Source organism: Streptosporangium sp. G12 (assembly GCF_052983175.1).
Map to the genome: position 1 here is coordinate 57,672 of NZ_JBRIQO010000020.1, position 113,010 is coordinate 170,681.

General features: G+C 70.3%; 102 protein-coding genes, 4 pseudogenes and 1 riboswitch (2 of these 107 running past the window's edge). Of the genes and pseudogenes, 51 read left to right on the forward strand and 55 right to left on the reverse strand.

Annotated features, from left to right (window positions below):
• Positions 1-654 carry the 3' portion of a HAMP domain-containing sensor histidine kinase gene (locus ACVCAG_RS28455; RefSeq protein WP_447190590.1) on the forward strand. Its footprint begins 405 nt before the window's first position, so 654 of the gene's 1,059 nt are visible here — the last part of the coding sequence; the start codon falls outside the window, past its left edge; it ends in the stop codon at positions 652-654.
• A 29-nt stretch (positions 655-683) separates the two neighbouring features.
• Here the strand turns inward: ACVCAG_RS28455 and ACVCAG_RS28460 are convergent, their stop codons facing one another.
• The gene (locus ACVCAG_RS28460; RefSeq protein WP_447190591.1) at positions 684-1,871 is read right to left on the reverse strand and encodes a DUF6716 putative glycosyltransferase; all 1,188 of its coding nucleotides are present in this window, start codon (positions 1,869-1,871) and stop codon (positions 684-686) included.
• A gap of 139 nt (positions 1,872-2,010) precedes the next feature.
• The gene (locus ACVCAG_RS28465) at positions 2,011-3,051 is read right to left on the reverse strand and encodes a hypothetical protein (RefSeq protein ID WP_440086508.1); all 1,041 of its coding nucleotides are present in this window, start codon (positions 3,049-3,051) and stop codon (positions 2,011-2,013) included.
• A 167-nt stretch (positions 3,052-3,218) separates the two neighbouring features.
• Between ACVCAG_RS28465 and ACVCAG_RS28470 the strand changes: the two genes are divergently transcribed.
• From ACVCAG_RS28470 to ACVCAG_RS28510, 9 genes are all read left to right on the forward strand, one after another.
• Positions 3,219-4,100, forward strand: coding sequence for an oxidoreductase (locus ACVCAG_RS28470; protein WP_440086509.1), 882 nt, complete (start codon positions 3,219-3,221; stop codon positions 4,098-4,100).
• Between the two features lie 15 nt (positions 4,101-4,115).
• Entirely contained in the window at positions 4,116-4,694 is a 579-nt protein-coding gene (locus ACVCAG_RS28475; protein WP_440086511.1) for a TetR/AcrR family transcriptional regulator C-terminal ligand-binding domain-containing protein, read from the forward strand.
• A gap of 709 nt (positions 4,695-5,403) precedes the next feature.
• Positions 5,404-5,542, forward strand: a riboswitch (cyclic di-AMP (ydaO/yuaA leader).
• A gap of 18 nt (positions 5,543-5,560) precedes the next feature.
• Positions 5,561-6,256: a CHAP domain-containing protein gene (locus ACVCAG_RS28480; RefSeq protein WP_440086512.1), complete on the forward strand. Its 696-nt coding sequence runs from the start codon at positions 5,561-5,563 to the stop codon at positions 6,254-6,256.
• Between the two features lie 432 nt (positions 6,257-6,688).
• Positions 6,689-8,041, forward strand: a complete 1,353-nt coding sequence (locus tag ACVCAG_RS28485) for an extracellular solute-binding protein (RefSeq protein ID WP_440086513.1) — start codon at positions 6,689-6,691, stop codon at positions 8,039-8,041.
• An 83-nt stretch (positions 8,042-8,124) separates the two neighbouring features.
• Positions 8,125-9,069, forward strand: coding sequence for an ABC transporter permease subunit (locus ACVCAG_RS28490; protein ID WP_440086514.1), 945 nt, complete (start codon positions 8,125-8,127; stop codon positions 9,067-9,069).
• A 95-nt stretch (positions 9,070-9,164) separates the two neighbouring features.
• Positions 9,165-9,971 carry an ABC transporter permease subunit gene (locus tag ACVCAG_RS28495; protein ID WP_440086515.1) on the forward strand — a complete coding sequence of 269 codons (807 nt, stop codon included), beginning with the start codon at positions 9,165-9,167 and terminating at the stop codon, positions 9,969-9,971.
• Positions 9,968-11,392 (forward strand): GH1 family beta-glucosidase, encoded by a 1,425-nt coding sequence (locus tag ACVCAG_RS28500; protein WP_440086516.1) that lies wholly within the window; start codon positions 9,968-9,970, stop codon positions 11,390-11,392. The genes ACVCAG_RS28495 and ACVCAG_RS28500 overlap by 4 nt, the downstream gene beginning before the upstream one ends.
• 34 nt (positions 11,393-11,426) lie before the next feature.
• Positions 11,427-12,434 (forward strand): substrate-binding domain-containing protein, encoded by a 1,008-nt coding sequence (locus tag ACVCAG_RS28505; protein WP_440086517.1) that lies wholly within the window; start codon positions 11,427-11,429, stop codon positions 12,432-12,434.
• A gap of 103 nt (positions 12,435-12,537) precedes the next feature.
• Complete coding sequence (locus ACVCAG_RS28510; protein ID WP_440086518.1) at positions 12,538-13,527, forward strand: phosphotransferase; 990 nt, start codon at positions 12,538-12,540, stop codon at positions 13,525-13,527.
• A gap of 175 nt (positions 13,528-13,702) precedes the next feature.
• Here the strand turns inward: ACVCAG_RS28510 and ACVCAG_RS28515 are convergent.
• Positions 13,703-13,906 (reverse strand): annotated as a pseudogene (locus ACVCAG_RS28515) (DUF1232 domain-containing protein); the annotation flags it as partial.
• Positions 13,907-14,023: 117 nt separating this feature from the next.
• Positions 14,024-14,632 carry a TetR family transcriptional regulator C-terminal domain-containing protein gene (locus tag ACVCAG_RS28520; protein WP_440086521.1) on the reverse strand — a complete coding sequence of 203 codons (609 nt, stop codon included), beginning with the start codon at positions 14,630-14,632 and terminating at the stop codon, positions 14,024-14,026.
• A gap of 226 nt (positions 14,633-14,858) precedes the next feature.
• On the opposite strand from ACVCAG_RS28520, the gene ACVCAG_RS28525 reads away from it, so the two are divergent.
• Both ACVCAG_RS28525 and ACVCAG_RS28530 read left to right on the forward strand, forming a co-directional pair.
• The gene (locus tag ACVCAG_RS28525) at positions 14,859-16,076 is read left to right on the forward strand and encodes an FAD-dependent oxidoreductase (RefSeq protein ID WP_440086522.1); all 1,218 of its coding nucleotides are present in this window, start codon (positions 14,859-14,861) and stop codon (positions 16,074-16,076) included.
• Positions 16,077-16,141: 65 nt separating this feature from the next.
• Complete coding sequence (locus tag ACVCAG_RS28530) at positions 16,142-17,473, forward strand: class II 3-deoxy-7-phosphoheptulonate synthase (RefSeq protein WP_440086523.1); 1,332 nt, start codon at positions 16,142-16,144, stop codon at positions 17,471-17,473.
• Positions 17,474-17,561: 88 nt separating this feature from the next.
• On the opposite strand, the gene trxA is transcribed toward ACVCAG_RS28530, so the two are convergent.
• On the reverse strand, positions 17,562-17,933 hold the full coding sequence (gene trxA, locus ACVCAG_RS28535; protein WP_329083319.1) for a thioredoxin: 372 nt from the start codon (positions 17,931-17,933) through the stop codon (positions 17,562-17,564).
• 408 nt (positions 17,934-18,341) lie between these two features.
• On the opposite strand from trxA, the gene ACVCAG_RS28540 reads away from it, so the two are divergent.
• Together ACVCAG_RS28540 and ACVCAG_RS28545 are read left to right on the forward strand one after the other, a co-directional pair.
• Positions 18,342-20,540: a fibronectin type III domain-containing protein gene (locus ACVCAG_RS28540; RefSeq protein ID WP_447190592.1), complete on the forward strand. Its 2,199-nt coding sequence runs from the start codon at positions 18,342-18,344 to the stop codon at positions 20,538-20,540.
• 311 nt (positions 20,541-20,851) lie between these two features.
• A complete protein-coding gene (locus ACVCAG_RS28545; RefSeq protein ID WP_447190593.1) occupies positions 20,852-22,354 on the forward strand; it encodes a DUF1996 domain-containing protein in 1,503 nt (500 codons plus the stop codon).
• A 168-nt stretch (positions 22,355-22,522) separates the two neighbouring features.
• Here the strand turns inward: ACVCAG_RS28545 and ACVCAG_RS28550 are convergent, their stop codons facing one another.
• Positions 22,523-24,892 (reverse strand): ExeM/NucH family extracellular endonuclease, encoded by a 2,370-nt coding sequence (locus ACVCAG_RS28550; protein WP_447190594.1) that lies wholly within the window; start codon positions 24,890-24,892, stop codon positions 22,523-22,525.
• Between the two features lie 162 nt (positions 24,893-25,054).
• Here ACVCAG_RS28550 and ACVCAG_RS28555 point away from each other — a divergent pair, with 162 nt between their 5' ends.
• Entirely contained in the window at positions 25,055-26,116 is a 1,062-nt protein-coding gene (locus ACVCAG_RS28555) for a pentapeptide repeat-containing protein (protein WP_440086527.1), read from the forward strand.
• A gap of 64 nt (positions 26,117-26,180) precedes the next feature.
• On the opposite strand, the gene ACVCAG_RS28560 is transcribed toward ACVCAG_RS28555, so the two are convergent.
• Positions 26,181-27,017 carry an alpha/beta fold hydrolase gene (locus tag ACVCAG_RS28560; RefSeq protein ID WP_447190595.1) on the reverse strand — a complete coding sequence of 279 codons (837 nt, stop codon included), beginning with the start codon at positions 27,015-27,017 and terminating at the stop codon, positions 26,181-26,183.
• A gap of 166 nt (positions 27,018-27,183) precedes the next feature.
• On the opposite strand from ACVCAG_RS28560, the gene ACVCAG_RS28565 reads away from it, so the two are divergent.
• Positions 27,184-27,873, forward strand: coding sequence for a permease prefix domain 1-containing protein (locus ACVCAG_RS28565; protein WP_440086530.1), 690 nt, complete (start codon positions 27,184-27,186; stop codon positions 27,871-27,873).
• Between the two features lie 89 nt (positions 27,874-27,962).
• Here ACVCAG_RS28565 and ACVCAG_RS28570 read toward each other — a convergent pair whose 3' ends face one another.
• Positions 27,963-28,292 carry a helix-turn-helix transcriptional regulator gene (locus ACVCAG_RS28570; protein WP_440086531.1) on the reverse strand — a complete coding sequence of 110 codons (330 nt, stop codon included), beginning with the start codon at positions 28,290-28,292 and terminating at the stop codon, positions 27,963-27,965.
• Positions 28,293-28,458: 166 nt separating this feature from the next.
• Here ACVCAG_RS28570 and ACVCAG_RS28575 point away from each other — a divergent pair, with 166 nt between their 5' ends.
• The 5 genes from ACVCAG_RS28575 to ACVCAG_RS28595 all read left to right on the forward strand — a co-directional run bounded on the left by ACVCAG_RS28575 (position 28,459) and on the right by ACVCAG_RS28595 (position 34,409).
• Positions 28,459-29,643, forward strand: a complete 1,185-nt coding sequence (locus tag ACVCAG_RS28575) for a cytochrome ubiquinol oxidase subunit I (protein WP_447190596.1) — start codon at positions 28,459-28,461, stop codon at positions 29,641-29,643.
• Between the two features lie 9 nt (positions 29,644-29,652).
• Complete coding sequence (locus tag ACVCAG_RS28580) at positions 29,653-30,423, forward strand: cytochrome d ubiquinol oxidase subunit II (protein WP_440086534.1); 771 nt, start codon at positions 29,653-29,655, stop codon at positions 30,421-30,423.
• A gap of 16 nt (positions 30,424-30,439) precedes the next feature.
• Complete coding sequence (gene cydD, locus ACVCAG_RS28585) at positions 30,440-32,188, forward strand: thiol reductant ABC exporter subunit CydD (RefSeq protein ID WP_447190597.1); 1,749 nt, start codon at positions 30,440-30,442, stop codon at positions 32,186-32,188.
• Complete coding sequence (gene cydC, locus ACVCAG_RS28590; protein WP_447190598.1) at positions 32,185-34,008, forward strand: thiol reductant ABC exporter subunit CydC; 1,824 nt, start codon at positions 32,185-32,187, stop codon at positions 34,006-34,008. Before cydD ends, cydC begins: the two co-directional genes overlap by 4 nt.
• Positions 34,009-34,106: 98 nt before the next feature.
• Complete coding sequence (locus ACVCAG_RS28595) at positions 34,107-34,409, forward strand: type II toxin-antitoxin system prevent-host-death family antitoxin (protein WP_440086537.1); 303 nt, start codon at positions 34,107-34,109, stop codon at positions 34,407-34,409.
• A gap of 183 nt (positions 34,410-34,592) precedes the next feature.
• Here ACVCAG_RS28595 and ACVCAG_RS28600 read toward each other — a convergent pair whose 3' ends face one another.
• The gene (locus tag ACVCAG_RS28600; protein ID WP_447190599.1) at positions 34,593-34,787 is read right to left on the reverse strand and encodes a DUF397 domain-containing protein; all 195 of its coding nucleotides are present in this window, start codon (positions 34,785-34,787) and stop codon (positions 34,593-34,595) included.
• Positions 34,778-35,602, reverse strand: coding sequence for a Scr1 family TA system antitoxin-like transcriptional regulator (locus tag ACVCAG_RS28605; protein ID WP_440086539.1), 825 nt, complete (start codon positions 35,600-35,602; stop codon positions 34,778-34,780). Before ACVCAG_RS28605 ends, ACVCAG_RS28600 begins: the two co-directional genes overlap by 10 nt.
• 177 nt (positions 35,603-35,779) lie before the next feature.
• On the opposite strand from ACVCAG_RS28605, the gene ACVCAG_RS28610 reads away from it, so the two are divergent.
• The 3 genes from ACVCAG_RS28610 to ACVCAG_RS28620 all read left to right on the forward strand — a co-directional run bounded on the left by ACVCAG_RS28610 (position 35,780) and on the right by ACVCAG_RS28620 (position 37,329).
• Entirely contained in the window at positions 35,780-36,109 is a 330-nt protein-coding gene (locus tag ACVCAG_RS28610; protein WP_440086540.1) for a hypothetical protein, read from the forward strand.
• Positions 36,110-36,213: 104 nt separating this feature from the next.
• On the forward strand, positions 36,214-36,393 hold the full coding sequence (locus ACVCAG_RS28615; RefSeq protein WP_447190600.1) for a hypothetical protein: 180 nt from the start codon (positions 36,214-36,216) through the stop codon (positions 36,391-36,393).
• Positions 36,394-37,005: 612 nt separating this feature from the next.
• A complete protein-coding gene (locus ACVCAG_RS28620; RefSeq protein WP_447190601.1) occupies positions 37,006-37,329 on the forward strand; it encodes a hypothetical protein in 324 nt (107 codons plus the stop codon).
• Between the two features lies 1 nt (position 37,330).
• On the opposite strand, the gene ACVCAG_RS28625 is transcribed toward ACVCAG_RS28620, so the two are convergent.
• From ACVCAG_RS28625 to ACVCAG_RS28635, 3 genes and pseudogenes are all read right to left on the reverse strand, one after another.
• Positions 37,331-38,452 (reverse strand): IS630 family transposase, encoded by a 1,122-nt coding sequence (locus ACVCAG_RS28625; protein WP_447190602.1) that lies wholly within the window; start codon positions 38,450-38,452, stop codon positions 37,331-37,333.
• Positions 38,453-38,527: 75 nt separating this feature from the next.
• Complete coding sequence (locus tag ACVCAG_RS28630; RefSeq protein WP_447190603.1) at positions 38,528-38,851, reverse strand: hypothetical protein; 324 nt, start codon at positions 38,849-38,851, stop codon at positions 38,528-38,530.
• Positions 38,852-38,958: 107 nt separating this feature from the next.
• Positions 38,959-39,606, reverse strand: a pseudogene (locus ACVCAG_RS28635) (hypothetical protein); the annotation flags it as partial.
• 490 nt (positions 39,607-40,096) lie between these two features.
• On the opposite strand from ACVCAG_RS28635, the pseudogene ACVCAG_RS28640 reads away from it, so the two are divergent.
• The 4 genes and pseudogenes from ACVCAG_RS28640 to ACVCAG_RS28655 all read left to right on the forward strand — a co-directional run.
• Positions 40,097-40,318, forward strand: a pseudogene (locus ACVCAG_RS28640) (Pycsar system effector family protein); the annotation flags it as partial.
• 473 nt (positions 40,319-40,791) lie between these two features.
• Entirely contained in the window at positions 40,792-41,346 is a 555-nt protein-coding gene (locus ACVCAG_RS28645; protein ID WP_447190604.1) for a hypothetical protein, read from the forward strand.
• Complete coding sequence (locus ACVCAG_RS28650) at positions 41,346-43,448, forward strand: hypothetical protein (protein WP_447190605.1); 2,103 nt, start codon at positions 41,346-41,348, stop codon at positions 43,446-43,448. The genes ACVCAG_RS28645 and ACVCAG_RS28650 overlap by 1 nt, the downstream gene beginning before the upstream one ends.
• Positions 43,449-43,456: 8 nt before the next feature.
• Positions 43,457-44,245, forward strand: coding sequence for a hypothetical protein (locus ACVCAG_RS28655; protein WP_447190606.1), 789 nt, complete (start codon positions 43,457-43,459; stop codon positions 44,243-44,245).
• Positions 44,246-44,601: 356 nt separating this feature from the next.
• On the opposite strand, the pseudogene ACVCAG_RS28660 reads toward ACVCAG_RS28655, so the two are convergent.
• Positions 44,602-45,010, reverse strand: a pseudogene (locus tag ACVCAG_RS28660) (IS30 family transposase); the annotation flags it as partial.
• Positions 45,011-45,089: 79 nt separating this feature from the next.
• Between ACVCAG_RS28660 and ACVCAG_RS28665 the strand changes: the two are divergent.
• On the forward strand, positions 45,090-45,353 hold the full coding sequence (locus ACVCAG_RS28665; protein ID WP_447190607.1) for a hypothetical protein: 264 nt from the start codon (positions 45,090-45,092) through the stop codon (positions 45,351-45,353).
• A gap of 190 nt (positions 45,354-45,543) precedes the next feature.
• Here ACVCAG_RS28665 and ACVCAG_RS28670 read toward each other — a convergent pair whose 3' ends face one another.
• Positions 45,544-46,944 carry a family 43 glycosylhydrolase gene (locus ACVCAG_RS28670; protein ID WP_440086541.1) on the reverse strand — a complete coding sequence of 467 codons (1,401 nt, stop codon included), beginning with the start codon at positions 46,942-46,944 and terminating at the stop codon, positions 45,544-45,546.
• A gap of 574 nt (positions 46,945-47,518) precedes the next feature.
• Here ACVCAG_RS28670 and ACVCAG_RS28675 point away from each other — a divergent pair.
• A complete protein-coding gene (locus ACVCAG_RS28675; protein ID WP_447190608.1) occupies positions 47,519-48,982 on the forward strand; it encodes an RICIN domain-containing protein in 1,464 nt (487 codons plus the stop codon).
• 121 nt (positions 48,983-49,103) lie between these two features.
• Here ACVCAG_RS28675 and ACVCAG_RS28680 read toward each other — a convergent pair whose 3' ends face one another.
• On the reverse strand, positions 49,104-50,477 hold the full coding sequence (locus ACVCAG_RS28680; RefSeq protein ID WP_447190609.1) for a S1C family serine protease: 1,374 nt from the start codon (positions 50,475-50,477) through the stop codon (positions 49,104-49,106).
• A 199-nt stretch (positions 50,478-50,676) separates the two neighbouring features.
• Positions 50,677-51,786, reverse strand: a complete 1,110-nt coding sequence (locus ACVCAG_RS28685; RefSeq protein WP_447190610.1) for an FAD-dependent oxidoreductase — start codon at positions 51,784-51,786, stop codon at positions 50,677-50,679.
• Between the two features lie 240 nt (positions 51,787-52,026).
• Between ACVCAG_RS28685 and ACVCAG_RS28690 the strand changes: the two genes are divergently transcribed.
• On the forward strand, positions 52,027-52,497 hold the full coding sequence (locus ACVCAG_RS28690) for a MarR family transcriptional regulator (protein WP_440086545.1): 471 nt from the start codon (positions 52,027-52,029) through the stop codon (positions 52,495-52,497).
• A 130-nt stretch (positions 52,498-52,627) separates the two neighbouring features.
• Here the strand turns inward: ACVCAG_RS28690 and ACVCAG_RS28695 are convergent, their stop codons facing one another.
• The 4 genes from ACVCAG_RS28695 to ACVCAG_RS28710 form a co-directional block, all read right to left on the reverse strand.
• Positions 52,628-54,175: an acyl-CoA synthetase gene (locus ACVCAG_RS28695; protein WP_447190611.1), complete on the reverse strand. Its 1,548-nt coding sequence runs from the start codon at positions 54,173-54,175 to the stop codon at positions 52,628-52,630.
• A gap of 226 nt (positions 54,176-54,401) precedes the next feature.
• Positions 54,402-54,998 (reverse strand): hypothetical protein, encoded by a 597-nt coding sequence (locus tag ACVCAG_RS28700; RefSeq protein WP_440086547.1) that lies wholly within the window; start codon positions 54,996-54,998, stop codon positions 54,402-54,404.
• 169 nt (positions 54,999-55,167) lie between these two features.
• Positions 55,168-55,824 carry a methionine ABC transporter permease gene (locus tag ACVCAG_RS28705; RefSeq protein ID WP_447190612.1) on the reverse strand — a complete coding sequence of 219 codons (657 nt, stop codon included), beginning with the start codon at positions 55,822-55,824 and terminating at the stop codon, positions 55,168-55,170.
• The gene (locus tag ACVCAG_RS28710) at positions 55,821-56,783 is read right to left on the reverse strand and encodes a methionine ABC transporter ATP-binding protein (RefSeq protein ID WP_447190613.1); all 963 of its coding nucleotides are present in this window, start codon (positions 56,781-56,783) and stop codon (positions 55,821-55,823) included. The genes ACVCAG_RS28705 and ACVCAG_RS28710 overlap by 4 nt, the downstream gene beginning before the upstream one ends.
• A 97-nt stretch (positions 56,784-56,880) precedes the next feature.
• Between ACVCAG_RS28710 and ACVCAG_RS28715 the strand changes: the two genes are divergently transcribed.
• Complete coding sequence (locus tag ACVCAG_RS28715) at positions 56,881-57,030, forward strand: hypothetical protein (RefSeq protein WP_447190614.1); 150 nt, start codon at positions 56,881-56,883, stop codon at positions 57,028-57,030.
• A gap of 97 nt (positions 57,031-57,127) precedes the next feature.
• Here the strand turns inward: ACVCAG_RS28715 and lon are convergent, their stop codons facing one another.
• A complete protein-coding gene (lon, locus tag ACVCAG_RS28720; protein WP_447190615.1) occupies positions 57,128-59,497 on the reverse strand; it encodes an endopeptidase La in 2,370 nt (789 codons plus the stop codon).
• Between the two features lie 273 nt (positions 59,498-59,770).
• The gene (locus tag ACVCAG_RS28725; RefSeq protein ID WP_440086550.1) at positions 59,771-60,574 is read right to left on the reverse strand and encodes a cellulose binding domain-containing protein; all 804 of its coding nucleotides are present in this window, start codon (positions 60,572-60,574) and stop codon (positions 59,771-59,773) included.
• Between the two features lie 352 nt (positions 60,575-60,926).
• On the opposite strand from ACVCAG_RS28725, the gene ACVCAG_RS28730 reads away from it, so the two are divergent.
• Both ACVCAG_RS28730 and ACVCAG_RS28735 read left to right on the forward strand, forming a co-directional pair.
• Positions 60,927-62,267 (forward strand): sensor histidine kinase, encoded by a 1,341-nt coding sequence (locus ACVCAG_RS28730; RefSeq protein ID WP_447190616.1) that lies wholly within the window; start codon positions 60,927-60,929, stop codon positions 62,265-62,267.
• A 49-nt stretch (positions 62,268-62,316) separates the two neighbouring features.
• Complete coding sequence (locus ACVCAG_RS28735; protein ID WP_440067077.1) at positions 62,317-62,973, forward strand: response regulator; 657 nt, start codon at positions 62,317-62,319, stop codon at positions 62,971-62,973.
• Positions 62,974-63,106: 133 nt separating this feature from the next.
• Here ACVCAG_RS28735 and ACVCAG_RS28740 read toward each other — a convergent pair whose 3' ends face one another.
• On the reverse strand, positions 63,107-63,634 hold the full coding sequence (locus ACVCAG_RS28740; protein ID WP_440086552.1) for a GNAT family N-acetyltransferase: 528 nt from the start codon (positions 63,632-63,634) through the stop codon (positions 63,107-63,109).
• 220 nt (positions 63,635-63,854) lie between these two features.
• Here ACVCAG_RS28740 and ACVCAG_RS28745 point away from each other — a divergent pair, with 220 nt between their 5' ends.
• The 3 genes from ACVCAG_RS28745 (at position 63,855) to ACVCAG_RS28755 (ending at position 66,450) form a co-directional block, all read left to right on the forward strand.
• On the forward strand, positions 63,855-64,595 hold the full coding sequence (locus ACVCAG_RS28745) for an alpha/beta hydrolase (RefSeq protein ID WP_440086553.1): 741 nt from the start codon (positions 63,855-63,857) through the stop codon (positions 64,593-64,595).
• On the forward strand, positions 64,588-65,721 hold the full coding sequence (locus tag ACVCAG_RS28750; RefSeq protein WP_440086554.1) for an acyltransferase family protein: 1,134 nt from the start codon (positions 64,588-64,590) through the stop codon (positions 65,719-65,721). The genes ACVCAG_RS28745 and ACVCAG_RS28750 overlap by 8 nt, the downstream gene beginning before the upstream one ends.
• Before the next feature lie 63 nt (positions 65,722-65,784).
• Positions 65,785-66,450: a biliverdin-producing heme oxygenase gene (locus tag ACVCAG_RS28755; RefSeq protein ID WP_447190617.1), complete on the forward strand. Its 666-nt coding sequence runs from the start codon at positions 65,785-65,787 to the stop codon at positions 66,448-66,450.
• Between the two features lie 166 nt (positions 66,451-66,616).
• Here ACVCAG_RS28755 and ACVCAG_RS28760 read toward each other — a convergent pair whose 3' ends face one another.
• On the reverse strand, positions 66,617-67,585 hold the full coding sequence (locus ACVCAG_RS28760; protein WP_440086556.1) for a virginiamycin B lyase family protein: 969 nt from the start codon (positions 67,583-67,585) through the stop codon (positions 66,617-66,619).
• Between the two features lie 551 nt (positions 67,586-68,136).
• Positions 68,137-68,718: a hypothetical protein gene (locus tag ACVCAG_RS28765; RefSeq protein ID WP_447190618.1), complete on the reverse strand. Its 582-nt coding sequence runs from the start codon at positions 68,716-68,718 to the stop codon at positions 68,137-68,139.
• 491 nt (positions 68,719-69,209) lie between these two features.
• Between ACVCAG_RS28765 and ACVCAG_RS28770 the strand changes: the two genes are divergently transcribed.
• Both ACVCAG_RS28770 and ACVCAG_RS28775 read left to right on the forward strand, forming a co-directional pair.
• Positions 69,210-69,794, forward strand: a complete 585-nt coding sequence (locus ACVCAG_RS28770) for a hypothetical protein (protein WP_440086558.1) — start codon at positions 69,210-69,212, stop codon at positions 69,792-69,794.
• Positions 69,787-70,860 (forward strand): hypothetical protein, encoded by a 1,074-nt coding sequence (locus ACVCAG_RS28775; protein WP_447190619.1) that lies wholly within the window; start codon positions 69,787-69,789, stop codon positions 70,858-70,860. Before ACVCAG_RS28770 ends, ACVCAG_RS28775 begins: the two co-directional genes overlap by 8 nt.
• Before the next feature lie 204 nt (positions 70,861-71,064).
• Here ACVCAG_RS28775 and ACVCAG_RS28780 read toward each other — a convergent pair whose 3' ends face one another.
• Positions 71,065-71,436, reverse strand: coding sequence for a DoxX family protein (locus ACVCAG_RS28780; RefSeq protein ID WP_440086560.1), 372 nt, complete (start codon positions 71,434-71,436; stop codon positions 71,065-71,067).
• Between the two features lie 92 nt (positions 71,437-71,528).
• Between ACVCAG_RS28780 and ACVCAG_RS28785 the strand changes: the two genes are divergently transcribed.
• Positions 71,529-72,185, forward strand: a complete 657-nt coding sequence (locus tag ACVCAG_RS28785) for a TetR family transcriptional regulator (protein WP_440086561.1) — start codon at positions 71,529-71,531, stop codon at positions 72,183-72,185.
• A gap of 53 nt (positions 72,186-72,238) precedes the next feature.
• Positions 72,239-72,865, forward strand: coding sequence for a TetR/AcrR family transcriptional regulator (locus ACVCAG_RS28790; protein WP_447190620.1), 627 nt, complete (start codon positions 72,239-72,241; stop codon positions 72,863-72,865).
• Positions 72,866-72,995: 130 nt separating this feature from the next.
• Here ACVCAG_RS28790 and ACVCAG_RS28795 read toward each other — a convergent pair whose 3' ends face one another.
• A complete protein-coding gene (locus ACVCAG_RS28795) occupies positions 72,996-73,724 on the reverse strand; it encodes a hypothetical protein (RefSeq protein ID WP_447190621.1) in 729 nt (242 codons plus the stop codon).
• A gap of 41 nt (positions 73,725-73,765) precedes the next feature.
• Between ACVCAG_RS28795 and ACVCAG_RS28800 the strand changes: the two genes are divergently transcribed.
• Positions 73,766-74,392, forward strand: a complete 627-nt coding sequence (locus ACVCAG_RS28800) for a TetR family transcriptional regulator (protein ID WP_440086564.1) — start codon at positions 73,766-73,768, stop codon at positions 74,390-74,392.
• Positions 74,393-74,559: 167 nt separating this feature from the next.
• Here the strand turns inward: ACVCAG_RS28800 and ACVCAG_RS28805 are convergent, their stop codons facing one another.
• The 3 genes from ACVCAG_RS28805 to ACVCAG_RS28815 are packed head-to-tail and all read right to left on the reverse strand — an operon-like array spanning position 74,560 to position 77,431.
• Entirely contained in the window at positions 74,560-75,366 is an 807-nt protein-coding gene (locus ACVCAG_RS28805; protein WP_440086644.1) for an STM4013/SEN3800 family hydrolase, read from the reverse strand.
• Positions 75,363-76,478 (reverse strand): STM4014 family protein, encoded by a 1,116-nt coding sequence (locus tag ACVCAG_RS28810; protein WP_440086565.1) that lies wholly within the window; start codon positions 76,476-76,478, stop codon positions 75,363-75,365. Before ACVCAG_RS28810 ends, ACVCAG_RS28805 begins: the two co-directional genes overlap by 4 nt.
• On the reverse strand, positions 76,475-77,431 hold the full coding sequence (locus tag ACVCAG_RS28815; RefSeq protein ID WP_440086566.1) for an STM4015 family protein: 957 nt from the start codon (positions 77,429-77,431) through the stop codon (positions 76,475-76,477). The genes ACVCAG_RS28810 and ACVCAG_RS28815 overlap by 4 nt, the downstream gene beginning before the upstream one ends.
• A 231-nt stretch (positions 77,432-77,662) precedes the next feature.
• Here ACVCAG_RS28815 and ACVCAG_RS28820 point away from each other — a divergent pair, with 231 nt between their 5' ends.
• The gene (locus ACVCAG_RS28820) at positions 77,663-79,090 is read left to right on the forward strand and encodes a DHA2 family efflux MFS transporter permease subunit (RefSeq protein ID WP_440086567.1); all 1,428 of its coding nucleotides are present in this window, start codon (positions 77,663-77,665) and stop codon (positions 79,088-79,090) included.
• A 3-nt stretch (positions 79,091-79,093) separates the two neighbouring features.
• On the opposite strand, the gene ACVCAG_RS28825 is transcribed toward ACVCAG_RS28820, so the two are convergent.
• On the reverse strand, positions 79,094-80,323 hold the full coding sequence (locus ACVCAG_RS28825; protein ID WP_447190622.1) for a cytochrome P450: 1,230 nt from the start codon (positions 80,321-80,323) through the stop codon (positions 79,094-79,096).
• Between the two features lie 95 nt (positions 80,324-80,418).
• Between ACVCAG_RS28825 and ACVCAG_RS28830 the strand changes: the two genes are divergently transcribed.
• Positions 80,419-81,840 carry an FG-GAP repeat protein gene (locus ACVCAG_RS28830; RefSeq protein WP_440086569.1) on the forward strand — a complete coding sequence of 474 codons (1,422 nt, stop codon included), beginning with the start codon at positions 80,419-80,421 and terminating at the stop codon, positions 81,838-81,840.
• Between the two features lie 144 nt (positions 81,841-81,984).
• On the opposite strand, the gene ACVCAG_RS28835 is transcribed toward ACVCAG_RS28830, so the two are convergent.
• Entirely contained in the window at positions 81,985-82,731 is a 747-nt protein-coding gene (locus ACVCAG_RS28835; RefSeq protein ID WP_440086570.1) for a TetR family transcriptional regulator, read from the reverse strand.
• A gap of 93 nt (positions 82,732-82,824) precedes the next feature.
• Between ACVCAG_RS28835 and ACVCAG_RS28840 the strand changes: the two genes are divergently transcribed.
• Both ACVCAG_RS28840 and ACVCAG_RS28845 read left to right on the forward strand, forming a co-directional pair.
• Entirely contained in the window at positions 82,825-83,925 is a 1,101-nt protein-coding gene (locus ACVCAG_RS28840) for an amidohydrolase family protein (RefSeq protein ID WP_440086571.1), read from the forward strand.
• Between the two features lie 123 nt (positions 83,926-84,048).
• A complete protein-coding gene (locus tag ACVCAG_RS28845; protein ID WP_440086572.1) occupies positions 84,049-85,263 on the forward strand; it encodes an ROK family protein in 1,215 nt (404 codons plus the stop codon).
• A gap of 33 nt (positions 85,264-85,296) precedes the next feature.
• Here ACVCAG_RS28845 and ACVCAG_RS28850 read toward each other — a convergent pair whose 3' ends face one another.
• The 3 genes from ACVCAG_RS28850 to ACVCAG_RS28860 all read right to left on the reverse strand — a co-directional run bounded on the left by ACVCAG_RS28850 (position 85,297) and on the right by ACVCAG_RS28860 (position 88,542).
• On the reverse strand, positions 85,297-85,836 hold the full coding sequence (locus ACVCAG_RS28850; RefSeq protein WP_440086574.1) for a hypothetical protein: 540 nt from the start codon (positions 85,834-85,836) through the stop codon (positions 85,297-85,299).
• 108 nt (positions 85,837-85,944) lie between these two features.
• A complete protein-coding gene (locus ACVCAG_RS28855) occupies positions 85,945-87,543 on the reverse strand; it encodes an alkaline phosphatase D family protein (protein ID WP_447190623.1) in 1,599 nt (532 codons plus the stop codon).
• A gap of 165 nt (positions 87,544-87,708) precedes the next feature.
• Entirely contained in the window at positions 87,709-88,542 is an 834-nt protein-coding gene (locus ACVCAG_RS28860) for a hypothetical protein (RefSeq protein ID WP_440086577.1), read from the reverse strand.
• Positions 88,543-88,790: 248 nt separating this feature from the next.
• On the opposite strand from ACVCAG_RS28860, the gene arfB reads away from it, so the two are divergent.
• Together arfB and ACVCAG_RS28870 are read left to right on the forward strand one after the other, a co-directional pair.
• On the forward strand, positions 88,791-89,213 hold the full coding sequence (gene arfB / locus ACVCAG_RS28865) for an alternative ribosome rescue aminoacyl-tRNA hydrolase ArfB (protein WP_440086578.1): 423 nt from the start codon (positions 88,791-88,793) through the stop codon (positions 89,211-89,213).
• 101 nt (positions 89,214-89,314) lie between these two features.
• Positions 89,315-89,758, forward strand: a complete 444-nt coding sequence (locus ACVCAG_RS28870) for an NUDIX domain-containing protein (RefSeq protein WP_440086580.1) — start codon at positions 89,315-89,317, stop codon at positions 89,756-89,758.
• Between the two features lie 69 nt (positions 89,759-89,827).
• Here ACVCAG_RS28870 and ACVCAG_RS28875 read toward each other — a convergent pair whose 3' ends face one another.
• The 4 genes from ACVCAG_RS28875 to ACVCAG_RS28890 all read right to left on the reverse strand — a co-directional run bounded on the left by ACVCAG_RS28875 (position 89,828) and on the right by ACVCAG_RS28890 (position 92,706).
• Positions 89,828-91,261 (reverse strand): glycosyltransferase family 39 protein, encoded by a 1,434-nt coding sequence (locus tag ACVCAG_RS28875; protein ID WP_447190624.1) that lies wholly within the window; start codon positions 91,259-91,261, stop codon positions 89,828-89,830.
• Between the two features lie 75 nt (positions 91,262-91,336).
• Entirely contained in the window at positions 91,337-91,909 is a 573-nt protein-coding gene (locus tag ACVCAG_RS28880) for a TIGR03086 family metal-binding protein (RefSeq protein WP_447190625.1), read from the reverse strand.
• Positions 91,896-92,378: an SRPBCC domain-containing protein gene (locus tag ACVCAG_RS28885; protein WP_440086586.1), complete on the reverse strand. Its 483-nt coding sequence runs from the start codon at positions 92,376-92,378 to the stop codon at positions 91,896-91,898. Before ACVCAG_RS28885 ends, ACVCAG_RS28880 begins: the two co-directional genes overlap by 14 nt.
• Positions 92,311-92,706, reverse strand: a complete 396-nt coding sequence (locus ACVCAG_RS28890) for a metalloregulator ArsR/SmtB family transcription factor (protein ID WP_440086588.1) — start codon at positions 92,704-92,706, stop codon at positions 92,311-92,313. Before ACVCAG_RS28890 ends, ACVCAG_RS28885 begins: the two co-directional genes overlap by 68 nt.
• Positions 92,707-92,907: 201 nt before the next feature.
• Here ACVCAG_RS28890 and ACVCAG_RS28895 point away from each other — a divergent pair, with 201 nt between their 5' ends.
• Positions 92,908-93,744 carry an MBL fold metallo-hydrolase gene (locus ACVCAG_RS28895; protein ID WP_447190626.1) on the forward strand — a complete coding sequence of 279 codons (837 nt, stop codon included), beginning with the start codon at positions 92,908-92,910 and terminating at the stop codon, positions 93,742-93,744.
• Between the two features lie 38 nt (positions 93,745-93,782).
• Here the strand turns inward: ACVCAG_RS28895 and ACVCAG_RS28900 are convergent, their stop codons facing one another.
• The 3 genes from ACVCAG_RS28900 to ACVCAG_RS28910 form a co-directional block, all read right to left on the reverse strand.
• On the reverse strand, positions 93,783-94,415 hold the full coding sequence (locus tag ACVCAG_RS28900; RefSeq protein WP_447190627.1) for a hypothetical protein: 633 nt from the start codon (positions 94,413-94,415) through the stop codon (positions 93,783-93,785).
• A gap of 114 nt (positions 94,416-94,529) precedes the next feature.
• Positions 94,530-95,312, reverse strand: coding sequence for an HAD-IIA family hydrolase (locus tag ACVCAG_RS28905; protein WP_447190628.1), 783 nt, complete (start codon positions 95,310-95,312; stop codon positions 94,530-94,532).
• Positions 95,313-95,492: 180 nt separating this feature from the next.
• Positions 95,493-96,392: a TIGR03619 family F420-dependent LLM class oxidoreductase gene (locus ACVCAG_RS28910; RefSeq protein WP_447190629.1), complete on the reverse strand. Its 900-nt coding sequence runs from the start codon at positions 96,390-96,392 to the stop codon at positions 95,493-95,495.
• 57 nt (positions 96,393-96,449) lie between these two features.
• Here ACVCAG_RS28910 and ACVCAG_RS28915 point away from each other — a divergent pair, with 57 nt between their 5' ends.
• Together ACVCAG_RS28915 and ACVCAG_RS28920 are read left to right on the forward strand one after the other, a co-directional pair.
• On the forward strand, positions 96,450-97,415 hold the full coding sequence (locus tag ACVCAG_RS28915) for a phosphotransferase family protein (RefSeq protein WP_447190630.1): 966 nt from the start codon (positions 96,450-96,452) through the stop codon (positions 97,413-97,415).
• 45 nt (positions 97,416-97,460) lie between these two features.
• Positions 97,461-97,754, forward strand: a complete 294-nt coding sequence (locus ACVCAG_RS28920) for a TFIIB-type zinc ribbon-containing protein (protein ID WP_362683315.1) — start codon at positions 97,461-97,463, stop codon at positions 97,752-97,754.
• An 82-nt stretch (positions 97,755-97,836) separates the two neighbouring features.
• On the opposite strand, the gene ACVCAG_RS28925 is transcribed toward ACVCAG_RS28920, so the two are convergent.
• The 12 genes from ACVCAG_RS28925 to meaB all read right to left on the reverse strand — a co-directional run.
• The gene (locus ACVCAG_RS28925; protein WP_440086597.1) at positions 97,837-98,814 is read right to left on the reverse strand and encodes a hypothetical protein; all 978 of its coding nucleotides are present in this window, start codon (positions 98,812-98,814) and stop codon (positions 97,837-97,839) included.
• Between the two features lie 268 nt (positions 98,815-99,082).
• Positions 99,083-100,534, reverse strand: a complete 1,452-nt coding sequence (locus ACVCAG_RS28930; RefSeq protein WP_440086598.1) for a phosphatase PAP2 family protein — start codon at positions 100,532-100,534, stop codon at positions 99,083-99,085.
• 264 nt (positions 100,535-100,798) lie between these two features.
• Entirely contained in the window at positions 100,799-101,584 is a 786-nt protein-coding gene (locus ACVCAG_RS28935; RefSeq protein WP_440086599.1) for a polyphosphate kinase 2 family protein, read from the reverse strand.
• A 98-nt stretch (positions 101,585-101,682) separates the two neighbouring features.
• Complete coding sequence (locus ACVCAG_RS28940; protein ID WP_447190631.1) at positions 101,683-103,701, reverse strand: CehA/McbA family metallohydrolase; 2,019 nt, start codon at positions 103,699-103,701, stop codon at positions 101,683-101,685.
• Between the two features lie 190 nt (positions 103,702-103,891).
• Complete coding sequence (locus ACVCAG_RS28945) at positions 103,892-104,503, reverse strand: ATP/GTP-binding protein (RefSeq protein ID WP_440086601.1); 612 nt, start codon at positions 104,501-104,503, stop codon at positions 103,892-103,894.
• Positions 104,484-104,870, reverse strand: a complete 387-nt coding sequence (locus ACVCAG_RS28950) for a DUF742 domain-containing protein (RefSeq protein ID WP_440067136.1) — start codon at positions 104,868-104,870, stop codon at positions 104,484-104,486. Before ACVCAG_RS28950 ends, ACVCAG_RS28945 begins: the two co-directional genes overlap by 20 nt.
• Positions 104,867-105,373 (reverse strand): roadblock/LC7 domain-containing protein, encoded by a 507-nt coding sequence (locus ACVCAG_RS28955; RefSeq protein WP_447190632.1) that lies wholly within the window; start codon positions 105,371-105,373, stop codon positions 104,867-104,869. The genes ACVCAG_RS28950 and ACVCAG_RS28955 overlap by 4 nt, the downstream gene beginning before the upstream one ends.
• A gap of 99 nt (positions 105,374-105,472) precedes the next feature.
• Positions 105,473-108,229, reverse strand: a complete 2,757-nt coding sequence (locus tag ACVCAG_RS28960) for a nitrate- and nitrite sensing domain-containing protein (protein WP_440086603.1) — start codon at positions 108,227-108,229, stop codon at positions 105,473-105,475.
• A 212-nt stretch (positions 108,230-108,441) separates the two neighbouring features.
• A complete protein-coding gene (locus ACVCAG_RS28965; protein ID WP_440086604.1) occupies positions 108,442-110,133 on the reverse strand; it encodes a prenyltransferase/squalene oxidase repeat-containing protein in 1,692 nt (563 codons plus the stop codon).
• Complete coding sequence (locus ACVCAG_RS28970; protein ID WP_440086605.1) at positions 110,130-111,014, reverse strand: terpene synthase family protein; 885 nt, start codon at positions 111,012-111,014, stop codon at positions 110,130-110,132. The genes ACVCAG_RS28965 and ACVCAG_RS28970 overlap by 4 nt, the downstream gene beginning before the upstream one ends.
• Positions 111,011-112,399 carry a cytochrome P450 gene (locus ACVCAG_RS28975; protein WP_440086606.1) on the reverse strand — a complete coding sequence of 463 codons (1,389 nt, stop codon included), beginning with the start codon at positions 112,397-112,399 and terminating at the stop codon, positions 111,011-111,013. The genes ACVCAG_RS28970 and ACVCAG_RS28975 overlap by 4 nt, the downstream gene beginning before the upstream one ends.
• A gap of 444 nt (positions 112,400-112,843) precedes the next feature.
• Positions 112,844-113,010 carry the end of a methylmalonyl Co-A mutase-associated GTPase MeaB gene (gene meaB, locus ACVCAG_RS28980; protein WP_440086608.1) on the reverse strand. 820 nt of this gene lie beyond the right edge of the window, so 167 of the gene's 987 nt are visible here — the last part of the coding sequence; the start codon falls outside the window, past its right edge; its stop codon occupies positions 112,844-112,846.

Sequence of the window (113,010 nt, forward strand, 5' to 3'; positions counted from 1 at the left end):
TGGCGGCTGATCGACGAGACCAGCCACGAGCTGCGCGTGCCGCTGTCGGTCCTGATGACCAACGCCGAGGTGCTCCTCGACCACCCCGCGCCCACCGTCGAGATCTACCGGCGAGGGCTGCAACGCTCGCGGGAGGCGTCGGAACGGCTCCAGACGACGATCGACCACCTGCTGGTCGACGCCCGCGCGCGGGCCCGCGCCGTCGACCGGCGGCCGGCCGACCTGATGGCCCTGGTACGCGGCGTCGTCGAGCACGCCGGAGTGCTGGCGGCCGGGAAGGAGATCGCCCTGTCGGTCACCGGCCCGCCCACCGCCGTATGCTCCGTCGACGAGCCCACCATGAGCCGCGCGATCTCCAACCTCGTCGACAACGCGATCAGGTACGCCCCGGCCGGATCGGGGGTGGAGATCGACGTCGAGGTCACCGGCGCCGAGGCCGCGGTGACCGTGACCGACCACGGCCCCGGCATCCCCGCCGGCGAAAGCGAGCACGTCTTCCAGCGCTTCTGGCGCGGCCGGCGTGACGTCCCCGGCACCGGGCTCGGCCTGCCGATCGCCAGGCAGATCGCGCTGGCCCACGGCGGCGACCTCACGCTGGACCCTTCCCTGCCCGACGGTGACGGCTGCGCCTTCCGGCTCACCCTGCACCGCTGACCGGTTTCGAGGACGATCCCGGTCCGTGGCTAGCCGAGCGCCTTGAGGTAGCGGCGCATCCGGCGCTTGGCGCGGTAACCGACGCGCAGCACGTTCGGCGGGACCTCCACGCGCATGCGGGCGCGGCGGCGGGCCGCGGCGAACTCGGGGCCTTCGAGCAGGGAGCTCGCCGGGACCAGGCGCCCTGAGCGGGCCTGCCCGACCAGGGAGACCATCCGCGACACCCAGTCGCTCTCACCACCGGGGTGGAAGTAGTTGACCTTGCACCAGGCGTCGTCCGGGTCCAGGAAGCGCCCGGCGGAGAGGTCGTCGAGGGTGCCGAGCAGGCCGCTGTCCTCGAAGACCAGGTTGATCATCTCGGCGCTCACCCCGAAGTCCGACAGCACCAGGAGCGGCACCTTCTGGGCGATCGCCTCCAGCGCGGCGGTGGAGCTGACGGTGACGAACCCCGCCGCGTGGGTCAGGTGCTCGTGCATGGGCCCCACCGCGAAGCGCACGGCCTCGGCGCGCACCCGGCCCTCCGCGGCGAGCGACTGCCACAGGCGCTGGTAGTGGTGGCGCTCGTTGTGGGTCTGGCGCTCGGTGTCCAGGGCGCGGAGCTTGACGACGACGTCAAGGTCCGGCCGCCTCCCGGCCAGCTCGGCCAGGGCGAGCAGGATGCGCTCCCGCTCCTCCCTGCGCCTGGGCACCTTGGCCTGGGTGGCGAACACCACCCGGTCGCGCGGCCCGGTGACGGGGGTCTCCACGCCGTCGCGCAGGAACGGCAGCCGGGCCAGCCCGACCTGGCCGCCTCCGCCCAGCCTGCGGCCGATCTCGGAGAACTCCTCGACCTCCCGGCCGCTGTGCAGCACGAACAGGTCGCACCCGCTGCGGAACAGCCACGCCTTCTCGGTGGCCGGGACGGAGATGCCCGGCAGCCCCGAGACGAACACCGGCCGGGGCCGCAGCCCGGCCAGCACCTCGCCGACCAGCACGTCCACCACGGGTCCCGTACAGGCGACGAGCACCACGTCGGGCCTGAAACGCTCCGCGGTCCGGCGCAGCGCGCGGGCCGACAGCACGGGCGGGTCGGCCGCCGAGCCGGTGACGGCGGCGTGGATCTGCGCCGGCGACGGGGTGATGGGGGTGCGGATGACCGCAAGCTCCGTCTCGCAGCCCGAGGGCAGGTCCCTCAGCAGGCAGGCCGCCCACTTCAGGTAGGAGTCAGAGTCGGCCACGGCCAGGACCTTCAAAGAGAACCTCCGACGGGGAATCCCCGGTTTCGCGCGATTTCGTGGGTGAAGAGGATTCGTTCGTGGAGAGGCGGCACGGCGCGCGTCCCGCGAGCGGCGGGCCCGCCGTGCGCCGGCCGCGGGGTCATGGCCCGGTGACTCCCGAGTCGTGATGGGCGAACCTCGACAGGTGGGAGCGGAGCGAGGGAACCGCCTCGGCCGTCCACCACTCGTCGGGGACGTCCACCGTCTCCACGGCGACGCCCCGGGCCGAGAGCAGCACCCGCAGGGAGGTGACCGCGGTGGACGGCAGGCTCAGCACCCGCTGCTCGGCGGCGAGCCCGCGCAGGGTCATCTCGGCGGGGGTCCCGCCGTCGTAGACGGTGATCCCCGGCTGTTCCCCGACCCGGGCGAGGTCGTCGGGATCCTCGCGGCGGTGCGGGAAGTAGGCGACCGGACCGGCCGAGCCGAGCCCGGCCAGCCAGCTGAAGTAGCGGTCGCGGTGGATCAGGCCGTTGCGGACCAGGGAGGTACCGAGGACGACGGTGCGCTCCTCGGGACGGGGCCCGCGCAGCGGCTGGGAGCGCAGCCAGGCGAAGTCGTGGGTGACCAGCTCGGCTCCCCCCGCGCGTACGGCCTTCGCCAGGTCGGGGGGCACGGGCAGCGCGGTGAAGATCGACAGCCGCCCCGAGCGGGCGGCGGCGCGCAGCCTGAGCCCGGCCGCCGCGCCGAGGACGGTCCTGAGCCTTCCGGCCTTCCCCCTGGCCCTCAGCAGGGGCGTTCCCATCCTGCCGGTGAGCAGTTCCAGGAGCCGGATGGTGGCGAGCCCGTCGTCGACGATCACGATCCGGCCCGGGAGGGCGGTGAGCCAGCGGAACTGGACCTTGCCGGAGAAGGCGTCGCCCACCACCCAGGTCTCGCCCCGGCGCGGCCGGGGCATGTCCGGCCTGGCCGCGGTGAGCTCCAGCCCTCTGGGCAGGGCGAGACGGCCCAGCTCGCGACCCGTCACGGCCAGCGGGCGGAGTTTCGCCCTGGGCACGAGATGGCTGCGGGCACCGAGCAGCCCGGCATGGTGGGCCTCCACCGCGCAGAGCATCTGCAGCGGGGACTCCACCCAGGCAACGGCCGAACCCTGTTCCCGCGCGTGGTCTCGGCCGTCCTCCACGCCGGGCGATGACCCGTTCACGACTGCCACAACCTAACCCGGCGGCCTTAAGCGCCCGGGAACTGCGGGTGAACAGCCGACCACGCGCGCTTGTGTGTGATCTTTCCGGCCTTTACCGTGGTGTACGGAACGGTTTCGTACACTTCGTGATCCAGCACAGATCCGTCGATCCGTAAGAGGAGCGAGCGATGTGGACAGCTGACGAGATCCCCGACCTGACCGGCTCCGTCGCGGTGGTCACCGGTGCGAGCGGCGGCATCGGCGTGCCGACGGCGCTCGAACTGGCCAGGCACGGCGCCCGGGTCGTCCTGACCGCGCGCGACGCGGACAGGGGCCGGGCCGCGCTCGACGCGGTCAGGGCGGCGGTGCCGGGGGCGGCGGCCGAGGTGAGGACACTCGACCTGGCCGACCTCGGCTCGGTGCGCGCGTTCGCCGAGACGGTCGACGGGCCGCTCGACCTGCTGGTCAACAACGCCGGGGTGGGTCCGATGCCCCGGCGGACCACCGCCGACGGTTTCGAGACCCAGTTCGGCGTCAACCACCTGGGGCACTTCGCGCTGACCGGGCTGCTCATGCCACGCCTGCTGGCCGCCCCCGCCGCCCGGGTGGTCACGGTCTCCAGCGACGCCCACTCCGTCGGCGCGATCGACTTCGACGACCTGGCTCTCGAGCGCCGGTACGGCAGGTTCTCCGCCTACGGCCGTTCCAAGCTGGCCAACCTGCTGTTCGCCCTGGAGCTGCAGCGCCGCGCCGACGCCTCGGGGGCCGCCCTGCTGAGCCTGGCGACCCACCCGGGCATGACGGCCACCGGCATCATGAAGCTGGGTGCCCTCACCCGCCCCCTCAGCGCCCTGATGCGCCTGGCGCTGCAGCCGCCCGCCAGGGGCGCCCTGCCGTCCCTGTACGCGGCGACCTCTCCCGAGGCGAGGGGCGGGCAGTACGTCGGGCCGGGGCCGAAGGTGCTGCGCCCCTCGCCGAAGGCGCTGGACGCGGTGGTGGCGGCCAGGCTCTGGGAGAGGTCGGAGGAGCTGACCGGCGTACGCTTCTGGGAGATCAGGCAGCACTCGTGAACCATCGGAGGCACCTTGCGTCTCGATCCCGCGCGGGAACGGGCGATCCTCGACGCGACTCTGGACCTGCTGTCCGAGGTCGGATACGACCGGATGTCCGTCGACCAGATCGCCAGGCGGGCCAGCGCCAGCAAGGCCACGATCTACCGTCGCTGGCAGGACAAGGAGGCGCTGGTCGTGGACCTGATCTGCAACCACCTTGAGATCGAGGTCGCGCCGCCGCCCGACACCGGGACGATGCGCGGGGATCTGATCGAGGTCGTGGACGGGTTCTGCCGGATCCTGGAGCGGAAGCACGCGATGATCTTCGGCTTGTTCCCCGCGCTCCTCACCTCCCCCGACCTGGCCGCCGCCCTGCGCGACAACGTGCCCCGTGCCGACATCACGGGCACCACCCCGCTGCTCGACCGCGCCAGGGAGCGCGGCGAGCTCCCGGGGCCGGTGGACGCGGTCGAGCTCAGGAAGGTCACCGAGGCGCTGGTGTGGTACCGGCTGTTCTTCACCGGAAAGCCGCTGGACCGGGAGTTCGTCGAGGAGACGGTCGACCGCTTCCTGCTTCCGCTGTTTCGCGCGTGGTCCGGCTCGGCGACCTGACCCCGGCGGGCGGCCCGCACCTCCCGGGAACGCGCTCCCCCGTCCCGCACGCCTTTACCTCCGCGGACGGCGAGGCCTCCTGGAAAGCGTGTTCCTTTACCTCTTATCTTTACCTTCGCGGGCGTCGGGCCCCTCCGAGCGCACGTTTCTTTACCCTTCGGGCGGCCAGGCCCGCCGACGGCCGGATCGCACCCATGCCCCATCGCTCTGAGCTGCGGAAACCTCGTCAGGCGCGGGTCGCGGACCTCCGGCTCCCGCGCGCCCTCTCCTGACCTTCCATGGGAGAACCCCTACCATCCGAATACTTTTTACTATCGAATGCCTGTTCGGAAACATAAGGACACGCCACCTTGGACCAGGGGGTTCGCCCGCACGTCATAGCACCCCCCGGCCGACGGCTCGCAGGCGGGTCCGGAAAACCGGGATCGCCGTGGGGGCAGGGGATCCCGGCCTCGGCGGGGCGTTCCCCCGGCCGCCGGAAGGAGACGCGGCCGGCGCGGCCTCACCCCGCTCCCGGGCCGGGCGGCACCCCGCAACACCGATCCGATTCGGACGTATTCCCAAGTCAGGGCAATATGTCCTACTTGTAATCGTCTGTCCGTCTGGCGTACCTTCGTCCTATTCATGGCGATTGCCTAGATCTATCCAGGTCTATGCATTGCCGTCACATTGCCCGACCGTGTCCCACCTGACGGAGACCTTCCGCCGGTGAGCACGGCCGCCGAATCCGCGAGGTCTGCGGAACCGGGGAACCACGTTCCTGGGGTGAATCAGCGCACCTGTGCGCCGTAGGGCACTTCCCAGCCCGAACCCGTCAGCTAACCCGGTAGGCGGAATGGAAGCGAAGCAAGGAGTCGAACCCCCGTATGGCTAAGCATCGCCTCATCTCCACCCCCCGCGCGGCATGCGCCGTCCTGGGCGCCTGTATCGCCCTGACGACCGGCACCACCGGCGTCGCCCTGGCCGACGGCCACGGCGTCGTGAACGCTCCGCCCGTCGACACCAAGGCGCAGACGTCCAAGGCCGCCAAAACCCCGCTCCAGACCGTGGCCGAGAGGCTTCCCAAGGTCTCCGCGGCGAAGGTCCTGGACATCGCCTCCAAGCAGATCGGCATCCGCGAGAACGCCGAGGGCGGCGGGACCAAGTTCCACTCCTGGTACATGTCGAGCCCTCGCGCCAAGGAGACCCTCGCCCGCGACGGCGGCAACACCGTGTACGACTACGCCAACGCCCCCTGGTGCGCGATGTTCGTCTCCTGGGTCGGCGAGATGGCCGGCATCCGCCCCACGATGGGCTGGGACGCCTACACCGTAGCCCACGCCAAGTGGTTCAAGGACAACGGGCACTGGGGCACCATCCCCACCCCCGGCGCCGTCGTCTACTTCGACTGGGCCGGCGGCAAGAGCATCGACGGCATCGACCACGTCGGCTTCGTGAAGAAGGACAACGGGGACGGCACGATCACCACGATCGAGGGCAACACCGGCAACGGCGACGTCGAACAGCGCGTCCGGCCCGTCTCCCAGATCGTCGGCTACGGATACCCCGTCTACTCCGACTGACCCCGCGCCCGCCGCCCGCGCCCGCCTCCCCCGGCGGCGCGGGCGTCCCGGCCCCCCGCCGGTGAACGGCCGCCCGGTCCACCCGCTCCCGGGGGCGGCGCTCGTTCGAGCGCCGCCCCCGGGAGCGTTACGCGTCCCCCACCCCGCACGGACACGAAATGCCCCGACTGTATGCCCGTGAGATGGGAGCGCTCCCAATCACCCTGATGAGGTGTTTGTGCATATTCGATGCCGATAGTCCTGCCTAAAACGACCGGATGTAACGGTTGAGTTTCGGCATATTGACGTCTCGGTTGCCTATCGTCCACTCTTCGTGGGAGCGCTCCCAAAGCACATTGAGGAACGACCTCGTCGCGAGGACCGCGTTTGTCGGGGACCGGCCCGCGATGTCGCCTCCCAATGATTCGGGCGACCACCTGAGAGGGGTCCGTAATGTTGAACAACAAGCGGCACGGCAAGCTGGCCGCCGTCGCGGTCATGGCGGCCACCGCCCTGGCCATCACTTCGTGCAGTTCCAGCGAGCCGTCCGCGCCCGCCGCGGGCACCGGTTCCGCCGCCGCTCCGGCCGAGCCGGTGACCATCACCGTGCACACCTTCGGCGGCGGCGAGAACTTCGGCTACGACAAGGCCGTGGAGACGTGGAACGCGGCGCACCCGAACATCCAGGTCAAGTACCAGAACCTGACCGACCGGTTCGAGGACGTCTACCTCCCGCAGCTGCTCCAGCGCCTGCAGGCGGGCAGCGGCGCCGCCGACATCATCGCCCTGGACGAGGGCGCGATGGGTCTCATGAAGGCCCGCCCGCAGTTCTTCACCGACCTGGCCGAGTACGGGCTGGACAGCCGCAAGGCCGACTTCCCCGCAGCGAAGTGGGACAACGGCATCAACGCCGACAACAAGCTCTTCGCCCTGGGCACGGACATCGGCGGCATGACCATGTGCTACCGCAAGGACCTGTTCGAGAAGGCGGGCCTGCCCACCGACCGCGAGGAGGTCGGCAAGCTCTGGCCGGACTGGAACGCCTTCAAGGCGATCGGCGAGAAGTTCAAGGCCGCCAACCCCGGCAAGACCGACCCCAAGTTCCTCGACGGCCCCAACACGCTCTACAACGTGATCCTGTCGCAGGAGGCGCCGAAGAACGGCAACGTCGCCTACTTCGACAAGAACAACCAGCTCATCATCGAGACCAACCCGGCCATCAAGACCTCCTTCGACACGGTGAAGAGCTTCAGCGAGGCGGGCCTGACCGCCAAGCTCGCCTCGTTCACCCCGCCGTGGAACGCCGCGATCAAGAAGGGCGCCTTCGCGACCATGGGCTGCCCGGCCTGGATGCTCGGCGTGGTCTCCGGCGCGGCCGGTGACAGCAACAAGGGCAAGTGGGACGTCGCGGCCGTGCCCGGCGGCGCGGGCAACTGGGGCGGCTCCTACCTGGCGATCCCCAAGCAGAGCAAGCACCCCAAGGAGGCCGCCGAGGTCCTGAACTACCTCACCGGCAAGGAGGGCCACGTCATGGCCTTCCAGGAGGCCGCGGCCTTCCCGAGCTCCCTCCCCGCGCAGCAGGACCCGGCGGTCGCCGACCTGAAGAACCCGTTCTTCAACGACGCGCCGACCGGCAAGATCTTCGGCGACTCGGTCAAGGACCTCCTGCCCGTCTTCCTCGGTGAGAAGCACGCCCAGGTCAAGACCTCGGTGGAGAAGGTGCTCGAGGGCATGGACCAGGGCTCGGTCAAGTACGACCAGGCCTGGACCAAGTTCCTCGAGGCCGGCGTCAAGGCAGCGGGCTGATCCCCGTACCGACCCGCATCGGCCCGGCTGCGGCGATCCCGCAGCCGGGCCGGTCGCCTGCCCCCGCTGAAAGGCTCTGATCGATGACACTGCACGTCGGCTCCCCGGCCGGGCCCCGCGGACCGAGTCGGGGCAATGGGTGGGCCCGGTTCGACCTCCGGGCGACCCCCTACTTCCTCGTATCCCCTTATTTTCTGCTTTTCGCCATCTTCGGCATCTTCCCGCTCGGCTACACCCTCTGGGTCTCCCTGCACGAGTGGGAGCTCGCCGGGGACAAGACCCTCGTCGGCCTCGAGAACTACATCGAGCTGATCACTGACGAGGCCTTCTGGAACGCGGTCTTCAACACCCTCGGCATGTTCGTCATGTCGACGATCCCGCAGCTCGTGCTGGCCCTCCTGCTGGCCAACGCGCTCAACAAGCGCATCCGGGGACGGCTCTTCTTCCGCCTCGGCGTGCTCCTGCCGCTGATCACCTCCGTCGTCGCCGTCGCGGTGGTCTTCACCCAGCTGTACGGGCGCGACTACGGCATGATCAACTGGTTCCTGAGCTTCTTCGGGGTCGACGCGATCAACTGGCAGAACGAGAAGTGGTCCTCCTGGATCGCGATCTCAACCATGATCGACTGGCGCTGGACCGGCTACAACGCGATCATCCTGCTGGCCGCCATGCAGACCATCCCCAAGGACCTCTACGAGGCCGCCGCCATCGACGGCGCCACGCCCAGGCGGCAGTTCTGGCAGATCACCATCCCGATGCTGCGCCCGACGATCGTCTTCGTCGTGTTCATCTCCACCATCGGCGGCCTGACGCTGTTCACCGAGCCGGTCATGTTCGACGGCAACCCGACGATGAGCGGCGGCGCCACCGGCCAGTACCAGACCGTGGCGATGTTCATCGTCAAGGAGGCGTTCCGCGACTTCGACTTCGGCTACGCCGCGGCCGCCTCATGGCTGCTGTTCGCGTTGATCCTGATCGGGACACTCATCAACTACTCCTTCACCCGCCGTATCGGGGGTTCCAAGTGACGGTCACCCAGATCCGGCGACCGCCGGCGCAGCACGCCCGGCGGCGGCCTTCCGGCCCGTCGGCCGCACGGAACCGCATCTGGGACGCCGGCCCCATGACGAAGGTCGTGCTGGCCTTCGCCCTCGTGCTGTCGGCGTTCCCCATCTACTACATGTTCATCATGGCCACCCGGACCAACGAGGAGGCCATCGACGTACCGCCGCCGCTGCTCCCCGGCGGCCACCTCGGTGAGAACATCGCGCGGCTGCTGTCCACCGAGGACGCCTACTTCATGACCGGTCTGATCAACTCGGCCATCGTCTCGGTCACCGTGACGGTCTCGGTCGTGCTGATCTCCACCCTGGCCGGCTTCGCCTTCGCGAAGCTGCGCTTCCGGGGCAGCAAGATCCTGCTGGGCCTGATCCTGGTGACGATGATGGTCCCGCTCCAGCAGATGGGCGTCGTGCCGCTGTACGAGCTCATGGTCACGCTCGGCTGGACCGGCCAGCTGAAGGCGGTGATCCTTCCCTTCCTGGTCAACGGCTTCGGGGTCTTCATGATGACCCAGTACGCCACCCAGGCGGTGCCGGACGAGCTGGTCGAGGCGGCCCGCGTCGACGGCGCCTCCACCATGCGCATCTACGTGAACGTCATCCTCCCCGCGCTCCGGCCGGGCATGGCGGTCCTCACGCTCCTGGTCTTCATGCAGACCTGGAACGAGTTCATGTGGCCGCTGATCGTGCTGAACCCGGACAACCCAGTGGTTCAGACGTCGATCGCGGCACTCAACCAGGCCCACGGAACCGACTACGTGATGCTGTTCACCGGCACCGCGGCGTCGGTCCTGCCGCTGTTCATCGTTTTCATCGCGTTCGGCCGCCAGATCGTCGGCGGACTCATGGAAGGTGCGGTCAAGGCGTGACGACGCAAGAGACGCGAATTCAGACCCCGGAACTGATCTTCCCGACGAACTTCGTCTGGGGCGCGGCCACCTCCGCCTACCAGATCGAGGGCGCGGTCTCGGAGGGTGGCCGAGGCCGCTCCATCTGGGACACCTTCGTCAAGCAGCCGGGACGGGTGGTGAACGGCGAGCACGCCGACATCGCCATCGACCACTACAACCGGTACCGGGACGACGTGCGGATGATGGCCGAACTCGGCCTCGGCGCGTACCGGTTCTCCATCTCCTGGCCCCGGATCCAGCCCGACGGGCGTGGCACCGTCAACCAGGGGGGCATCGACTTCTACAGCCGCCTGGTCGACGAGCTCCTCTCCCGGGGCGTCGACCCGTGGGTGACGCTCTACCACTGGGACCTGCCCCAGCCCCTGGAAGACGCGGGCGGCTGGCCGGCACGGGACACGTCGAAGCGCTTCGCCGAGTACGCGGCGGCCGTGCACGACGCGCTGGGCGACCGGGTCCGCAACTGGAGCACGGTCAACGAGCCCTGGTGCTCGGCGTTCCTCGGGTACGCCTCGGGCGAGCACGCCCCCGGGCGGCGCGAGCCGGAAAAGGCCGTGCACGCCGCCCACCACCTCCTGCTCGCGCACGGCCTGGCCGCCCAGGCGATCCGGGCCCAGCGGCCGGAGACCGTCATCGGCGGCTGCGTCAACCTGTACGCGATCTCGCCCCAGACCTCCTCGGAGGCCGACCAGGACGCCGCCCGCCGCATCGACGGGCTGCAGAACCGCTTCTTCCTGGACGCCCTGCTCAAGGGCGAGTACCCGGCCGACGTCCTGGAGGACCTCGGCCGGCCGGAGGGGCTCGTCCACGACGGGGACATGGAGATCATCTCCACGCCGCTGGACAAGCTGCTGATCAACTACTACAGCCGCTTCACCGTCTCGGGCACCCCCGGCGGCGCCGCGTCGGCCGCGGCGGCGCCCACCGACACCGGGTCGCCCTGGGTCGGCAGCGAGCACGTGTCGTTCGTCGAGGGCGGGCGGCCCGTGACGGCGATGGGCTGGGAGATCGACCACTCGGGGCTGCTGGAGATCCTGCACCGGCTCGCCGCCGAGTACCCGCGCGTCCCGCTGGTCATCTCCGAGAACGGGGCGGCCTTCGACGACGTCGTGGGCCCCGACGGCGTCGTCCACGACCGCGAGCGGGTGGACTACCTCGACGCCCACCTGCGCACCTGCCACGCCGCGATCGAGGCGGGGATCCCGCTGGAGGGCTATTTCGCCTGGTCGCTGATGGACAACTTCGAGTGGGCGTGGGGGTACGGCAAGCGGTTCGGGCTGGTCCACGTCGACTACGAGACCCAGGTCAGAGTTCCCAAAGAGAGCGCTCTCTGGTATGCCGGGACCATCAGGCGTGGAGGCCTGAGCGGTCCGACAGAATAGGGGCCGGGAAATCCACCACTGGGGGCGTACACACATGAACGGCGACCGTCGTCCGACGCTCGAGGCGGTCGCGGCCCTGGCCGGTGTCGGCCGGGGCACGGTGTCGCGGGTCATCAACGGCTCGCCGAAGGTGAGCGAGAAGGCTCGCGACGCCGTGCTGCGGGCGATCCAGGAGCTGGGCTACGTGCCCAACCGGGCGGCCCGCGCGCTGGTCACCCGGCGCACCGACACCGTGGCGCTGGTGGTCTCGGAGTCGGAGCTGAGGGTCTTCGACGAGCCGTACTTCGCCGGGACCATCCGCGGCATCGGCTCGGCGCTGTCCGAGACCGGCCTGCAGCTGATCCTCGCGATGGCGCAGTCGGCGCAGGACCACGAGCGGCTGGAGCACTACCTGACCGGGCAGCACGTCGACGGGGTGTTGCTGATCTCCCTGCACGGCGCCGACCCGCTGCCGGGGCGGCTGGAGGCGATGGGCGTGCCGACCGTCATCGGCGGCCGCCCGGTCGGCCTCACCCCCTACAGCTACGTCGACGTCGACAACCGGGCCGGGGCCAGGCAGGCGGTCAAATACCTGCTGGCCAAGGGCCGCCGCCGGATCGCCACCATCGCCGGCCCCCAGGACATGGGCGTGGGCGTCGACCGGCTCGCGGGCTACCGCGACGCGCTGCTCGCGACCGGCGTGAGCGAGATGGTGACGTACGGCGACTTCAGCGAGGAGAGCGGGATGGCGGGGATGCGCAGGCTCCTCGCCGAGCACCGCGACCTGGACGCCGTCTTCACCGCCTCCGACCCGATGGCGCTGGGCGCGATGCGGGTGCTGCGCGAGGAGGGCAGGACGATCCCCGGCGACGTCGCGGTGATCGGCTTCGACGACTCCCCCGCCGGGGCGCACTCCTCCCCCGCCCTCACCAGCGTGCACCAGCCCACCGAGTCGATGGGCCGGCAGATGGCCCATCTGCTCGTCGCCCGCATCAACGGCGAGCAGCTGGAACAGCCGGTGGTGATACTGGACACCCACCTGATCGAGCGCGGGTCCGCCTGACCCGGCTCACCTTCGTCTCCTCACCTGGCTCACCCTTGCCCGGCGCGCCCCCTCCCGGTCGCGCCGTTCCCCCCAGCAGCACCGAGGCAGGACAAGGCAGGAAATGGACAGCAGGACGAAACGCCCGCTCGCGCCCGCGGAACTCGACGCGCTGGCGCGGCGGGCCCTGGGCGCCGGCCTCTCCTCCGCCACCGAGCTGACCGACGGCTTCGCCAACGCCGTGTGGCGGCTGGCCCTGCTGGACGGGCGCGAGGTGGTCCTGAAGCTGTCGCCGCCGCCCGAGCTGGAGCAGCTGCGCTACGAGCGCGACCTGCTGCGCACCGAGGCCATGGTCTACGACCTGGCGGGCCCCGCCGGGGTGCCGATCCCCGAGCTGCTGCGCGCCGGGTTCGACGACCCGGTGCTGGGCGGCGACTACCTGATCCTGTCCGCCCTCGACGGGGTGCCGTGGAACCGGGCGAAGCCGGCGGAGGCGGACCGGCGGGCCCTGCGCCGGGAGCTCGGCGGCCACCTGGCCCGGCTGAACGCGATCACCGGCGACGTCTACGGCTACCCGCACGCGGGCCTGACCGGCGACACCTGGCGGGAGGCGTTCCTGACGATGACCGGCGCGCTCCTGGCCGACGCCGGCCGCTACGCCACCCCGCTGCCGAGGCCGGTGCCCGAGATCGCGGCGGCGATCGAGTCGGGCGCGGGCGCGCTGGACGAGGTCGTGACCCCCCGCCTGGTCCATTTCGACGTGTGGCCGGGCAACGTCTTCCTGACCCGCGACGAGACGCCGCGCATCCAGGCGATCATCGACCACGAGCGGGCCTTCTGGGGCGACCCGCTGGCCGACTTCGTCACCCCCACGATCTTCGGCAGGCTGGACGAATCCGACCCGATCATCGCCGGATACCGCGAGGCGGGCGGCGTCGTGGAGTTCACCGGCCCCGCCCGCACCCGGATGGCCCTCTATCGCCTCTACCTCGCCCTGATCCTCCTGGTCGAGAACGGCCCCCGCCAGTACCCGGAGAAGGAGTACGCCTCTCTGCGCGACCGCTCCGCCGCCGCCGTGCTCGACGCCCTCGACGTGCTCTCGGCGGCGCCGTGACCTGAGCCGGTCGTCGGTCACCGCCCGCCGGGGCGGGGAGGCGCGGCTCCGGCTGCGGGGACCCTCCGGCCAGGCGCAGGACGACGGCCAGCCCCTCCGGCGTGCCGGGCCAGTGCCCGGCCAGCGCGCCGGGACCGGCACGCCTGATGACCGAGCGCAGGACGAAGGCGACGATGATCGCGTCGTCGGCGTAGCCGAGCACCGGGATGAAGTCGGGGATCAGGTCGAGGGGCAGCGCCAGGTAGCCCAGCAGCAGCCACAGCCGCACCCGCACCCCGCGCGGCAGGCCGTCGTCGCGCGCGAGCCTGGCGACCAGGCGGAGCAGGTCGGGCAGCAGGCGCAACGTCTCGCCCAGCGCGCCGCCCCTGGGGCGCGCCATCACCAGGAAGGCGGCCAGGGCCAGCCAGAGCAGCAGCAGGCCACCCACGATCCCCGCCGGCACCTTCCAGACCTCGGACACCTTCCCGGCCCTCCTCGTCCTCGCCGCCCTCCAGGTTCAGGGCGCCGAGGCACGCAACGCCGTCAGGGCCGCGTCCAGCGCCGCGCGCAGCGGCTTGATCGACTGCGTCGTCTGGGTGAGCAGCAGGCCTCCCTGGAGCGCCGCGAAGACCGCCAGGGTCAGCGCCTCGGGGTCGGCGTCGGCGCGCAGCAGGCCGGTGGCGCGCATGCGGGTGAGCCCCGCCCGCAGGTATCCGCACCAGCGGTCCATGTGCCCGGCCACCTCGGCGGCGCGCTCGGGATCACTGCCGATGAGCTCGCTCGCCATCGCCCCGATCGGGCAGCCCCAGTGCGGCTGCGAGCCGTAGTGCGCGAGGACGGCGTCACGCCACCCCTCCCACGCCTCCCAGGTGTCGAGCGTGTCCAGGAACGGTCTCTGCGCCTGGAGCACCCGCTCGGCCTGGAACGACGCGATCGCCGCGACCAGGTCGCGCTTTCCGTCCGGAAAGTAGTGGAACAGCTGGCTCTTGCTGGTCCCCGTCCCGGCCCGGATGTCGTCCAGGGTCGTGCCGCCGACCCCGCGGGCCAGGACCAGGTCGGCGGCGGTCTCGACGATGCGGGCGCGCGTGAGCGTCCCTTTGGCGGTGAACTTCGCCGGGGTCGACATGTCTACAGCATAGCCCCCTGGACCGCACGGTCCAATCTATTCGGCGGCCCTGCAGGCCGGACGCCGCCTTCGCCCGTCTTCCACGGTCTTGGAGCCGGAGGCTTCCCCCGAGGGGTCGCGTTCCGTCCTCGCACCCCGCGATCCGACACTGGACGAGGGGCGAATCGCCGGTGAACCTGTTCCCTTCCGCCGTATCCTGTGCCAGAATTTCACTGGGTGATGAATTATGAGACGGAACACATGCGTGATCGCCGGGGGCGGCCCGGCGGGGGCGATGCTCGCACTGCTGCTGGCCAGGGCAGGCGTCGAGGTGACGCTCATGGAGAAGCACAACGACTTCCTGCGCGACTTCAGGGGTGACACCATCCATCCCTCGACCCTGCAGGTCCTCGACGAGCTGGGCCTGGCCGAGGAGTTCCACCGGCTCCCGCACCGCAAGACGTACGGGATGGAGATCCACACCGACGACACCACGGTGCCGGTCGCCGATCTGAGGAAACTCAACGGCAAATACCAGTACATCGCCTTCGTCCCGCAGTGGGAGTTCCTCGACCTGCTGACCACCGCCGCCAAGCGGTATCCGAACTTCCGCCTCATCATGGAGGCCGAGGTGCACGGGGTGATCCGCGAGGGCGACGCGGTGCGCGGGGTGCGCTACCGGGACGCCTCGGGCGAGCACGAGCTGCGCGCGACGCTCACCGTGGCCGCCGACGGCCGTCACTCCGACGTGCGCCGGGCCGCCGGGCTCGTCCCCGTGGAGCACAGCGCCCCCATGGACGTGCTCTGGTTCCGGTTGCCGCGCGAGCCCGCCGATCCCGGGGTGACGTTCCTGCGGATATCCAACGGGCACCTGATGGTGGCGATCAATCGCGAGACCTACTGGCAGCTCGCCTACCTGATCCCCAAGGGCGGCTTCGAAACCCTGCGTTCCCAGGGGATCGAGGCGGTCCGCGAGCCGGTCGCCAGGCTCCTGCCCTTCCTCGGGGACCGGGTCGGGCAGCTGCGGGACTTCGAGGCGGTCAGCATGCTGTCGGTCGCGCTCAACCGGCTGCGCCGCTGGCACCGCCCCGGCCTGCTGGTCATCGGCGACGCCGCGCACGCCATGTCGCCGATCTTCGGCGTCGGCATCAACCTGGCCGTACAGGACGCGGTCGCCGCCGCGAACCTGCTGGCCGCGCCGCTCGCCGCCGGGGCCGAGATCCCCGAATCACTGCTCGCGAGGGTCCAGCGGCGCCGCACCCCGCCCACCGCCGTCACCCAGTTCGCCCAGCGCGTCGTCCAGAGCCGGCTGATCCGGCCGGCGCTGAGCGAGCGCCCCGGGCCGGTACGGCTGCCGCGCGACATCTCCCGGCTTCCCCTGATCGGCTTCCTGGCCAGGCGTTTCGTCGGTCTGGGCGTCCTTCCGGAACATGTTTCCAGCCCGGTGAAATCTCACCAGGTATAAAGACCTTCTCACTACGTGGACAATCAGGTCTGTTCGAAGAGCCGCTTGCAATAGCCTGGTATGTCGTGAGCATCAACCTCGATTCCTGGCGGCGGCTGCCTGCGGCGCAGCAGCCCGAGTGGCCCGACCGCGGCGAGCTGGACAAGGTCGTCGGCGAGCTGAAGGGCCTCCCGCCCCTCGTCTTCGCGGGCGAGTGCGACAACCTCAAGGCGGACCTGGCGGCGGTGACGCGGGGCGAGGCCTTCGTCCTCCAGGGCGGAGACTGCGCCGAGACCTTCGGCGGCGCCACCGCCGACGACGTGCGCAACAAGCTCAAGACGCTGCTGCAGATGGCCATCGTGCTGACCTACGCGGCGAAGGTCCCCGTGGTGAAGATCGGCCGGATGGCCGGGCAGTTCGCCAAGCCGCGCTCGAAGAACTTCGAGACCCGCGACGGCGTCAAGCTGCCCGCCTACCGGGGCGACATGGTCAACGGCTTCGACTTCACCCCCGAGTCCCGCGTTCCCGACCCCTGGCGGCTGCTGCGGGCCTACCACTCCTCGGCGGTGACGCTCAACCTGATCCGCGCCTTCACCAAGGGCGGCTACGCCGACCTGCGCCAGGTGCACGCCTGGAACCAGGACTTCGTGATCGAGTCCCCGGCCGGCAAGCGCTACGAGCAGCTCGCCCGCGAGATCGACCAGGCGCTGGCCTTCATGCGCGCCTGCGGCGTGGAGCCCGAGGAGTTCCACACCGTCGAGTTCTACTCCTCGCACGAGGCGCTGATCCTCGACTACGACCAGGCGCTCACCCGGATCGACTCGCGGACCGGCCGCCCGTACGACGTCTCGGCGCACATGGTCTGGATCGGCGAGCGCACCCGCCAGCTCGACGGTGCCCACGTGGAGTTCTTCGCCAGCATCCGCAACCCGATCGGCGTCAAGCTCGGCCCGACGACCAGCGCCGAGGACGCCCTCGCGCTGATCGAGAAGCTCAACCCGGACAACGAGGCCGGGCGCCTGACCTTCATCACCCGGATGGGCGCGTCGAAGATCCGCGAGCACCTCCCCGAGCTGGTGGAGAAGGTGACCGCGAGCGGCGCCCAGGTGGCGTGGATCTGCGACCCCATGCACGGCAACACCTTCGAGGCGCCCAGCGGCCACAAGACCCGCCGCCTGGACGACGTCCTGAACGAGGTGGCGGGCTTCTTCGAGGTGCACCGCGCGCTCGGCACCCATCCGGGCGGCGTCCACATCGAGTTCACCGGCGACGACGTCACCGAGTGCGTGGGCGGCGGCGCCGAGATCGTCGAGGACGACCTGGCCAGGCGCTACGAGACGGCCTGCGACCCGCGTCTCAACCGTGGCCAGTCGCTCGACCTGGCCTTCCGGGTGGCCGAGCTCTACCGCTCGGTCTGACCTTCCGGGCCACGGGCCCCGGTCATGCGAAAGCCCCGCGCCATCGGATTCCTCCCTCCGGCGGCGCGGGGCTTTCGCGATCCGGGCATCAGCCCTTCTGGGCGCCCAGCTCGTTGGCGAGCTCGGCGCGGATCGCCTCCATGTCGAGGGCGCGGACCTGGCCGATGAGGTCCTCGAGGGCGGGCTCGGGCAGCGCGCCCGGCTGGGCGAAGACGACGATGCCATCGCGGATGGCCATGATCGTCGGGATCGAGGTGATCTCGAATCCCTGCGCGAGCGCCTGCTCGGCCTCGGTGTCGATCTTGCCGAACTTGATGTCGGTGTGCTTCGCCGACGACTTCTCGAAAATCGGCCCGAAGGTGCGGCACGGTCCGCACCAGGCCGCCCAGAAGTCCAGCAGGACGATCCCCTCATCGGCGATGTCGTTGAAGTTCTTCTCGGTTACCTCGATGGTGGCCACCGGTGGCTCCTCCTGTCGTTCACGTCTGTACGGCTGGCATAACCACTTCCCTCCCCCGAGCATTCCATCCCGCCGTCCCGCCATCCCGCCGGGGTGCGGGGACCCGCCGGGCCGGTGGACGCCGCCGGGGGCGACGAGTCCGGGCGCCGCCCCCGTTCTCGATCCGGTCACCGGGCCTCCCGAGCACGGCGCGCCGCTCCGAAACTTTCTGAGCAACGGACCCCGCGGAGGGAAGCACGCCTTCTTTTCAGCTACTTTCCGAAAGTTTTAATGACGACATAGAGATATTTCCAGTTCAGGAACATAAGAAAAGATCGGCTTTCAAAATATTTCGGCACCTGTGTTGACGTCTTTCGGTCACGTTCCCAGACTGATCGCCAGCACCCCACCCCGGAAGGGAGAGCCCTGGTGATCATCGACTTGACCCGCTTCAAGATCCCCTCAAGGGTCGTCGCGCCGGCGGTGGCGGCGATGCTCTCGGTCACCGGGGCGGTGACGGTGACCTCCGCCGAGGCCACCGCCGCCCTCGCCACCACCGCGGCCGCCGCCGGAGTCGAGAACGAGGGTGCCGACTGCGCGGTGACCGGCCTGCCCGACGCGGGATCGCTGCCCACCGACTCCAGGCTCCCCGACCCCTTCAGGAAACTGAACGGTACGCGCATCTCCACCACGTCCGAGTGGCGGTGCCGGCGCGAGGAGATCAAGAAGCTGGCGGAGAAGTTCGTCTACGGCGAGAAGCCCGTGAAGCCGGCCACCGTCACAGGGACGGTCTCGAACAGCGGCATCACCGTGAACGTGAGCCACAACGGCAGGAGCTCCAGCTTCTCCGCGAGTGTCTCGCTGCCGAGCGGGTCCGGCCCCTTCCCCGCGGTCGTCGTCCTGGGGGGATTCGGAGCGGACACGGCCGCCATCAGAGCGGCCGGTGCCGCGGTCATCACCTACGACCCCTACGCGGTCGGCCGGGAGGGCACGCCACGCAACAACAAACAGGGCGCCTTCTACAGCGTCTACGGCTCCTCGAGCAGCACGGGACTGCTCATGGCCTGGGCCTGGGGGGTGAGCCGGATCATCGACGTCATCGAGCAGTCCAACGGCGGCGTCCTCAGGGCCGACGCCACCGGCGTCACGGGATGCTCGCGGTTCGGAAAGGGCGCCTTCGTGGTCGGCGCGTTCGACCAGCGCATCGCGTTGACCATGCCGATCGAGTCGGGGAGCGCCGGCGTGCCCATCTTCCGCGGGATCCCCGGGGAAGGCGCCCAGAGCCTGAGCAGCGCCTACGGAGAGCAGCCCTGGCTGGGTGACGCGTTCGGCTCCTTCACCGGCAGCCCGGCACGGCTACCGGTGGACACCCACCAGATGGTGGCCATGGTCGCACCGCGCGGACTGTTCATCATGGACAACCCCCACATCGCCAATCTGGGCCCCAGATCCGCGAGCGTGGCGGCCCTGGGCGGAGCGGAGGTCTACAAGGCGCTCGGCGCGGGAGGCAACATCACCTACTGGTCCGACATCCAGGACGGCAGCCACTGCGCCAACCGGTCCGAGTGGAGAACCCCCTTGCAGCAGAACATCCAGAAGTTCCTGCTGAAGACGGGCAGCGCCCCCGGCGCGATGAGGATCTCGTCCAGGGCGTCCGGCAACCTGGCCGAGTGGAGGGACTGGCAGACTCCGGCCCTCGGCGATTCGGGCGACAGCACCCCGCCGAGCACGCCGGGCACCCCGGCCGCGTCCGCCGTGACCGCCACCGGCGCCACGCTGACCTGGGCCGCGTCCACCGACCAGGGCGGCTCGGGCCTGGCCGGCTACGACGTCCACCGCGAGCAGGGCGACACCGACCCGCGACTCGGGCAGTCCACCACCAACTCGATCACCCTCACCGGGCTGGCCGCGAACACCCGGTACCAGGTGTACGTGCGGGCGCGCGACGGCGCGGGCAACCTGTCCGGCGACTCGCAGCCGGTCACGTTCACCACGACCGCCGGCGGCGGTGACGACACCTCGCCGCCGACGGCCCCGGCCGGCCTGGCGGCCTCGGGGACCACGTCCACGGGCACGACCCTGAGCTGGACGGCCTCGACGGACGACACCGGCGTCTCCGGCTACGACATCCTGCGCGCGCCCGGCGCGAGCGGCGGCACGTTCACCCAGGCCGGCACCTCGGCCACGACCTCGTTCGCCGACACGGGCCTGACCCCGAGCACCACCTACCGCTACCAGGTCAGGGCACGGGACGCGGCGGGCAACACCTCGCCGGTCTCGAACACCGCGGAGGTCACCACCCGGCCCGGCACCTCCACCGGAGCCTGCACGGCCGTGCCGACCGTGCAGACCCAGTGGAGCACCGGGTACGTCATCCAGCCGCTGACCGTCACCAACACCGGCACCTCGGCGATCACCGGATGGACGGTCACCTTCACGCTGCCGGCCGGGCACACGATGACCGGCTCGTGGAACGGCACCGCCACCGTCAGCGGGCAGACCGTGACCATCAGGAACGTCGGCCACAACGGCGCCCTCGCTCCCGGGGCGAGCACCGGCGGCGTCGGCTTCCAGGTGAGCCGCCCGAACGGCGACGCCGCGCTCCCGTCCGGATACGCCTGCGCCTGACGGGCCGGCCCCGGCTCCTGCCCGACGGCCGGGCCCCGGCTCGCCCACCCCTCTCCCGGGTGGGCGAGCCGGGGCCCGGCGCGTTCGAGGGGCCGCCCGCCCGCCGGGAGGATCTCGGCGTTGACCTGCCCGTTCGAGGCGAGGGCGGCGGCCGCTCCCGAGATGCCCGGCGTGCGGGACAAGACGTCACGAGTTTCTCCGAAGTTTTCGTTATCCACTCGCGGCCCGCGGGTCTCCTGTGTAGCGGTGCTTGCGGGTGCCGCCAGAAGTCCCCTGCACGACTTCCCAACAGGACAAGGACTCCATTCACTATGAGCACAACCGCCTCGCGCGGCATCCGAGCCGGACGCGCGTCCGTCGGACGTCAGGTCCGCCGCCTGTCGCTGGCCGGTGTTCTCGTCGGCCTCCTGAGCACCTCCGCGGTGAGCGTCGCCTCCCCGGCCGCCGCGGCCGAGGTGCCCCTCTCGCAGGGCCGTAACGCCATCGCCTCCTCGGCGGAGCGCGGTGACCTGTCGGCCGCGGCCGCCGTCGACGGCAAGACCAGCACCCGCTGGGGCAGCAAGTTCAGCGACCCGCAGTGGCTCGCGGTCGACCTCGGCAAGTCCACCGCCATCAAGAAAATCGTCATCAACTGGGAGAACGCCTACGCCACGGCGTTCCAGATCCAGACCGCCTCCGGTGGCAACGGCCCCTGGAAGACGGTGTACGGCACCACGGCGGGCAAGGGCGGCGTCCAGACCGTCAACCTGTCGGCCACCGGCCGGTTCGTGCGGCTGTACGCGACCAAGCGGTCCGGCCAGTACGGCGTCTCGCTGTGGGAGTTCCAGGTCTTCGGCACCGCCTCGGGCACCTCGAACCCGACCCCGACGCCGACGCCGACCACGAAGCCGAGCTCGACCCCGAAGCCGAGCTCGAGCTCGACGCCCAAGCCGACGTCCAGCGCCACCCCGACCACCACCGCGCCCGCCGGTGGCTGGGTGCCGGTGAACCAGGCCGCGTGGAAGAAGGCCCTGGACGCCTACAACAAGGTCGCACCCCAGCCGGTCCCCGCGGGAATCGTGAGAGTCCCCGAGTTCCACACCAACTGCGAGGTGGCCAACGAGGCCAAGGACGACCCGATCGTGCTGCCCGGCCTGGTCGGCGCCTCCCACCTGCACACCTTCTTCGGCCCGAAGGTGTCGGCGAACACCACGACGGAGGACCTGCTCAAGAGCACCACGACCTGCGACGCTCCTGGGGACAACAGCGCCTACTGGGCGCCGACCCTGCTGCGCAACGGTAAGCCGGTCCCGATGAAGAACTTCCGGGTGTACTACGGCTCCCGGCTCAAGGACCCGTCGGAGGTCGTGCCGTTCCCGCCGGGTCTGGTCGTGGTGCAGGGCGACGCGAAGCGGCAGGTGGCGACGCCGAAGGGTGCCTCCGGCCAGTTCTGGTGCGCCGGCAGCGCGGAGACCGGCCGTAGCGCCGACGGCAACTGGCCCGTCTGCGCACCGGGCGGCAACCTGATCTACCAGCTGACGTTCCAGGACTGCTGGGACGGCAAGCACATCGACTCGCCCGACCACAAGTCGCACATGGGGCCGGCCAAGAACGGCACGTGCTCCGGCGACTACCCGGTCGCGGTCCCCAACCTCTCGTTCATGCTCGGCTACGACTCGCTCGGCGGTGACGGCCTGGCGCTGTCGTCGGGCCTGCCGTCCTCGATCCACGGGGACTTCATGAACGCGTGGACGCCGGAGACGCTCGGCGCGCTCGTGAAGGTCTGCCTCAACGCGAAGGCCAAGTGCGGCACCACGCCGGGCTGGGGCCGCTGACCGATCCACGGCGCCACCTCGCATGACGTGCCGGTGATCCCGCCTTTCGCGGGGCCACCGGCACGGCACGCGTAGCCGTGAACATGACGGCTCTCTTCCTCGTACGACGCGTACCTCCGCGGGGCCGCCGGCCCCGCGGAGGTACGCGTCACCGCCCGGCGGTCCGGGTCAGCGCCTCCCGCCGGACAGGGTCAGCCCGATGACCACGGGGTCGTGGTCGGAGGAGCGGAAGGCGTCGGGCTCGTAGAGGCCCGGCGGGTTGAACTCGGTGTTGTAGTCGAGGATCCGGCTCTCGTCGGCGTTGATGTGCCAGATCGTCGCGCTGGTCACGCGCTTGAGCAGGTCCTTGCCGACCAGGGCGTGGTCCAGCTCGCCGACCAGGCCGTCGAAGAGGTAGCTGTAGCGCAGCGGCGCCGGGACGAACCTCTTGGTCACGCTGGTCAGGCCGGCGGCCTCCAGGGTGTCGATCGGGTCCTCCTCGCCGTAGGCGTTGAGGTCGCCGAGGACCAGCGGGTTGGCCAGGTCCAGGCTGTCGATCAGGCCCAGTGTCGCCTGTGCCTGGCGTACGCGCTCGCCGTTGTAGCAGCTCTGCCCGTCGCCCTGGTCGGCGTCCGGGCCCACGGCCTGCTCGTCGCAGCCCTTGGACTTGAAGTGGTTGACCAGCACGGTGAAGGGCTGGCCGCCCTGGACCCGGCGGAAGGTCTGGATCAGCGGGGGCCTGCGGAAGACCGGGTCGGTGGAGGAGAGGGCGGCCCCCACCGGCTGCACCCTGCCCGGCTTGTAGATCGCCGTCACGTGGATCAGGTCGGTGCCCGGGTAGGGGTGGGCGATCGCCGCGTAGGTGCCCGCGCCGACCTCGGCGTTGAGCGCGTCGACCAGGGCCTGCACCGCGGTCTGGCCGTTGTTCTGGACCTCCATCAGGCCGACGACGTCGGCGTTCATGCCCTTCAGCGCGGCGACCAGCTTGGCCAGCTGGCGCTGCTGCTCCGCGGCGTTGCTCGCGCCGCGCGAGCCGAGGGTGGTGAACCAGTTGAGCGTGTTGAAGCTGGCCACCTTGACGTTGCCGATGACCGGGAACGGCACGGGCAGGCGCGGGTTGGTCCGGAGGAAGTTGATCTTCTTGGTCGGCTGGAGCCGGTACTTGCCGAAGCCGTACCCCATCACGCCGGTGACGCCGAGCGCGGTGTCGCCCAGGCGGACGGTGCGCGGGTCGGTGTAGGGGATCGTCGCGGGGTTCTCCACCGAGGAGCCGTCGTCCACCAGCAGGGCGCGCCGCGCGTTCCTGGCGGCGTCCACGCCCGGCCGGTCGGTCGGCTGGAACAGGCGTCCCTCGGAGGCGACGGTGACCTCGCCGTAGCGGCCCAGGTTGTAGTGGTCGTTGAGGGTGAGCGGCTCGGGGAAGGTGACGAGCATGCTCTCGACGGGCTCGAAGGTCGTGCCCTCGGCGCGCGGCAGGTTCTGCTCGGCGGGCGCGACGGCGCCCTTTCCGCAGACGTCCACGGCGGTGACCGGCGACAGTTCGGTCCAGCCGTTGAACTCCACGGCCCTGCCGGTCACCAGGACGCGGTCGCCGACCTTGACGTCCTTGAAGGAGTCGCGGGCGAAGGCGAACAGGCCCTCGGAGGTGGCCGGGTCGGCGTCCGGGGTCGGGTCCTGCAGGAAGAAGCCGCCGAGCTGCGTGGTCGCCTGGAAGTCGGCGGTCACGACACCCTCGACGCGGACGTTCTGGCCCGCCAGCGGGCTGACGTCACCGCTGCCCTGCACCTGGGCGATCTGGTGGGTGGCCGGGGTCTCGCACGGCTCCCCCGTCGGAGTGGGCGTCGGGGTGGGCTCCACCGTCGGGGTCGGTGTGGGGGTGGGCGTCGGCTCGACGGCGCCGCAGGGCGCGGCGGCGGCGGCCCGGTTGCGCGGCGCCGGGGCCGCGGCCTCCACGTCGGTGCCGTTGACGTCGGTGTCGGCGCAGCCGTGCTCCTTGCGCAGGCCGGCCAGGGTGGCCGAGAGCGCGGGGGCGGCGGCGCCCTCGAAGTAGTTGGCGCCGCCGTACCCGACCAGGTCGGCGATGAGGGCCGTCTGCTCCGGCGCGCAGGGGGTGGAGCCGCCGTTGCACGCCAGCCCCTCGGCCGAGCGGACCAGGGCCGCCTTGCCCGCGGAGCCGCTCAGGTTGATCGTCCCGGTGGTGTCCGCGGCGGGCAGCGGGGAGCCGTTGGCGCCTCCGGCCAGCTGGACCAGGTGGTACTGGCCGGGCGCGAGGGTCCCCGCCAGGGGGACGACCGGGTTGGCGGCGAAGTTTCCCGTACCGGTGGCGCTCGCGTACTGGACGGACCAGCCGTCCAGGGCGACGGGCGCGGCGCTGCGGTTGAACAGCTCGACGTAGTCGTTGGCGAGCGGCGCTCCGGCGTTGCCGCCGCCGCCGTAGACCTGGCTGATGACGACGGTGCCCGGTTCCGCCAGGGCCGGGGCTGAGGCGAGGGCCGCGACGCCGGTGGTGGCGAGGCCGGCGGCGACGAGGGCGGCGAACGCCCGGGATAAAGCACGCATGAACCGGAGCGTAAGGCTCTGTGCATCGCAGAACACTCACATATAAGTGGATAGACGGTGAAATCCAGAATGTTGACACTTCATGTCTATCCAGCCTGGCCAGATATGGCTTTCCTTGACCTAGAAGTCGCTTGCCCCGGCGTCCGCGGGTATCACTTGGACATGAGAACTCTGGACGTGGGTTGGGTGACCTGCGCCGCCTCCCCGGAGTGCGCCGGATCCGCGCGGCAGCCGTACGGCCGGTGCCTGGCCCATCTGGACGCCGCCGAGCTCGACGAGGTCGTCCGCGGGCTCTCCCCCGGCTCCGCCGTCGACCTGCGGGCCACCGTCGTCGGCAGGGATCTGCTGGAGCGGATCCTCGGCGCGACCCGGGGGCGTCTGGGCCGGGCCCGGTTCGACTGGGCGACCTTTCCCGAGAGCGTGCGGTTCGGCGACATCGCCTTCGGCGGGGACGTCTCGTTCGACCACGCGCACTTCCGGTGCCTCGCCTCGTTCTTCGACGCCCGTTTCGCGCGCAACGTTTCCTTCCGCGAGGCCAGGTTCGACCGGGGGCTGTCCCTGCACGGTGTCGCCGTCACCGGGCACGCGGCCTTCGACCGGGTCTCCATCGACGGTGACGCGCTGTTCGGGGGCGCTCTCTTCAACCGGACCGCGTCGTTTGAATGCGCGGATTTCCATGGTTTTGTCACCTTTGACGGCACCGGCTTCGCGGGCGACGCGACCCTGAGAGGGTGCAGGTTCCGCCGTACGGTGTCCTTCCGCAAGACGAGTTTCGGCGGGCTGGCCGGGTTCGACGGGGCGCGTTTCTCGGCGGGCGGCTACCTGGCCCCGATCTCGGTCGGCCGCCACCTCACCCTCGCCGGGGCGTGGGCGGGCAAGGGCCTCGACGTGACCACGGGCGGATGCTCGGTGGACCTGCGGCGCCTGGAGGTCGGCGGGCGGCTGAACGTCCGGCTCGACGACGCCGAGGCCGACCTGGAGGGGGCGACCCTGCACGGCCCCGCCACGGTGCGGGGCCGGGACGGCGCCCGGGTGACCTCGCTGCACGAGGTGGACGCCGAGGAGCTGGAGCTCGCCGACCTGGACCTCAGCACCTGCCTCTTCACCGGCATCCGCCACCCCGAGGGGCTCAGGATGAGCGGCTGCGCGCTCGCCGTCGTCCCGCGCGGTGCCCGGCTGGGGCAGCGCTGGTGGTCCCTGTGGCGCGCCCCCGACCACGGGTGAGACCTCCGCGCCGACCGGAGTGGTCCCGGGGGCGGCCCCGAAGGCGGTCCCGGGGGCGGTAAGACTAGGAGATCGCGCGGGTGCCCTCCCCCGGACCGATCCCGGCCAGGAAGGCCGTGACGTCGGCGGCGAGCCGGCCGCTGCGGAAAACCCTCAGATGACCGAGGCCGGGATAGATGATCAGGCGGCCGTCGCGGACCCCCTCGGCGGTCTCCCGGAAAAGCTCGACAGGGTAGTCGAGGTCCCGCTCACCGCCCAGGACCAGGGTGGGGGCGACGACGTCGGCCAGCCGCCCGCCCAGGTCGAACCCGTCCTCCGCGCGGGCGAAGGCGAGCATGTCACGGGGGTCGCCGGGACGTACGAGCGGGTCCAGCAGCCACAGCAGCACCCTGGCCAGACCCCGCCCGGCGGGCGAGGCGGCGGCCGTGATCGCCTGGTGCTGCAGGCCGCGCCGCCCGGCGGCGACCTCCTCGGTGTAGCGGCGCTGGAGCCGCCTGACGTCCGGCGTGAGCCGGTGCGCCGCCCCGGCCACGACCAGCGCGCGCACCACGTCCGGGTGGTCGGCCGCCAGTTGCAGCGCCACCGAACCCCCCGACGACAGGCCCAGCACGTCGACCGGCCCGCCGAACTCCGCGCGGAGCGCCTCGGCGTGCCGGGCGGCGATGTCGGCCATGGTGGTTCCCGGAGCCATGCCGGGAGCGCGGCCCACGGCGTACAGCCGGAAGTGGCGGGCCAGCGGGGCCAGCACCCGCAGTTCCACACCGCGCGCCGGCCCGGCCGGGTTGGCGTGGACGGGGGTGAACCAGCGCAGCACGACGAGCGGCGGGCCGTCGCCGAGGGCGTAGTACGGCAGGTCGTTGGCGAGCGTGCCCTCCCGCACCTTGAGGTCCCTGAATCTCACGACGAAACCCTCCCTCCCGCCGGTGTCGCTGAATTCGAGAGTATTCGCAGGTGGGCGCGGGTCGACTCGGGGTCTTCTCAGGGTCGTCCCCGATGCGCGGCTCCCGGCCGGGAGACCAGGATGGGAAACGCGTACCCTGGACGGGAATCGGGCGACTGGAGAGCACATGGCAGGCACCGGGGTCATCGAGGATTACGTGACCGGGCTCAGCCGCACTCTCAGGGGTCCTCGGAGACCGAAGCTCGACCTGATCACCGAGGCGCGCGACAGCCTGCTCGACACCGCCGAGGCGCTGGAGGGCGACGGCCTGAGGCGCGACGAGGCCGAGCGGGCCGCGGTCGAGGAGTTCGGGCCGATCCGCGAGATCGCGCCCGGCTACCAGGAGGAGCTGTCCAAATCGGCGGGCCGGAGGCTGGCCGTCCTGCTGTTCGTCGGCGTGCCGCTCACCGCGATCATGTGGAACGTGATCTGGAAGGTCTTTCCCACCGCCCCGACGGCGTACGAGCGCATGCCGGACTGGTTCATCCTGGTCGCCCGCGGCGTGGACGCGCTCCAGATGTTCATCGGCCTGGTCGGCGGGCTCGCGTTGCTCGCGCTGGGCCGGGGACTGCGCAGGATCAGACGGCCCCGGCTCGTCACCCGGGCCCTGGGCCTGTTCGTCTGGGCCATGCTGCCGGTCATGCTCGTATCGTGCGGGGCCCTGATGTTCGGCTCGCAGAGATCGGCCGGGTTCGGCGACTACCCGGCGGGGGCCGTCGCGTCGCTGGTGAGCTACGCGATCTGGTCCGTGCAGTTGTACTGCGCCTTCCGCTGCCTGAGCATCACCCGGCGCGAGCCCGCCGTCGCGACCGCCTGAGCCCCGCGACCGCCTGAGCCCCGCGACCGCCTGAGCCCCGCGACCGTCCGAACCCGGTGACCGCCTGAGCCCGGCGGCTCCGGGAGGCGTCAGCGGTTGGTGCGCGGTTCCAGGACGCTGCCGATGGCTCCGGCGAACTCCCGCCAGGCGGAGCGTTCGCCGGCGAGGGCCGTGCGCCCCGAGGAGGTCAGCCGGTAGGTGCGCCGCCTGCGCCCGCTCACCGTGGCCCACTCGCTGGCCAGGTATCCCGCCTGCTCCAGCCGTCGCAGCGCCGGGTAGACGGTGCCCGTCGGCACGTTCAGCGCGCCGCCGCTGCGCGCCTGGAGCGCCTCGATGATCGCGTAACCGTGCAGCGGCTCGTGCTCCAGCACGGAGAGCAGCAGGGCGTCCATGTGACCGCGGAGCGCGTCGGGGTTCACCCGGCCACCTCCGCCCGCCGGACGGATCCCGTGTCACCGCACCCGGCGGTTCGTTCGCTTCGCTCGCTCACGTCGTCAGCCTACCTCTCCTATAGACATACTACATGTAGGCCTTCTACATGTAGTATGTCTATAGGTAGACAAACACAACAATGGAGGTGAGACCGTGGACGTGCTCGACCTGGCCCGGACACAGTTCGCCGTGACAGGGAGCCTCCACTTCCTGTTCGTCGTACTGACCCTGGGCCTGGCCCCCCTGATCGCGATCATGCACACCCGCTACGCCGTCACCGGCAAGCCGGTCCACGAGCGGGTGACCCGCTTCTGGGGCCAGATCTACGTGATCAACTACGCGCTCGGGATTCTCACCGGGCTGGTGATGGAGTTCCAGTTCGGTATGAACTGGAGCGGTCTCTCGCACTACGCCGGGGACATCTTCGGCGCGCCGCTCGCGATCGAGACGCTCGGCGCGTTCTTCCTGGAGTCCACCTTCCTGGGCCTGTGGATCTTCGGCTGGCACCGGCTGCCGAAATGGCTCCACGTGGCGTGCATCTGGGTGGTGACGCTGACCGCCTACCTCTCCGCCTTCTGGATCATGGTGGCCAACTCGTTCCTGCAGAACCCGGCCGGAGCCGTGGAGCGCGACGGCCACCTGGTCCTGACCGACTTCGGCGCGCTCCTCACCAACCCGACGCTGACCATGGCGCTGCCGCACGTGCTCGGCGCGGGCCTGTGGACCGGCGGTTTCGTGGTGATGGGGGCCAGCGCGTACCAGCTGTTCCGGCGCACCGCCGAGCGGGAGTTCTTCACGAGCTCGCTCCGCACGGGAGTGATCACCTCGCTGGTCGGCTCGCTGCTCACGATCGGCTTCGGCTACGCCCAGTTCGGCGCGATCGGCGCGGTCCAGCCGGGCAAGTTCGACGACGGGGGCCTGGCCGGGCTGGGGCTCGGCTTCATGATCCTGATCGGCCAGCTGATCCAGCTCCTCATCCTGTTCGTACTGGCACCGACCGTGTACTGGCTGCCGCGCTGGCGCTGGACGCACCCCGTGCTGATGGCGATCACCCCGCTGCCGTTCGTGGCGGCGATCCTCGGCTGGCTGGCCAGGGAGTCCGGCAGGCAGCCCTGGCTGATCAACGGGAAGCTGACCGTCGCCGACGCCATGTCCCCCGGTCTCACCTCCGGGATGGTCACCGTCTCGCTCATCGCCTTCGGCGGCGTGCTCACCCTGCTCGCGGTGATCGACTACGTGCTGATCGCCCGTACCGTGCGGCGCGGGCCCGCCGCCGTCGCCCTCGGCGCGGACGCGCCGGCCGACCCCACCGAGCGCGCGCACGCGCTCAGCCACTAGGGAGAGACCATGGACATCCTCTGGCTCGGCGTGTTCGCCCTCCTGCTGATCGGTTACTTCGCCCTGGAGGGCTTCGACATCGGCGTGGGCATGCTGCTGCCCGTCCTCGGCAGGACGCGGAAGGACCGGGACGAGATCGTCGCCGCCATGGCGCCGTTCATCCTGGCCAACGAGGTCTGGCTGGTGGCCGTGGCGGGCGTGCTGTTCGGCGTCTTCCCCTCGATCGAGGGGGACGTGCTGTTCGGCCTCTACCCGCTCGTGGTCTCCCTGCTGGTGTCGTGGATCGTCCGCGACGCCGGGCTCTGGTTCCGCCGCCGCGCCGACGGGAGCGCGTGGCGGTCGACCTGGGACTGGGCGATCGTCGTCGGCTCGTACGGCCTGGCGCTGAGCTGGGGCATGGCCCTGGTCGCGGTGGCCGGCGGCCTGACCGGTCCCGCGATCGGCCTGCCGGGACTGGCCGGCGGGCTGGTGGTGGCCGCGCTGCTCGCCTTCCACGGCTGGACGTTCGTCTCGTGGCGGCTGCCCGGGCGGGTGACCGGCGCGCGCCGCACCGGCCGGGCGCTCCTGCTCTCCGCGTGCGCCGCCGCGGCGCCCGTCGCGGTGCTGCTCGCCGTACTCGCCCCCTGGCTGCTCGACCGTACGGCACCCACCGGGACGCTAAGTGTGCTCAGTGTCATGATTCTTCCCTTCGCACCGGTCATGGTGGGTGCGCAAGTATGGGTATGGCGGACGTTCGGTCCCGGACGCGCCGCCTCCGATCGGGTTCCTTCGTTCTTCTGAGCTCTCTAGGGTTGGCATGCACAAGGATCTTGTACGGCTGGCACTGGGCGAGCGGGCCGTCCGCCGCCACCTGGCCGCGTGCCTGGCCGCCGCCGTCCTGACCGGGCTGCTCGTCCTCGTCCAGGCGGAGTTGCTCGCCGGGGTGCTGTCCGGGCGGTTCGCGGCCCCGGCCCTGATCCTGCTGGCGCTGGTCGTCGGCGTCCGGGCGCTGCTCACCCTGGGGCAGGGGATCGCCGCCGGGCGCATGACCACCGGGGTGAAGTCCGCCCTGCGGCACCGCCTGCTGGCGCGGGTGCGTGACCTGGGGCCCGTCAGGCCGGCCTCCCAGCGCTCGGGCGAGCTGGTGACGCTGACCGGCCGGGGTCTGGACGCCCTCGACCCCTACCTGACGGGCTACCTGCCCGCGGTGGCGGTCGCGGGCGTCGTGCCGGTCGCGGTGCTCGTCCGGCTGTTCGCCGCCGACCTGGCCAGCGCGGTGATCGTGCTGGTCACGCTGCCGCTCATCCCGATCTTCGGGGCGCTGGTCGGCATGCACACCAAGGCCGTGACGGAACGTCAGTGGAGAGCCCTTTCCCGCCTCGGCGGGCACTTCCTGGACGTGGTCAGGGGCCTTCCCACGCTGCGCGCCTTCGGCAGGGCCCGCTACCAGGCCGAGGTGATCCGGCGGGTGGCCGACGCCCACCGGGCCGCGACGATGCGCACGCTGCGGGTGGCGTTCCTGTCCTCGCTGGTGCTGGAGCTGGCCGCGTCGCTCTCGCTGGCCCTGGTGGCCGTCCCGGTGGGCCTGCGGCTGCTGTCCGGCTCCCTGGACCTGTCGGCCGCGCTGCTGGTCCTGCTCCTGGCGCCGGAGGCGTACCTGCCGCTGCGCAACATGGGCGGCAGGTTCCACGCGGCGATGGAGGGCGTCGCCGCCGCCGACGAGGCGTTCGGCGTACTCGACGGCCAGGCGGAGTCGACGAAGGCGGAGGCGGGGGCGCGGCTTTCGCGCGATGAGCACGCGGGCACGCGTACGGCGACGGCAAGCTCGCCGGGACGAGGGGGACCGAGCCCGGGCGGAGCGCCGGAGATCCGGCTGGAGCACGTCACGGTGCGTTACCCGGACCGTGAGGAGGCCGCGCTGGAGGACGTGTCGCTGGTGATCGCGCCCGGTGAGCGGGTGGCGCTGGTCGGCGAGAGCGGAGCGGGCAAGAGCACCCTGCTCCACCTGCTGCTCGGCTTCGTCACCCCCTCGGAGGGCAGGGTCCTGGTCGACGGCGCCGAGATCGGCGATCACGACTCCTGGCGCGCGCGGCTGGCGTTCGTACCGCAGCGCCCGCATCTCTTCGCCACCTCGGTGGCCGACAACATCGGGCTCGGCGCCCCCGGCGCGACGATCGGCGAGATCAGGGCCGCGGCGCGGGCCGCGCAGGCCGACGAGTTCGTCACGGCGCTGCCCGAGGGCTACGACACCGTGCTCGGCGAGCGGGGGACGAACCTGTCCGCCGGGCAGCGGCAGCGGGTCGCGCTGGCTCGCGCGTTCTGCCGCCCGGACGCCGGGCTGCTCCTGCTGGACGAGCCGACCGCGCGGCTCGACGGCCGCAGCGAGGGCGCGATCGTGAGCGCGACCCGGGACCTCGCCGAGGGCCGCACCGCCGTGATCGTCGCCCACCGGCCCGCGATGATCGACCTGGCCGACCGGGTGATCCGGATCGCCGACGGCCGGGTGGTGGCCGGGGACGCCGGGGGCAGAGCACCGGCGGGGACCCGAGAGGAGATCACCTCGTGACCGACGTCAGCGGGATCCCGGTGGGCCGGACGGGCGGGCGGCCGACGAGCGAGGCAGCCGGACGACCTGCGGACCACTCGGACGAGCGACCGGCGAGCCGCACGGACGGACGACCAGCGGGTCAGGCAGACGAGCGACCGACGGGCCGGACCGGAGGGCGGCTGGTCCTCGCCGCGGCGGGGGCGGCGGCGGCCGAGCTGGCCGGGCTCGGGCTGATCGGGTCCGCCGCGTGGCTCATCACCAGGGCCGCGGAGCAACCGCCGCTGGCGGCGCTGAGCGTGGCCATCGTCGGGGTGCGGGCGTTCGCGACGACCAAGGGCGTCTTCCGCTACGGGGAGCGCCTGGCCGGTCACGACGTGGCGCTGCGGGCCCAGGCGAGGACCAGGGAGCGGCTCTACCAGGCGCTCATTCCCACGGGATCGTCGAACAAGCGCGGAGCCGACCTGCTCAGCCGCATGGTCGACGACACCGACGCGGTACAGGACCTGCTGGTGCGCTGCCTGCTCCCGGCGGTCGCGGCGCTGGTCACCGGGGTGGCCGCGGTGGTGATCGGGCTGTTCCTGCTCCCCGTGGCGGCGCTGGCGCTCCTGGCCGGGCTGCTGGTGGCCGGGGTGCTGATCCCGGCGGGCACGGCCGCCGCCGCGCGGCGCTGGTCGGCGCGGATCGCCCCCGCGCGGGCGGACCTCGCGGCCCGGGTCGCCGACCTGGTGCACGGCGCGGCCGACCTGGCCGCCTACGGGGCGGACGGGCGGGCGCTGGCCGCCGCCGCCGAGACCGACGCCCGGCTGGCGGCGCTGGAGCGCAGGCAGGCGCGGGCGAACGCGATCGCCTCGGCCCTGGGCCTGCTCACCCAGGGACTCACCGTGGCGGCCGTCGTCCTGCTGGCGATGAACTCCGGGGCGGGTGCCGTGGCCACCGCGGTGCTCGCGCTGGTCTCGCTGGTGTCCTTCGAGCCGGTGCTGCCGATGGCCGCAGCCGGGGAGCGGCTGACCGGGGTGCTCGCCGCCCTGCGCCGCCTGCGGGAGGTGGGCGCGACCCCGCCGGCGGTGACCGAGCCGGCCGTTCCCGTCGCGGTCCCCGCCGGGCCGCCCACCGTCGAGATCGAGGACCTGGTGGTCCGGCACGACCCCGGCCTTCCCCCGGCCCTCGACGGCGTCAGCCTGACCCTCACCCCCGGCAGGCGCGTCGCCCTGGTCGGCCCCAGCGGAGCGGGCAAGAGCACCCTGCTGTCGGCCCTGATGCGCCTCGTCGAGCCCGAGTCGGGGACGATCCGGGTCGGCGGGGTGGACGTCCGGGAGCTGGCGGCCGACGACACCCGGCGGGTGATGACCGGGCTGACACAGGATCCGTACGTGTTCCAGACGTCGCTGCGGGACAACCTGCGGCTGGCGGGCCCGGAGGCCGGCGACGAGGAACTGGCCGGGGCGGTGCGGCGGGCGCGCCTGGACCGGTGGGTGGAGCGGACCGGCTGGGACGCGGTGCTCGGGGAGGACGGGCGCACGGTGTCCGGGGGCCAGCTGCAGCGGCTGGCACTGGCGCGGGCGCTGCTGCACGACCCGCCGGTGCTGCTGCTGGACGAGCCCGCCGAGGCCCTGGACGAGACGACGGCGGACGCGCTCATGGCCGACCTCCTGGACGCCACCCACGGCCGTACGACGCTGCTCGTCACGCACCGCCTGCGCGGGCTGGAGCCGATGGACGAGATCGTCGTACTGGAGAACGGCTCGGTGACGCAGCGGGGCACCCACGCGGAGCTGGTCTCCTCCCCCGGCTACTACCGCGACCTGTGGCGGTCGGAGGCCCTGACCGCCGGCCGGTGAGCGCCTGGCGTGGAGAGTCAGCACCGACCGAGCGGGTGGCGTTTGTCGCGGCATGTGATCTTGTGTTTTCGTACCCTGAGTCCAGAGAGGAGGTCTCCATGGGCGGATGGCAGCTTCGGGAGGCGAAGCAGCGCTTCAGTGAGGTCCTCCGGAGGGCGGTGAGCGAGGGTCCCCAGGTGGTCACCCGGCATGGGGAGGAGGTGGCCGTGGTCATCGACATCGCCGAGTACCGCCGTCTCAGGGGCGAGGCCCCCGACTTCGGACGGTTCCTTCTCGCCGCCCCCGACTGGGACGACGACATCGAGTTCCCCAGGAACCGGGACCTTCCCCGAGAGGTGAACGTCAAGGACTTCGAGGGGACGGGCGTGTCCGTGGTCAACCCCTTCGAGCCGCCGCACTGACGAGAGAATGCCGTGGCCCGGCGAGTGATCACATCCTGGTGTGTCGGTGCTCGGCGCCGGACGGGAAGCACTCGGGGTCGCCTGCCTCGCACGGAATGCCGTAACACCGAAAGGGCTCGCAAAGCGAGTTCGGCCGGCGACACCACGGCGAAAAGCCGGTCACCGCCCCGGAAGGGGAACAGCTTAGATCGTGTCCGCTTTCACCGAGGTGATGAAGTCGGCCCATGCCTGGGGGGTGAACGCCAGGGCGGGGCCGTCAGGGTTCTTACTGTCGCGGACAGCCACGATGCCGGGGAGGTTGGTGGCCACCTCGACGCAGTCGCCGCCGTTGCCGCCGCTGCGGCTGCTCTTGAACCACCGGGCGTCCGTCAGGTCCATGATCCCATCGCTTTCTCCATCAGAGCCACCGAGGCGGACTGCGACAGAGCGCACGCCCGGAGCGCGTCGAGCTGGGTCAACAGGGTCTCGATCTCGGTGGGACCGTTGACGATCTGACCTTCGGCTGCGGTTTCCAAATAAACTATATCGGGCGATCCTCTGAAGCTCGCGATCACGAAAGCCCCGGTCAGACCGGCATGCGCGCCCACGTCCAGCGGGATGACCTGGATGGTGATCCGGGGCCGCCGGACCAGTTCGAGAAGCTGCTCCAGCTGCTTGCGCATGACCTGCGGGCCACCGACCGGACGGATCAGCACGGCCTCGTCAAGGGTGGCCCAGAACATGGGCGGGTCAGGCTTGGTGAGGATCCGTTGCCGTTCCATGCGCGTGGCGACGAGTTCCTCCACCTGCTCGTCGGTGTCGCCTGGTCGTCCTGCCCGCAGAACCGCCCGCGCGTAGTCCTCGGTCTGGAGCAGTCCCGGCACGAGGACAGGCTGGAAGCTTCGCAGGGTCCGGGCCTCTCGCTCCAGCTCGACGAACGGCCGGAACCACACGGGGTAGACGTCTCTGCCGATCAGGGGCCACAGGCGGACGAGAGCACCATCGGCTTTCAGTACCTCGTCACACTTCGCCGCGAACTCCCTCGTCGGGGCACGCCTGGCCGTCTCGATGAGCCCGACGAGGGAGGTGGAGTAGGAGATCCTGCGCGCCAGTTCCTTCTGGCTCCATTGTGCTTGCTCCCGGTATTTGCGCAGTTCAGAACCCCAGTAAGCAAGAACGCTGGCATTCGCGTCCAGCTCGCTCGGTGAGGGCATCTGCACTCCCGTCCTTCAGGGCTCTACACGAATCGTTGAGGGTCCTACATGAGACGCAACTGAATGTGCGGATTTACCGTTGGAGGCGCACACCTACCGAACGTAGTCGCCCGGCGACACTCTGGGAAGGGGAATTCGACCACGCGCATCGACCGCACCGAGAGGAGACGGACAACGATGATCGCTCCCGCTCTGCTGACCGGAACGCCTGCCGTATACGCCGCTGACCAGCTGAGTAACGCGCTGGAACAGCGTGGGATAGCCGCTGACGTCCATGACGGCTACGGCGTCGCCCTGGTGTCGGTCTGGGTCGATCTTCTGGTCTGGACCGACGGCTTCGTCTACCGCTGGTGGACGGGACAGTTCTCGGGGCGAAGCCGCCGACGGCTCTACACGGCCTACACCGTGGACAACCCGGCCGCCGCCGCCCGCTGCGTCGCCCGCCGGTACGAGGAACTACAGCAGGGCCACCCGGTGTCGTCGCAGCTTCGTGGGGACCCGTTGTGATGCTGGTTGAGAAGTGCCTGAGTCCGCATGTGGCCATGGCGCACCGCGATCACACTCGGCTGCAGTGGCGGCCTCCGGATCGGATCGCTGATCGCGTAAGGCCGGTGAGCTGGACCTGTGTGTGCCGCGCCACGGTCTACGAACTGTGCCAGGGCGGCGGGCAGGCGTTCATCCGGCGAACCGTTCAACTCGACCGCAAGCACGCGATCCACGAGACGTGCCGATGGTCTTTCCCCGAAGCTCGGGCGATCTGGGCGGCGCTGCTGTCCGGTAGAGCCCGGTAGAACGGGCGTGGCGGCGTGTGCTTCGGAGGGACGGCGCCGCCACGCCTGCCAGGAGTCACCATGCAGGCTCCTGGCCCATTTCTTCCTCGCCCCCGACAGCTGCCAGATCGTGTGCCCGGCCGAGGGGTCAACTCCGTCTTCGCGTGTCCGTTCCCACGGCGTAAACCGGTACCCCACACCCAACAGGTACAGACGGGGTTGACGCCGACCGAGGGACACGAACACTCCGGTAGCGGGGGCGGGGGAGTCACAAACAGCAACTCGGCCCCTGATCTGGCACTTATCAACGATCACTGCAAGCTAGCTGCATCGAAATAGCTTTGATCGTTTGTTAGGTACTCGTCGAAGTTCGCCGGACGTGGGTGGGTGGCGGGCAACGGCCCCCGGCCGCAGCACAGCCCGCCGAGTTGTCAAATGGCCAGGCAAGCCCCTATCAACAGACAAGCCCATCGGAAAGCTGAACCGCGCCGGGATGGCTGGCGAAGGCGCGGACGAATCCGGCAAGATCGATCATCTCCGGGTAGGTGGCGGTGAGGCCGTCTAGTGCTCTGACCGCATACGTTCACCGGCTTTGGGATCGGCGACCCAGTTGGGTATGAGTACCCTCGGCTCGTGGAAGATCGCGAGCAACACGTGAGGTATCAGCAGGACCGGACCGTGCTGGCGGCGATCGGGGCTCATCTCGATCCCCAGATCAGTCGGATCCGGGTGCGGTTGCCACGGTCCGTGGCTGAGTCGGCGGTCGCTGCCTGGGGTCGCGATGAGCTAGGCGAGATCGGCGAGGAGAGCCGTGAAGAGTACGAACTACGTGACGATGCCGCTGAGCTGGCGTTGATCGGCTTGGCGATCACCTCGCGCGGTGTGTGGGATGGCGAGGAGGTCGTCGTCGACCTGGATGTCGCCCAGATCTCGGCGGCGTTGCGGGCCGCGCGGTAGTTCAAGCTGCGGCAGCGAGAAGTCCTCCTCCCCAGCGCAGTCCCTTCTCGCTGCGGATGCGGGCACGCTCGCGGCGTTGGGCTGTGAGGACGTCGGGGTGGCGAGCATTGGCGTTGCGCCAGCGCAGGTAGGCGTGCAGAGCCCGGGTCTGCACGGGGTGGTTGGGGTGATTGGAATTGGCGATGGTGAATTGCCTTAGCGGTCCGAAGTGGGCCTCGATCGGGTTGGCCCAGGAGGCGTAGGTCGGGGTGAAGCAGAGCTCGACCCGGTGCTTGCTGGCCCAGTGACGGATCTGCTCGCCCTTGTGCGCGGACAGGTTGTCCAAGATGACGTAGATGGGGGCGCCGTCGGGGCGGGCGGCGCGGATCGACTTCAGCGCGGCCAGGGTGCTCGCGGCGCCCTTTCTGTGGCGGTTGATGCCCCACACAGTGTCGTTGCCGACCGAGTAGCAGCCATGGAAGTAGGTGACGCCGTGGGTGCGGCGATAGGTGGCCGGATGCCGCTTGGGGTGTCCCCTCGCGGCCCAGCACGAGCCGCCGGTGGGCCGGATCCCGAGTGGGCCGAACTCATCAAAGGCGAAGACCCGGTCCGCAAAGCGGTCCAGGACCTCCTCGATCCGATCCAGCTTCGCCTCTCGGTCGGGGTCGGGGGACTCCTTCCACGTCTTGGTGCGCTGGAAGGTAACGCCGCGGCGGGCGAGCAGGCAGCGTAAGGCCTCGCGGCCGATGCGGATAATGCGCCCGTGCACCTTCCGCAGGTAGACGACGAGCTTGCGCAGCGACCAGCGGGTGAAGGGCTGGTCGAGCTTGGCCGGTCGGGTGGTGGCCGTCGCGATGACGAAGTCCTCGTCGTCAGAGCTGAGCAGGCGGGGACGGCCTCCCGCCCATTGAGGGTCCAAGCAGGCCAGACCGATCTCGTTGAACCGGTGGATCACATCACGGACGGTGTCCTGATCGGCTTGAACCAGCTGGGCGATCACCGGGACGCGGTTCCCGCCGGCCGAGGCCAGCAGCATCATCGCGCGCCGGTAGCGCACCGAGCTGGTGCTGCCTCGGCGCACGATCTGCTGCAGCCGTTGCCCTTCCTGGTCGGTCAGTCTGCGCACACGGACAGGCTCAGCCACCGCACCTCCAGCGGTCGGATTGGACGCCCTTGCACATCCAACCGCCCCGACCGCCACCTCGGCGAACCTTCCCAGTCAGAGGTCTACTTTGTCGCGCAAGGTATCGATCTCGGCGGCCAGCACAGCCATGTCGCGCACGTGCGTGTAGTACTTGACCGCGTACTCGTCGTCGATCGCCGGGAGAACCTTCTCGAACGCCGCCGTGAGCTTCAGCAAGTCCGCGCGGCGCTGCTCATCGAGTGGGCCTTTGAGGACATCGCAGGCATAGCCGTAGGCGTCCGCGTCGAGCAACACCATCTCCTGGCCTTCGATGTCCAGGCCGCGAAAGCCCGGAGGGAACGGCGCGGCCATGTGCTCGGCCATCAACTGCGAGAGCGCGTTGAGTTTCTCTTTGAACATGTGCAAGATCCTGCCAGGGGCACACGGGCGACGAGGGCCGGTTCGACTTCAACGCGGTGAACCTATGCGGTCACGGCACTAGCAGGACATTGCTGCTTGGCGGTGGGGTTGCCGGGCCGGGTGAGCAAGAGCCTGGCCAGGCGGCGCGGCAAGATAGGCAAACGGTCGGCCTCGACCCGACCCTGGGTGATGTAGCGGTAGAGAAGGTTGAAGCTGCCCCGATAGCCAAAGATCCTTGATCTCTGTGAACAAGTGCACGACGGAGGCGGCAGGGTCGTCGGTGCGGCGGCGTTTGAGGTAGTCGCGGTAGGGGTCGACGAGGGTGGGCCGATACTGCGGGGCCGCGGTGTAGGTGCATCGGTTCGGTCGCACGCGCGTAGCGCTTGACGGTGTTGAGAGATAGGTTCAGGCGTCGCACGCGCTCCAGCAGGCCGACACCCTTTCCAAGCAGGTTGTAGATCTGGTGCCAGCGGTCGGTGACCTGGATGGCTTGTGGAAGGACGCGGCGGGTCGCTTCGGCGTAGGCGCTGGAACCGTTGCGCACCACTACGAGCACGCTGCGGGCGTCGACCAGGACATCGGCCACGCTCCGCTCGTGGTAGCCGTGTACCCGGGGTCTCGGTTCCACAGCGCGAGCACGCGACCGACCCACCCGGGGTGCGTGCCCGCACCCGGATACGTTTCCCCTCGTCCGCCACATCCTCTATGACCAGCGGCAATAAGCCCGAGAACACGACACCCACAAGCTCCTCGATATCACGCGTGACTCACCGTGGCGCAGGGACGTTCCGCCACCACCGAATCTACGACAGAGCCGTTAACTGGACATACCCAGCAAACAAAAAGTACGGCTTTCCCTTCAGTAACCATCCTCGTTCGGGAGAAGATCAATCATGCTTCGTCGAGTCTTCGCCACTCTGGCACGCCCCCACTCCAGCTCACGCGATCTAGCCGAGGAGGATGCGCGCGCCTACGGAGCACTGCTTCTAAGCGAGGCGCGAGAGGAACTGAACAGGGCGGATACGAAAGCTCAAGTGCTACTAGGAATCGTTGGCCTCGGGCTGAGTGCCACTGCCAGCGGACTATTAGCTGGCAGTTGGTCACCGTTCTCCCTGTCTAACGGCATTGAGTGGCTGTGGTGGGTTGGCTCCGGGGCAGCCCTTCTAGCACTCGTATGCCTAGCAGCAGCCGTCTACCCACGTACGACTAGATGGGGCCCCCCTACGTCGTGACACGGTCAGCTACTGGGCGGATGTCTTGCCCTACACCACGACCGAAGAGGTTGCTGAGGCACTTTTGCGCTCCCGAACCTTCGATCTCGGGCGAGTCTCCGATCAGTTGCGACAGGTGGCGGGCATCGTCCGGCGCAAGTACCGCCTCGTCCGCTGGGGTTTCTGGCTGTTGTTGCTAGCGCTCATCACCACTCTTGCCTCCATCTCACTCAACACTGTCATCCCAACGACCTGATACTCCACCACCAAGACGTGATTCGGACATATAAGCGTAAAGGCCCCTTGGATCCCTCTGGGAGTTGTCAAAGAGCGGCGCGCAACGTATGGATGAGCTTACGAACAACCCATCCGGGCTCTTTCGATCACACTTCATCCGAAGACCCACAGGTCGTGACTAGGGACGAGTGCAGGACGAGGGGAAGTGCAATGGATCAAACGTCAAGAGAGACATCTAGTCGGCGACTTCCACCCTATCGTGGGCTGATCGCGGTCGACTGTGTTCAATTCAGCAAGCACCGAAGTATCCATCTTCCCGACCTAAGCTCCGCAATACCGGAAGCGCTTCAAACCGCATTGACCCGATGTGGGATACCTCAAGTATGGGAGAAGCGACGGTTCCCGCAAGCTAATGGAGATGGATACATATTCGGAACCAAGACAAGGTATGTTCCTGCTCTCATCGGCCAAGTTGTACCAAGCCTGCAAAATGTGCTGTATGAACTCGCGCCGACTCTGCGCGCAAAAGAGCGGTCTCTCGACCTGCGCCTGCGTGTCAGTATCCATATCGGACCGATACATGACGAAGGTGACGAGCTAAGGGACCGAATCAGCGAGCCAACGGTATACGCATGCAGATTGCTAGACTCTACTCCTTTGAAAGAAGTACTGAGACAGAGCCAACCAGATGTGACTCTAGTCGGCGCGATAATCTCGCAACGCGTCTTTGAAGACGTTGTGCAGGCTGGATATGTACAGTTACACGAAACAGAGTTCGAGCCAGTTATCGCAGCAGTCCCAGATAAGGGATTTAAGCAGTCTGCGTGGCTCTACATACCACGGCGATCACATCAAGGCCTGGGATCACACGCGTCTACGACAGCGTCGAAAGAAGCCAAGTCGTCCTCGCCCCCTTCACCAAGCGCTACGGCTATCTTCCATGGCAACGTGGGGCAGAACATCACTGCCGGTGAAATTCATGACGGGGTTAATATAGACCTCCCAGAGGGATTCTTTGAATCACGCCGAAAGAAGGAGAAGGAGTAGTGGCTGAAAACGAATCGTCAACTAAGGCCGACTCATCGGCAGAGATCGAACTCGCACCTGATTCAGATCTTCCCCCCACCGAGGAGGGAGTTGATGAAGAAGTCCACAAAGAAGGACCTGACGAGGCACAGGCGGAACCACAAGAGCCTTTACTTCTTCAAAGTAGTTTTCGGGATGCCGTAGGTGCGGCTTTTGTTGGCGCCCGCATTGACAACGTCAATTTAGGCGAAGCTCGAAAAAATGTTGCAACTCGAGTTCTCCACCCAGAAGTCCTGCAGGAGATGAGCGACACGTACGTACGCAAGGATCGGAATGGAGATGACAAGGCGAGCGAGGTAGAAAGAATTCTACACCAGAAAAAATTCGTTGTTATTTCCGGCAACGAAGGGACTGGCCGCTTTATAACCGCAGTCAACGCGATCCTTGCCGCTCAGCTACATCCCGTACAGATACTTTTGGATCCCGACGATATTGAACGTTCGCTTATCACAAAGACCGGGCAGGGGCATCTTATTGACCTAGGCGAACTCGAAGAAGAAGCTGTTGCGAGATTATCCAAAGTCCTCCGTGACTATGTTGCCCGCATACGAGCTTCCATATCCAGCCTCGTCATCATTGCTACACCTCAAGAGTGCCGCCTGCTTGATCCAGATGACGATGCGGTGGTGTCCATCATAGGCCCCTGCGCAGACCCTGTTTTTCGTTCACATCTTGCGTGCGCAACTTCTAGATGGTACGCCGACCAGTATGCCGAATATCCTAAACTAAAAGACGTTCTGCAGGGCGCTACCACTCGTGAAGCTACCCGCCTCGCTAGCCTGGCAAGGAAGCGAGCCGACCATAAAGATTGCACCTCAGAAAAAACAATCGAAGAAGTCTTGGTCGAGTTCTTGAAACGAGCTAACACAGACGTAAGGGATTTATTTAGCAAGACAAGCACCAACCAATCTGAATATCATCGCGCACTTGTGCTCTCCGCATCTGCCCTGGAGGGCGCACGACCGGCTGCTGTATTTTCCGCGACAGCGCAACTCGTTGAGGCACTAGAGCTTGAGAAGTATCCCGGACGTGGCAGTTTCGGGCCAGGTTCATCCAAGCTGTTGGCTTCTATAGACGCAGAACTGGTCGACGGAGTAGTTCGGTTTCGCCGAACAGATTATGCTTTGCCAATTCTTGATTACGCTTGGGGCGACCATGTCTATCTGCGCAAGCATCTAGACCCCTGGATTATTTCTCTCGGTGCTACGAATGAGAGCGACCACATAGGTTCAGTGCTACTTCATCTTGCCGAATCCCACTCTGTGCCCAATCTGATAGTCGATGCGGTTACAAGCTGGGTGGGTAAGTATGCAAGCCGAGCGCGTGCAGTACAGTTGCTGGATAACGCAGCGCTTAGCACTGAGATAGGACGGAGCATCCGACAGTCTCTATATCAGTGGTCGGTTATACCTTCAACGCCGGAGGACATCCAAGTCGCCGTAGCCGAAGTTTGCGGGGGAAATCTCGGAAGCTTCTTTCCGAGAGTAGCGTTAACACGTCTTCGGCACCTGGCAGATCGCGATTCACTGCGAGTCAAAGGTACCGTGTGTGCAGCCCTTGCCGCACTGGGTAGAGATGACAGCCTTCGAGGAATGATCCTTGAAGAGGTTGTAGATTGGACTGGTAGCACGTCGGAGCGCCAGACCACTGGTGCTCTTGCGTTCGCGACTTTGGCCAAGGAGCGAGTCGGAGAACGATACGCTTTCATTCCCCTCGCTTCTGCAGATCAAGAGCTCCTCGATATGCTCGCTCAGGGCTGGCGCGCGACTCTGCGAAATAATCAAACCATGGCTGGCGCCTCTACACTTGCCATGGAATGGATGGAAGCCGGCGTCCAGATGCAAGCATCTAGCGAAATTATTACTAGTATATTTGCTATAGCTTGTAGAAGCAGCTATGACATCGGAATAATAATCCCCCTAGCTAAGCGTTGGATACGCGACTCTTACGAGCCGTCAGTGATGCCACGCGAGGTGCTTTACGAGGAACTGCTAGCTAGAATCGAGGAGCTACGACCCGGCCTCTGGAACCGATCATGTTACAACGCGTTTGATAAAATGTAGGAGATGCTATGGGAGTGTTGACATGGATCCGCGATCTGCTTGCCTTTAAGTATGATCAAGAGCCCATCGAGCAGCGTCATCAGAGCAAGTTTTCAGTGCGGTCACTTCCGAGCTCCTTGCCAGAAGCGTATTTTGAGGCATCGCTTCAACTTACATGGACGATAGAGGGGAATGACAGCCCTCCAAATATGGAGGAGACACACCGGGTGCATCGTCAACTTCGCGAAGTGTTGGAACGCATCACTCCTAACTTCTCGGTTCTGTCGGCAGGGGAAGCGCAGAGCGAAGCCGAAATAGCGGTTTACAGGCAAGCTCACAGAATCGATCGTCAGCTAACATCCGTTCAGATAAATCTCTCAGTAAGCGATGACATGAAAATTTATGCCGAGAACTTCGAGAAAGAGTTACGCCAAAGCGCTCTGACGGAAGCAACTTATGCGATGAAAGCGCGTCAAGCTCACTATGTACGCGATCATCTACTTGCCGATGCCCAGATTGCTAGGCTCTGGTGGCTCGACGGTAGACCGGAGAAGCTACCGGATCTTCTCAAGATGGGCAATAATTTTGAACAAGTTGTTGGATTAGTTCGGGACGGCATGGGCTCGGTTAAAACCCCTGAAGAGGCACTCGTAGTCGAGCAGATCGCAGAAATTATCAAAGACTTTCTCACGCCGTTGGGGCCCCAGCATCGCGAGATTCTCCTCAGTCAGCTGAGTCAAATATTTGATAGCTACGAACGGGAGGACCTCGCTAGAAGCTTACAGAGCTTGAACGGCAGCTCCGCCGGAAATTCTTGAGCTGCTCAAGCTCGTTCTCCTCGAGTAGCAGCGCGCCACGAACATCACCGACGTCGACGCCACCATAGCCGCCGTGTAGTGAAGAGGCCACAGCAGCGCGTATAAGTTGATCGGTCAGCCGTCTTCCTCTTGTCATGGACAAGAGCATGGGCGCAAGGTCTTTACGGTCCTCTAGTTGTGCGAAGTGACCTAACGGCCGTGATCATTTCCCAATCCCTTTCCCAAGGCTCCCGGCCCGCCTCGGCTTAACAACGTTTGAACATAGCAGCGCGCTGTGGCGCCTGCCTCGATCATCCGACTCTTAGAACGTAATTCATTTGGCGGTCGGTCGTTAGACCGTTCGTGGATTCTCGGGTTCAAACTGTCGCCGCAGCGCTGCTGCTAAGCAGCGAGTTTAGATGATCACTGAGGGCTTCTACCGGCGTCTTCCATCCAGGATCTTTCGGGGCCCAGTGTTGAGCGCGAATGCTAGGCTGCCAATTCCTCAGCACCCATCATGATAGATCGGTGCCCTTAGGAAGTACTGGCGCAGCAGGCCGTTGGTGTTCTCGTTGGTGCCACGCTGCCAGAGGCTATGGGGGTCGGTGAAATAGACCGGCAAGCCGGTATCGATGCGCAGTTGAGTGTGCCGGACCAGTTCTGTTCCACGGTCCCAGATCAGCGAGCGACGTAGCTGCTCGGGTAACCCGGTGATCTCTTTGGTAATCGCGTCCCACACGGCATGGGCGCCATGGCTAGCAACGCCGGTCCGTTCTTCACACGCTCTTGAGGGCCGTAGCCCTGCGCCCGTCTGGCCCAGAGCCCCAACGTCGCCGTCGGCCGCTTCTCGACGGTGGAGCGGGTGGTGGTCGACAACGGCACTCTCATGGTCACCAGTTGCAAGCTCCAGGTCGGCCAAGTGCACCGCGGCAAGGTCGTCACCGTCGTCCTTGAAGAGGCCCGATTTCGGATGCTGTTCGAGGGCGAGGAACTGTCCGTGCATCCGCGAACCGTCATCAAGGAGGTCAACCGGCTGCGAGCAAGCGGCCACATCGACTACAGGATCTGGACCGGGTGGAAAGCATCAGTCGACATCGATCCGTCAATCATCACCCGAAGCTTTGCATAAAATCGGAAACCGTCGGCTATCTGATCGTCGTGAGAGCCCTCCGGCTTGCAGTTCTGTGTTTTCCCAGGTCAGAGTTAGATACCGCTCCTGCCACGCAGTCCTGGCGATCCTCGCGCCGACCGGCGATCCCGAAAACATGGTTGCCTGGACCGGTGTTCTCCGGATACTCCGTCGCGACAGGGAGGACGGCTCAGAGGCTGGGCACGATCGGGCGGATCGTGCCGTCGGTGTTGAACTCCATCCGGTCGACGGCCACCTCCCGGTTGGTGCCGTTCCCCGCCGGTACGGCGAACCGGTGGTAGGCGACGTACCAGGTGTCGGTGCCGGGCGCCCGGACGACCGAGTGGTGACCGGGGCCCTTGATCCCGGCCTCCAGCCGCTTCTGCAGCACGACGCCGCGCCTGGTCCACGGTCCCGTCGGGCTCGTCCCCGTGGCGTACGCCACCCGGTAGTCCTCGCTTCGGGTGTCGTTCTCCGACCACATGAGGTAGTAGATCCCGTTCCGCTTGAACACGAACGGCGCCTCGTTGTAGCCCGAGGGGGTGATCACGCGCACCTGCGCGGGATCGAAGGAGGTCATGTCGGCGTTCAGCGGCACGACGCGGGCGGCGCCCTGCCCCCAGTACAGGTAGGACCGGCCGTCGTCGTCGGTGAAGACCATCGGGTCGATCGCCTGGCCCGAATACTGGCCGGCGGCGACGAGCGGCCGGCCGAGCGCGTCGCGGAACGGGCCCGTGGGCGAGTCCGACACCGCGACCCCCAGCTGCTTGGCGGTGTTCCCGGAGGCCGCGCCGCCGCTGAAGTACAGGTAGTACCGGCCGCCCGCGGCCGCGACCGCGGGCGCCCAGGCCGAGTCGTCGGCCCACGACACATCCGGGCCGTGGTTCAGGACGACGCCGTGGTCGGTCCAGTTCACCATGTCGGCGGAGGAGAACGCCTTGTAGTACGTGCCGCCCCAGCCCGCGTAGCCGTCGGTCGTCGCGTACAGGTAGTAGCGGCCGCCCGCGGCGACGACGTGCGGGTCGGCGAACAGGCCGGGAATCACCGGGTTGCGGTTCGTCTTGGGCGCCCACGGCGCGACGATCTTGAACGAGCTGTCCGCGCGGAACCCCGCGGTGTCCTGGTAGGTGTCCAGCCAGAGCCCGAAGTCGCGGTGCCTGATCCGCCGGCCCGGATAGTTGTAGGAGGTCAGGGACGTCGAGCCGGCGACAGACCCGTCCACGGCACAGAACGTGGCGTCGGCGCGGAAGGTCGCGTCACCGGTGTTGGCGTCGACACGCAGCCGCCAGTCGTAATGCCGCAGGAACAGGCCGTTCTTGGTCTGGAAGGAGTAACACGACGGCGAGGCTAGACCGTTGACCACGGTGAACGTGGCGTCGAGCCTGGTCTGGGCCGGGCTCGCGGAGGTCACCGGGTCGAGGCGGCCGAGCGCGTCGGCGTGCCGGACGTAGTGGCCGGGGTAGTTGACCGCCTCCAGCGACCGGGCGCCGGTCGGCAGCGTCGCGGCGTACGCCGGAGAGGCCGTCGTCACCAGGACGGAACTCGCGAGTACGAGCGCGGCCGTCCCGGCCGCCCATCTGCCGACCGTCATACGGACCTCTTTCCGAGCGCTGAAATGTTATCGCTAACATTCATTGACGAAGAACCGCCGCGCGAGGGGGCGGGGGACGCCGATGCGCGTGGTGCACCATCCGCGGCCGCCGGGGGGCGGCAGGTCAGCGTCACATCAGTGTGTGCGCTCACATTCGATCGGTCAAGCCTGTCAGATCCGGCGAAGCCGCATTCCGGAACCCTCGCGGTGGATCTGTTGACATCCACGATGGCAACGTAAACACTCTGCGGAAACACAGCGGAAACATCGACGCGCCCTCATCGTCGCCGTCCCACGGGGTCCGCCCGTTTCCACGGGCCAACGCGAACCGTCGGCTGTTAGCGCTAACACAACCGCCTGCCATTCCGTTCCTCGCAGAAGGGTGCCTGTCGTGTCCCCGCGCCGAACGATTCTCGCGAGCGTCGCGTCACCGGCGACCGTACCGGGCCGCGTCGTCCCCCTTGCCGCCGAACGGCCCACGGCGGCGGCGAATCCGACCGGCCTCACCGGCTGCCGCCGGGCGCGTCCAGATCACCCACCAGGCCAGATCACGCATCAGGAGGTGTAGATCACCATGAGAACGAGCTTACGCAGGGCGATCGGCAGAACGATCGCCGCCGCCCTGCTCGTCGCCGGTGCCGTCATCGCCCAGCCGGTGGCGCCGTCCCAAGCCGCTCATACCGCCCAGGCCGCGCAGGTCACGATCACCAACGGGACGCAGTTCCGCGACACCGCCGGGAACCCGCTGCACGCACACGGGGGCGGGGTGCTGAAGGTGGACACGTACTACTACTGGTTCGGCGAGAACCGCAACGCCGACAACACCTTCCGCGCCGTCTCGGTCTACCGGTCCACCGACCTGCGGAACTGGGAGTTCCGGCGCGACGTCCTCACCCGCACGTCGAGCGCCGAGCTGAACGTCTCCAACATCGAACGACCGAAGGTCATCTACAACAGCTCCACCGGCCGCTACGTCATGTGGATGCACAAGGAGAACGGCGTCGACTACGGGCAGGCCCGCGCCGCCGTCGCCTCCTCCGCGACCGTGGACGGCGACTACACCTACCACGGCAGCTTCCGCCCCCTGGGCCAGCACATGTCCAGGGACATCACCCTCTACAACGACAACGGCATCGCGTACATGATCTCGGCCGCGAACGAGAACCGCGACCTGCACATCTACCGCCTCACCTCCGACTACCTGAACGTCAGCGCCCTGGTCGGCAACTTCTGGCCCGGTGGCACTCGCGAGGCCCCGGCCATGTTCAAGCGCGGCGGCACGTACTTCCTGCTGACGTCCGGGGCCACCGGATGGAGCCCGAACCAGGCCAGGTACGCGACGGCCTCCAGCGTCTCGGGCCCGTGGAGCGGGTGGACCAACGTCGGCGACGGCACGACGTTCGGCTCCCAGCCGGCGTACGTCCTGCCGGTGCAGGGCACCTCGACGACGAGCTACCTCTACCTGGGCGACCGGTGGGCCGGCGCGTGGGGCGGCCCGGTGAACGACTCCCAGTACGTGTGGCTGCCGATCACGTTCCCGTCCGCCACGAGCATGAGCCTGAGCTGGAGCCCGCAGGTCACCGTCGACACCGCCACCGGCGAGATCTCCGGTTCCGTCGCACCGGCGTACCGGATCACGGCCCGGCACAGCGGCAAGGTGATGGACGTCGTCAGCGCCTCCACGGCGAACAACGCCGAGGTGAAGCAGTATCCGTGGAACGGCGGCGGCAACCAGAGGTGGCAGTTCCAGGACACCGGCGACGGCTATCTCCGCCTGGTCGGCCAGAACAGCGGCAAGTGCCTCGACGTCGCCAACGCCTCGACCGCCGACGGCGCCAACGTCATCCAGTACACCTGCGGCACCGGCGCCAACCAGCAGTGGCAGTGGACCGCCACCGGCGGCTACCACCAGCTCAGGGCCCGCCACAGCGGCAAATGTCTCGACGTGGCCAACGCCTCGACCGCCGACGGCGCCGACATCCAGCAGTACGCCTGCGGCACCGGCACCAACCAGCAGTGGACCCGCACCCAGTCCTGATCACCCGCGCGACCGGAGAGCCCCTGACATCCTGCTCGCGAAGCGAGAGGCCGGCGTCTCGGAATCCCCGGACGGCGGGGCCCGCGGCACCGGGTCGTGGAAATGGGAACGCCGCCGGGACCTACTCGCCGGTCTTCTCGGCGAGGGTCACGGTGACGGTGCCGGGCTGCCCGTCGCGGACGTAGGCGATGGTCACCTGCTGGCCGGGCTTGAAGCCGCGGACGGCTCCGACTACGGTTGCCGCCTCGTCCACGGTCGTGTTGTTGATCTTGGTGATCAGGTCGCCCTGCTGGATGCCCGCCTTGGCCGCGGGGCTGCCCTCGGTGACCTGGCCGACCAGGGCGCCACCCGCGTCCCCGGTGGCGTCGGTCACGCTCACGCCCAGGAAGGCGTGGGAGACCTTGCCGCTCTCGATGAGCTGCTGGGCGACCTGGTTGGCGGTGGTGATGGGGATGGCGAAGCCGACACCGATGCTGCCCTCGCCGCCGTTGGTGGCGATGGCGGTGTTGATGCCCACCACCTCCCCGGCCGCGTTGACCAGCGCCCCTCCCGAGTTGCCGGGGTTGATCGCCGCGTCGGTCTGGATGGCGCCGCCGATGGTGGTGGCCCCGCCGCCCTGCTGCTGCTGCCCGCCCCAGCCGGGCGGGAGCTGCTGCCGCCCCTGGTCACCGCCGACGGTGAGGGTACGGTTCAGCGCGCTGACGATCCCTGCGGTGACCGAGCCGGACAGGCCGAGCGGGCTGCCGATGGCGAGGACGGAGTCACCGACCTTCAGCCGGTCGCTGTCGCCGAGCGTGGCCTTGGTGAGGCCGGAGACGCCCTCCGCCTTGATGACCGCGAGGTCGGTGGCCGGATCGGTGCCGATGATCTTCGCGGTGGCGGACTTCCCGTCGCTGAACTTGACCGTCACCTGGCTGCCAGGACCCCCCTGGCCCCCGGCCTCCACCACGTGGTTGTTGGTCAGGATCAGGCCGTCGGCGGACAGCACCACCCCGGATCCCTCGCCCCCGCCGGCGGCGGTCCTGATCTCGATCGACACCACGGAGGGCTGGACGGCCTGGGCGATGTCGGCGACCGTGGTCGCGTTGCCGACCGGGCTGACCACCGGGCCGGCCGACGAGACCTGGGCGACGGCGCCGCTGTTGAGGCTCGTCGCGGCGAAGGCCCCCGCGACCCCGCCACCGACGGCCATGGCCGCCAGCGCGAGACCGGCACCTACCTTCTGCCCTGCGGTGAGCCGCCCCCGCTGCGGGGGGACCGCCCCCGGCCCCCCGTGTCCCCCGTGTCCCCCGGGCCCCCCGGCCCCTCCGTACCCTCCGGGCGCCTCGGCGGCGAGCTGCTCCGGCACCGGGTGGATCAGCGTCGGCTGCGGTCCGGTGTCGGCGGCGCGGTAGGCGCCGGCGCGGGGCGGCACCTTGCCGAACTGGGTCCAGCCGTCGTTCCCGGGGGTCGCCGCGGCCGGTGTGTCCTGCTGCTCATTCCTGTTCGGGTCCATGTCTTCCCCCACGTCCTACGTCCCCCCGATCGAACGGGCGGAGGCCGGTGGTCACCGGCTACTGAAAACAATGCCCGACCGCGTATAAGACCTGGTTAAGAGCCTGATCGCGGTGATCGGGATCCTCTGACAACGGCTTTATCCGCCGTGCTCAGCGAGGGTCCCGATCATTCGAAATCACCGGGCGAACACTTCGCGGCTACTTCTCACCGACCCCGAAGACCTCCACCTGGTTCTCGATCAGCAGGCCGCCACCCTTGATCTGCGCGACGGCGGGGCCGTCGAGGACGCCGTCCTGGCCGGGGAGCTGGCCCGAGCCGCGCTCGGGGCCGAGCGGCACCACGATGACGGGCGGCATCGGCTCGTAGGCCCCCACCTCTCCCTCGCCGGTGATCAGGGCGCGGATGTTCGCGGCGACGACCTCGGCCTGCATTCCCGCGTGCGCCGCCATCGGCGGGCCCAGGGTGGTGATGTCGCCGAGCGCGAAGACGCTGTCCTGCCCGACCAGCCGCAGCTCGGGGGTCACCTCGACGAGATGCCTCGCCGTGAGGGCGGGGGCCAGGTCGTCGGCGAGGTAGCCGGTGAGGGGCCTGACGCCGTGGCAGCGGTACCAGATGTCGGCGGTGACCTCCGTGCCCGCCTCGGTCGTCACGGTGAAGGGCGCGGCGGTGCCGGGCTCGGTCGCCGGCGCCTCGCGCAGCGGGCTGCCCAGCAGCAGCTCGATGCCGAGCTCGTCCAGCTGGCGGCGGAGCTCGACCCGCAGCTCGGGCTTGTACGGGCCGGGGAGGATGTCGTCGCCGATGTCGGCGACGGTGATGCGCTTGTCGGGCCAGACGGCCCTGATCTCTCCGGCGAGCTCCAGTCCCACCGGGCCCGCGCCCAGCAGCAGCACCCCGTCGGCCGCGGCGAGGGCCCGGTGCGAGGTCCGGTAGTGCTCGTGCGCGGCCTCGGTCTCGACGGCGTCGCTCTTGCCGGGGAACGGGTAGGAGGAGCCGGTCGCGAGCACGATGTAGTCGGCGGCGATCTCCTCGCCGGACCCGAGGACGACGCGCTTGGAGTCGACGCTGACGGCCCGGTCGCGGACCACCCGGCCCCGGGTGAGCAGGGTGTCGTACGGGAAGTAGATGCGCGGCAGCCAGGCCGGGTCCACCAGGGCCCGCAGCGCGGCGACGTTGTGCACGAAGGCGTCCTTGGGGTCGACGAGCACGACGTCGGCCACGTCGTCGAGCGCCTTGGCGACGCGGACGCCTCCGTAGCCTCCGCCGACCACGACGACGGTGGGCTGCCATGCGGGTGCGATATCGCTCATCACAGGTTCCCGATCTCTTTCTGGTTCGGAATCACGTTGGTCCGGCGCGGGCGGAGCCCGGACGGCCGTCGGCTGGATCCGGCCGCCTCGCGGTGGACACGTCGGCCGGGACGTCGAAGCGGGTCTGACCAGGCCGTACGTGCCGATGCGGCGCCCGGCATGTCGTTGACACTAACATATCGTTGAAGGGCGTCAACTATTTAGGTTCACCGATCATTCGATCCGTGTTACGGTACGGGCATGGGAGTCGAGGACATCCGTGCGCCGAGGGCCGTGGACCGTCTCGGCATGCTTCTGGCCCGCCACGGCACCGTCACGAACATCCGCATGCGTCACGCACTCGGCGTGACCGGCCTGACCCCCAGGCACGCCGTCACGCTGATGAACCTCGAGGAGAGCGGCCCCATGGGCCAGCAGGCCCTCATCGAGGCGCTGGCGGTCGACCCCAGCGTGCTGGTGGCGATCCTCAACGATCTGGAACGTGACGGGCTCGCCGAGCGCCGCCGCGATCCCGCCGACCGGCGCCGCCACATCGTGGAGATGACCGCCGCGGGAGCGGACGCGCTCACCAAGGTGCAGGAGGCGCTCACGGCGCTGGAGCGAGAGCTGTGCTCCGGCCTCGACGAGGAGGAGATCGCCCAGCTCTACGGGCTCCTCAGCCGCATCAACACCTCGGCCGAGGAAGAGAAACAGGCCTGCGCCGAGGAATGACCGCCCGGGTTCCCGGCGACCGCCGCCGGCGGCCCCGGTTCCTCGCGGGCCGGCCCGTCACCGTACGCGACCCTCTCCCGTCGCGGCGATCCCGCCGATCAGGTGGACGCGGGCACCACCGCTGGACGGCTCAGGAGCCGGCGGGCCAGTACTCGTCGCGCAGGAGGCGCTTGTAGAGCTTTCCCGTGGGGTGCCTGGGCAGTTCCTCGCGGAAGTCGACCGACCGGGGACACTTGTAGAGCGCGAGCTGGGACCGGCAGTACTCGATCAGCTCGGCTTCCAGCCCCGGGCCCGCCAGGTCCATGGAGAGCGGCTGGACGACGGCCTTGACCTGCTCGCCCATCTCCTCGTCGGGAATGCCGAAGACGGCCACGTCCGCCACCTTCGGATGGACGGACAGGACGTTCTCGGCCTCCTGCGGGTAGACGTTGACCCCGCCAGAAATGATCATGTAGGAGCGGCGGTCGGTGAGGTAGAGGAAGCCCTCCTCGTCGAGATAGCCGATGTCGCCGAGGGTGGTCCAGCCCCGGCCCCGGGGGTCGCGCGAGGCCCGCGTCTTGTCCTCGTCGCCGTGGTAGACGAACTGGGGGCCGTCGGAGAAGTAGACGGTGCCGTGCTCGCGCGGCGGCAGCTCGTTGCCGTCCTCGTCGCAGATGTGGACGACGCCGAGCAGCGGGCGGCCGACCGTGCCCTTGTGACCGAGCCAGTCCTGGGAGCCGGCGTACAGGAAGCCGTTGCCCTCGGTCCCCGCGTAGTACTCGTGGACGATCGGGCCCCACCAGTCGATCATCCGTTCCTTGATGGGGACGGGGCAGGGGGCGGCGGCGTGGATCGCGCAGGTCAGCGACGACAGGTCGTAACGCGCGCGGGTCTCCTCGGGCAGCTTGAGCATCTTGATGAACATGGTCGGCACCCACTGTGAGTGGGTGACGCGGTACTTCTCGATGAGCGCGAGCGCCTGCTCGGGGTCGAACCTCTCCATCACGACGAGCGTGGCGCCCAGGCGCTGGAAGGTCATGCAGTAGCGCAGCGGAGCGGCGTGGTACAGCGGCGCCGGGGAGAGGTAGACGCTGTCGGCGGAGGGCGCGAACAGGAACTGGATGAGCTGCAGCAGCGGCCCGGGCGTGTCCAGCGGGGCCTGGGAGAGGGTGGGCTTGACACCCTTGGGTCGTCCGGTGGTACCCGAGGAGTAGAGCATGTCCACGCCCTGGCACTCGTCCTCGACCGGGGTGGCGGGGTGGGCCGCGACGGCCTTCTCGTACGAGTCGAAGCCCGGGGCCACGCCGTCCAGCATGAGCCTGAGCCCGACGCCCGGGGTACGGTCCGCGATGGAGACGGCCACGTCCGCGAGGGCGGCCGAGGAGATGAAGATCCGGGCCTCGCAGTTGTCGACGATGTAGGCGAGCTCGTCGGTCTTCAGCCGCGGGCTGATCGCGGTGTAGTACAGGCCGGAGCGGTGCGCGGCCCACGCGACCGCCAGGAACAGCGGGTGGTTCTCCAGCATGAAGGCGATGTGGTCACCCGGTCGCAGCCCGGCGGCGCGGAAGAGGTGGGCGAGGCGGTTGGACTCCTCGTCCAGCTCGCGGTAGGTGACGACCCGTCCGGAGCCCGCCATGATCACAGCGGGTTTGTCGGGCGAGACTGCTGCGATCGCTCCCGGGTGCATGAAACCGAACATTACTCGGTGAGAAGTTCGGTGAGAAGTGCCCGCACGCGGCTGGGCCGCGACCTCGCGTGAGGTCGCGGCCCAGGGGGTGCTCAGGCCTCGGGAGAGTCCTGGCCGGGTGGATCGGAGGTGGCCGTACCCGGGAGGGTCCCGGCCGGGTGGATCAGCGTGGTCGTACTCCTGGGAGCTCGGGCCGTGCGCAGCGCGGCCGTGTTCCGGGGAGCCTCGGCCGTGCGGATCAGGCGTGGCTGTAGACGTGCTCCCAGCCACTCTGGTAGCCGTTGGGGTGGCCGTGGTTGCCCCGGCTCACCTTGACGTAGATGTGCTCGGCGTCCGTGCCGGAGAAGGAGTAGAAGGCGGGCTTCTTGGAGCAGTTCTTGAAGCTCTTGAAGGTGGACGAGCCGTCGAAGCCCACGACCTTGAAGGTCTCCCACGCACAGAAGTGCTTGGGCTTGCTCCACCACTTGTGGTTGGTGAGCTTGCTACCGACGGTGTAGTGGTATTCGTGCTCCCACTTCCACGCGCGCTTCTTGAACCACTGCTTCACCCACTTGCACTTCTTTTCACCCTTGTGCCAGTAGCACTTCTTGACGATCTTGGAATACTTCTTCCAGTACCAGTGCTTCTGTGACTTCTTCTCCACGGCGACCTTGCCTTCGGCCTCCGCCTTCTCGTCACCGGAGTAGTACGGTCCCCAGGAGTCGACGAAGTAGGGGGTCGCGGCGGTGGCGGTCTGGACGGGGGTCGCGGTCTCGGCGTTGGCCATCGCCGGGGCGCCCGTGGCGAGCAGGGCGGCCATACCGGCGCCCAACAGGATTCGGCTGGCGAATCGCATTTCGAGGGGTTCCTCTCGGGAGTGAGGATTCTGACACACATGTTGTACGATGCGCCGATTGCCCCTGACTTTCACGTCACTTGAAACACCAGGCCACGCCAATGATCAAATCAGATTGCTTACCGGATAGATCATGAAATAGAATTAAATGATCAATGTGACAATCCGGTCAGTTACGCGCGAGACGGCGGGCGACGGTGTCGCCCAGGGTCTGCACGATCTGCACGACGGCGACCAGCACCACCACGGTGACGATCATGAGCGTGGTCTCGAAGCGCTGGTAGCCGTAGCGGATCGCCAGGTCCCCGAGTCCTCCCCCGCCGATCGCCCCGGCCATCGCCGAGTACGAGATCAGCGCGACCACGGTCACCGTGAGCCCCGCGACCAGGCCGGGCATCGCCTCGGGCAGCAGGACCTTGCCGACGATGGTCACGCGCCCGGCCCCCATGGCCTGGGCCGCCTGCACCCTGTCCCTGCCGACCTCGCGCAGCGCGGTCTCCACCAGCCGGGCGAAGAACGGCGCCGCGCCGAGCGTCAGCGGGACCACCGAGGCGATGGTGCCGATGGTCGTGCCGACGATCAGCCTGGTCAGCGGGAGAATCGCGATCATCAGCACGATGAAGGGCAGCGAGCGGCCGATGTTGACGACCAGCCCGAGCACCCGGTTGAGCGCGGGCGAGGGGAACAGCCCGCCCCGGTCGGTGGCGACCAGGGCCACCCCGAGCGGGAGGCCGAGGATCACCGTGAACAGGGTCGACCACAGGACCATCTGGACGGTCTGGCCGGTCGACTCCATCAGCAGCGGGAACATCTCTTCCCAGGTCATCGGGCCTCCTCGACGAGCAGGCCGCGTTCGGCCAGGTAGGTGAGCGCGGCGGCGCGCTCGTCACCGGTGACGAGCAGGCGCAACCGTCCGGTCGAGACGCCCGCCACCTCCTCCAGGGCTCCGCCGAGGATGTTGACGTCCACGTCGAACTTGCGGACCACCTGCGACACCACCGGCTCGTCGGCCTGCCCGGTGAAGGTGATCGTGACCTGGCCCGGCTCCGGCTCCGGCAGGGGGAACAGCTCCGCGGCGAGCCTGGAGCCGGGCCTGGAGATCAGTTCGGGGATGGTCCCCGACTCCTCGACCAGGCCGTCCCGCATGACGGCGACCGAGTCGCAGATCGACTTGACGACGTGCATCTCGTGGGTGATCAGCAGGATCGTCAGGCCGAGCTCGCGGTTGAGGCGCTTGAGCAGGGCCAGGATCGACTGCGTGGTACCGGGGTCGAGCGCCGAGGTGGCCTCGTCCGAGAGCAGTACCGGGGGGCTTCCGGCCAGCGCGCGGGCGATGCCGACCCGCTGCTTCTGCCCGCCCGACAGCTGCGCGGGGTGTGCCCCGGCCTTGTCGGCCAGTCCGACCAGCTCCAGCAGCTCGGCCGTACGCCTGACGCGCTCGGCCTTGGCCATCCCCATGACCTCCAGCGGGAAGGCGACGTTCCCGGCGACCGTGCGGGAGGAGAGCAGTGCGAAGTGCTGGTGGATCATCCCGATCCGCTGCCGGGCCATGCGCAGGTCGCCCTCGCGCAGGGAGGTCAGCTCCTGGCCCGCCACCGAGACGGTGCCGGAGGTGGGTCGCTCCAGCAGGTTCACGCAGCGCAGCAGGGTGCTCTTGCCGGCGCCGCTCTGCCCGAGCACGCCGAATATCTCACCCTCGCGGACGTGGAGATCCACGCCGTCGACGGCGACCACCTCTCGGCCCCGATCCTGATAGACCTTCCGCAGGCCCGAAACATCGATCACAGCTGGTCCCCAACGTGCCCTTGCTTTGCCCTCATTCCCGACATGTTATGTGAAACCGATCACCGGTCACGAACGTCCGTCTCCGGCGGGACCCCCCGTGGCCGTACCCGGTCGATCCCGGCGACGCCTGGTCATCACCGGTACGGTGCGGGTGTTGAGCCCGTCGGCGTCGACCCGCTCCTCCAGGAGCATCCACACCTCCCCCGCCTCGGACAGCCTGCGCCCGGCCCGCTGGGCCTGGACCTGATGATTCGTCCATTTATATTCGTTAAGCCCGTTCCGTACGAGAACGGCGACGGCCCGGCCTCTCCGGGGATAGGGCGGGCCGTCGCGGGGAACACGGGTCAGGCGGCGGTGTGCTGGGCCACCTTGGCCGGGGTGAGCGCGATCTCCAGGACCTCGCGCACGTCGCTCACCGTGTGCACGGTGAGCTCGTCGCGGACGGCCTGCGGGACGTCGTCCAGGTCGGGCTCGTTGCGCGCCGGGATCAGCACGGTCGTGATGCCCGCCCGGTGGGCGGCCAGCAGCTTCTGCTTGACCCCGCCGATCGGGAGCACCCGGCCGGTGAGGGAGACCTCGCCGGTCATGGCCACGTCGGCGCGGACCTGACGGCCGGAGAGCAGCGAGGCCAGGGCCGTGATCAGGGTGACGCCCGCGGACGGGCCGTCCTTGGGAACGGCTCCGGCCGGGAAGTGGACGTGCACCGAGCGGTCCTTGAGGGAACCGACCGGCAGCTCCAGCTCCGCGCCCCGCGAGCGCAGGTAGGAGAGCGCGATCCGAGCCGACTCCTTCATGACGTCGCCGAGCTGGCCGGTCAGGGTCAGGCCGGTGTCGCCGGTCTCGGGATCGGCCAGGGACGCCTCCACGTAGAGGACGTCACCGCCCGCCCCGGTGACCGCCAGGCCGGTGGCCACGCCGGGCACCGCCGTACGCTGGCTGGACTCGGGAAGCGAGGACTCCGGCACGTTACGCGGGCGGCCCAGGTAGGGGACCAGGTCCTCCACCGTCACGGGCAGCTCGCTCTCGCCGAGCGCGACGTTGGCCGTCACCTTGCGCAGGATCCTGGCGATCGAGCGCTCCAGGGACCGGACCCCGGCCTCCCTGGTGTACTCGCCGGCGAGCTTGCGCAGCGCGTCCTCGCCGACGGTGACGTCCTCCGCGGTGAGACCGGCCTTGTCGAGCTGGCGCGGGAGCAGGTGGTCGCGGGCGATGGCGACCTTCTCGTCCTCGGTGTAGCCGTCGAGCGTCACGATCTCCATGCGGTCCAGCAGCGGGCCGGGGATGGCCTCCAGCACGTTGGCGGTCGCCAGGAAGAGCACGTCGCTGAGGTCGAGCTCCACCTCCAGGTAGTGGTCGCGGAAGGTGTGGTTCTGCGCCGGGTCGAGCACCTCGAGCAGCGCGGCCGTCGGGTCGCCCCGGTAGTCGGAGCCGACCTTGTCGACCTCGTCGAGCAGCACGACCGGGTTCATCGAGCCGGCCTCGCGGATGGCCCGGACGATCCGGCCGGACTGGGCGCCGACGTAGGTGCGCCGGTGGCCGCGGATCTCGGCCTCGTCGCGCACGCCGCCGAGGGCGACGCGGACGAACTTGCGGCCCATGGCGCGGGCCACGGACTCGCCGAGGGAGGTCTTGCCGACTCCGGGGGGACCGGCCAGCGCCAGCACCGCGCCGCTGCGGCGCCCGCCGACCACGCCGAGGCCCTTCTCGGCCCTGCGCCCGCGGACGGCCAGGTACTCGATGATGCGGTCCTTGACGTCGTCGAGGCCGGTGTGGTCGGCGTCGAGGACGGCGCGGGCCGCGGCGATGTCGTACGAGTCCTCGGTCCGCTCGTTCCACGGGATGTCGAGGACGGTGTCGAGCCAGGTGCGGATCCAGCCGGTCTCGGGAGACTGGTCGGAGGTCCGCTCCAGCTTGTCGACCTCCTTGAGCGCGGCCTCGCGCACCTTCTCGGGCAGGTCGGCGGCCTCGACGCGGGAGCGGTAGTCCTCCTCCTCGGAGGAGGAGGTGTCGCCGTTCAGCTCGGCGAGCTCCTTGCGGACCGCGGCGAGCTGCTGGCGGAGCAGGAACTCTCGCTGCTGCTTCTCCATGCCCTCCTGGACGTCCTTGCGGATCGTCTCGGCCACGTCGAGCTCGGCCAGGTGCTCGCGGGACCACTCGACCAGCTTCTCCAAGCGGTCGGCCGGGTCGGCGGTCTGGAGGATCTCGGCCTTGCGCGGGGTGCTCAGCCAGGGGGCGTAACCGGAGTTGTCGGCGAGGATCGAGGGGTCGTCCATCTGGTTGACCGCGTCGACGACCTGCCACGCGCCCCGCTTCTGCAGGATCGTGGTGGCCAGCGCCTTGTACTCCTTGGCGAGCTCGTGGGCGCGCTCACCCGCCGCGACGGCGGGAATGCGGGTGGCCTGCACCCACAGGGCCGCGCCGGGGCCGGTCGTGCCGGTGCCCACGCGGACCCGGTCGACACCGCGCACCACGGCCGCGGGCTCGCCTCCGGGGAGCCTGCCCACCTGCTCGACGATCGCCCTCACGCCCACCGAGCCGTATCTGCCGTCGATCCGGGGAACGAGAAGGACCTCCGGCTTGTTGTCAGCGAGAGCCTGTGCCGCGTCGATCGCGGCCCGGACCTCGGTCTCCGACAGGTCAAGCGGGACCACCATGCCCGGCAGCACGACCTCGTCGTCGAGCGGCAGGACCGGGAGGATCAAGCTCTCACTCATGTGAACTCCAAGGGTTGAGTTATACACACTCAATTAATGGGAGCCTGAGAATGTTCCCGAGGTTGAGCGAGTTCGCTGTGAGCGATCGTAATCGTGTAATCAGCATTGCCCGGGTGGCCGGGCGAACCCCAGGTGGGCACATGTTTCAGGTCCGGACCGGGTGAAGGCGCACCCCCGCGGGGGTGCGCCTTCACCCGGTCCGGACCTCCGGTTCCGCCGTCGGACAGGCTCTGACCGTTCAGCGCGGGGATGTCATCGGGCCGGTCCCCTTCCTCACGCCTGGTCGCACGGGATCCCGTTGACCCGGAAGAGGGCCGGGGTGGGGTTGGCGCCCGTGTGGGTGCCCTGGAAGCCGATGACCAGGGACTGCCCGGGAGCGAGGTCCTTGTTCCAGGGCGGGCTCGCGGCCGTCACCGCGCTCTCGGTCTGCGACCAGGCGGCCGCCCAGCCCGAGGTCACCCGCTGTCCGGAGTCGGCGAAGGCGAACGTGAGCCGCCAGTTGACGAGGGGTGTGGAGCCGTTGTTGGAGATCCTGATGTTCGTGTTCATCCCGTTGCCCCACGTCCAGGAGCTGTACTTCACCTCGCAGGTGCCGGGCTCCGGGGGGAGGTCGTTGTAGATCGTGACGGCCGTCGTTCCGGACGGGGGGCTCACCTCACCCTTCGAGTCGACGGCCACGACGTACACGTGGTGGACCTCCGACGCGACGCCGCGCGGGGGGAACGGAAAGAAGATCGTCGTCTCGGTGACCGCGGGCTGGAGGGTGGCCAGCCGGACGGCCGTGCCGTTCTTGTTCTCGTACACGTAGTAGCAGGCGATGCCGTGCGGATCGGTGGAGGCGGTCCAGCTCAGGCGCACCATGGTGAGCGTGACGTTCACGACCGTCGGCGTTCCCGGCGCGGTCGGCGGGGTGCTGGAGGGCGCCGGAGTCTGCGGCGCCGTACGGCACGGGAGGGCGGGGGACGGAGAGGGCACCGGTGACGGTGCGGCCGTTGCGTTTCCGGCCGGCAGGAAGACGAGAGCGGCGGCCACCACTCCTCCGCCGACCCAACCGGCCAGCCATGTCGTTACCCGCATCGATGTGCCCCCTTCAGTGATCGGCCCTTCCAAGGAAAATCACACTCGGGACGGAACCGGTCAACGTCGCGCCACCACCATGGCCGGATGACCCTGGTGGACGGTGCCGGCCGATGAAACGTTCAGCGACGGCGGGCGCACGGGGAATCATCTGGAAGAGAGCGAGGGCGTGGCCGTCCCCGCTCTCTTCGCGACTCCGCCCGGAAGGCGACCCGGCGTGTGAGGCGGCCGGCGACCCGGTCCGGGCACGGCCCGAGCCCACCGGACGGCACGGGTTCCCTCCCCGGTCGCATATCGGAGGTCACCCCCTGGTGGGATGCGGGCCACGGCCGAGCCGCCTACGCTGATCCGGGTGATCCCCAGCCCCGCGCGGCGGTTCCTCGCACGACATACGCGGCGGGCGTGGGAACCCGCCGTACGGCTGGCCCGCCCGCTCACCGAGGCGCTGGTGACCGGGGCCCCCGACCCGGCCCGTCCCCGATCACGCCGCCTCACCCGCCGCGTGCCGCGCGCCCTGGGGCTGCTGCCGTTCCGGACGATCGACCTGGTCCTGCTGGGCGACCTGGCACTGACCTTCGTCCTGTTCGGCGGCGGCCTGTCCTACCTCGAGACCGAGGCGGCCGCGGCGCGTTCCCCCCTCGACCAGCAGGGGCTCATGTTCGCGGCCCTGGCCTTCTCCCTGCCGCTCGCGCTGCGCGACCGGTGGCCGCTGGCCGCCTGGCGGTCGGCGTTCCTGCTCGTTCCCCTGGGGACGGTCGTCTCGCGGCAGTTCCTCCACGAGGTCCCCTACACCGCGGCCGCCTCGATCATGTACGTACTCGTGGTCTACGCGGTCGCGGTCCGCTGCGAGCGGCACATCACCGTGGGCGTGTGGATCGTCTCGTTCCTCGCCGCCTGGATGATCCACCCCAACTCGACGGCCCTCGTCGTCGGCACGGTCTCGGTGACCGTCCTGTTCGGCTACAACGTGCGCGCCCGGCGGCTGGCCGCCGGGCTGCTGGCCCAGGAGGAACGGCGCAGCGAGCGGGCCCTCGCGGCCCAGGCCGCGCTGGAGGAGCGGGCCAGGATCGCCAGGGAGCTCCACGACGTCGTCGCCCACCACATGTCGGTGATCGCCATCCAGGCCGAGGCCGTCCCGCTGCAGGCGTCCGGGGACGCGCGGCGCCTCGAGGAGGGACTGAAGGAGATCCGCGCGCTCTCCCTCGCGGCCATGACCGAGATGCGCCGCGTGCTGGGCGTCCTCAGGGAGGGGGACGGGCACGCCGACACCGCGCCGCAGCCGGGCCTCGGCCGCCTGGAGGAGCTCGTCGACACCGCGCGCTCCGCCGGGCTCGTCGTGACGCTCAAACTCGTCGGTGACCTGGCCCGGCTCCCCACGGCGGTGAGCCTGTCCGCCTACCGGATCGCCCAGGAGTCGCTCAGCAACGCCATGCGGCACGCCCCCGGTTCCACCGTCTCGCTGAAGGTCGCCCGGTACGGCGCCGAGCTGCACGTCCAGGTGACGAACAGCGCCGGGCACCGCTCCCCCGAGCCCTCCGAGTCCCCCGAGTCCCCCGATGAGCGGGGACACATGGGACACGGCCTGATCGGGATGAGGGAACGGGTGTCCGTGCTCGGCGGGAGGCTCTGGGTCGGTCCGACCGGGACGGGCTTCGCGGTAACCGCCATACTGCCGATCAGCGAGGACGCATGACCCCCTCCCCCGGCGCGCGCTCCGGGGGCTCCACGCTCAAGGAGATTCGATGACGACCCGGGTGCTCATCGCCGACGACCAGGGCATGGTACGGACCGGTTTCACGGTGTTCCTGAGCTCGCAGCCCGACATCGAGGTCGTCGGCGAGGCCGCCAACGGCGCCGAGGCCGTGGCGCGGGTGGCCGAGCTGCGGCCCGACGTGGTGCTGATGGACGTGCGGATGCCGGTGATGGACGGCCTCGCGGCGACACGGGAGATCATGAGGTCCGTCGATCCCGCGCCGAGGATCCTGATCCTGACGACGTTCGACCTCGACGACTACGTCTACGAGGCGCTGCGGGCCGGGGCGAGCGGGTTCCTGCTCAAGGACGCCTCGGCGCAGCAACTGGCCGAGGCGGTCCGGGTGGTGGCGGCCGGGGAGGCGCTGCTGGCCCCCTCGGTGACCAGGCGGCTGATCGCGGAGTTCGCCCGCATCGGCCCGAGCCGCCCGCGCGGGCGGCTGGACGACATCACCGAGCGCGAGACGGAGGTGCTCACCCTCATCGCGCGGGGCAGGTCCAACCAGGAGATCGCCGAGGAGCTCGTGCTGTCGGAGCAGACCGTCAAGACCCACGTCGGCCGGATCCTCGCGAAGCTGAACCTGCGCGACCGCGCCCAGGCGATCGTCCACGCCTACGAGACGGGCCTGGTCCGGCCGGGAGAGTGAACCTCGGAGGTGGCCCGTGGCCCGGGCCGGGACACCGGCGGGATCAAAGGAAGGTCGCGGATCCCCTGGTGTCGCCGTCTCCGCGGGCTTTCGAGCGAAACCGCCGACGTCCTGCCCCCTGAGGCGCTCGCCGCTACGGTCGCCCGAGCCGGTACAGGACGTGGGGGCGCAGCGGGTGACCTTCGGGCACCGCCGGATGGTCGAAGTCGCGGGCCGGGTCGCGGGTCATGCCCAGCCGCTCCATCACCGCGCGCGAACGCGCGTTGCGCACGGCCGTCATGGAGACGATCTCGTCCACCCCGGCCACCGCGAAGCCCTCGGCGACGGCCCGCCTGGCCGCCTCGGCGGCGTACCCGTGCCCCCAGGTGTGCCGGGCCAGCCGCCAGCCGACCTCCAGGACGGGGGTGAAGGGCGCCTCGAACCGCTGCCACGCCAGCCCGGTGAAACCGATGAACCGGCCCGTCTGCCCGACCTCCAGCGCCCAGAGCCCGTAGCCGTGCTCGTCGAAGGCCCGCTCGATCCTGTCGACCATGGCGTCGCTCTGCGACCTGGTCAGCGGGGCCGGGAAGTGCTCCATCACCTCGGGGTCGGCGTTCAGTGCGGCGAACGGCTCCCGGTCGTCATCCCGCCACCTGCGCATGACCAACCGCTCCGTCTCCATCCGCCGAGTTTATCGCCGGGCCCGTCGACGGCGGCGTCCCGCGGCCCGGGATCGGCCCGGGGACAGCCCCGCCCCGGCCCGGAAAGGGCCCGGAAGCGGCGCGGATCACCCCCCTCGCTCCCGAGGGGGACGGGGAAGGTGACCACCTCGGGGTGACGCGGGTTACAGGCCGTGATTCCTAGCGTTCTGTTCGGTTCTTCAGACCGGACAGGAGGCTCCCATGTTCCGCCGCTCGCTCGCCGTGGCCGTCGCCGCGGCGCTCGCCTACGTGACGGTCCCGCCGCCCGCGGGCGACCGGGTGGTGCGGGTCTACGGCGACCTCGGCACGGCCGAGCACGTCGCGGTCGTCGTCCCCGGCTCCGACACCACGGCCGCCACCTTCGACGGCGGCAGGGCCAGGCCGTACAGCACGCCGGGGGGCGGGGCACGGGCGCTGCTGGCCGAGGCGCGGACACTGGATCCGGGAGCTAGGCTGGCGGTGGTCGCCTGGCTCGGCTACGACAGCCCGGCGACGCTCAGCCTCGGTGTGATGACCGGGGAGGCCGCGGAACGGGGTGCGGTGGAGTTGCGACGGTACGTCACCGGGGCGCTCAGGGGGAAACGGGTCAGCCTGCTGTGTCACAGTTACGGCTCGGTGGTGTGCGCCGGGGCCGTGCCCGGTTCCGGGGTCGCGGACACGGCCGTGTTCGGCAGCCCGGGGCTGGGCGTCTCGTCGGCCGCCGAGCTGGGCGGCACCCGGTTGTGGGCGGGCAGCGGCGCCCGCGACTGGATGCGCGAGGTGCCCAAGCTCAGGATCGGGCCGCTCGGCTTCGGTCCCGATCCCGCCGCCCCGGCCTTCGGCGCCCGCCTGTTCGGTACCGGCTCCGCCGGGCACAGCGAGTATCTCCGACCGGGCGGCGAGTCCCTGCGCAACCTGACCCTGATCGCGCTCGGCCGTGGCGGCGAGGTGTCCCGTGGCTAGTCTCGCGGCCGGGATCGAGGCGGCCACCCCCGAAGGCAGGGACCGGGGGGTCGACGCGCTGCGGGCGCTGGCGATCGTGGGCGTGGTGCTGGGGCACTGGCTGGTGACGGCGTGGGCACCGGGCGCGGCGGGGGCGGTTCACCTGTCCAGCCCGCTCGCCCACCTGCCGGGGTTCACGCCGCTGTCCTGGGTGTTCCAGACGCTGGCGGTGTTCTTCTTCGTCGGCGGCTACGCGGCGGCTCGCGGTTCACGCCGGGAGGCCGGTGGCGGCGCGTACCGGGCCGGAATCTGGGTGCGGGCCAGGGTGGGGAGGCTGCTGGGGCCGGCGGTGCCGCTGGTCCTGGTCTGGGCGGGGATCGCGGCGGGGATGGCGCTGCGCGGGACCTCGGCGGGAACGATCAGGGCGATGGTGGTCCCGGCGATCGGGCCGCTGTGGTTCCTGGCCGTCTTCGCCGCGCTGACCGCGGCCACTCCCCTCCTCCTGCGCGCGCACCCGGGCATCACGGCCGCCGTGGCGTTCGTCGTCGTGCTCGGGGTGGACCTGGCCAGGTTCGGGCTCGGCGCCCCCGCCTGGACCGGGTGGGCGAACCTGGCGGCCGGATGGCTGGTGCCGTACGCGCTGGGGATCGCCTGGGCGGGTGGGCTGCTCGGCTCGCGCCGGGTGGCGGCGGGCCTGCTGGCCGGCGGGGCGGCCGGGGCGGCGCTGCTGGTCGGCGGGGCCGGGTATCCGGCGAGCATGGTGGGCGTGACCGGGGACGCGGTCTCCAACCTCAGCCCGCCCAGCCTGGCCGTGGTCTGCTTCGGCCTCGCCCAGGTGGGGCTGGCGCTGCTCGTCCGCGCGCCGCTGGCCCGGATGATGCGGCGTCCCCGGCTGTGGGCGGTGGTCGCGCTGGCCAACCTGTCGGCGATGACGCTCTTCCTGTGGCACCAGAGCGCGGTGGTCGTGCTCGCCGTCGCCGCTCTGCGCTTCGGCGACGTGCCCGGCCTGCTGGCGGTGCCCGACGAACCGGTCTGGTTGTCGCACCGGCTGGGCTGGTTCCCGGTGTTCGCGGCCGTTCTGGCGCTCGTCTGGCTTCCCCGATCAACGCGCAGACGATTTAACGACAAGGTGTCGTCATCTGCTTGACGGGGTGCCGCGGCTTTTGTGACACTGCGTCATAATAAAAGGTTTCCTCGTCGCGGAGTGATCATGAGCGAATCGCCCTTCTCCGAAGTCCTCAGGAACGCCACCTGGGGTGATCACGAGTCCGCCGAGGACGAGAGCTACCTCAAGGCGCTGATGGCGGGCGACCTCAGCCCCGAGGCCTACGGCGAGATGGTCGCCCAGCACTACTTCGCCTACGTGGCCCTGGAGAGCGCCTCCCGCTCACTGGCCGCCGATCCCGTCGCGGCGCCGTTCGTCATTCCCGAGCTCTACCGGGAGGAGGCGCTGGTCCGCGACCTGGAGACGATCTACGGGTCCGGCTGGAGGTCCAGGATCGAGCCCTCCAAGCCGACCCTGACCCTGGTGGCCCGCATCAACCAGGTGGCCACCTGGCCGGGCGGTTACATCGCCCACCACTACACCCGTTACATGGGCGACCTGTCCGGCGGGCAGTTCATCCGGATGGAGCTGCAGAAGATCTACGGCTACCGGCCGGGCGGCGGCGTCGACTTCTACCTCTTCGACGGGATCGGCAGCCTGCCCCGCTTCAAGAACGAGTACCGGGCCCGGCTGGACGCGCTTCCCCTGAACAAGGCCGAGAAGGGGCGGCTGATCCGCGAGACCAGGCTCGCGTACCTGCTCAACACCGAGGTCCTGGGCGAGCTCGGCCGGGTGGCCCGGTCCGAGTTCGCGGCGCCTTCGCGCGCTTGATGTCGTCGTTCTCCGCCCGGTATCTGTCGTGGTCAGCCCGCGCGGGGGCTGGTGGAGGCAGCTTTCCGGACGGCGCCGCCCCGGTCCGGAGGTTCGGACCGGGGCGGCTGCGGATATGGGGTGTTGATCGTCGCTGGTGGATCTCGGCTTCCGTCGACCGGTGCGGTCAGATCGCCACGAGGGCGACGTTGTCGACGTAGTTCTCGGTGAGCCAGAGGTTGTTGTCGGGTCCGAGCGTGATGTCGAAGGGACCGGAGACGCTGGTCGGCAGCGGGTACTCGTTGATCGTTCCGGAGGTGGTGACGCTGGCGACGTTGTTGGCGCTCTGCTCGGTGAACCACAGATTGTTGTCCGAGCCGACGGTGATGCCCCACGCGAAGCTGTTGGGATCGGTGAGCGAGTACTCGGTGAAGGTGCCGGTGGTGGTGAGGTTGCTGACCTTGCCGTTGCCGTCGGTGTACCACAGGTTGCCGTCCGGGCCGGCGGTGATCCCGACGGGCATCGCGCCGGAGGACGGGACGGTGAACTCGGTGATCGTCCCGCTGGTGGTGATCTTCCCGATGTTGCCCGCCAGCGACTCGGTGAACCACAGGTTGCCGTCCGGGCCGGCGGTGATGCGCGTGGGATAGGAGCTCGAGGTGGGTATGGGGTACTCGGTGATCGTCCCGCTGGTGGTGATCTTCCCGATCTGGTTGGCCTCCGTCTCGACGAACCACAGGTTGTTGTCCGGGCCGACGGTGATGCCCCACGGATAGGCGTTCGCGGTGGGCAGGGAGTATTCGGTGATCGTCCCGCTGGTGGTGATCCGCCCGATCTTGTTGCCCACCGCCTCGGTGAACCACAGCGCGCCGTCCGGGCCGACGGTGATGTGCCCCGGCTCGGAGCCGCTGGTGGGGAGGGTGTATTCGATGAAGGTGCCCGTGGTGGCGAGACGCCCGATCTTGTTGCCGTAGTTCTCGGTGAACCACAGCGCGCCGTCCGGCCCGGACGTGATCCCGATGGGAGACGCCGGGCTCGTCGGTACCGACAGTTCACTGATCGCCGGTGCCTGGCGGTTCTCCGCCGCGAGCCGGGCCCGCGAGGCGAGGCGGGGTGCGGGCGGGAAGTGGCAGCGGATCCGCCGGTGCTGCGGCATCAGCTTGAGCTTGAGACAGAGCGTGACCCACGGGCGTGGGGGGTGTTGCGGACGATCCGGCGGGGCGGCGGAGGCGGACACCGACGCGGGGACGCTTACCGTCAGGGCCAGGGCCATGGCCACGAGCGAATACCCCAGGCGTCGAGAGCGATGACGCATGACATCCCTTCCACAGGACAGGAGACCGAAAAGGAACGCCGGTCGGCCGTTGGACGTATTCGAGCGGTCGAAGCCGCGGCGTCGAGCCGCCATGAGCGGGAATCGGCGTGAATATCGTCAAAGACCCGATCCGGGCGGCGTTCGTCACCGCTGTCCGGTCCCGGCGATCCCACTATCTCCCGCGATCGCGGGCCGCCTTCGATCACCTGCGTTCGTGGCTGGTCATGAAAGTGCCAACTCCTCGCGGAGCCGCCCAAGGGTCCGCCGGATTTCGCGGGCGGCGACCTCGGCCCCGCCACGCCGAGGACATGTGGAGGGGAGACGTTCCTGGTGGAACGCCAGAACACATGGAAGGGGACGACTCTCGCGGGCGGCGGCGGAAAGGCCGCGGCTCAGGCGACCGAGTGGGTGATGACGCCGGTGTAGATACCCGCGGTGGCGGAGGCCGGGACGGTGATGACGAGCGTCGGCTGCCAGCTCGTGGAGGTGGGGAACGTCCCCTTGCGCCCCCGGAACGCGATCACCTGCGTGGTCAGGGGAACCTTGTCGGCCGCGCTGGCCTGGCCGGGGACGCGGCTGCCGCCACCGGAGGAGGCGACGGACGGGCCGGACCAGTAGGCGATGTTGGCCTTGGAAATGGTCTGGGCCGGTGATCCGGCGAGGGTGAGATCAGTGGCCGACACGGTCGCCGTCCACGGGGGAATACCCACCCGGGAGTCGGCCACGGTCACCGTGCCCAGCGAGGCGCTGTAGTTGCCGCCCGTGCCGCCGGCGCCGAGGTTCGCCGAGTCGGGCAGGCTGATCGCCAGTGGATCGGCGCGCATCGCGACCATCGCGACCGCCGCGATTCCGGTGGCCGGAACCGAGGCCGCAGCCGCGGGCGCCGACGCGCCGAGGGCGAGCAGCAGGGGGAGCGACGCCGCCAGCGACAGGGGCGCCGGTGCGGCGAAGTCGTCCGCACGGGTCTTCCTCATGGCGATCCCTCTCACGTGTCTCGCGGGCGATGCGTGGGGCGCATCCATGTCGGTGGTGCGCGGAAAAACCGGTAGCAGCCTAGATCATCCCGTTCGGGCCAGGCCGGCCGGCTCCGTCCGTGGACGGCAAATCCGGCGCAAAGGCAGTGGTGCGAACGCCCGTAACGGGGCAAATGGACACGCCCACCGGGGTCGCGGCCGGAGAGCATCCAGGGTGCGTCGCGAGGCGGACGCGGTCGAAAAGGGCTGCCGGACGGGTTGCGCCCGCCCCGGGCGCCCGGCCGCCGCACCGGAACGGCTCGCGCGTATTCGACCCCCGCCGCACCCCGTCAGGCGGATCACCGGCCCGGAGATCACCGGAAGTGATCATATGATCGCCAAAAGTTTCCAGATGTCCTCTCGTCCGGTCATCCGGCGGCTGAACGTTGAGCAGTATGTGATCACCTAGGAACGGCCCGGGTGGGACGGTCGCGCGACGAAGGAGATCACCAGTGTCGAAAAGCCGTCTGGGCATCCCTCTGGCAGGCGCCGCCGGCGTGGTGGCGGCCACGGTGATGGTGGCCCTGCCCACCCGAGCCGGCACCTGCCCCCCCTCGACCACCTGCCCCACCACGGTGACCTTCACCGTGACCGCGGCGGGCGGGCTGGCGATCACCGTGCCCAACGGCCCGGTCAGCGTCGGAGGCGGCGCGCCGGGCGACCAGATCAGCGGGCCGCTCGGCGCGGTCACGGTGTCCGACAGTCGCGCCGCGCTCGACGCCACCTGGGTGGCGTCGGTGATCGCCGCGCCGACGGGTTTCACCACCGGCAACGAAACCGCCCCCGAGACCATCCCCGCCGGCGACGCCCGGTACTGGTCCGGCCCCGGGACCGCCACCACCGGTACCGGCAACTTCGTCCCCGGCCAGGCCAACGCGGCGGCCGCGCAGTCGCTGGACGTGTCGCGCACCGCCTTCAGCAAAACGACCGGCTCCGGCAACAACTCCGCCACCTGGAACCCGACCATCGTCATCAACATCCCCGCGCAAGCCGTGATCGGCACCTACACCGGCACGGTGAACCACTCCGTTGCCTAGCCCACCGTTGCGGCGGCCGCGCCACCGGCTCGTCTGCGCGACGCTGCTCGCCCTCCTGTCGCACGCGATGATCGGCGCTCCCGCGACCGCGGACGTGGGCCGGGATCGGGGGCGTCCGACCGGCGAGCCCGTCCTCGGCATCAGGCTGCTGGAGATTCCCGCCAACCGGATGGACGACCCGCGCTCGCACTTCTTCATCGTCGACCATGTCAACCCCGGCACCACCTTCACCCGCCGCCTGGAGGTCTACAGCACCTCACCCGAACCCCAGCACGTGAAGTTGTACGCGGCCGCCGCCGGCATCAAGGGCGGCCGCTTCACCTTCGCCCCGGGCCGGGCCGCCAACGAGCTGAGCTCGTGGATCACACTCAACCACGCCACGGTGAACCTGCCGGCGCACGGCAGGGTGCCGGTCAAGGCCACCGTCACCGTGCCGCCATGGGCGACTCAGGCGGAGCGGTACGCCGTCATCTGGGCAGAGGTGACCTCTCCCGAACCGGGCCCGGAGCGGAACATCGCACTGGTCAATCGCGTCGGGATCCGCGCCTATCTCGACGTCGGCCCGGGCGGGGAGCCGCCCTCGGACTTCCGGATCGGCGAGATAGTCCCCCAGCGAACCGACGACGGCCGGCCGAAGATCGTCGCGGCCGTCGCCAACACCGGACAGCGCGCCCTCGACCTCGATGGACGGTTGTCGCTGTCGGAAGGGCCGAGTTCCCTGAGGGCCGGCCCCTTCCCCACCGACCGCGACACGACCCTGGCGCCCGGCGACCGTGGAGAGGTCACCGTGCTGCTGGGCGACGACCTCCCGGACGGGCCGTGGACGTTCCGCCTCATCCTCCACAGCGGACGCGTCGGGCACACGGCGACCGGAACGCTCACCTTCCCCGCCAAGCCCGGAACGTGGGGCCTGGCGGCCTCGATGGACTCCCCGCTGACGCTGATCCTCACGCTCGCCGGATCGGTCGCCCTCGTCGCCGCGGCACTCCTCCTCATCGGTTTTCGTCGTTTCCGCGCGCGCCGGCGGATTCCGAGCGCCGATCGTCTCCGCGGTGGCCTCACCTGACGGCACCCCGGCGGTACAGCCCCGGCGCTGTACCCGTTCGATCGACACGCACCACGACAACCATCCGGAGCTACGTTGCACTTGATCGCACGGACCCGGGTGAAGGGCCTGCATGCCGCGAACCACGGCTGCTTCCGCTTACGCCACCGAGCACGGCGGCTCCCAGCCCGGGAAGCCTCGAGCCGGGACTCCGGAGCCCGCCTCTCAGAAGGAGTAGGGACCGAAGCGGCCCCAGGCCACGAAGGCGGCCAGCACGAGAAGCACCACGTTGACCACGATCCCCGGGTACTCCTTGCGCCGGAGGTGCACGACGAGGGCGCCGATCATCGTGATCACCAGGGCCGCGGCGGCGATCGGGGTCAGGACGGGCAGGATGCCGGTGACGGCGGGCAGGATGAGGCCGACCCCCGCCAGCACTTCGAGGATCCCGATGATCCTGACCTGCCCGTCCGAGAAGTCCTCCACCCACGGCATCTGGCCCGACAGGTCCGCACGGGACTTGGTGGCCTTGGTGAGACCGGCGAAGAGGAAGGCCAGGGCGAGCAGGCCCTGCACGACCCAAAGGGCGATGTTCATGGTGTACTCCGAGAGAATAAGTGAAGGTAACCCTTCGCTTTGGGTCACCGTAGCATAACCGCAGGAAGGCCTTCACTTTGTAGAATCGGTTCATGGACGCGGGCAAAGGGCGGGGATTGCGCAGGGACGCCGAGATCAACCGGGAGCGGATCGTGGCGGCGGCGCGGGTCGCGTTCCGTGAGGGAGGGCTCGACGTGCCCCTGGAGGAGATCGCCCGCCGCGCGGAGGTGAACATCGCCACCCTCTACCGGCGCTTCCCCGACCGCGAGGCGCTCATCGAGGCGATCCTGGCCGACCGCATGGCCGAGTTCGTCGAGGCCGCCGAGGCGGCGGAGCTCGCCGGCGACCCGTGGGAGGGGTTCGCCGGGCTGGTCGAGCACATCTGCGGCATGCAGGCCGCCGACCAGGGGGTGACCGAAGGCCTCACCTCCTGCTTCTCCGGGGCGGCGCTGGAGTCGCAGCGGGCACGGGCGCTGGCGGCGATCGACCGGGTGATCGAGCGGGCCCGTCGCTCCGGGACGCTGCGCGCCGACTTCACCGGCCAGGACCTGATGTTGATCATGATGGCCAACGCCGGGGTGCTCGGCTCCACGCGCTGCGCCGCCCCGGAGGCGTGGCGGCGGCTGGTCGGCCTGATCCTCGACGCGTGCCGTACCGGCCGCGCCGGCCGGGCCGCCCCGCCGCTCCCCCCGGCTCCCAGCGCCGAGGACATGCACAACGCGATGCTCACGGCCCGCCCGCATCGCTGACCCCGCCCCGGGCTCCGCCTGACGAGGTGCCGGTGCTGTGCGACCATGGGGCCATGCCCCGGATTTCGGCCGCGACCATCGGCGAGCACCGCGTCCAGACCCAGGATCGCATCCTGCGGGCGGTCTCGCGTCTCTCCCGGGACCAGGGCATCGACGCCATCTCCATGACCGACGTGGCGAACGAAGCCGAGATCACCCGCACCGTCCTGTACAACTACTTCCCGGACAAGGCGGCGCTGCTGCTCGCCTTCACCGAGCGGGTGACGCACTACTTCATCGACAGCTACGAGCGGGAACTGCCCGGCCGGGCCTCGCCCGCCGAGCGGCTGCGGGTCTTCGTCAGGCTCCAGTTCGACGGGCTGCTCGCCCACCCCCATCCCGGTCCCGCCGACCTGTCGGCGGCGCTGGGCCCCGACGCCTACCAGCGCCTGGCCGACCACGTCGAGCCGATGCAGCGCATCCTGACGGGCATCATCGACAGCGGCGTGTCATCGGGCGACTTCCAGGCCCCCGACGTGGCCGCCGCCGCCCGGATCATCCTCGCCGTCATCGGCGCCGAGCGGGTCCCGCTGCTCGGCGGCGAGGTGACGCCCGAGGAGGCCGAGAAGATCGTCTCGGGTTTCGTGCTCCGCGGCCTGGGCTTCCGGGGCGTCCCGGACGAAATCCGAGCTCCGGCCTGAGCCCCGGCCCCCTCGAACCGCACGCGTACCGGCGTCTCCGGCCGTCCGGGCTCTCCGGGCACCGGGCCCTTCGGCGACTCCCGCCTCTTCGGTGGGGCGGCCCGTGCCCGGACGCCTCCGCATGGCGGCACTATCCGAGCCGGTCGGCGCTCGGACCACTCGCCGCGGGATCGCGATCCCGGTTCAGGCGGATCAGGGTGACGCCGTACGCGATGATCCAGACGACCCACATCAGCCAGCCGACGAGGCCCAGAAGACCGAGCGGTCCGGTGTGGTCGATGACCAGCGGGGTGAGGGTGGCCGAGCCGAACAGCAGCGCGGCCGAGACCAGCCCCACGGTGCCGTGCCACGGCCGGATGAGACCGGCGCGCAGGCCGGCGACGGACAGGCCGATCAGGGCGAGGGCCAGGAAGGTGCCGTTGAGGGTGAACAGCGCGTCGTGCAGCACCCACAGTCCCCCGGTCGCGGGACTGCGCCGCGCGGTCGTCGACGTGAGCGCGAGGCGGATCGCGATGACCGCGGCGAAGGTGACGTTCTGCAGGGCCAGGCCGGTGAACCCGAGCAGTGACCACGCTTCGTCCCGGCCGCGTTCGAAGCGCCGCAGCGCGGAGACCGCACCCGCGCCGAACAGCGTGGCCAGCAGCCAGGCGGCGGGAGTGAGGGCGGACGCGATGGCGACGACGTCGCCCCGGGTGCCGAAGAACGCGTCGACCTCGCCGACCTCGGCACCGGTGAGCGGCAGGCCGGCGGGCACCATGATCGCGTTGGCGAGGACGATCGTGCCGGCGAAGCCGAGCGCGGCGAGGCCGGTGATCCGGGAGAAGCCGAGGGCGGCTCCTCCCTGAGATTTACGCAACATATATTCATTATAAGCATCGTAAAGTCATTGGAGGGAAACCGGTGAGCGAAGAGCCGGACCGGCGCCGCTACGACTCGTTGCGCCGGGCGACGCAGGCACGGGAGACCCGGATGGAGATCGCCGGCGCCGCCCGCAGGCTGTTCGTGTCCCAGGGGTGGGCGGCGACGACCGTGCGGGAGGTCGCCCGCGAGGCGGGAGTCTCGGTGCCGACGGTCTACGCGGCGTACGGGAACAAGGCAGGGCTGACCCGGGCGCTGGCGGACGCGGCGGACCTGTCGGCCGACGTACCGCGGATGCTGGAGGCGCTGGAGGCCTCGGCGGCGGATCCCGAGCGCCAGCTCGCGGCGATGGCCGCCTACGACCGGCGGCTGTTCGAACGCGCCGGTGACGTCGTCGCGCTGGTCCGCGAGGCGGCCCGTACCGAGCCCGAGCTGGCGGCGGCCTACCGCGAGGGCCGCGGACAGGGTGACAAGACCCGTGAGCTGGTGTTCTCGTCCTGGCCCGACGGCGTCCTGCGACGCGGCCTGGACGTGCGCTCCGCCGTCGACGTCTACGCGGCCCTGTGCAACATCGACGTCTACACCACGCTCACCGTCGAACGCGGCTGGTCACCCGACCGCGTCGAACGGTGGTGGAGCGAGGCACTGGCCCGCGAACTCCTGCGCTGACATCCCCTCCGCGACGGCCCGGGGGGAGCCGGGCGGGGATCCGCTCCAGGATCCCCCCGGCGAAGACGTCGTGGAGGCCGGTCGTCTCCAGGTGCGCGTAGCCGATGTGGCGGTCGCGCATCGCCGCCGGACACACCGCCGTCCGCGGCCCCGGCCGGGACCCGCGCTCATCGCCATTGCCCCCGTTCCATCGTGAACTCCCCGTAGGGCACGGTCCAGACGACCTCGTGGCCGATCCTGTGCCCGGTGTACCCGTCTTCGCCGTAAGCGGTGCCGTGATCGGAACAGACGATCGCGAATCCCGGCCGCCGCTCGCTCATCAGCGCGAACAGCCTGCCGATGTGCCGGTCGACGTATTCGAGCGCGGCGGCCTGGCTCCGGCGGCTGTCGCCGTGCTCGCGGGTGGCCCCGGGCAGGTGGAACCAGTTGGGCTGGTGCAGCGCCGAGACGTTGACGAACAGGAAGACCGGCCGGTCGGCTCCCGCCACCGCCCGCTCCGCGCGGGCGATCTGCGCCTCGAACGAGGCGGGCGCGGTGACCCCGAACCCCGGCTCCCAGTGGCTCTCGGCGAACATCCCCGGCAGCGCGGACCCGAGCGGGGTCAGCTTGTTGAAGAACCCGACCCCTCCGACGCAGACCGTGTGGTAGCCCGCTCCCGCCAGCCCCGCGGGCAGGTCGGGGGCGTCGAACACCCAGGTGCCCGGGGCCGTGGTCTCGCTGCCGGGGAACGCGGCGGCGAACGGGCGGGGGTGCGGTCCCGGAGCGACGGGGGTCGGCAGGAAACCGGCGAGGATCGCGGCGTGCGCGGCGTAGGTGAAGCTTCCCGGGCTGTGGCGGCGCTCCCAGCGCCCGCCCGGCAGCGCCCGCGCCAGCGTGGGCAGCCGCCCGGCCGCCATCAGCTCCTCCGCCACGTCGTAACGGAGGGTGTCGAGCGTCACCAGCAGCAGGTCGTGGCTGCCCACCACCTCGTTCATGTCACGCACGGGGCCTCCCGTTCCCGCTCTCCCGCCGGGGCGTGCCGGGCGAGGATCGCGCGGACCTGGGCGCCGTAGGTGTCGAGGTCCTCGGCTCCGCCACCGGGCAGGCCCTCCAGCCGGGGAAGCAGGTCGCCGAACGCGTTGACCTCGGCCACCGCGAACTCCCGCCAGTCGACCCCGATCATCAGGTCGACCCCGACGGCCAGGCTTCCGGGGAAGCAGGCCGCCGCCCGCGCGCAGATCTCCAGGGCCCGCTCCCACCCCCGGGGGCCGAGCCCGGTCGTGACGGCGCCCAGATCACCCCGTACGCCACCGAGGTGGAGGTTGGTCATCGGCCCGCGGCCCGCGCGGACGACCGCGTGGGTGGGTGTGCCGTCCACGACGACCACCCTCAGGTCGATCGCGCGCCCGCCGAGGCTCGCCTTGGGAAACCAGCGCTCGACGTGGAGGCCGTCCCGGGCCAGCAGGTCGACGATCACCGCCAGATCGGGCTCGTCCTCGTAGCACCTGATCCGCAGGGAGTTGTGCAGCTCGCCGGAGGTCAACTCCGCCGAGGTCACCGCCCTGACCCGGCGGCCAGACGCGTGCAGGGCGATGATCCCGGAGGCCGACGAGCCGTGGGCCGGTTTGACGAACACCCGGCCCCAGCGGGCCTCTCCCATCCGCTCGCGCAGCTCGGCGTAGCCGCCGACCGGCCCGGCGAGGGCCGGCGGCACCGGCACCCCGGCCGCCGACAGCCTGGCGTGACAGCGCCGCTTGTCGAACATCACCGCCACGTCCTCGACGTCGGCGAGCAGCACGGCCCCCGGCGCCGCGGCCACGGCCCGGCGGACCCGGGCGGCCCCGGCGACGAACCCGGCGTGCCAGCGGGCGCCGCCGCCGATCCTGGACGGCTCGCCGGGGCCCCGCAGCAGCGCGTCCGCCTCGGCGTCCTCCCCCGGTGAGTCGATCCGTACGAGCGTCCCCGGCTCGATCCCGATCTCCTCGCCGCGCAGCACGGACGTCCACGGCACGACCGCGGGCTCGGCCAGCCCCTGCCGGGCGCAGGCGTCGGAGAACATGGTCACCCGCCGGTCGCCCGGCGTGCCGACGACGGTGAGGGCGGTCACTCGGCGACCGCGACGTAGCGCCACTCGCCGTCGGGCTCTTTCTGGTCGGACACGTCGAGCCGGACGCCGGAGCCGGAGAACGTCGTCGTGAGGCGCTCGACCATGGCGTCCGTCAGGTAGTGGTGGTGCAGGTCCAGGCGCTTGAGGTGGGTCAGGGGCTGCCCCGACAGCAGGGCCTCGGCGCCCTCGTCGGTGAGCACGCCCATCGACTGGGCGAGCGACTCCAGCCGGGCCACGACGGGGGCGACGGCGACGAGACCGGCCACCTCGTCCTGGATCTCGCTGTTCTGCAGCCCCAGATGCCTGAGCGCGGGCAGCCTCTCACCGGACAGGATGTTCTCCAGGTCGGCGGCGGTGGTCTCGCCGCCGTACTCGCTCGTACCGAGCCAGGCCTCCAGGTGTTCGAGCGCGGGGAACTCGCTCATGCCGACCCCCCTGACCACGGAGGCGGGCAGCCCGCCCGCCTCGAAGCGCAGCACCCTGAGGTGCTCGTGCCCGACCGGCCGCAGCTCCAGCCCCGTCCCGCCCCGGACCTCCAGCCGCTCCAGCAGCGGGAAGGCCTCCAGCAGCGGCGTGACGTCGCTCTGCTGGATCCAGGAGATCTCGCACTCCTCCTGCGGCATCGCGGCGAAGAAGAGCGAGCGCAGGGCGGGGAAGCGCGTCGCGCTCTCCGCCAGCAGCCGGACGGGACCCGACGCGTCCTTCTCGTAGGCCTCGCCCCAGCCTCCGACGATGAGCGCCCTGACCTCGGTGGTGTCGACGGTCTCGGCGAAGCGCGCGAAGTGCTCCTCGAAGGTCTCCTTGGCGTCGTAGACGCGGACCGAGACGCGCCACGCCGCCTCGCCGGCCGGGGGGTGGGGGGCGCCGGGGGGACGCAGGCTCACGATGGGCAGGCCCGCGTAGTCTCCGCGGTAGAGGCCGTCGACGTCGTCGTTGAACTCGGTGTGGTCCATCGGAGACTCCCCGTCAGGCTCGACTGTGAAAGGACCGTCCTACCAGAGGCGCGCGACACTTTCGGCCGCACTCCAGGGATCGCTCCCCCGATCCTTCCCGGAGCGCTTCCCGGATCCTCCGTGATCATTCTGAAAGCGCTTCCAGAACCGATCACGGGATACTTCCGGGAGCGCCCCCGTGAGGCCGGACGCCGGTCGGACCGGTCCGCGAGGTCGGCGATGATGAACGGCATGGACACTGGTCACATCCGTTTCGCCTCCGTGAAGGGCCGCTGGGTCCTTCTCACCACCGTGCTCGGCTCCGGCATGGCCATGCTGGACGGCACGGTCGTCAATGTGGCCCTGCCCTCGCTCGGCGCCGATCTCGGCGCCGACATGGCCGGCCTGCAGTGGACGGTCAACGCCTACACTCTCACTCTGGCGGGCCTGATCCTGCTCGGCGGATCGCTCGGCGACCGGTACGGCAGGCGCAAGGTCTTCCTGATCGGCGTCGTCTGGTTCGCCCTCGCGTCGGCCCTGTGCGGCCTGGCGCCCAACGTGGAGACGCTGATCGCGGCCCGCGCCCTGCAGGGCATCGGCGGTGCGCTGCTCACCCCGGGATCCCTCGCCATCATCCAGGCCTCCTTCGACCGCGGGGACCGGCCCAGGGCGATCGGGGCGTGGTCGGGCCTGGGCGGGATGGCCGCGGCCATCGGCCCGCTGCTCGGCGGGTGGCTGGTGGAGACGGCCGGATGGCGCTGGGTGTTCCTGATCAACCTGCCGCTCGCGGCGCTCGTCGTGGCGGTCGCCGTACGGCACGTCCCGGAGAGCAGGAACTCCTCGGCAGGCGGGCGGTTCGACGTCCTGGGCGCGGTGCTGGCGGCGCTGGCGCTGGCCGGGATCACCTACGGCCTGATCGACCTGGAGATCGTCCCGGTCGCGGCGGGCGTGCTGCTGGGCGCCGCGTTCGTCTGGCTGGAGATCAGGCGCTCGCCCGAGGCGCTCGTACCGGTCGAGGTCTTCTCCTCGAAGGTGTTCACCGCGGTCAACGTCGTCACCTTCATCATGTACGCCGCGATGGGCGTGGTGTTCTTCCTCCTGGTCGTCCAGCTGCAGGTGTCGGCGGGCTTCTCCCCGCTGGTGGCCGGGACCTCGATGATCCCGGTGACGATCCTGATGCTGCTGCTGTCGTCGCGCGCGGGCGAGCTGGCCAAGCGCCTCGGGCCCCGGCTGCCGATGACGGGCGGCATCCTGGTCTGCGCCGGGGCCCTGCTGCTGATGTCGCGGATCGGCCCCGGCTCGTCGTACGTGGTGGACGTGCTGCTTCCGGCGACCCTGTTCGGGCTGGGCCTGTCTGCGGCGGTCGCGCCGCTCACCGCGACGGTGCTGGCCACCGCCGCCGAGCGCCACGCGGGGGTGGCCAGCGGCGTCAACAACGCCGTCGCCAGGACAGGCGGGCTGCTCGCGGTGGCCGCGATCCCCCCGCTGGCCGGGCTCACCGGCGACGCCTTCGGCTCCCCCGAGATCTTCACCGCCGGATTCCACACGACGATGCTGATCAGCGCGGCGATGCTGGGCGTCGCGGCGCTGATCACCTTTCTCACCATCCGGGAGAACGTGCTGGTCCAGGAGGAGACGAAGCTGGGCTGCCCGGTGACGACCCCCCAGCCGGGCAGGTGAACCTCAGAAGGTGAACGCCTGGCTCCGGACGCTGTTGTCGAAGTTGGACACCAGCAGCTCGGGCTCGCCGACCGAGCGGATCTCCGGCAGCCGGGTGAACAGCGCGCGGAACATCGCCTTGATCTCCTGCCTGGCGAGGTTGGCGCCCAGGCAGAAGTGCGGCCCGGGGCCGCCGAAGCCCACATGGGGCTTGGTGTCGCGGGTGATGTCGAACCGGTCGGCGTCGGGGAAGACCGTCTCGTCGCGGTTGGCCGAGCCGTAGAAGAGCACGACCTTGTCGCCCGCCTTCAGGTGCAGGCCGCGCAGGTCGTAGTCCTCGGTGACGGTGCGGCGGAACTGCATGATGGGCGAGACGTAGCGGACCATCTCCTCGATCGCGCCGCCGATGTGCGCGTCGAAGTCGCCGGCCAGCAGGCTCCGCTGCTCGGGGTTGTCGGTCAGCAGCTTGATGCCGTGCGCCATGGTGTTGCGGGCCGTCTCGTTGCCCGCCACGAGCAGCAGCGTGAAGAACGACCCCAGCTCGCGGTCGGTCAGCCTCTCGCTGTCGACGTTGGCGGTGACGAGCGCCGAGACGAGGTCCCCCCGCGGCGCCCCCGCGCGCTCCTTGCCCAGGTTGATCACCAGGCGCTGCAGGGCGAGCAGCGCGAGCGTGTTCTGGGCGGCCATCCTGACGGTGTGCGCCAGGCTGGGCCGCACGCCGGAGTAGGCGGTGGAGATGTCGACGTGCTGGTGGACCTTGGCCCGCACGTCGTCGGGGACGCCCATCATGTCGCAGATGACGTGGATGGGCAGCTTGGCGGCCACCTGGCCGACGAAGTCACCGGGCCCCGAGACGATCACGTCGTCGACGATCCGCGCGCAGGCGGCGTCGATGTCGCCCTGCAGGTTGGCCAGCATCTTCGGGCTGAACGCGCGGGAGACGATGCGGCGCAGCCGGGCGTGCCGGGGGTCGTCCATGTTGACCATGGACTCGCCGAACACGTGCTTGACCCAGCCGGGCGGCTCGGGACTGGTCACTCCGGGCTCGCTGGAGAACACCTTGGCGTTGCGGCTGGCCTCCACCACGTCGGCGTGCCGGACCAGCGCGTAGAAACCCTTGCCCGAGCGGAGCAGCGGGACCCGCTTCTCCTCGAAGAACACCGGCTTGTCGAGATCCCGAAGCCGCGCGAACGCCTCATGCCGCTCCTTGAGCGGCCGCCGCCAGAATCCCAGGTCGGCCAGGTCGATTTCCATGTCGTCAATCCTGGCATGTTCTTTATGCGTACCGGCCACGTGGATTTCATGTCCCGGTGGGCCGCGTGTCCGAATCACCGGAAACCATGACAGGTATGAGAGCCTCGCTCCTCACCTCCGCGGTCCTCGCATTCCTGCTGGTCCCCGCCTCCCCCTTCCCGGCCCACGCCTCGGCCGCCGCCTGCTCCGGCGTCCCCTCCGACTTCGACGGCGACGGGCGGGCCGATCTCGCGGTCGCCGCTCCCTACACCCGCTCCGGCGGCCACGCCCGCGCGGGATCGGTCACCGTGCTGTACGGCATGCGCACCGCCGGGAAGCTGACCCAGGACGACCCCGGGGTGCCCGGCGAGGCCGAGACCGGGGACTCGTTCGGCTCGGCGCTGGCGACCGGCGACTTCGACGGCGACCGCTGCGCCGACCTGGCCGTGGGCGTCTCCGAGGAGGACCGCTCCCGGCCGGGAGAGGACGGCGACGGCGCCGTGCAGCTGTTCCACGGCTCGCCCGGCGGCCTGCGGCCCGGCAGGCTGATCGACGCCGCGGACCTGGGCCGCGAGCGCGAGCCTGGGCGGTTCGGTGCCGCGCTCGCGGCGGGGGACCTGGACGGCGACGGCGACGACGAGCTGGTGATCGGCGCTCCCGGGCTGGGCGGCGGCGCGGTCGGGGTGTACGGCCTCAAAGGGCGCAAGCCGCACATGATCACGCAGGAGACCGGCTGGGTGGGGCAGCGCGAACGCGAGACCGACCAGTTCGGCGCGGTGCTCGCCACCGGGGACTTCGACGGGAACGGCCGCGCCGAGATCGCCGTGGGCGCGCCCGCGGACACGCTGCTGAAGAACGGTCAGGGCTCGGTCACCGTCCTCGACGTCCGGCGCCGCAGGGCGACCGCGCTCACCCAGGACAGCCCCGGGATCGGCGGCCTCGCCGAGGTCTGGGACTTCTTCGGCACCGCCCTGACCACCGGCGACTTCGACGCCGACGGCCGCGACGACCTGGCGATCGGCGTGCCGGGCGAGGGGCTCAGCGACAACCAGCGGGCGATGGACTACGGCGACGGCACCGTGCACGTCGTCTACGGCTCCCGCTCGGGACTGCGTACGGCGGGCTCCGAGTCCTGGTCGCAGCGCTCCCTGAAGGGAGAGCCGCGCTACTTCGACCGCTTCGGCGCCGCCCTCGCCGCCGGGGACTTCAACGGCGACGGCGACGACGAGCTGGCGATCGGGGTGCCGGGCGAGAACGCCGTCCAGGTGCTCGCGGGGACCCGCTCCGGCGGCCTCACCAAGAACCACAACCTGCTGGTCACCGGTGAGGGCGGCGACTTCGGCGGGGCCCTGGCCACCGTCGCGGGCCGCGGCCTGGTCGTCGCCGCCCCGGGCGACGGCAGGCTCACCCTGCTGCGCGGGACCGTGCGGAAGGGCTCCTACCCGGGCATCCGCCCGTCGTCGGCGCGGTCCCTGGCCGGCGCCCCCAAGGAGACCCTGTTCGGCTACGCCTTCGCGGGCCCGCCCTCCCCGCGGTAGGCACCGGCCTCTCCAGCGGTGGAGACCGGAGCGGTAGCCCTGCCTGCGACGGCTCGCTGACCTCGGTGGCCGTTCGGTCGTCGCTCGGCCCTCGGGGGCGCGCCGGGGTGATGCCCTCGGCGAGAACGCGCGAGGAACGGCGTCTCAGCCGTCGGCGGCGAGGCGGTCCAGCCACTCGGTCAGCAGATGCTGTTCCGCGCTGCTGAGGATCGTCTGTTCGGGCAGCGCGGCGCGCAGGGCGCGGGCCGCGCCGGACGGGCCCGAGTCCTGTACGGCGGGCTCCCGGGTGGTCACGGCGGCGATCATGGATTCCCGGAGGGCGGTCAGCAGGGCCGGGTCGCGCCGGTCTTCGGGCAGGGTCAGCCAGGTGAGCACGGCACCGCGCGCCGTGGCGTGGATGAGCGTGACCGCGAGTTCCTCGTCGACGCGGAGCCAGCCGCCGACGGCGAGGCGCCGGATACGGCCCATCAGGATCTCCATGCCGGCCTTGAAGGCGGCCGACGTCTCTTTCGCGGGCTCGCTGTACATCAGCGTGTACAGGGCGGGATTGGCCAGGCCGAACTCGACCGCCAGGTCCCAGCCGGCCCTCAGGTCCTCGACGGGATGCCGCGGCTCCGGGTCGATGTGCTTGGTCTTGAGAAACGTGGCGAAGCCGTGCTCGGCCACCGCGTCGAGCAGCCCGTCCTTGTCGCCGAAGAGGCGGTAGATGGCCGGTGGTTGCACTCCGGCCGCGACCGCGACCGCGCGAGTGGTGACCGCGTCGCGCCCCTCGCGCGCCAGCAGGCCGGCGGCGGCCTCGATGATCCGCTGCCGGAGCTGCTCGCGGCCCAGGGCCGCGGTGTCGGATCCGGTGGCGGCCACGCCGTCCCCGCCTTGTGAACTCGATGCCATTTTCCAACGATACCGCACTAGTGGTTCCATCGATAATTCCGGTGATACGGTAAAAATGATTCCAATGGAAACATCAGGATGAAGGGGCATGGAATGCCGGACAAGATCAAGATCGTGGCACTCGAGGAACACGTCGCCCTGCCCTCACTGCTCGACGCGTGGGCCAGGGCGGGTGTGCCGCAAATCCCGCAGCTCGGCTTCGGCGACGAGCCCTTCGCGCGGCGGCTGCGGGACGTCGGACAGGCGCGTCTCGCCGACATGGACGACCAGGGCATCGATGTCGCGGTCCTGTCCCCGGCCTCGCCGGGCGTGCAGAACCTCGCGCCCGAAGACGCCGTCGGCGTGGCCCGCGAGGTCAACGACACGCTGGCCGAGATCGTCGCCGGGCGACCCGACCGTTTCCAGGCCTTCGCCGCCATCCCCACCGCGGCGCCCGAGGCCGCCGCGGCCGAGCTGGAACGCGCGGTGACCCGGCTCGGCCTCCCCGGTGCGATGCTGTACGGCCGCACGGGGGACAAACTGGCCGACGCCCCGGAATTCGACGACCTGTACGCCACGGCCGAGCGCCTCCGGGTGCCGCTGCACTTCCATCCCCAGACGCCGGTCCCCGAGGTCCTCAAGGCCTACTACTCGGGCTTCGACGCCGGAGCCGGGCCGGCCCGCGGTATCGGGATGGGACTCGCGACGGCGGGCCTGGGCTGGTACTACGACCTGGGTGTCCAGTATCTACGGATGATCTTCTCCGGCGTCTTCGACCGGCACCCCGGATTGCAGGTGATCGCAGGACACTGGGGCGAGGTCGTCCTGTTCTACCTCGACCACATCGGGGTCATGGCGCACAACGCCAAGCTGGAGCGCCCGCTCGCCGACTACTTCACGCGGAACTTCTGGGTCTGCGGCAGCGGCACGGTCAGCGAGCGCTACATGAGATGGACGTCGGAGGTCGTCGGAACCGAGCGCATGATGTACTCGACCGACTACCCCTACACCTTCGGGACCCGGCCCGGCGGATTCCCCTTCCTCGACACCGCCGGCGGGGTCGCCCGCTCGTTCCTCGAACAGGCACCCTTCACCCACGAGGAGAAGGCCGCGATCGGGTCCGGCAACTGGGAGAAACTGACCGGGCACGTCACGGCGGTCACGGCGCGCGGCGAGCACGACCCGGCTCGGCAGTCCGCCTCGACCAGCCGCTGACCACAACGATCGGCCGAGGCGCGTGGGGAGAGGCTCGGACCGGCCTGATCGACATGAGCCTCCACCACCGGCGGAAGGAGATCGCCGGCCGCTTGATTCACGTCGCTACCTAAGATGATGGGCATGTTCGACGTACAGCAGAGGACCGTTCGCGATCTACGCCGGGGGAATCGGGCGATCGTGCTGCGCGCCCTCTACTTCGAGGGACCCGCCAGCCGCCAGGAGCTGAGCGAGACCATCGGGCTCAGCCCCGCCACCGTGAGCAACGTGACGGGCGACCTGCTCGCGAGCGGGATCATCGTCGAGGCCGGTCTGGCGGACTCCGACGGGGGCAGGCCCCGGGTGCTGCTGCGGGTCAACACCACCCACGGCTACGCCGTCGGCGTCGACGTCGGCGAGACGCACGTGCGCGTCGAACTCTTCGACCTGGACATGAACCGGCAGGCCAAGGCCGAGTACCCGCTGCGCCCCGCCGGGCACGACGTCGACCAGGTCGTCCGCCACATCCTCGCGGGCATCGACGTGGTCCTCGGCGAGAGCGGCGTGCCCAGGGAGCGGGTGCTCGGCGTGGGGGTGGGGGTTCCGGGAGTCGTCGAGACGGGGCCCGACGCCCTGATCCACGCCCCGACCTTCGGGTGGGACGCGGTCCCGCTCGGCAGGCTGCTACGGGCGGGCACCGACCTGCCGCTCTTCGTGGACAACGGCGCCACGTCGATGGGACAGGCCGAGTTGTGGTTCGGCGTCGGGCGCAGGGCCAGGCACGCCGTGGTGGTGCTGATCGGCTCGGGGGTCGGGGCGAGCATCATCACCGACGGGGCCACCTACCTGGGGGCCAACAGCAGCGCCGGCGAGTGGGGTCACACGAAGATCATGATCGGCGGGCACCGGTGCCGCTGCGGCGGGGAGGGCTGCCTGGAGGCGTACGTGGGGGCCAGGGGCATCCTGGAACGCGCCGGGGTCTGGACGGAGGCCGTCGACGAGCAGGCCGAGCTGGCCGCGCTGGTGGCCGCGGGCTCCCCGGTCATCGACGAGACCGTCACCTACCTGGGCGTGGGGCTGGCCAACCTGATCAACCTGTTCAACCCCGAGCGGATCATCATCGGCGGCTGGGCCGGCGTGCTGCTCGGCGAGCACCTGCTGACGAGGATCAGGAAGGTCGTCGCGGACAACTGCCTGGCGCAGCCGTACAAGACGGTCTCCATCGGCCTGGGCCGCCTCGGCGTCGACTCGGTGGCGCTGGGCGCCGCCACCCTCGTGATCGAGGATCTCCTGCAGGCGAACCCGGTCGCGAGGCCGAACGGCGTCTCCCCGCGCCCCCGGAACCGGGCCGGGATCTGACCCCGGCTCCCGGGACGGGGGGCGGGCCCGGGGTCAGCGGATGCGCGTGCTGGCCTTGATCTTGCGGCCGATCTCCTTGCGGAGCTTGCGGATGTCGGCGTCCGCGTCGGACGTGGCGATCACGCCGAACGTGGCGGTGGCGGTGCCCCGGCGCGAGCCGGCCCAGGCCCGGATCCGCACGGTCGTCGAGTCGCCCCGGTCGAGGGAGGTGATCCAGCAGGACAGGCTGCGGCCCTTGACGGAGCATTTGACGCTGCGCGGCTTGGAGATCACCCGGATCTTGCGGAAGCGTTTCGAGAAGTCCCCGACGAGCGCCACGTAGTGCTGGCCGCGGGCCTTCCTGTTGCGGACCTTGACGGAGTAGACGAGGGATCCGCCCCGGTGGACGTGCTTGGGAAAGGTGATCACGTACCCGAAGTCGGAGGACGCCGCGGCGGCGGGCGCGACCGCGGGTGCGGCGGATGAAGCGGATAAGGCGGATCCGGCGGCTGTCGCGGGGGTCGGGGAGAGGAGGGTGCCGCCCAGCGCCGCGGCGAGTGCCGCGGCGGTGAGCCTCGTGGCGAGGGGACTCATAAGCGGCATCATCCAATAAATCTTCCAGAATTCCTCTCACGTTTCAGGTCAGGGCCGCCTGTCCGCCGGGACGTTTCAGGTCTGGGTCGCGCGCCCCGGCGACTCGTTTCAGGTCAGGGCCGCGTGCCCCGACGGCACGGTGAACCGGGCGCCGGTCTTGGCGGGGGCGCCGCGTCTGCTGATGTAGTCGAGCGTGCGGAAGTCGGCGTGCAGTTCCTCCGGGGTGACCCGGCAGACGATGTAGCCGCGCCGCTGGTCGAGGTAGGAGATGTGCGGGTTCTCCGCGACCGTCTCGGCGATCCGGCCCTCGTCCCGGTAGCCGTCGCCGTCGCTGGCGATCGAGGAGGTGACGAGTTCCACCGCCACGCGGGGCGAGTCGGGGTCGTCGAAGTCGAGCCTGAGGTCCGCCGCGTGGTGCATGTGCGCGTCACCGGTCAGCACGACCGGGTTGGAGGCGCCCGAGTCGCGGAAACCGGTCAGCAGGCGGGTGCGCTCGGCGGCGTAGCCGTCCCAGGAGTCCATGTTGACCTCGGTGCCCGGCCCGACCTTGGAGTCGCGCTGGGCCATCAGGATCTGCTGGCCGACCAGGTTCCAGCGGGCGTCCGAGCTCTCGAGGCCGTCCAGCAGCCAGCGCCGCTGGTCCTCGCCGAGCAGGGTACGGCCGGTCGCGAGCCGGTCGTCGCAACCGGACCTGAGCCCGTCCTCGCACGCCTGGTCGTCGCGGAACTGCCGGGTGTCGAGCAGGTGGAAACGGGCCAGCGGTCCCCAGTCGACCCGGCGGTGGACCCGCATCGACGCCCCGCCGGGCACGCTCGTCCTGCGCAGCGGCATGTTCTCGTAGTACGCCTGGAAGGCGTTGGCCCTGCGCCGGGCGAACGCCGGGGCGCCGGAGCTGGAGACGTCCCCCGCCCAGTTGTTCTCGATCTCGTGGTCGTCGAAGGCCACCAGCCACGGTGCGACCGCGTGTGCCGCCTGCAGGTCGGGGTCGCTCTTGTACTGCGCGTGGCGCATCCGGTAGTCGGCCAGCGTGGCGCACTTGCCCCCGGTGTGCTGCCGGACGCTCCCGCCCAGCGCCGTGTATCCCTGGGGGGCGTACTCGTACATGTAGTCGCCCAGGTGCACGACCAGCTCCGGGTCCTGCTCGGCCAGCCTCCGGTACGCCGTGTAGAAGCCGTGCTCGTAGTGGGCGCAGGCGGCGACGGCGAAGGTCAGCGAGGACGTTGAGGACGCTGAGGACACAGCAGACACGGCGGACACGGCGGACATGGCGGACGGGGCCGTACGGGTGCGTCCGGTCGGCGACAGGTGGCCTTCGGCGCGGAAGCGGTAGAAGTACTCCCGGCCGGGCTCCAGCCCGTCGATCTCGACGTGGACGCTGTGCGCCCGCTTCCAGCGCGCGCTCTCGGTGCCCTCGCGGACCACCTTGGAGAACCGCTCGTCGGTGGCGAGCTGCCATTCGACGTCCACGTCCCTGACCGGCATGCCACCCCGGCCGTTCGAGCCGAGCGGGTCGAGGGCGAGCCTGGTCCACAGCACGACGCCGTCCTGCGACGGGTCGCCGGAGGCGATGCCGAGGGTGAACGGGTCACGGGCGAGGGTCCGGGAGGGAATCCGGGAGGGGCCGAGCCCCGCCCCGGTCAGCAACAGGCCGCCCGCACCCGCGGCGGCGACGGAAAGGAACACTCTGCGTGACGGCTTCTGCTCCACGCCATCAGTGCATCCGCTCCAGCTTTCCTCGCCGTGGCCTGCGAATCAAGGCGAGATGAACAGCCGCCGCACAGACGAGTTCCTTACCCACGGTGATTGAACAACGGCCGACCTCCGGGCGACATCACGGCGAAGGACCGGCCTCCCGCCGGTGACCGCGGCGGGTCAGCTCAGGTAGGGCTTGAGGTGCGGGGTGAGGGCGCCGCAGCCCAGGTATTTCTCCACGGTGTGGAAGTCGATCCAGTCGAGATCGACCAGGGCCTCCTGGTCCACCCCGGTGAAGCAGGCCCTCAGGCCCGGCGGGATCGCCGCGATGTCGTCCTTGTCGGCGATGTTGACCCACCGCTTGACCTTGCGGGGGCGCTCGCCCCAGCCGTTGACCGGGGCGGGCATCAGGCGCTCGAAGATCACGTTGCGCATGCCGAGCGGGCTGCCGAGGGTGATCAGCAGGTCGACCTCCAGGTCGGGGTTGGCCCAGAGCGTCTCGTACGTCACCACGCTGCCCAGCGAGTGCGCGATCACCACCTTGGGGCGGTTCCGCCTGATCACCTCGGCCACGGCCGCCCGGCACTTCGCGCGCGTCTCACCCCCGGCGGCCAGGTAGGCGGCGACCTCGGGGCAGAAGAACGCGGCGAAGTCGGCGGCGTTGACCTCCAGCCGGTCCAGCAGCCAGCCGGTCATCCGGTGCAGGGCGCCGGTCAGCCCCTCCCCCACCGTGTCGAGCTGCTTGGCCCAGGCGACGAAGACCTCCTGGGCGCCGACGTCCATGCTCCGCACGGCGCGCACGGAGTCGTTCTTGCTCTCGCCCAGCAGGTGGGCGTAGTAGGCGATCTCGGTGACGTAGCGCTCCTTGGCGTGCGGCCTGCCGCCGGTCAGGCCCTTGTGCAGGTAGCGGTCCCACTTGTCGCGCATCGCGAGGGCGGCGCCGCTGACCGAGTTACCCGCGTCGCGGTAGTAGCGGTACTTGCCGATACCGTGCACGCCGACGATCGTGTCCATGCGCCCCCGCCTCCTGCTTCGGATGCCCTGCCATCGCGGATGTTTGACCGCATGTGCCTTCGGGCAGATGTGTGCCCCCGGGCAACTGTGGCGGAAGGGAACCCCACGCCACAAGGCCGATACGGCTCCGGCCGCGACTCGAAAATCATCAATTGGCACCAAAGCGGGCATAAAACCATTTGATCCACGCTCATGACTCCTCGGTACCCTGGAGACACGCACACCCCCGTGAGAAGGAAGTCACCGCCATGCCCGGTCCGCTCCAGATCAGCGGCTCGGTCTCGGTCCCCGAGGCCGAGCTCGGCTGGCGGTTCTCCCGCTCCTCCGGCCCCGGCGGCCAGGGGGTCAACACCACCGACAGCCGGGTCGAGCTCAGCTTCGACCTGGCCGCCACCGAGACGCTGGGCCCCGTCTTCAAGGCCCGCGCCCTCGAACGCCTCGGTTCCCGCCTGGTGAACGGGGTGATCACCATCGCCGCCTCGGAGTTCCGCTCCCAGCTGCGCAACCGCGAGGCCGCCGAGATGCGCCTGGCCCAGATCCTGCGCGAGGCGATCGCCCCGCCGCCCAAGAAGCGCCGCCCGACCAAACCGAGCAGGGGCGCGGTCGAGCGGCGGATCGCCGCCAAGAAGCAGCGTTCCGACCTCAAGCGGCTGCGCAGGGACCACCACTAGAGCCTCGTTTCCACCCCCCGGGGGGCCCGTGCCGTACGGAAATCCCGGATCCCCGGGCCCGGATGAGGGTCGTGCCGCCGGAGCGGTGACACAATGGCCCCATGTCTGCCGTGCCGAGCGTCCGCGCCGTTCTCCTCGACGACGACCAGCTGGTGGTGTTCCGGCGCACGGTTCCCGGCAAGGAGCTCTACTGGTCCATTCCCGGCGGCCACGTCGAGCCCGAGGACGCCTCCCTGGAGCACACCCTGCACCGCGAGGTCATGGAGGAGCTGGGCGCCGTCGTCTCCGGTGTCACCCCGCTGACCACCCTGGAGTGCCTGCGCGACGAGGGGGTCAAGACCCAGCACGTCTACGGCTGCCGCCTGGTCTCGATGGACCCCGCGCTGCGCTGCGGCCCGGAGTTCGACGACCCGGCCCGCGGCGAGTACGAGGTGGTGCGGCTCCCGCTCGACCCGGCCGAGATCTCCGCCATCAACATCGTCCCCCCGGAACTCGGCGCCTACCTCGCCGGCGCGGTCACCCGCCTGCCCGCTCTGATCGCCTGACCCTCGGCGCCCGGAGTCCCCGAGGTCCCCGAAGTCCCCGGAGGCCTCGGAGGCCGGGATTCCCCGGGATCAGCGCCGCTTGCGGACGTAGAGGCCGAACCACGAGTAGCCGAAGTCCTCGGTGGACTCCAGCGTGAAGTCGCGGTTGGCCATCAGGGCCAGATAGCGCTCGTCGTCCTCCACGAAGTCCCTGCTCTTGTGCTTCCTGCCGCCGGTGACCAGCCAGACGCGCTCGACACCTTCCAGCGCGGCCGTGAACTGCGCGGCGGTCCTCGGCGTGCGCCGGCCGGGAGCGTGGGTGAGGTCGCGCAGGTTCCGGTACGCGTCCTCGTACACGGCGGCGAACAGACGCCTGTTCTCCCCCACGTAGAGCACGGCGTCGCCGGGACGCTGCCTGGCCAGCAGCGTGGCCGCCATGTCGCGCAGGTTGTCGGGCCGCCTGTCCGGCTCGCGGATCGTCAGGTGCGTCGGGACGGTCAGCGCGGCGACGAGGACCAGCCCGATCCAGCCCAGGGCCCGGGGCCGTAGGGCGCTCAGGCCCGCTCCCGCCAGCAGCGCCATCGCGGGGACGGCGAAGAGCACGTATCTCGGGTTGAAGACGGGATGGACGATGGAGATCGCCATGGACACGAACGGCAGCAGCGCCCAGGGCAGCGCGACCGCCGTCAGCCGCCCGCCGGCGAACGTCCCGAGGAGCATGAGGGCGACCAGGAGCAGCGCCACCCCCACGGTGCCCGCCACCTCCTCGCCGAACCAGGCGACGTCGGTGAGCTTCGACGGCTTCAACCACGACAGCTGTGCCTCGCGCTGACCGGCGGCCAGGAGCGCGAGCGGGGCGATCCCGGCCACGGCCACGACCAGCGCCCCGGCGAACCGCGCCACATCGGGCCGGGACGGCGACGGCGCGCGGTACCGGCACAGCAGCACCGTCACCACGTGCGCGAGGACCAGGAGCAGCGCGTAGACGTGGAACCAGCCGAGCAGCACCAGGCAGGCCCCGTAGGCCAGATACCACCGGCGGCCCGATCGCCGCGTCGCCTCGACCAGCACCCAGGTGGCCAGGACGGCCACCGCCGTCACGATCGCGTAGCTGCGCACCTCCTGGGCGTACCGGCTCACCATCGGCAGCGCGACGTAGAGCAGTCCGGCGAGAAGGCCCGCTCCCGGGGTGGCGAGCCTCCTGCCCAGGACCGTGATGCCGTACGCGGCGGCGGCCGTGGCGACGACCGAGGGCAGGCGCATGGCCAGCTCGCCGGTCGAGAACGCGGCGACCGGCCGGAGCAGGAGGTAGTAGAGCGCGTGCACCCGGTCGATGCTGTCGAGCAGGTGCCACAGGTCGCCGATGGGCATCGCGGCGGCCAGCGTGCTGACCGACTCGTCGCGCCAGAACGAGGGCGTGGTGATGCCCCAGAGCCCGATCAGCATCGCCGCCACCGCCGGTACCGCCTCCGGCAGGCGGGACCGCTCACGGGGCCGGGCCCGGTCTTTTTCCGCAACACCCATCACATCGCGCTATTTCACACCATGAACGCGACCGATGCGACGGCACGGCGCGGCGTCAGGACCACCGGCCCGATCTCACCGCGCCGACCAGAACGGGTCCCGGCCGATGAAACCCAGCAGCCTGGTCTGGACGTCCGCGTCGCCGGGCACCTCGACTCGGGCGCCGTACTGGCCGGAGGAGCGGATGGCCTGCTCCATCTGCTCCATCTCGCCGAGGAGCCGGGCACAGAGATCGAGGTCCAGCCGGTCGTCCTGGCCGGTGGCCCGGGAGAGGTCCCAGGTGTGCATGAACACGTCGGCGGTGTAGAAGCGGTCGATCGCGCTATCCAGAGGCAGGCGGCCGATGTGCCGGTTGGTGAGCTCCCGGTGCGCCGTCTCCGGATCGTCCAGCACCGCCTGCACGCCGTCGCGGTGAACCTGCCACGCGACGACCGGGTTCTCGTCCACCGACGGTCCGCGGGGCAGGTCGATGCCGGCACCGGAGGCGAGGAACCCGGGGAACCATCCGGTCAGGTGCCGCACGACGTCGCGAGCGGTCCAGCCGTCGACCGGGGACGGCGCGTCCCAGGACCTGGTACCGCGGACCCGGTCCGTGAACAGCCCGGCGACCTGCCGGTGCCGCTCCGCCGGGCGGTCAGACAGCGCCATCGACGGCCATCCTCTCCAGCTTCGCGTACCCCTCCTCGACACCGACCTCCATGCCGGAGCGCAGCCACGCGTCGCGGCCTTCGAAGCTGTCGACCAGCGACTGTGTCCGCAGCCGCGTACGGCCGTCGCCCAGGTCCTCCAACCACAACGTCGTCAGCATGACTCCGTCGGGTTCGCCCTCGAACGTGAAGGTCTGCACGATACGGTCCGGCCGCACCTCGTGGAAGCAGCCGTGGAACCCGTACTCCGCGCCGTCGTGCGCCGAGACGTACCGCCAGCTGCCGCCGGTGGAGGCGTCCCAGTGCTCGATCCGGACGGCCGTGGCGTCGGGCCCCACCCACTGGGCGAACACCACGGGATCGGTGTGGGCACGGAAGAGCTGCCCGGGTGTCGCCACGAAGTCACGCGTCATCCGGATGACCGGCAGCCTCGGGTCGGCTTCGATGACCGTCTGTGCGGTCCTGTTCATGCTCGTCTCCCTTCATCGCCTTCAGGACGGCGTCAAGGCGGCGGTAGCGCCGCTCGGCGCGGGCCCGGTAGCGCTCGATCCAGGTGTCCATCAGGTCGAAGACCTGGGCTTCCAGGTGCACCGAACGGGGCTGCGGCCCCCGCGGCCGGCTGACGAGCCCGGCGTCCTCGAGCACCCGCAGGTGCTTGTAGACGGCCTGCAGCGTCATCCGGTACGGCTCGGCCAGCTGGCTCACGGTCGCGTCGCCCTCCGAGAGCCGGGCCACCATGTCGCGCCGGGTCGGATCCGCGAGGGCGGCGAAGACCTGGGACAGCGCGTCCGTGGTCATCGATCCTCCCAGTTTCAACCCAATGGTTTAAAGGACGGTAGACCGTAGATCACCCCCTCGTCAACCTCCTGGTTGAAAGTCCTGCTCACTGCCGTACGCCGGCTGTGGCTCATACACTTCGCCCATAGTGCTTGCAATCTGCCACCGCCAGGTATTACCTTCTCGAAAGCGGTTGCAAACCACAAGCGGAAGGAACCACCCGTGCTGAGGCAGGTCGCGGAGGGTGTGCTGGTCCACGAGAGCGAGTTCTGCCAGAGCAACGCCGTCGTCGTGCACGGCCGGGCCGGCGTGTTGCTCATCGACCCAGGGGTGCAGGACCACGAAATGGCCTGCCTCGCGGACGACCTGTCCGATTCGGGCCAGACCGTTGCGGCAGGCTTCTCGACGCATCCGGATTGGGATCACCTGCTCTGGCACCCCCGGCTCGGCGCGGCCCCTCGTTACGGCACGGCCCGCTGCGCGGCCACCGTCCGGGATCAGCTGTCCGACCCGGGTGCGAAGGACGACATCGCCGCCCACCTGCTCGAGACGGAGATCGCGGGGCAGGTCCCGCTGGACCTGCTCGGCCTCATCACCGCCCTGCCCGCCGAGACGGCGCGGATTCCATGGGACGGCCCTCAAGTCCGGATCATCGAGCATCAGGCGCACGCACCGGGCCACGCGGCGCTGTTCATCGAAGAACGCGGGGTTCTCGTCGCCGGCGACATGCTCTCCGATGTCCTGGTCCCGATGCTCGACCTGAACGACACCGCCGACCCGATCGAGGACTACCTCGCGGCGCTGCGGCTGCTGGAGGGCGTGGCGGGCGACGTCGATGTCGTCGTCCCCGGCCACGGGTCGGTCGGCGGAGCCGATCAGGTACGCGCACGGATCGAGCGGGATCGGGCGTACGTGCTCGCCCTGCGCGAGGGCGATGTTCCCGATGACCCTCGGGTCGGCCCGTCGGCCAAGCCCGGCTGGGAGTGGGTGAGCGATGTGCACGACGGGCAGGCCCAGCGCCTCGCCCGGAGAGGCGAGCGCGACAGGACGCCCGGCTAGGTACTGTTCCGTGGCTCAGATGATCCACGGAACAGGTCCTAGACGCGGCGATCCTCCATCTCCCACAGGTGGTCGACGACGTGCCAGGCGATCCGGCGGGCGGCGTAGCGGACGGGCCAGCCGCCGGGGACCGGCGGGCTGCCGTCGGAGGGCCGGGACAGCACCTCGACGAGGTCGGCGCGCATCGCCACCAGGGCCGAGGGCTCGCGGATGGGCTTGTAGCGGACCCCGATCTTGCGAGCGTAGGCGCGCTCGGCGTTGACGACGTGGGCGGCCATCTTGTCGCGGTCCCTGCCACCGCCGCGCGGGCCCTTGCGCAACTCCTCCGGCGAGGTGGCGGTGGTCTCGGCGAAGAGCTCCCAGGCCGCCCCGAGCAGCGCGACGGTCCGGCCCGCCTCGGCCTCGTCCACCGGCTCGGCGTCGAGCGAGGGAATCGCCTCGATGGCCCCGAAGTCCGTGGTGGTGCCGCCCTTGGCCCGCTCCACCACCACCGGGTCCTCGGGCTCGAAGGCCAGTCCGGCCCGCTCCGCGACCACCCGGTAGCGCGGCGCGTACGTCATCAGCGCCTCCAGCGCCGCCTCCTCGGATCCGCCGATCCGGCACCACCCCGGCCACTCCACCGAGCAGGCGAAGACCTTCTTCTGGCCGATCTCCAGGTAAACACGTGTCATGGGCGACAGCGTGGCACCCATACCTGACAGTCCACGGCAGGTACGTCCCCGGGGAACCCGGGAACGTACCTGCCAAGGTCTTGAGGTGACACCTCCCGCCAGGCGGGAGACGCCCTAGTCGATCAAGTCGATCAGGTCGGCGACCGAGTCGACCACCATGGACGGGCGGAACGGGTAGCGATCGATCTGGTCCCTGCTGACGACCCCGCTGAGCACCAGGATCGTGTGCAGCCCGGCCTCCATGCCGGAGACGATGTCGGTGTCCATCCGGTCACCGATCATCGCGGTGCTCTCACTGTGGCCGTCGATGGCCCGCAGCGCGCTGCGCATCATCATCGGGTTGGGCTTGCCCACGAAGTAGGGCTCCACCCCGGTCGCCTTGGTGATCATCGCGGCGACCGCGCCGCAGGCGGGCAGCGACCCCTCGTTCGACGGGCCGACCGGGTCGGGGTTGGTGGCGATGAACCGGGCACCGCCCTCGATGAGCCGGATCGCCCGGGTGATCTGGGTGAAGCTGTACGTGCGGGTCTCGCCGAGGACCACGTAGTCGGGGGCGATGTCGGTCAGGACGTAGCCGATCTCGTGCAGGGAGGTGGTCAGCCCCGCCTCCCCCACCACGTACGCCGAGCCGCCGGGACGCTGGCCGTCCAGGAACCTGGCCGTGGCCAGCGCGGAGGTCCAGATCGACTCCGGCGGGATCTCCAGTCCGGCCGCGCGCAGCCGTACGGCCAGGTCGCGCGGGGTGTATATCGAGTTGTTGGTCAGCACCAGGAACCGCTTGCCCGACTCGCGCAGGCGTCGGATGAACTCGTCGGCACCGGGCACCGGGTGTCCTTCGTGGACGAGGACCCCGTCCATGTCCGACAGCCAGCACTCGATCGGCTTGCGCTCGTCCACCGTTCTCCTCTGTTCCCGCCGGGTACGTACCGGAACAAGGATGACAGGGCCGGTTCGGTCACGTGCCATCAGACCCGTACATCCACGGGGAAGGCCGGCCGGGCGGAGCCTCCGGCGCACCGCGTGGCCCGCCGGGTCCGTTCGCCGGCCGCCTCCCGGCACCTCGAAGCGCACGCCCGATCAGGGCGCGAGCGCCTCCAGTGCCGCCTCCGCCCTGCGCATCGACTCCCCGGGGTCGGCGTCGGGCGACCCGATCTCCGGGTCGAAGTTGAGGTCGTGGAAGACGTCGGTGACCCCCCTGGCCGCGAGCTCGTCGACGTCGCGCCGGATCTCCTCGAACGAGCCGGTCAGCGGTTCGCGCCCGGCCGCTCCCGGGGGGCGGACGCGGGTGACGCCCCGGGTGACGAAGCGCAGCGCCTCGGGGTCGCGCCCGGCGGCGCGAGCCGCCTCCTTGACGACGGAGATCTTCTCGCCGATGCCGTCGAGGTCCTCGCGGCTCGAACTGATCCAGCCGTCCGCCAGCCGCCCCGCGCGTCTCAGCGCCACCTCGGCGGCACCGCCCAGCAGGATCGGCGGCACGACGGACGGTCGGGGATCCTGCTGCACCGGGGGCAGCTCGTAGAACTCGCCCTTGTGCTCCACGGTCTCCTCCGTCCACAGGCGCCGCAGCAGCGGGACGTACTCCTCCGCACGCCGCCCGCGCCGCTCGAACGACACCCCGGAGGCGGCGAACTCCTCGGGCAGCCACCCCAGGCCGAGTCCCGCGTCCAGCCGCCCGCCGGAGACCGCCTGCAGGCTCGCGAGCTGCTTGGCCATCAGCGCGGGCGAGGCGAACGGCATGTTGAGCACCGCCACCCCCAGCCGGACGCGGCTCGTCAGGCCCGCCAGGTAGGCGAGCGTGACCACCGGGTCGTGCACGCTGCGGTAGGTCGGGCCCATGGCGTGGCCCCGCGGGTGGAGCAGGCGCTGGAAGGTCCACAGCTCGTGGTAGCCGAGCTCCTCGGCGCCCCGGGCGATCCGCGCCATGTTCTCCGGCGTCGCCCAGGACCCCGACACCGGCACCGCGAAACCGATCCTCATACCTCGCACTTTAGGCCGCCGGTCGGCGGGACGGGCGACCGGTGGTTCACTTGCCGGATGGACAGCGAGGACCTGATCGACGAACTGCGCCGGATCGGCGCCCGATACGGCGGCGCGCCCGGCACGGTGCTGCCGACCAGGCCGGACGTGATCATCGTGCGGGCCGGTTCCGTCGTGGTCAAGGCGCACGCGCCGGGGGCGGAGCGGGAACCGCTGGTGGAGCGGATGCGGGCCACCGCGCACCCGGCACTGCGCGGGATCATGCTCGAACCGGTGACCGAGGAGGTCATGACCGCCGGGGACCGGCTGGTCACCGTCTGGCCGGCCGGGACGCCGGTGGACCACGCGGATCCGGACGCGGCGCCCTGGGAGGCGGCCGGGCGGCTGCTCGCGCGGCTGCACGCCGTACCGGTGCGGGCGCTGCCCCCGCTGCGGGCCGCGGGGGGACCGGCGCGGGTGGCCTCGACCGTCGCCCGCCTGGGCGACCGCTCCGCCGCCGAGCTGGCGGTGCGCCGGGCCTTCACCTGCCTGCCCGTCCCGTCCGCGCCCGGCACGAACCCGCCCGGCGCGGCTCCCGGCGGCTCCTCCGGTACGGCTCCCGGCGGCTCCTCCGGTGCCGCTTCCGGCGGCCTGACCCACGGCGACTGGCACATGGGCCAGATGGTCCGCGCGCCGGACGAGTGGATCCTCATCGACATCGACGACCTGGGCGTCGGCGACCAGGCCTGGGACCTGTCCAGGCCCGCCGCCTGGTTCGCGGCCGGACTGCTGGAGCCCGAGGTGTGGCACCGCTTCCTGGAGGCCTACCGCGCCGCGGGCGGGGTCGCCGTCCCGCGGGACGGCGACCCGTGGGGACGGCTGGAGATCCCGGCGCAGGCGATGACCGTGCAGCTCGCGGCGGCGGCGGTGGCCGCCGCGGGACGGGAGGGGCGTCCGCTGGACGAGGTGGAGGAGGTCCTGGTCGAGTCCTGCCTGAGGATTGTCCGGCATCGAAGCGCCTGCCATAGTGTGCCCACGCAGTAGGTTGTGGTTACTCGGTTACCACGCCAGAACAAGGAGACCAGCCAGATGCAGTGTCCCAAGTGTCGGGGCGCCATGCGCACCTATGAGCGCAACGGCGTTCACATCGACCAGTGTGAGAGCTGTCGCGGAATCTTCCTGGACTACGGCGAGCTCGAGACGCTGACCCGCATGGAGAGCCAGTGGTCGCAGCAGTCCCACGCAGCTCCGCCGCCGCCGCCCCCGCCGCCCGTGCACGGCGCTCCCGGCTACGGCGCTCCCGCCTGGGGTGCACAGCACCACGGCGGCCACTACGGCCACCACCGCCAGCGCAGCTGGGTCGGGATGCTCTTCTCGACCTGATCGGCCGAGGTGACACCGGGACCGCGACCTCGTCACGAGGTCGCGGTCTTCGCGTTCCCGGCGCCTCCGGGAAGGCGGCGCGTCAGGTGGGGAAGTCGCCCGGCTTGACCTTCTTGGGCTTCACGGTGCCGCCGGTCACGGCGTGCAGGGTGATCGTCCAGTCGGTCCAGCGGATCTGGGTCGCGGTGTGGACGGTCCTGAACCGCACGGACTTGCCGAACTGCTCGAAGGCGCACGAGCGGGTGAAGGTGCGCGCCTTCGCGTCCCAGTCCTGGCCGAGGGTGTAGTAGATCTTGTAGCTGCCGTCCCGCACACCCCGGATCTTGAAGTTCGACTTCCTGCGGACGTACACGGTGACGGCCTTCTTCTTGCCGCGCACCAGGACGACGACGGCGTCCTGCCTGGTGCCGTTGCGCAGTTCGAGGTAGGCGCGGCCCGTTCGCCCCTCGGAGGCGATGAACCTGCCGTTGGACAGCCGGCGGTCGCGCTTCTTGGCCGCCTTGACCGGGATGACGCTCGCCGGATACCCGCTCAGCGTCTTGGCGACGTCTTCCACGTCGGACAGCTGGTCCGCCTCGGCCATGCCGGTCAGCACGGCCGGGCCGGTGCACACCCGCTGCTCCTCGGCGTCCTGGCGGGCGGTGTCGAAAGAGGTCCGCAGCCGTCCCAGAGCCTCGACGTAGCTGTCGTGCTGGGCCTTCACCTCCGCGGGAGGTGCCAGCGCGGACAGCCGGGTCACCGCGCCCTCCACCGCGCCGGAGGTCTTCTGCAACTGCTTGCCGAGGGTCTTCAGCCCGCCGGTCGCGGCCAGCTTCTTCACCGCGTCGCGCACCGGGCCGCGCGCCTCCTCCAGCTCGGCCCGGTACTCGTCGGGCGTCAGCGTCACGGCGGCGGGCGAGCCGGTGGGGGGTGAGGAGATCCGGTCACCGGATCCCTGTCCCGTTCCCACCGTGCCGCCCGCGGTGGCCGGGCCGACCACGGGGTCGCCCGGAGACGGGGTGCAGGCGGTGAGGGCCACCAGGGTGACCACGGCACAGGCGAGCAATCGGGGGGTAGTCACCTGCACAACTATCGCCGGATCGATCACTGGGCGTCAAACAGTGCCCGGGAATCGGCAATCTCTGACAGCGCCCCCCTCCCGGTCCGCGGACAGCCACCGGGTGATGCCGATCGACTCCAGGAACGGCAGGTCGTGGCCGGCGACGACGAGCGCGCCCCGCTTCCCGGGCCGGTGCGCGCGGTCGCCCCGCGACGGCGGGCGGCCCCGCCGACGGCGGCGCGGTCACGGCCGGGTCCCGGCCGGCCGTGGCCGGGACGCCGTCCGGAGGTCAGCCGGCCGGCCGGATCACGAGGAGCGACCGCGGGCGCTTGGTGAACTCCACCTCGCCCGTGACCGTGAACGTCTCGCCGTCGCGTGCCAGCCGCAGCTTTCCCGAGGGCGCGGAGACGCGCAGCGTGTCGGCCTGCCACTGCTGGTAGTGGCGTGACAGCTTCACCCGTCCCGCCAGGAGGCTGAGGAACACCCGCAGCCGGGGCAGCCGGTCGGCGGCGGCGAGCACGCGGATGTCCAGCAGGCCGTCCTCCAGGCGCTGCCGCCTGGAGGGGGCTCCGCCGCGCGCCTCGTAGCGGCAGTTGCCCACGAAGACCATCCAGACGCGCCGGGGGACCCCGTCCACGACGAGATCCACGGGTTGCGCGCCCCCTGGGCCGAGCACCTCGGCCATGGCCCAGAACAGCGCGGGCCACTTGCCGATCCGGCCCTGCCGCCGCTCCCTGCGCTCCACCAGCGCCGGGTAGACGCCCACGCTGGCGGTGTTGACGAACGTCCGGCCCGCGACCTCGCCGACGTCGACGGCCACGAGGTCGCCGCTGTGGTAGGCCGTCACGGCCTCCTCGGGGGTCTCCACCCCGAGCGCGCGGGCGAACCGGCCGTGGGCGCTCGCGGGCACGACGAGCAGCGGGGTCGCCCCGCCCGCCGTCTCCTGGGCCGCCAGGTTGACCACGGTGTCTCCCCCGGCCACCGCGAGCACCTTGGCCCGCGAGGCGGCGTCCCGCACGGCGGCCCCGAGGTCGGCGCCCGGCGCCACCTCGACGACCTCGGCCCGTGGGAGGGCCTCGCGCAGCGCCTCGGCCGTTCCCGCGACGGCGTCGGCGGAGCCGTCGACCACGGCGACCGTCCCCTCGCCCTCCGGGTCGAGCCGCGCGGACGGCGCCGTGAGGGCGGCGCGCGCCTGCCCCGCCTCGCCGGCGTCGGGCCAGATGCGACGGGTGATCAGCCCCGCCGCCACACCGATCCCGGCTCCGGCGAGCACGTCGCCGGGATAGTGCACGCCGGTGTAGACGCGGGAGAAGCAGACGGCCGCCGCGAGGAGCGCGACGGGGACCGCGACCACGCGGGGCGCCTCCAGCGCCACGGCCGCGGCGAAGGCGCCGGCCGTGGCGGAGTGGCCCGAGGGGAACGACGCCGATGCGGGCATCTTGATCAGCCGGGCGAGCGGGAGCCCCTCGGCCGACGGCCTGTTCCTGCGGAAGGCCTGCTTGCCGACCAGGTTGACCAGCGGGCTGGCGAGGCTGACCGCGAGCAGCCCCCTGGTCGCGGCCCGGCGCAGCGGCCGCCGCCCGCTGACCGCCAGCGCCCCCGCCACCCCGGCCCACAGGAGCGAGTTGTCGGCCGCGCGCGACAGCGCGGGCACGACGCGTTCGAGACCGGGCAACCTGGCGCCCGCCACCATGGCGAACACCCGCCGGTCCAGCCTGCTCAGCCGCGAGCCCAACCGCATGCGCCGCACCTTCCTGCGATGAAGAGAAGCAATGACGAACAGCAACGACCAACTGCCACGACGAACCGCTCACGACGGACGAAAGGACAGCCATTCGATTCTGCCGCGTGCCCCCGTGCCCGGGGCGTTTCCGCCGCTCCCATACTTCTCGGCGGAACGGCGCGGACGACACCGACGGCGACAGCGACACCAACGGCGACACCGACAGCGACAGCAACGGCGACACCGACGACGGGGACCACCGCGACGACGGCGACGGCCTCGCTACTCGCCGGCGGCGCCGCCCGTCGGGGAGGAGATCACCGGCTCGTGGCCCCTGACGGCGAGTTCGGCCTCGATCGCGGCGCAGACGGTCTCCGCGACCGTGACGCGGGCCAGGCGCTTGTCGTCGCCGGGGACCACGTGCCAGGGCGCCTTCGGGTGGTCGGTGCGGGCGAGCATCTCCTCCACCGCGACCTCGTACCGCGGGCGCTTCTCGCGGTTGCGCCAGTCCTCGTCGGTGAGCTTCCACGCCCGCAGCGGGTCGCCGGCCCGATCCCGGAAGCGCCTGAGCTGCTCCTCCTCGGAGACGTGCATCCAGAACTTGACCATGATCATGCCCTCGGCGGCGAGGGTCCGCTCGAACTCCACGATCTCCCCGTACGCGCGGGACCACTGCTCCTCGGTGGCGAAGCCCTCGACCCGCTCCACCAGCACCCGGCCGTACCAGGAGCGGTCGAGCACGGCCATCCCGCCCCAGCCGGGCAGGACCGGCCAGAACCTCCACAGGAAGTGGTGGCGCTTCTCGTCGTAGGTCGGCGCGGCGAACTGGGCGACGCGGACGTGGCGCGGGTCCAGCGGGCGCACCAGCCGCTTGATCGCCCCTCCCTTGCCCGAGGCGTCCCAGCCCTCGAAGACCACGCACAGCGGCGGGCCGATGCGCTGCTCGCCGACCTGGCCGCCGAGCGTGAGCCGCAGGTGGAGCAGGCGGTCCAGGGCGGCGTCGAGACGCTCGGAGGCGTCCTTCTTGGTGAGCTTCTGCGACAGGTCGACCTCAGACAGGCGGTTCATACCGACAAGCCTCGCATGTCCCGGCCCGCGGGCGGTCCGGGCGGGCGGTCCAGGCGAGCCGTCCAGGAGGGCGGTCCGTGTCCCGCCGCCGCGCGCCGTCAGGCCAGGCGGTCCCGGTAGACCTCCCTGGCCCGGCCGATCAGGGCGAGGTGGTCGGCGAGCTGCCCGCCGGTCTCGAAGGTGCCCTCCTTCCGCAGCAGCGTCTCCAGGGCGTCCAGCCATTCCAGGCACCAGCCGACGTCCTCGGCCCTGGCCACGTGACGGCCGTCCACGTCGAGGTAGACCGGGCTGGTGTGGGCGTACACCTCGCCGGTGAACGACCGCTCGTGCGGTCCGCCGGTGGCGAGGGCGACGACGTAGGTGGGGTCGCCGGCGACCAGTTCGGCGGTCAGCTCGCCGGGCGGCCCCTCGGCCAGCACGCCGTCCGCGGTGCGGATCTCCAGCCGTTCCACCTCCGGGCCGACCGACCGGACGGTGATCGTGACCCGCTCCCCCGGTGACAGGTCCAGGGTGGCCCCGGGGCCGTGGCCCGCGACCGACAGCTCCAGCCAGGGCCCCGTGGTGCCGAAGGTACGGCCCCGCCTGACCGCCTCGGCGAACGACGCGGCGGTCAGCGGCCCGTCCACCCGGGCGTAGACACGCGCCCAGCCGGGCGGGTTGGACTGGTTCCCCCGCCGCGCGAAGGAGACCATCGCGTCGGTGCCCGCGGTGACCGCGACGCGGTTGCCCGCTCCGATCAGGCGCCGGTAGACGGCGGCGGTCGCGGTGATCGACGTCTGGCTGAGCACGTCCAGGGTGTCGACGAGGCCGAGCGCCGCGTCGGCGACGATCTCCCGGGAGGAGCAGTTGCGCCCCCACCGCAGTGCCTTGTCGGGTCCGTCCATGTCGCTGAACGGGTTGTGGAAGGGGTGGCTGTAGCCGGTGACGGCCCCCAGGCCGCGGAGCTCCTCACAGGCGACACTGTTGGGCGGCCAGTCGGCGGTGCCGAGGAAACCGGTGTGGAAGCGCGAGGGCGGGGCCGAGACGCCGAACGCGTAGAGGTGGCCGAGCAGGTCGTTGCGGTACTCGACGCCGATCCTCGCCACGTGGGAGGCGTCGGACCAGGGCAGGTCCCGCCCGGCCCAGTGCTCGAGCGCCTCGGAGTCGTAGACCCGCTCGGAGGAGACGTTCCCGGCGACCAGGTTGAGGACGTGCAGGTCCTCGCCGTGCTGCATGATCCCCGCGAGTCCGGGCGTGCCGACCATGTCGCCCGCCCAGTTGAGGTGGACGTGCATGTCCCCGCCGTACCAGCCCAGGGCGGCCGCGTCGTAGAGCCGCTCCGGGGTCAGCTCGACGAGGGTCTCCCCGTTCGGCGCGGGGGTGACCGTGACCTGCGCCGAGCCGTACTCCATGCCCCTGGACACCCGCACGGTCAGCGTCTCGGCCGGGACGTCCAGGACCAGGTCGTCCCCGTGGAAGTAGGGCATCACGTGGTAGTCGTGCCGGTCGGGGGCTCCCTCGGGGTACCAGCCCTGGCCGTGCTCGCCGTACACGCTCCACTTGCACGGGAAGCCCGCGCGCACCCGGAGGCGGGCCGCGGGGGCGGGGCGGGTCAGCGGCGACAGGTCGACCGGTACGCCGTCGGCGACCACCTCGCTCCGGCTCGTGATCTTGATGAGCCGGGCGCCGCCGGGTCCGACCACGTGCGCCCGCCCGTCCGCCAGCACGGTGACCGGACCGGACCTGCTGGAGTCGAGCAGCAGCGTCGTGCGCAGGGGCCTGCCGTCCAGCACGGCCTGCGCCCGTGCCCGCAGCGCGACTCCCCCGTCGGTGAGGCGGAGCGCGGCGAGGTTGCCGAGCACCCGGCCCGCGAGGACGCCGCGGACGACCTCGTCCATGTCCAGCTCGTCGAGACGGTCCCTGAGCTCCTCGAACGGCACCTCGGGATAGCGGGTGCCGAGCATGCCGTAACAGACTTCCCAGAAGCTCGTCGTGCCCATCAGGTAGGCGTCGGTGGCCATGGACCTGACGTAGAAGATGGGATCCTCGCCCCAGGTGACCCCGTGCTCGTCCAGCAGCGCCCGGTACTCTCCGAGCGCCCGCGCGACTGTGTGAGGAATGGTCGGATCGTCACACATAGGTCTCCCCGCACGGTAGGACGCAGGTGATCGCCGCTATCGTGACACGCCGGATACGGGGTGTTGTCGCAAGGCGTCCGGCGGTGAGGGATTCGTCCCTACCGGAGGGGTAAAAACGCTCCCGGGGCGGTGATGATCCGCCCCGGAAGGGCCCGTCGCGTCCGCGGGCCGCTGCCCGTCCCGCGGGAGGTCAGGCGCCCGACGGCTGGGACGTCGTGCCCAGCCGCATCCGCATCGCGTGCTCGACGAGGGTGATGAGCACCTCCTTGCCCGACTCCCGCTGCCTGGCGTCGCACAGCACGATCGGGATGTCCTCGTGCAGGGTCAGCCCGAGCCTGACCTCGTCGAGCTCGTAGCGGCGGGCCCCGTCGAAGCAGTTGACCGCGACGATGAAGGGCGTCTCGCGCCGCTCGAAGTAGTCGAGCGAGGGGAAGCAGTCGGCCAGCCTCCGGGTGTCGGCGAGGACCACCGCGCCCAGCGCGCCCAGCGCCAGCTCGTCCCAGAGGAACCAGAAGCGCTCCTGGCCGGGCGTGCCGAACAGGTAGAGGCGGTAGTCGTCGCCGATGGTGATGCGGCCGAAGTCCATCGCGACCGTGGTGGTCTTCTTGGTCTCCACGCCCGACAGGTCGTCGACGCCGATACCCCGGTCGCTCAGGGTCTCCTCGGTGCGCAGCGGCTCTATCTCCGAGACCGCGCCGACCAGCGTGGTCTTGCCCGCGCCGAACCCACCGGCGACCAGGATCTTGATCGCCTTGGGCAGCTTCACGCGCCCGGCGTCGCGACTAGAGCGCACGGAGTCCATCGAGCACCGCCCTGTACAGCCTCTCGTCGTGCATGTCCGTCTCCGAATGCGGTTCTTGCATGGCGATGAATCCCTGGTCGAGCAGGTCGCTGAGCAGGACACGGACCGTGCCTGCCGGAAGGTTCGTGTGGGCCGCGATCTCCGCGACCGACTGGGCCTGCCGGCAGAGCCGGACGATGGCCAGGCACTCCGGGTCCAGCCCCGGTTCCCTCGACGAGACCTGCCGGATGGTCACCACCAGGGTGATGAGGTCGAACCGGCCGCGGCTCGGTTCGGTCCTGCCCCGCGTCAGGACGTACGGCCTGACGATCGGCCCCGCCTCGTCGCCGACCCACTGGGTGTCGGGCTGCTCGTCGAAGATGCTCATCGTGTGCCGTCGCCTCTGAAGGAGTCGGCCCTGAGGGAGTCGGCCCTGAGGGAGTCGGCCCTGAGGGAGTCGGCCCTGAGGGAGTCGGCCCTGAAGGAGGACTCGGCCGTCCTGGTGGGCGAGGTGAGGTACTGCCCCACGCGGGTGACGAGCATGGCCATCTCGTAGGCCACCAGGCCGACGTCGGCCTCGGCGCTGCAGAACACCGCCAGGCAGGCTCCCTGCCCGGCGGCGGTGACGATCAGGTACGCCGTCCGCATCTCGATGATGGTCTGGCGCATCGGCCCGCCACCGACCCGGTCGCTCACCCCGCGGCCCAGGCTCTGGATCGCCGACCCGACGGCGGCCAGGTGCTCGGCGTCGGCCGGGGAGAATCCCGCCGACGCGGCCAGCAACAGGCCGTCGGTGGAGAACACGATTCCGTGCTGAGCTTCCTCCACCCGCGAGACCAGGTCGTCCAGCAACCAGGCCAGGTCCGTGAAGGATCCTGTTCCCTGCACCACTCGTTGTCCTCTCCTTCTGCCTTCCGACGTCACGTCGCCGGTTCCCGGCGGCTCATCGGCGCCTGCCTGGCACGCGCGATTTGAGATCGTTCACTGGGGTCACACGGCGGGCCCGCCCTCGTCCGCGGGATCGCCGTCGCGATCGAGCAACTGGGCGGCGTCGTCGCGGCCTCGGCGCGTACCGGCCTGGAAGGACGACATGGCCGCGCGGATCATCTCCGGCGAGCGCTCGGCGGCGTCGTCGGCCGGGGGCGGCGGCGCGGGCTCGTCCTCCTGCAGGGGGGCGGCGAGGTGGGTCTGCGGAACGCGCCTCGGCAGGCCACCCGGGGTGTGACTGCTGTCGGGCGGGGGCAGCACGGGCGGCAGCGACGTCCCGGAGCCGCCCGGACGCCCGTGGGCGCCGGAGTCGTCGGGCCCCGCGCCGGGAGCACCCGGCGAGGCGGGGGATCCGGGGCTCGTGAAATCGGGCAACCGGCCGGGTGCCCCGGTCTCGGGCATCTGCCTGAGTGCCGAGGGATCGGCGAAGCGGCCGGGAAACGTCGGATCGGTGAAACCCTCCGCGGGCGCCGGGCCCGCGGAATGCCGTCCGGAGGGCGTCTGGTCGGCCCGGCCTGCCGGAAGGCCCGGATCCGTGGAACGGCCGGTGTGCGGCGGGGTGAAGAAACTGCCGGGGTCGGCGAAGCCGCCGGAGGACGCCTGGTCGGCGAGAAGGCCGGAGGGCGCGGGGCCCGCCGGATGCGACCTGCCGTTGGCGGGCGGCGACGGCTCCCACGCCTCGGCCCCGGTGCCGGGAACGTGCTCGCTGATGACCTCTCCCTCCGCCCCTGCGGCCCGCACGGGGCCGCCGGTGATGCCCAACGGGTCGCCCACCCTGCCGCGGACCGCGGCGACCGCGGAGGTGGCGCCGTTCATCTCCTTGCCGCTCGCCGGGCGTGCCTGCGGCACGCCGACCCCGACGGAGGGGCCCGGGTCCTCCTCGCTGATCAGTTCCTGCGGGATGAGGACGACGACGGTCGTGCCCCCGTACGGGGAGGACTTGAAGGTCACCCGGATGTCGTGCCGTTCGGCCAGGCGGCTGACGACGTACAGGCCGAGGCGGGCGTTGCCGGAGAGCTTGAGCTCCGGGGGGTTGGCGATCCGCTCGTTGGCGTCCGCGATGTCCGCGGGACTCATGCCCAGGCCGCGGTCCTCGATCTCCAGCGCGTAGCCGTGCGCCACCGGGTATCCGCCGACCTGCACCGTCGTGTAGGGCGGGGAGAAGGAGGCGGCGTTCTCGACGAGCTCGGCGATCAGGTGGATGACGTCGCTCACCGCCCGGCCGTCCAGCGAGACCTCCCCCAGGGGCATCACGTCGACCCGGGTGTAGTCCTCGATCTCGGCGAGGGAGCCGCGGACCACGTCGATCATCGGGACCGCGTCGCGCCAGGCGCGGCCCGGCGCCGCGCCGGAGAGCACGAGGAGGTTCTCCGCGTAGCGCCGCATACGGGTCGCCAGGTGGTCGAGCCGGAACAGGTCGCGCAGCTCCTGCGGATCGTTCTCTCGCCGCTCCATGACGTCGAGCACGCTCAGCTGGCGGTGCACGAGCGACTGGGTGCGGCGGGCGAGGTTGCGCAGGATGTCGGCGATGTCGCGGCGCAGCTGGGCCTGCTCCGCGGCGACCTTGATGGCGGTCCGCTGCACGGCGTTGAACGCCTGGCCGACCTGCCCGATCTGGTCGTCTCCGAACTTGAGGGGAGGCGCCTCCGCCGCGACGTCCACCACCTGCCCGTGACCGATCCGCTCGACCACGGCGGGCAGCCGCTCGTTGGCGAGCTCCCAGGCGGCGGCCCGCAGCTTCTCCAGCTGCTGGACCAGGGCGCGGGCCGTGGTGATGGCCAGGACGACCGAGGCGATGACGGCCACGAGTCCCAGGCCGCCGGCCAGCGCGAGCCGTACGATGACGCCGGCGGCGACCGGGCCCGACCGCTCGACCACGCCGCTGCCGGCCGCGAGCACGGCCTGCGTGAACTTGGTCTGCGCGGGCTGGGCGTCGGAGCTCCACCGCGTGACGTCGATCACTCCGGCCTGCACCACGTTCGGGTCCTCGATCAGCTGGTCCTCCATGGCGCGCAGCCGGACGAACTGATCGCCGGCGACCAGCCGCCGGTAGGCCTCCTGGTCGGCGGCGGGCAGCTCGGCCACCGCCTGGTCGGTGACGAAGCGCCGCGTGCCGACCATCTGCGTGAACCTGACCTGCTCGCCGTCGGCGAACCGGCCCGCCGTCAGGGCGCCCATCACCAGGGCGTCCTCCTGGGCCAGCATGTCCCGGGCCCGGTTCATCCCGATGAGCGTGCGGGTGTCCTTGGCGAGTTCCTCGTCGTCCAGCGTCGCCAGCGAGTCGTAGACGCGGAAGATCGAGTCGACGATGGCGGTGAACTCGGTGGCCGCCCAGGTCCGGTTGACCCGGCCGGCGTCGATCGCCTTGCGCGCGGCGGGCAGGTCGTCCATCAGCTCGCGGGTCTCGCCGAGCCGGCGCTCGAGAGCGGGACTTCCCAGCAGCCGCACCCCGCTGCCGCCGGTGAGCTTCCGGAAGTGCGCGTCGGCGGCGTCGGTGCGCTTGCGCTGGGCGGCCATCGCCTCGCGCCGCTGGCGTTCCGCGCCGGCCGATCCCAGGGTGATCGCGGTCAGCCGCCGCTCGGCCTGCAGCTCGACGATGAGCCGCTCGCTCGGGTCGGCGACCTCGGTGTTGAGGGTCGCCACGCCCAGCATGTTCAGACCGTCACGGACCGTAACCCATGCCGTGAACGCCCAGAGCGCGGTGAGCGACACCAGAAGTGCCGTGACCTTGGTCCGCAAGCTCGCGTTACGCAAGCGCATGGTATCCACCCCGGGAAGGAGAAAGAAAATAGCCGGCATTTTTCATGGCGGTTGACACATACCGGTCAAACAGGTCAAACGGTCGCCACATCGCGGGGGTCAGCGAGACACCCCACATCACACCCGCCGAACCATAGCAATGTCACTAAAAACCCTCAAGACGGACAGAGTGGATACACCCTTGTGTCCTGTTTTGAATTCACGGTCAATTTTCAATACGAGTCATCCTCGGGAATGTCGAGCGCGCCTCGCGCCAGGTGCAGCGCGCCCAGAACGGCCGCCCTGACGATCGCGACCGGCAGATACAGGTCCTTGTCCACCCAGAGCGACGGCGCCTCGTCGTCACGGGCGGCCAGCAGATGGCGGTACCCGCGCTCCACGGCCTCCCGCCACCGCTCCTCCCGCGCCGTGCCGGCCAGCAGCAGGGTCTGCAGCGCGTAGGCGGTCTCCTCCGCGGTGCCTCCCCACCGGCCCCACGACCCGTCCCGGCGCTGGGTGCCGAGCACCCAGTCCACGGCACCGCCCACCGCGCCCGCCGACCTCCCGCCGCCGAACTCGCGCAGCGCGATCGCGCAGCAGGCCGTGGCGTAGTACGGCGAGACGTGCCAGCGGTCCGTCCAGCTGCCGTCCGCCTCCTGGCGGTCACGCAACCAGGCCGCCAGCTTGGCGACGACGGCCGCGTGGCGGGGCTCTCCCCCGCACCGGCGCAGGTACTCACCGAAGGCGTCGAGCACGTGCGCGTTGGTCGTCGGGGACATCCCCTCCTCCCCGCGCCAGGTGCAGAAATGGGTCTCCAGCTCGAACGGCCACAGCCCCTCCGGCTCGCGCGGCTCGCCGAGCAGCGCCAGCGCGTACAGGGCGACGGAGGTGGTGTCGGCGTCGGCGGGCAGGCCCGGGCCCGTGGCGACCCCGTCGGGACCGAGCCCGTCCCGCAGGCTCGCGACCAGCTCCGGCGGTACGTCCACCGGGATTCCCGCACGCCGCAGCCAGCTCAGCGTCCAGCCGCGCTCGAACACGGTGACGGGGAGGGTGCACGGCACCGGCCCGCCCGTGGAGGCCACCACGGCCTCCAGGTACCGCCGTACGGCGCCCTCGTCCCCGGCCCTCCGCGCGGCGCGGTCCCCGAAGGCGGAGGCGTCCGCGGTTTCGGGGCCGTCCGCGCCCCCGGAGGCGTCCACGGCTCCGGGCCGGGAAAGCGCGGCCAGCCAGGCGGCGCTCGCCCCCGGGGAGGCACCGGCGGCCGCCATCCCGCCGGGCATCGGCGTGGGGAGGATCCCGGAGGCGGCCGTCGCCTCCGGGCCCGCGACCTCGAGGGCGTGGACCAGTTTCTGCGGGACCGCCGCACCCGACATCAGCCACGCCCTGACGGCCGCCAGCTTGGCGCCGCCCATGCCCGGGGGCGGTTCAGGACCCTCCCCGCCGAGGTGCCCGTCGATCAGGGCGAGCAGGGACGACACGATGAGCTCGATCGCGGGCGTGTCCGGCGGCCAGGTGGCCGGGAAGGACCAGTTCCGGACGGCCTCCAGCCCGCGGTCGGCGGCCTTGGCCAGGAGGGCGGGATCGGCGGCGGTGTCGCGGCCGAGCTCGGCCAGCAGTGCCTCCACCGCGCTCAGGGTGGGGACGAGGGCGTGGTCACCGGACGAGGACCAGCGGCCGTCCGGCCGCTGGGTGGCGAGCAGGTACCCGACCCGCTCGGCGTGCCCGGCCAGCCAGGGCGCCAGGCTCACCACCCGGCCGGTCTCGTACGGCGAGGCGGACACCTGGCCCCAGGGCTCGGCCAGCAGCCCGGCGACCAGTTCGCGCGCCTCGGCGGCCGCGTCGATCCCGGCGTGGTCCTCCACCCCGATCCCGGCGCCGGCTCTCGTGCCGGGTTCCGTGGTGGCGAGCAGGCCGTCGACGCTCACAAATCCCCCCAGTAGTCACCGACCTGGTAGAAGCCCGCGCAGAAGTCCATCTGCCGTTCCATGTAGCCCGCCAGCTCCGGATGGGCGGCCCGCAGGGGGGCGACCAGTTCCCGGCTCCGGGCCGCGAGCCCGGCGATCCGCCGCTCCACCTCGGCGCGGTCCAGGCCGAGCAGCAGGACGTTGAGATCTCCCCAGGCGACGTCCCGCTCGTAGGTGCCCAGGTCGTTCAGGAGGCGGATGACCCGTTGCACGGCCCAGCCCGCCTCGCGCAGCGCGCCGATGTCCGCGACCGCGCCGGAGCCCGTGACATGGATCCAGTGGGCGGCGAACACGTAGGAGAAGCCGAGGTTGTCGGCGTTGCCGAGATACTCCTCGTAGGTCGGCGTGACCTTGTCGGTCTTCCAGCGCCACTCCGTGAGCATCCCGTCCAGCATGCGCTTCAGCTCGTCGCGCCAGACCGGGCCGAGCTCGGGGAAGGCGGGCGAGGACGCGAGCTCGTCGCGGATGTCGCCGAGCATGCGGGTGAGGTCGTCACCGGGGACCGGCGGGGCGCCGCCGGCCACGTCCAGGCACCGCCGGGCGATGTCCTCCACCTCGGACGACGAGGTGGCGACGTAGTCGACGAGCCAGTCCAGGCCGAACGCCCACAGGGAGACCTTGTTCGCCGTCCGCAACTGCCCGGCGTCGAACCAGGGGCCGCCGAACGCCATGGCGAGCGAGAGCGTGCTGTACAGGGCCGCGTCGAACGGCTTGGCGGAGAACAGGCCGGGATAGGTCTCCGCCCACTCCCGCATGTCCCGCTGGGACCGCCCGGCGCGGGCGCAGATCGCCCCGGCCTCCCTGGCGTCCGGCCGGACGCCGGGATCGGGCCGGCGCGTCATCGCAGGGCCCCGCTCCGGTCGCGGCCGTTGAAGGACACGCCCAGCGCGACCTTCTGCCGGGGGCGCAGCGAGGCGGCCCAGCCGGTGTCGAACGGCCCGGGGGTGCGCACCGACATCCGGAACCGGCTGAGGATGCTCGCGACCACGAGCGGCGCCTCGACGTAGAACAGGGGCTCGCCCAGGCACCTGTGCGGGCCGCCGCCGAAGGGGAAGTAGGAGTACCGGTGCCTGCGCTCCTCGCTCTCCGACCGCCCGGGCGCGAACCGCTCGGGGTCGAACTCGTCCGGGCGCTCCCAGAACTCCTCCAGCCGCTGGGTGGCGTACGGGGTGACCAGCACCGAGGATCCGGCCTTGATCCGCACGCCGCCGATCTCCGCGTCCTCCATCACCCTGCGGGGCAGGAACCAGCCCGCCGGGTACAGGCGGAGGGTCTCCTGCAGGACCATGCGCGTGTAGACGAGGCGGGGGATGTCCTCGGGCACGGCCGGTCCCTCGCCGACCACCTCGTCGATCTCCGCCTGGAGCCTGGTCGCCACGTCCGGGTGCTCCTCCAGCAGCAGCCACAGCCAGGTGAGGACCATCGCGGTGGTCTCCGAGGACGCGGCGTACACGCTGACCAGCGCGTCGCGGATCTGCTTCTCGGTGAGCCTGTCACCGTTCTCGTCCACGGACCGGCAGAGCACGGAGATGACGTCGACGTTGTCGTCGGGGTTCGCCATCGCCTTTCTCACAATGGGGAACACCACGTCGTCGATCGATTCGACGGCCTTCAGAAAGGTCCGGTCGCCGGGGATCCGCATGAAATACGGCATGAACGGCATGAGAATTCGATAGACGAGCGAATAGGACGCCTGTTCGAAGGCGGGGATGATGCGTTCCCCGTCCTCCCGGTTCAGCTTGTCCCCGAACAGCACCCGGTTGACGATGTAGCTGAGGATCCGGGACATCTCCGTGGCCGCGTCGAAGTCGCGTCCCGACCGGACGTACTCGTCCCACTCCTCGACACGCCCGGCGACGCGCCTGGACACCTCGTCGGCGATCGTGGCGATGTACCGCGTGGTGAACAGCGGCTGCAGGACCTTCCGGCTGTTCTGCCAGTGCTCGCCGTCGCTCATGATGCTGTGCCCGAAGAGCCGTTCCAGGGGGCGCCAGAACATCCCCAGACGCTGGTGCTTGGTCCATTCGAGACGCATCACCTTCTGGACGTGGTCGGGATGGGTGACCAGGTAGGGACGGAAGGGCCCCAGCTCCAGCCGGAGGACCTCCCCCCTGGACTCGCGCGCGAACTCGGCGAGCGCGCCCGCCGGTTCGCGAAGCAGCTTCGGCAGGGCCCGGTGCATCGGAACGGATCTCGCCCGGCGGCCGGTACGGGCGCGCACGTCCATGGACATAGGTAAACGTCTCCCACCTCGCGTGACGTGAATTCGCGCAGCACGAGACAACCGCCCGCACGGGTGAGTGCGGCGGTGTTCGGAAACGGGACATCCCACCTGTCCCGCGCCCGCCCGGGGCGTGGATGAGGACTGGTCAACCGACAGGTCAGAGGCCGATCGGCCGGCAATCCAGGGACGCTCCGGACCTCCTCGCCTGTCTCATTCTGTGTTTTACACGCTAAAGCGCATCACATCACAACATTAGTTAATCTTCGCACGAAGTATCACATGACCCACCAGAAGTGATCAAGGTCATATAGAATATAAATCTTGCCACTTTCGGACACACGACTTGTTAACATGCGCTTAACACCGGCGCTTTAACGGCGGATCAGGAGCCGATCGCGCGACGACCAGAAGTTACCCAGAGTGACCGCGGGCTCGCGCTCGGAGCCGTCAGCCGTCCTTGGCGAAGGCCGTGAGGACGCGGTCGGCGGCCAGCGACGGGGTGAGGGCACCCTCCTGGACCTCGCGCTCCACCTCGGCGACGATCGCCGCGACCTCGGGGTGCTCGCGCAGCCGGGTGAGCAGCCTGTCGGTGATCAGGGCCCAGGTCCAGCGGA

Bases quoted from the DNA above. Each gene is read 5' to 3' on its own strand.
- ACVCAG_RS28725 (WP_440086550.1), bottom strand. From the start codon at position 60,574: ATGCGGGTAACGACATGGCTGGCCGGTTGGGTCGGCGGAGGAGTGGTG.
- ACVCAG_RS28950 (WP_440067136.1), bottom strand. From the start codon at position 104,870: ATGAGCATCTTCGACGAGCAGCCCGACACCCAGTGGGTCGGCGACGAG.
- ACVCAG_RS28745 (WP_440086553.1), top strand. From the start codon at position 63,855: ATGTTCCGCCGCTCGCTCGCCGTGGCCGTCGCCGCGGCGCTCGCCTAC.
- ACVCAG_RS28765 (WP_447190618.1), bottom strand. From the start codon at position 68,718: ATGAGGAAGACCCGTGCGGACGACTTCGCCGCACCGGCGCCCCTGTCG.
- ACVCAG_RS28555 (WP_440086527.1), top strand. From the start codon at position 25,055: ATGAGAACTCTGGACGTGGGTTGGGTGACCTGCGCCGCCTCCCCGGAG.
- ACVCAG_RS28565 (WP_440086530.1), top strand. From the start codon at position 27,184: ATGGCAGGCACCGGGGTCATCGAGGATTACGTGACCGGGCTCAGCCGC.
- ACVCAG_RS28690 (WP_440086545.1), top strand. From the start codon at position 52,027: ATGGGAGTCGAGGACATCCGTGCGCCGAGGGCCGTGGACCGTCTCGGC.
- ACVCAG_RS28685 (WP_447190610.1), bottom strand. From the start codon at position 51,786: ATGAGCGATATCGCACCCGCATGGCAGCCCACCGTCGTCGTGGTCGGC.
- ACVCAG_RS28760 (WP_440086556.1), bottom strand. From the start codon at position 67,585: ATGCCGCAGCACCGGCGGATCCGCTGCCACTTCCCGCCCGCACCCCGC.
- ACVCAG_RS28495 (WP_440086515.1), top strand. From the start codon at position 9,165: ATGACGAAGGTCGTGCTGGCCTTCGCCCTCGTGCTGTCGGCGTTCCCC.
- ACVCAG_RS28505 (WP_440086517.1), top strand. From the start codon at position 11,427: ATGAACGGCGACCGTCGTCCGACGCTCGAGGCGGTCGCGGCCCTGGCC.
- ACVCAG_RS28490 (WP_440086514.1), top strand. From the start codon at position 8,125: ATGACACTGCACGTCGGCTCCCCGGCCGGGCCCCGCGGACCGAGTCGG.
- ACVCAG_RS28815 (WP_440086566.1), bottom strand. From the start codon at position 77,431: ATGGACCACACCGAGTTCAACGACGACGTCGACGGCCTCTACCGCGGA.
- ACVCAG_RS28735 (WP_440067077.1), top strand. From the start codon at position 62,317: ATGACGACCCGGGTGCTCATCGCCGACGACCAGGGCATGGTACGGACC.
- ACVCAG_RS28595 (WP_440086537.1), top strand. From the start codon at position 34,107: ATGGGCGGATGGCAGCTTCGGGAGGCGAAGCAGCGCTTCAGTGAGGTC.
- ACVCAG_RS28480 (WP_440086512.1), top strand. From the start codon at position 5,561: ATGGCTAAGCATCGCCTCATCTCCACCCCCCGCGCGGCATGCGCCGTC.
- ACVCAG_RS28915 (WP_447190630.1), top strand. From the start codon at position 96,450: ATGGACAGCGAGGACCTGATCGACGAACTGCGCCGGATCGGCGCCCGA.
- lon (WP_447190615.1), bottom strand. From the start codon at position 59,497: ATGAGTGAGAGCTTGATCCTCCCGGTCCTGCCGCTCGACGACGAGGTC.
- ACVCAG_RS28695 (WP_447190611.1), bottom strand. From the start codon at position 54,175: ATGTTCGGTTTCATGCACCCGGGAGCGATCGCAGCAGTCTCGCCCGAC.
- ACVCAG_RS28670 (WP_440086541.1), bottom strand. From the start codon at position 46,944: ATGACGGTCGGCAGATGGGCGGCCGGGACGGCCGCGCTCGTACTCGCG.
- ACVCAG_RS28795 (WP_447190621.1), bottom strand. From the start codon at position 73,724: ATGTTGCGTAAATCTCAGGGAGGAGCCGCCCTCGGCTTCTCCCGGATC.
- ACVCAG_RS28870 (WP_440086580.1), top strand. From the start codon at position 89,315: ATGTCTGCCGTGCCGAGCGTCCGCGCCGTTCTCCTCGACGACGACCAG.
- ACVCAG_RS28960 (WP_440086603.1), bottom strand. From the start codon at position 108,229: ATGCGCTTGCGTAACGCGAGCTTGCGGACCAAGGTCACGGCACTTCTG.
- ACVCAG_RS28740 (WP_440086552.1), bottom strand. From the start codon at position 63,634: ATGGAGACGGAGCGGTTGGTCATGCGCAGGTGGCGGGATGACGACCGG.
- ACVCAG_RS28780 (WP_440086560.1), bottom strand. From the start codon at position 71,436: ATGAACATCGCCCTTTGGGTCGTGCAGGGCCTGCTCGCCCTGGCCTTC.
- ACVCAG_RS28655 (WP_447190606.1), top strand. From the start codon at position 43,457: ATGGGAGTGTTGACATGGATCCGCGATCTGCTTGCCTTTAAGTATGAT.
- ACVCAG_RS28930 (WP_440086598.1), bottom strand. From the start codon at position 100,534: ATGCGGTTGGGCTCGCGGCTGAGCAGGCTGGACCGGCGGGTGTTCGCC.
- ACVCAG_RS28680 (WP_447190609.1), bottom strand. From the start codon at position 50,477: ATGGACCCGAACAGGAATGAGCAGCAGGACACACCGGCCGCGGCGACC.
- ACVCAG_RS28580 (WP_440086534.1), top strand. From the start codon at position 29,653: ATGGACATCCTCTGGCTCGGCGTGTTCGCCCTCCTGCTGATCGGTTAC.
- ACVCAG_RS28935 (WP_440086599.1), bottom strand. From the start codon at position 101,584: ATGAACCGCCTGTCTGAGGTCGACCTGTCGCAGAAGCTCACCAAGAAG.
- ACVCAG_RS28900 (WP_447190627.1), bottom strand. From the start codon at position 94,415: ATGACACGTGTTTACCTGGAGATCGGCCAGAAGAAGGTCTTCGCCTGC.
- arfB (WP_440086578.1), top strand. From the start codon at position 88,791: ATGCCCGGTCCGCTCCAGATCAGCGGCTCGGTCTCGGTCCCCGAGGCC.
- ACVCAG_RS28610 (WP_440086540.1), top strand. From the start codon at position 35,780: ATGATCGCTCCCGCTCTGCTGACCGGAACGCCTGCCGTATACGCCGCT.
- ACVCAG_RS28885 (WP_440086586.1), bottom strand. From the start codon at position 92,378: ATGAACAGGACCGCACAGACGGTCATCGAAGCCGACCCGAGGCTGCCG.
- ACVCAG_RS28875 (WP_447190624.1), bottom strand. From the start codon at position 91,261: ATGGGTGTTGCGGAAAAAGACCGGGCCCGGCCCCGTGAGCGGTCCCGC.
- ACVCAG_RS28945 (WP_440086601.1), bottom strand. From the start codon at position 104,503: ATGGACTCCGTGCGCTCTAGTCGCGACGCCGGGCGCGTGAAGCTGCCC.
- ACVCAG_RS28835 (WP_440086570.1), bottom strand. From the start codon at position 82,731: ATGGCATCGAGTTCACAAGGCGGGGACGGCGTGGCCGCCACCGGATCC.
- ACVCAG_RS28850 (WP_440086574.1), bottom strand. From the start codon at position 85,836: ATGAGTCCCCTCGCCACGAGGCTCACCGCCGCGGCACTCGCCGCGGCG.
- ACVCAG_RS28600 (WP_447190599.1), bottom strand. From the start codon at position 34,787: ATGGACCTGACGGACGCCCGGTGGTTCAAGAGCAGCCGCAGCGGCGGC.
- cydD (WP_447190597.1), top strand. From the start codon at position 30,440: ATGCACAAGGATCTTGTACGGCTGGCACTGGGCGAGCGGGCCGTCCGC.
- ACVCAG_RS28805 (WP_440086644.1), bottom strand. From the start codon at position 75,366: ATGAACGAGGTGGTGGGCAGCCACGACCTGCTGCTGGTGACGCTCGAC.
- ACVCAG_RS28700 (WP_440086547.1), bottom strand. From the start codon at position 54,998: ATGCGATTCGCCAGCCGAATCCTGTTGGGCGCCGGTATGGCCGCCCTG.
- ACVCAG_RS28755 (WP_447190617.1), top strand. From the start codon at position 65,785: ATGAGCGAATCGCCCTTCTCCGAAGTCCTCAGGAACGCCACCTGGGGT.
- ACVCAG_RS28820 (WP_440086567.1), top strand. From the start codon at position 77,663: ATGGACACTGGTCACATCCGTTTCGCCTCCGTGAAGGGCCGCTGGGTC.
- ACVCAG_RS28605 (WP_440086539.1), bottom strand. From the start codon at position 35,602: ATGCCCTCACCGAGCGAGCTGGACGCGAATGCCAGCGTTCTTGCTTAC.
- ACVCAG_RS28525 (WP_440086522.1), top strand. From the start codon at position 14,859: ATGAGACGGAACACATGCGTGATCGCCGGGGGCGGCCCGGCGGGGGCG.
- ACVCAG_RS28825 (WP_447190622.1), bottom strand. From the start codon at position 80,323: ATGGAAATCGACCTGGCCGACCTGGGATTCTGGCGGCGGCCGCTCAAG.
- ACVCAG_RS28830 (WP_440086569.1), top strand. From the start codon at position 80,419: ATGAGAGCCTCGCTCCTCACCTCCGCGGTCCTCGCATTCCTGCTGGTC.
- ACVCAG_RS28545 (WP_447190593.1), top strand. From the start codon at position 20,852: ATGAGCACAACCGCCTCGCGCGGCATCCGAGCCGGACGCGCGTCCGTC.
- ACVCAG_RS28845 (WP_440086572.1), top strand. From the start codon at position 84,049: ATGTTCGACGTACAGCAGAGGACCGTTCGCGATCTACGCCGGGGGAAT.
- ACVCAG_RS28910 (WP_447190629.1), bottom strand. From the start codon at position 96,392: ATGAGGATCGGTTTCGCGGTGCCGGTGTCGGGGTCCTGGGCGACGCCG.
- ACVCAG_RS28840 (WP_440086571.1), top strand. From the start codon at position 82,825: ATGCCGGACAAGATCAAGATCGTGGCACTCGAGGAACACGTCGCCCTG.
- ACVCAG_RS28790 (WP_447190620.1), top strand. From the start codon at position 72,239: ATGCCCCGGATTTCGGCCGCGACCATCGGCGAGCACCGCGTCCAGACC.
- ACVCAG_RS28940 (WP_447190631.1), bottom strand. From the start codon at position 103,701: ATGTGTGACGATCCGACCATTCCTCACACAGTCGCGCGGGCGCTCGGA.
- ACVCAG_RS28485 (WP_440086513.1), top strand. From the start codon at position 6,689: ATGTTGAACAACAAGCGGCACGGCAAGCTGGCCGCCGTCGCGGTCATG.
- ACVCAG_RS28970 (WP_440086605.1), bottom strand. From the start codon at position 111,014: ATGACGCGCCGGCCCGATCCCGGCGTCCGGCCGGACGCCAGGGAGGCC.
- ACVCAG_RS28675 (WP_447190608.1), top strand. From the start codon at position 47,519: ATGAGAACGAGCTTACGCAGGGCGATCGGCAGAACGATCGCCGCCGCC.
- ACVCAG_RS28630 (WP_447190603.1), bottom strand. From the start codon at position 38,851: ATGTTCAAAGAGAAACTCAACGCGCTCTCGCAGTTGATGGCCGAGCAC.
- ACVCAG_RS28785 (WP_440086561.1), top strand. From the start codon at position 71,529: ATGGACGCGGGCAAAGGGCGGGGATTGCGCAGGGACGCCGAGATCAAC.
- ACVCAG_RS28880 (WP_447190625.1), bottom strand. From the start codon at position 91,909: ATGGCGCTGTCTGACCGCCCGGCGGAGCGGCACCGGCAGGTCGCCGGG.
- ACVCAG_RS28470 (WP_440086509.1), top strand. From the start codon at position 3,219: ATGTGGACAGCTGACGAGATCCCCGACCTGACCGGCTCCGTCGCGGTG.
- ACVCAG_RS28550 (WP_447190594.1), bottom strand. From the start codon at position 24,892: ATGCGTGCTTTATCCCGGGCGTTCGCCGCCCTCGTCGCCGCCGGCCTC.
- ACVCAG_RS28920 (WP_362683315.1), top strand. From the start codon at position 97,461: ATGCAGTGTCCCAAGTGTCGGGGCGCCATGCGCACCTATGAGCGCAAC.
- ACVCAG_RS28890 (WP_440086588.1), bottom strand. From the start codon at position 92,706: ATGACCACGGACGCGCTGTCCCAGGTCTTCGCCGCCCTCGCGGATCCG.
- ACVCAG_RS28705 (WP_447190612.1), bottom strand. From the start codon at position 55,824: ATGACCTGGGAAGAGATGTTCCCGCTGCTGATGGAGTCGACCGGCCAG.
- ACVCAG_RS28510 (WP_440086518.1), top strand. From the start codon at position 12,538: ATGGACAGCAGGACGAAACGCCCGCTCGCGCCCGCGGAACTCGACGCG.
- ACVCAG_RS28975 (WP_440086606.1), bottom strand. From the start codon at position 112,399: ATGGACGTGCGCGCCCGTACCGGCCGCCGGGCGAGATCCGTTCCGATG.
- ACVCAG_RS28520 (WP_440086521.1), bottom strand. From the start codon at position 14,632: ATGTCGACCCCGGCGAAGTTCACCGCCAAAGGGACGCTCACGCGCGCC.
- ACVCAG_RS28860 (WP_440086577.1), bottom strand. From the start codon at position 88,542: ATGGACACGATCGTCGGCGTGCACGGTATCGGCAAGTACCGCTACTAC.